The 113447-nt window shown below is 67.4% G+C and carries 99 protein-coding genes, 3 tRNA genes, 3 rRNA genes and 7 pseudogenes (1 of these 112 only partly in view); 66 read left to right on the forward strand and 46 right to left on the reverse strand.

What is annotated here, in order from left to right:
• Window positions 1–1192, reverse strand: the 5' portion of a protein-coding gene (gabD, locus tag WS92_RS04710) for an NADP-dependent succinate-semialdehyde dehydrogenase (protein WP_006029024.1). Its footprint begins 278 nt before the window's first position; only the first 1192 of its 1470 coding nucleotides appear in the window; the start codon lies at window positions 1190–1192; its stop codon lies off the left edge, out of view.
• Between the two features lie 84 nt (window positions 1193–1276).
• The gene (locus tag WS92_RS04715) at window positions 1277–2560 is read right to left on the reverse strand and encodes a 4-aminobutyrate--2-oxoglutarate transaminase (protein ID WP_006029023.1); all 1284 of its coding nucleotides are present in this window, start codon (window positions 2558–2560) and stop codon (window positions 1277–1279) included.
• Between the two features lie 141 nt (window positions 2561–2701).
• On the opposite strand from WS92_RS04715, the gene WS92_RS04720 reads away from it, so the two are divergent.
• The gene (locus WS92_RS04720; RefSeq protein WP_059932366.1) at window positions 2702–4276 is read left to right on the forward strand and encodes a MocR-like pyridoxine biosynthesis transcription factor PdxR; all 1575 of its coding nucleotides are present in this window, start codon (window positions 2702–2704) and stop codon (window positions 4274–4276) included.
• A gap of 124 nt (window positions 4277–4400) precedes the next feature.
• On the opposite strand, the gene WS92_RS04725 is transcribed toward WS92_RS04720, so the two are convergent.
• Window positions 4401–5237 (reverse strand): DMT family transporter, encoded by an 837-nt coding sequence (locus WS92_RS04725; RefSeq protein ID WP_006029021.1) that lies wholly within the window; start codon window positions 5235–5237, stop codon window positions 4401–4403.
• Window positions 5238–5478: 241 nt separating this feature from the next.
• Between WS92_RS04725 and selD the strand changes: the two genes are divergently transcribed.
• Entirely contained in the window at window positions 5479–6543 is a 1065-nt protein-coding gene (gene selD / locus WS92_RS04730) for a selenide, water dikinase SelD (RefSeq protein ID WP_009914253.1), read from the forward strand.
• Between the two features lie 321 nt (window positions 6544–6864).
• Window positions 6865–7926: a purine-nucleoside phosphorylase gene (locus WS92_RS04735; RefSeq protein WP_059932368.1), complete on the forward strand. Its 1062-nt coding sequence runs from the start codon at window positions 6865–6867 to the stop codon at window positions 7924–7926.
• Window positions 7927–8137: 211 nt separating this feature from the next.
• On the opposite strand, the gene WS92_RS04740 is transcribed toward WS92_RS04735, so the two are convergent.
• Entirely contained in the window at window positions 8138–8428 is a 291-nt protein-coding gene (locus WS92_RS04740) for a DUF4148 domain-containing protein (protein WP_015603389.1), read from the reverse strand.
• A 388-nt stretch (window positions 8429–8816) separates the two neighbouring features.
• A complete protein-coding gene (gene ceoR / locus WS92_RS04745; protein ID WP_006029017.1) occupies window positions 8817–9821 on the reverse strand; it encodes a putative multidrug efflux transcriptional regulator CeoR in 1005 nt (334 codons plus the stop codon).
• Window positions 9822–10009: 188 nt separating this feature from the next.
• Here ceoR and WS92_RS04750 point away from each other — a divergent pair, with 188 nt between their 5' ends.
• From WS92_RS04750 to WS92_RS04765, 4 genes are all read left to right on the forward strand, one after another.
• Window positions 10010–10864 (forward strand): alpha/beta hydrolase, encoded by an 855-nt coding sequence (locus WS92_RS04750; protein ID WP_059932370.1) that lies wholly within the window; start codon window positions 10010–10012, stop codon window positions 10862–10864.
• A 49-nt stretch (window positions 10865–10913) separates the two neighbouring features.
• Window positions 10914–12143 carry an efflux RND transporter periplasmic adaptor subunit gene (locus WS92_RS04755; RefSeq protein WP_009914257.1) on the forward strand — a complete coding sequence of 410 codons (1230 nt, stop codon included), beginning with the start codon at window positions 10914–10916 and terminating at the stop codon, window positions 12141–12143.
• 61 nt (window positions 12144–12204) lie between these two features.
• Window positions 12205–15390 carry a multidrug efflux RND transporter permease subunit CeoB gene (gene ceoB / locus WS92_RS04760; RefSeq protein ID WP_059932372.1) on the forward strand — a complete coding sequence of 1062 codons (3186 nt, stop codon included), beginning with the start codon at window positions 12205–12207 and terminating at the stop codon, window positions 15388–15390.
• A gap of 10 nt (window positions 15391–15400) precedes the next feature.
• Window positions 15401–16933, forward strand: coding sequence for an efflux transporter outer membrane subunit (locus tag WS92_RS04765; protein WP_059932373.1), 1533 nt, complete (start codon window positions 15401–15403; stop codon window positions 16931–16933).
• Window positions 16934–17528: 595 nt separating this feature from the next.
• Here WS92_RS04765 and WS92_RS04770 read toward each other — a convergent pair.
• Both WS92_RS04770 and WS92_RS04775 read right to left on the reverse strand, forming a co-directional pair.
• The gene (locus WS92_RS04770) at window positions 17529–18770 is read right to left on the reverse strand and encodes a dicarboxylate/amino acid:cation symporter (protein ID WP_059932375.1); all 1242 of its coding nucleotides are present in this window, start codon (window positions 18768–18770) and stop codon (window positions 17529–17531) included.
• Window positions 18754–19413 carry a GntR family transcriptional regulator gene (locus WS92_RS04775; RefSeq protein WP_015604043.1) on the reverse strand — a complete coding sequence of 220 codons (660 nt, stop codon included), beginning with the start codon at window positions 19411–19413 and terminating at the stop codon, window positions 18754–18756. The genes WS92_RS04770 and WS92_RS04775 overlap by 17 nt, the downstream gene beginning before the upstream one ends.
• Before the next feature lie 155 nt (window positions 19414–19568).
• Here WS92_RS04775 and WS92_RS04780 point away from each other — a divergent pair, with 155 nt between their 5' ends.
• Window positions 19569–20039, forward strand: coding sequence for a GNAT family N-acetyltransferase (locus WS92_RS04780; protein ID WP_015603616.1), 471 nt, complete (start codon window positions 19569–19571; stop codon window positions 20037–20039).
• Window positions 20040–20186: 147 nt separating this feature from the next.
• Here the strand turns inward: WS92_RS04780 and WS92_RS04785 are convergent, their stop codons facing one another.
• From WS92_RS04785 to WS92_RS36355, 5 genes and pseudogenes are all read right to left on the reverse strand, one after another.
• Window positions 20187–21086 (reverse strand): AEC family transporter, encoded by a 900-nt coding sequence (locus WS92_RS04785; protein WP_059932377.1) that lies wholly within the window; start codon window positions 21084–21086, stop codon window positions 20187–20189.
• Between the two features lie 298 nt (window positions 21087–21384).
• Window positions 21385–21717 (reverse strand): annotated as a pseudogene (locus WS92_RS04790) (AMP-binding protein); the annotation flags it as partial.
• A pseudogene (locus tag WS92_RS04795) lies at window positions 21705–21977 on the reverse strand (acyl carrier protein); the annotation flags it as partial. The pseudogenes WS92_RS04790 and WS92_RS04795, both read right to left, overlap by 13 nt.
• A 30-nt stretch (window positions 21978–22007) precedes the next feature.
• Window positions 22008–23078, reverse strand: coding sequence for a fkbH domain protein (locus WS92_RS04800; RefSeq protein ID WP_059932383.1), 1071 nt, complete (start codon window positions 23076–23078; stop codon window positions 22008–22010).
• A pseudogene (locus WS92_RS36355) lies at window positions 23075–23394 on the reverse strand (ketol-acid reductoisomerase); the annotation flags it as partial. The pseudogene WS92_RS36355 and the gene WS92_RS04800, both read right to left, overlap by 4 nt.
• Between WS92_RS36355 and malR the strand changes: the two are divergent.
• The 6 genes and pseudogenes from malR to WS92_RS04830 all read left to right on the forward strand — a co-directional run.
• A pseudogene (malR, locus tag WS92_RS04805) lies at window positions 23323–23748 on the forward strand (LuxR family transcriptional regulator MalR); the annotation flags it as partial. The pseudogenes WS92_RS36355 and malR overlap by 72 nt on opposite strands.
• A 253-nt stretch (window positions 23749–24001) precedes the next feature.
• On the forward strand, window positions 24002–24832 hold the full coding sequence (locus WS92_RS04810) for a MetQ/NlpA family ABC transporter substrate-binding protein (protein WP_059932388.1): 831 nt from the start codon (window positions 24002–24004) through the stop codon (window positions 24830–24832).
• Window positions 24833–24849: 17 nt separating this feature from the next.
• A complete protein-coding gene (locus WS92_RS04815; protein ID WP_059932434.1) occupies window positions 24850–26244 on the forward strand; it encodes an LLM class flavin-dependent oxidoreductase in 1395 nt (464 codons plus the stop codon).
• A gap of 20 nt (window positions 26245–26264) precedes the next feature.
• On the forward strand, window positions 26265–27449 hold the full coding sequence (locus WS92_RS04820) for a methionine ABC transporter ATP-binding protein (protein ID WP_059932436.1): 1185 nt from the start codon (window positions 26265–26267) through the stop codon (window positions 27447–27449).
• Complete coding sequence (locus WS92_RS04825; RefSeq protein ID WP_059932390.1) at window positions 27442–28098, forward strand: methionine ABC transporter permease; 657 nt, start codon at window positions 27442–27444, stop codon at window positions 28096–28098. Before WS92_RS04820 ends, WS92_RS04825 begins: the two co-directional genes overlap by 8 nt.
• Before the next feature lie 312 nt (window positions 28099–28410).
• Entirely contained in the window at window positions 28411–29589 is a 1179-nt protein-coding gene (locus WS92_RS04830; RefSeq protein WP_015603541.1) for an acyl-CoA dehydrogenase family protein, read from the forward strand.
• A 79-nt stretch (window positions 29590–29668) separates the two neighbouring features.
• Here WS92_RS04830 and WS92_RS04835 read toward each other — a convergent pair whose 3' ends face one another.
• The 3 genes from WS92_RS04835 to WS92_RS04845 all read right to left on the reverse strand — a co-directional run bounded on the left by WS92_RS04835 (window position 29669) and on the right by WS92_RS04845 (window position 32030).
• Entirely contained in the window at window positions 29669–30496 is an 828-nt protein-coding gene (locus tag WS92_RS04835; RefSeq protein WP_043283198.1) for a hypothetical protein, read from the reverse strand.
• A 180-nt stretch (window positions 30497–30676) separates the two neighbouring features.
• Window positions 30677–31246, reverse strand: a complete 570-nt coding sequence (locus tag WS92_RS04840; protein WP_059932392.1) for a hypothetical protein — start codon at window positions 31244–31246, stop codon at window positions 30677–30679.
• Window positions 31247–31310: 64 nt separating this feature from the next.
• Window positions 31311–32030, reverse strand: a complete 720-nt coding sequence (locus WS92_RS04845; protein ID WP_009914283.1) for a FadR/GntR family transcriptional regulator — start codon at window positions 32028–32030, stop codon at window positions 31311–31313.
• Window positions 32031–32422: 392 nt separating this feature from the next.
• Between WS92_RS04845 and WS92_RS04850 the strand changes: the two genes are divergently transcribed.
• From WS92_RS04850 to WS92_RS04870, 5 genes are all read left to right on the forward strand, one after another.
• Window positions 32423–33229 carry a (Fe-S)-binding protein gene (locus WS92_RS04850; protein WP_059932394.1) on the forward strand — a complete coding sequence of 269 codons (807 nt, stop codon included), beginning with the start codon at window positions 32423–32425 and terminating at the stop codon, window positions 33227–33229.
• An 11-nt stretch (window positions 33230–33240) separates the two neighbouring features.
• Complete coding sequence (locus tag WS92_RS04855; RefSeq protein WP_171845211.1) at window positions 33241–34677, forward strand: LutB/LldF family L-lactate oxidation iron-sulfur protein; 1437 nt, start codon at window positions 33241–33243, stop codon at window positions 34675–34677.
• On the forward strand, window positions 34674–35363 hold the full coding sequence (locus WS92_RS04860) for a LutC/YkgG family protein (protein WP_059932438.1): 690 nt from the start codon (window positions 34674–34676) through the stop codon (window positions 35361–35363). The genes WS92_RS04855 and WS92_RS04860 overlap by 4 nt, the downstream gene beginning before the upstream one ends.
• 313 nt (window positions 35364–35676) lie before the next feature.
• Window positions 35677–37395 carry a lactate permease LctP family transporter gene (locus WS92_RS04865; protein WP_059932398.1) on the forward strand — a complete coding sequence of 573 codons (1719 nt, stop codon included), beginning with the start codon at window positions 35677–35679 and terminating at the stop codon, window positions 37393–37395.
• Window positions 37396–37659: 264 nt separating this feature from the next.
• On the forward strand, window positions 37660–38097 hold the full coding sequence (locus tag WS92_RS04870) for a DoxX family protein (protein ID WP_059932400.1): 438 nt from the start codon (window positions 37660–37662) through the stop codon (window positions 38095–38097).
• A gap of 81 nt (window positions 38098–38178) precedes the next feature.
• On the opposite strand, the gene WS92_RS04875 is transcribed toward WS92_RS04870, so the two are convergent.
• From WS92_RS04875 to WS92_RS31090, 7 genes and pseudogenes are all read right to left on the reverse strand, one after another.
• Window positions 38179–39600, reverse strand: a complete 1422-nt coding sequence (locus WS92_RS04875; protein WP_059932402.1) for an MFS transporter — start codon at window positions 39598–39600, stop codon at window positions 38179–38181.
• 97 nt (window positions 39601–39697) lie between these two features.
• Window positions 39698–40990 (reverse strand): MFS transporter, encoded by a 1293-nt coding sequence (locus WS92_RS04880; RefSeq protein WP_015603255.1) that lies wholly within the window; start codon window positions 40988–40990, stop codon window positions 39698–39700.
• Between the two features lie 333 nt (window positions 40991–41323).
• Window positions 41324–42358: an Ldh family oxidoreductase gene (locus tag WS92_RS04885; protein ID WP_059932440.1), complete on the reverse strand. Its 1035-nt coding sequence runs from the start codon at window positions 42356–42358 to the stop codon at window positions 41324–41326.
• Window positions 42351–43943 (reverse strand): aldehyde dehydrogenase (NADP(+)), encoded by a 1593-nt coding sequence (locus WS92_RS04890; RefSeq protein ID WP_059932404.1) that lies wholly within the window; start codon window positions 43941–43943, stop codon window positions 42351–42353. Before WS92_RS04890 ends, WS92_RS04885 begins: the two co-directional genes overlap by 8 nt.
• A gap of 75 nt (window positions 43944–44018) precedes the next feature.
• The gene (locus WS92_RS04895; RefSeq protein WP_059932406.1) at window positions 44019–45644 is read right to left on the reverse strand and encodes an APC family permease; all 1626 of its coding nucleotides are present in this window, start codon (window positions 45642–45644) and stop codon (window positions 44019–44021) included.
• Between the two features lie 266 nt (window positions 45645–45910).
• A complete protein-coding gene (locus WS92_RS04900) occupies window positions 45911–46831 on the reverse strand; it encodes a dihydrodipicolinate synthase family protein (protein WP_006028985.1) in 921 nt (306 codons plus the stop codon).
• 10 nt (window positions 46832–46841) lie between these two features.
• Window positions 46842–47026: pseudogene (locus tag WS92_RS31090) on the reverse strand (hypothetical protein).
• Window positions 47027–47083: 57 nt separating this feature from the next.
• On the opposite strand from WS92_RS31090, the gene WS92_RS04905 reads away from it, so the two are divergent.
• From WS92_RS04905 to WS92_RS04925, 5 genes are read left to right on the forward strand one after another with little or no spacing between them, the layout of a single operon-like run.
• Window positions 47084–48016 carry a 4-hydroxyproline epimerase gene (locus WS92_RS04905; RefSeq protein WP_059932408.1) on the forward strand — a complete coding sequence of 311 codons (933 nt, stop codon included), beginning with the start codon at window positions 47084–47086 and terminating at the stop codon, window positions 48014–48016.
• Complete coding sequence (locus tag WS92_RS04910) at window positions 48013–49146, forward strand: NAD(P)/FAD-dependent oxidoreductase (protein ID WP_015604030.1); 1134 nt, start codon at window positions 48013–48015, stop codon at window positions 49144–49146. The genes WS92_RS04905 and WS92_RS04910 overlap by 4 nt, the downstream gene beginning before the upstream one ends.
• Window positions 49143–49376 (forward strand): 2Fe-2S iron-sulfur cluster-binding protein, encoded by a 234-nt coding sequence (locus WS92_RS04915; protein ID WP_059932410.1) that lies wholly within the window; start codon window positions 49143–49145, stop codon window positions 49374–49376. The genes WS92_RS04910 and WS92_RS04915 overlap by 4 nt, the downstream gene beginning before the upstream one ends.
• Entirely contained in the window at window positions 49373–50665 is a 1293-nt protein-coding gene (locus WS92_RS04920) for an FAD-dependent oxidoreductase (RefSeq protein WP_059932412.1), read from the forward strand. Before WS92_RS04915 ends, WS92_RS04920 begins: the two co-directional genes overlap by 4 nt.
• Window positions 50666–50700: 35 nt before the next feature.
• Window positions 50701–51579 carry an AraC family transcriptional regulator gene (locus WS92_RS04925; protein ID WP_041861971.1) on the forward strand — a complete coding sequence of 293 codons (879 nt, stop codon included), beginning with the start codon at window positions 50701–50703 and terminating at the stop codon, window positions 51577–51579.
• A 144-nt stretch (window positions 51580–51723) separates the two neighbouring features.
• Here WS92_RS04925 and WS92_RS04930 read toward each other — a convergent pair whose 3' ends face one another.
• On the reverse strand, window positions 51724–51930 hold the full coding sequence (locus tag WS92_RS04930) for a hypothetical protein (protein ID WP_009914306.1): 207 nt from the start codon (window positions 51928–51930) through the stop codon (window positions 51724–51726).
• On the opposite strand from WS92_RS04930, the gene WS92_RS37105 reads away from it, so the two are divergent.
• The 3 genes from WS92_RS37105 (at window position 51929) to WS92_RS04940 (ending at window position 54150) form a co-directional block, all read left to right on the forward strand.
• Window positions 51929–52045 carry a malate synthase gene (locus tag WS92_RS37105; protein ID WP_308411149.1) on the forward strand — a complete coding sequence of 39 codons (117 nt, stop codon included), beginning with the start codon at window positions 51929–51931 and terminating at the stop codon, window positions 52043–52045. The genes WS92_RS04930 and WS92_RS37105 overlap by 2 nt on opposite strands.
• 230 nt (window positions 52046–52275) lie before the next feature.
• Window positions 52276–52431, forward strand: coding sequence for a hypothetical protein (locus WS92_RS04935; protein ID WP_059932414.1), 156 nt, complete (start codon window positions 52276–52278; stop codon window positions 52429–52431).
• A gap of 69 nt (window positions 52432–52500) precedes the next feature.
• Window positions 52501–54150 carry an L-lactate permease gene (locus WS92_RS04940; RefSeq protein WP_059932416.1) on the forward strand — a complete coding sequence of 550 codons (1650 nt, stop codon included), beginning with the start codon at window positions 52501–52503 and terminating at the stop codon, window positions 54148–54150.
• Between the two features lie 20 nt (window positions 54151–54170).
• On the opposite strand, the gene WS92_RS04945 is transcribed toward WS92_RS04940, so the two are convergent.
• Window positions 54171–56183, reverse strand: coding sequence for a bifunctional sugar phosphate isomerase/epimerase/4-hydroxyphenylpyruvate dioxygenase family protein (locus WS92_RS04945; protein ID WP_059932418.1), 2013 nt, complete (start codon window positions 56181–56183; stop codon window positions 54171–54173).
• A 259-nt stretch (window positions 56184–56442) separates the two neighbouring features.
• On the opposite strand from WS92_RS04945, the gene aroQ reads away from it, so the two are divergent.
• Genes aroQ through WS92_RS04960 form a run of 3 tightly spaced genes read left to right on the forward strand, consistent with a single transcriptional unit; the run spans window position 56443 to window position 59145 of the window.
• Entirely contained in the window at window positions 56443–56898 is a 456-nt protein-coding gene (gene aroQ / locus WS92_RS04950) for a type II 3-dehydroquinate dehydratase (RefSeq protein ID WP_009914313.1), read from the forward strand.
• A complete protein-coding gene (locus WS92_RS04955; RefSeq protein ID WP_015602966.1) occupies window positions 56895–57749 on the forward strand; it encodes a shikimate dehydrogenase in 855 nt (284 codons plus the stop codon). Before aroQ ends, WS92_RS04955 begins: the two co-directional genes overlap by 4 nt.
• A gap of 49 nt (window positions 57750–57798) precedes the next feature.
• A complete protein-coding gene (locus WS92_RS04960; protein WP_059932421.1) occupies window positions 57799–59145 on the forward strand; it encodes an MFS transporter in 1347 nt (448 codons plus the stop codon).
• A gap of 49 nt (window positions 59146–59194) precedes the next feature.
• On the opposite strand, the gene WS92_RS04965 is transcribed toward WS92_RS04960, so the two are convergent.
• Window positions 59195–60304, reverse strand: coding sequence for a 2-aminoethylphosphonate--pyruvate transaminase (locus tag WS92_RS04965; protein ID WP_059932422.1), 1110 nt, complete (start codon window positions 60302–60304; stop codon window positions 59195–59197).
• A gap of 240 nt (window positions 60305–60544) precedes the next feature.
• On the opposite strand from WS92_RS04965, the gene phnS reads away from it, so the two are divergent.
• From phnS to WS92_RS05045, 15 genes are all read left to right on the forward strand, one after another.
• Complete coding sequence (gene phnS, locus WS92_RS04970) at window positions 60545–61627, forward strand: 2-aminoethylphosphonate ABC transporter substrate-binding protein (protein WP_006028971.1); 1083 nt, start codon at window positions 60545–60547, stop codon at window positions 61625–61627.
• 56 nt (window positions 61628–61683) lie between these two features.
• Window positions 61684–62781: a 2-aminoethylphosphonate ABC transport system ATP-binding subunit PhnT gene (gene phnT / locus WS92_RS04975; protein ID WP_059932424.1), complete on the forward strand. Its 1098-nt coding sequence runs from the start codon at window positions 61684–61686 to the stop codon at window positions 62779–62781.
• Window positions 62759–63706, forward strand: a complete 948-nt coding sequence (phnU, locus tag WS92_RS04980) for a 2-aminoethylphosphonate ABC transporter permease subunit (protein ID WP_059932426.1) — start codon at window positions 62759–62761, stop codon at window positions 63704–63706. Before phnT ends, phnU begins: the two co-directional genes overlap by 23 nt.
• Window positions 63696–64550 (forward strand): 2-aminoethylphosphonate ABC transport system, membrane component PhnV, encoded by an 855-nt coding sequence (gene phnV / locus WS92_RS04985; RefSeq protein ID WP_059932428.1) that lies wholly within the window; start codon window positions 63696–63698, stop codon window positions 64548–64550. The genes phnU and phnV overlap by 11 nt, the downstream gene beginning before the upstream one ends.
• Before the next feature lie 31 nt (window positions 64551–64581).
• Window positions 64582–65853: a phosphonoacetate hydrolase gene (gene phnA / locus WS92_RS04990; RefSeq protein ID WP_041861970.1), complete on the forward strand. Its 1272-nt coding sequence runs from the start codon at window positions 64582–64584 to the stop codon at window positions 65851–65853.
• The gene (gene phnY, locus WS92_RS04995; protein WP_059932430.1) at window positions 65850–67304 is read left to right on the forward strand and encodes a phosphonoacetaldehyde dehydrogenase; all 1455 of its coding nucleotides are present in this window, start codon (window positions 65850–65852) and stop codon (window positions 67302–67304) included. Before phnA ends, phnY begins: the two co-directional genes overlap by 4 nt.
• 4 nt (window positions 67305–67308) lie before the next feature.
• The gene (locus tag WS92_RS05000) at window positions 67309–67857 is read left to right on the forward strand and encodes a phosphonate degradation HD-domain oxygenase (protein ID WP_059932432.1); all 549 of its coding nucleotides are present in this window, start codon (window positions 67309–67311) and stop codon (window positions 67855–67857) included.
• A gap of 508 nt (window positions 67858–68365) precedes the next feature.
• Window positions 68366–69896 (forward strand): 16S ribosomal RNA (locus WS92_RS05010).
• 64 nt (window positions 69897–69960) lie between these two features.
• Window positions 69961–70037, forward strand: a tRNA-Ile gene (locus tag WS92_RS05015).
• 38 nt (window positions 70038–70075) lie between these two features.
• Window positions 70076–70151: transfer RNA gene (locus tag WS92_RS05020), tRNA-Ala, on the forward strand.
• A 395-nt stretch (window positions 70152–70546) separates the two neighbouring features.
• Window positions 70547–73426 (forward strand): 23S ribosomal RNA (locus tag WS92_RS05025).
• 183 nt (window positions 73427–73609) lie between these two features.
• Window positions 73610–73722 (forward strand): 5S ribosomal RNA (rrf, locus tag WS92_RS05035).
• The 16S, 23S and 5S rRNA genes sit together here with 2 tRNA genes alongside, the layout of an rRNA operon.
• Before the next feature lie 158 nt (window positions 73723–73880).
• On the forward strand, window positions 73881–74285 hold the full coding sequence (cueR, locus tag WS92_RS05040; protein WP_059930454.1) for a Cu(I)-responsive transcriptional regulator: 405 nt from the start codon (window positions 73881–73883) through the stop codon (window positions 74283–74285).
• A 219-nt stretch (window positions 74286–74504) separates the two neighbouring features.
• Window positions 74505–74651, forward strand: coding sequence for a DUF3563 family protein (locus WS92_RS31110; protein ID WP_006028476.1), 147 nt, complete (start codon window positions 74505–74507; stop codon window positions 74649–74651).
• A gap of 204 nt (window positions 74652–74855) precedes the next feature.
• The gene (locus WS92_RS05045) at window positions 74856–75122 is read left to right on the forward strand and encodes a hypothetical protein (protein WP_043283100.1); all 267 of its coding nucleotides are present in this window, start codon (window positions 74856–74858) and stop codon (window positions 75120–75122) included.
• 12 nt (window positions 75123–75134) lie between these two features.
• Here WS92_RS05045 and rlmJ read toward each other — a convergent pair whose 3' ends face one another.
• Both rlmJ and WS92_RS05055 read right to left on the reverse strand, forming a co-directional pair.
• Window positions 75135–75980 (reverse strand): 23S rRNA (adenine(2030)-N(6))-methyltransferase RlmJ, encoded by an 846-nt coding sequence (gene rlmJ / locus WS92_RS05050; RefSeq protein ID WP_059930453.1) that lies wholly within the window; start codon window positions 75978–75980, stop codon window positions 75135–75137.
• 140 nt (window positions 75981–76120) lie between these two features.
• Window positions 76121–77092 (reverse strand): potassium channel beta subunit family protein, encoded by a 972-nt coding sequence (locus tag WS92_RS05055; protein WP_059930452.1) that lies wholly within the window; start codon window positions 77090–77092, stop codon window positions 76121–76123.
• A gap of 188 nt (window positions 77093–77280) precedes the next feature.
• Between WS92_RS05055 and WS92_RS05060 the strand changes: the two genes are divergently transcribed.
• Window positions 77281–78069, forward strand: coding sequence for a 3-hydroxybutyrate dehydrogenase (locus WS92_RS05060; RefSeq protein ID WP_061083810.1), 789 nt, complete (start codon window positions 77281–77283; stop codon window positions 78067–78069).
• A 181-nt stretch (window positions 78070–78250) separates the two neighbouring features.
• On the opposite strand, the gene WS92_RS05065 is transcribed toward WS92_RS05060, so the two are convergent.
• The gene (locus WS92_RS05065) at window positions 78251–79450 is read right to left on the reverse strand and encodes an amino acid aminotransferase (protein WP_059934839.1); all 1200 of its coding nucleotides are present in this window, start codon (window positions 79448–79450) and stop codon (window positions 78251–78253) included.
• Window positions 79451–79734: 284 nt separating this feature from the next.
• On the opposite strand from WS92_RS05065, the gene uvrB reads away from it, so the two are divergent.
• From uvrB to WS92_RS05095, 6 genes are all read left to right on the forward strand, one after another.
• A complete protein-coding gene (gene uvrB / locus WS92_RS05070) occupies window positions 79735–81825 on the forward strand; it encodes an excinuclease ABC subunit UvrB (RefSeq protein WP_006028482.1) in 2091 nt (696 codons plus the stop codon).
• 223 nt (window positions 81826–82048) lie between these two features.
• Window positions 82049–82600, forward strand: coding sequence for an iron transporter (locus tag WS92_RS05075; protein ID WP_009914338.1), 552 nt, complete (start codon window positions 82049–82051; stop codon window positions 82598–82600).
• 59 nt (window positions 82601–82659) lie between these two features.
• Entirely contained in the window at window positions 82660–82989 is a 330-nt protein-coding gene (locus WS92_RS05080) for a cupredoxin domain-containing protein (protein WP_006028484.1), read from the forward strand.
• Window positions 82990–83049: 60 nt separating this feature from the next.
• The gene (locus tag WS92_RS05085) at window positions 83050–83892 is read left to right on the forward strand and encodes an FTR1 family iron permease (RefSeq protein WP_015602848.1); all 843 of its coding nucleotides are present in this window, start codon (window positions 83050–83052) and stop codon (window positions 83890–83892) included.
• Window positions 83889–85289 carry a 4Fe-4S binding protein gene (locus tag WS92_RS05090; RefSeq protein ID WP_059934838.1) on the forward strand — a complete coding sequence of 467 codons (1401 nt, stop codon included), beginning with the start codon at window positions 83889–83891 and terminating at the stop codon, window positions 85287–85289. Before WS92_RS05085 ends, WS92_RS05090 begins: the two co-directional genes overlap by 4 nt.
• Before the next feature lie 59 nt (window positions 85290–85348).
• On the forward strand, window positions 85349–85759 hold the full coding sequence (locus tag WS92_RS05095) for a GlcG/HbpS family heme-binding protein (RefSeq protein ID WP_059934837.1): 411 nt from the start codon (window positions 85349–85351) through the stop codon (window positions 85757–85759).
• A gap of 300 nt (window positions 85760–86059) precedes the next feature.
• On the opposite strand, the gene WS92_RS05100 is transcribed toward WS92_RS05095, so the two are convergent.
• From WS92_RS05100 to WS92_RS05110, 3 genes are all read right to left on the reverse strand, one after another.
• On the reverse strand, window positions 86060–86248 hold the full coding sequence (locus WS92_RS05100; RefSeq protein WP_006028489.1) for a hemin uptake protein HemP: 189 nt from the start codon (window positions 86246–86248) through the stop codon (window positions 86060–86062).
• Between the two features lie 227 nt (window positions 86249–86475).
• Window positions 86476–86961: an SRPBCC family protein gene (locus WS92_RS05105; protein WP_006028490.1), complete on the reverse strand. Its 486-nt coding sequence runs from the start codon at window positions 86959–86961 to the stop codon at window positions 86476–86478.
• Window positions 86962–87081: 120 nt separating this feature from the next.
• Window positions 87082–87954: a pirin family protein gene (locus WS92_RS05110; RefSeq protein ID WP_059934836.1), complete on the reverse strand. Its 873-nt coding sequence runs from the start codon at window positions 87952–87954 to the stop codon at window positions 87082–87084.
• 123 nt (window positions 87955–88077) lie between these two features.
• Between WS92_RS05110 and WS92_RS05115 the strand changes: the two genes are divergently transcribed.
• The gene (locus tag WS92_RS05115) at window positions 88078–89049 is read left to right on the forward strand and encodes a LysR family transcriptional regulator (RefSeq protein WP_059934835.1); all 972 of its coding nucleotides are present in this window, start codon (window positions 88078–88080) and stop codon (window positions 89047–89049) included.
• Between the two features lie 363 nt (window positions 89050–89412).
• Here the strand turns inward: WS92_RS05115 and WS92_RS05120 are convergent, their stop codons facing one another.
• The 9 genes from WS92_RS05120 to WS92_RS05160 form a co-directional block, all read right to left on the reverse strand.
• Window positions 89413–89841 (reverse strand): ExbD/TolR family protein, encoded by a 429-nt coding sequence (locus WS92_RS05120; RefSeq protein ID WP_059934834.1) that lies wholly within the window; start codon window positions 89839–89841, stop codon window positions 89413–89415.
• Window positions 89842–89854: 13 nt separating this feature from the next.
• Entirely contained in the window at window positions 89855–90586 is a 732-nt protein-coding gene (locus WS92_RS05125; RefSeq protein WP_059934833.1) for a MotA/TolQ/ExbB proton channel family protein, read from the reverse strand.
• A gap of 36 nt (window positions 90587–90622) precedes the next feature.
• A complete protein-coding gene (locus tag WS92_RS05130; protein ID WP_041861969.1) occupies window positions 90623–91363 on the reverse strand; it encodes an energy transducer TonB in 741 nt (246 codons plus the stop codon).
• A gap of 222 nt (window positions 91364–91585) precedes the next feature.
• Window positions 91586–91825 carry a (2Fe-2S)-binding protein gene (locus WS92_RS05135; protein ID WP_009914377.1) on the reverse strand — a complete coding sequence of 80 codons (240 nt, stop codon included), beginning with the start codon at window positions 91823–91825 and terminating at the stop codon, window positions 91586–91588.
• Window positions 91826–91959: 134 nt separating this feature from the next.
• Window positions 91960–92832 (reverse strand): glutamate racemase, encoded by an 873-nt coding sequence (gene murI, locus WS92_RS05140; RefSeq protein ID WP_059934832.1) that lies wholly within the window; start codon window positions 92830–92832, stop codon window positions 91960–91962.
• Window positions 92833–92877: 45 nt separating this feature from the next.
• Window positions 92878–93354 (reverse strand): bacterioferritin, encoded by a 477-nt coding sequence (gene bfr, locus WS92_RS05145; RefSeq protein ID WP_006028498.1) that lies wholly within the window; start codon window positions 93352–93354, stop codon window positions 92878–92880.
• A 154-nt stretch (window positions 93355–93508) separates the two neighbouring features.
• Window positions 93509–95044, reverse strand: coding sequence for a fumarate hydratase (locus WS92_RS05150; protein WP_015603323.1), 1536 nt, complete (start codon window positions 95042–95044; stop codon window positions 93509–93511).
• Between the two features lie 39 nt (window positions 95045–95083).
• Window positions 95084–95692, reverse strand: a complete 609-nt coding sequence (locus WS92_RS05155) for a TIGR00645 family protein (protein WP_006028500.1) — start codon at window positions 95690–95692, stop codon at window positions 95084–95086.
• Window positions 95693–95851: 159 nt separating this feature from the next.
• Complete coding sequence (locus WS92_RS05160; RefSeq protein WP_059934831.1) at window positions 95852–96751, reverse strand: DMT family transporter; 900 nt, start codon at window positions 96749–96751, stop codon at window positions 95852–95854.
• A 289-nt stretch (window positions 96752–97040) separates the two neighbouring features.
• Between WS92_RS05160 and acs the strand changes: the two genes are divergently transcribed.
• The 7 genes from acs to WS92_RS05190 all read left to right on the forward strand — a co-directional run bounded on the left by acs (window position 97041) and on the right by WS92_RS05190 (window position 102925).
• Window positions 97041–99023, forward strand: coding sequence for an acetate--CoA ligase (acs, locus tag WS92_RS05165; RefSeq protein ID WP_006028502.1), 1983 nt, complete (start codon window positions 97041–97043; stop codon window positions 99021–99023).
• A 97-nt stretch (window positions 99024–99120) separates the two neighbouring features.
• Window positions 99121–99501, forward strand: a complete 381-nt coding sequence (locus WS92_RS05170) for a DUF4212 domain-containing protein (RefSeq protein WP_015603650.1) — start codon at window positions 99121–99123, stop codon at window positions 99499–99501.
• Entirely contained in the window at window positions 99495–101510 is a 2016-nt protein-coding gene (locus tag WS92_RS05175; RefSeq protein WP_015603112.1) for a VC_2705 family sodium/solute symporter, read from the forward strand. Before WS92_RS05170 ends, WS92_RS05175 begins: the two co-directional genes overlap by 7 nt.
• A gap of 62 nt (window positions 101511–101572) precedes the next feature.
• Window positions 101573–101662, forward strand: a tRNA-Ser gene (locus WS92_RS05180).
• 139 nt (window positions 101663–101801) lie between these two features.
• The gene (locus WS92_RS05185; protein WP_059934830.1) at window positions 101802–102155 is read left to right on the forward strand and encodes a site-specific integrase; all 354 of its coding nucleotides are present in this window, start codon (window positions 101802–101804) and stop codon (window positions 102153–102155) included.
• Window positions 102156–102256: 101 nt separating this feature from the next.
• A complete protein-coding gene (locus tag WS92_RS35560; protein WP_156443025.1) occupies window positions 102257–102400 on the forward strand; it encodes a hypothetical protein in 144 nt (47 codons plus the stop codon).
• Window positions 102401–102517: 117 nt separating this feature from the next.
• Window positions 102518–102925, forward strand: a complete 408-nt coding sequence (locus WS92_RS05190; protein WP_059934829.1) for a hypothetical protein — start codon at window positions 102518–102520, stop codon at window positions 102923–102925.
• 237 nt (window positions 102926–103162) lie between these two features.
• On the opposite strand, the gene WS92_RS05195 is transcribed toward WS92_RS05190, so the two are convergent.
• The 3 genes and pseudogenes from WS92_RS05195 to WS92_RS36360 all read right to left on the reverse strand — a co-directional run.
• Window positions 103163–104116: a hypothetical protein gene (locus tag WS92_RS05195; RefSeq protein ID WP_059934828.1), complete on the reverse strand. Its 954-nt coding sequence runs from the start codon at window positions 104114–104116 to the stop codon at window positions 103163–103165.
• A 58-nt stretch (window positions 104117–104174) separates the two neighbouring features.
• A complete protein-coding gene (locus WS92_RS36955; protein WP_009893885.1) occupies window positions 104175–104297 on the reverse strand; it encodes a hypothetical protein in 123 nt (40 codons plus the stop codon).
• 423 nt (window positions 104298–104720) lie between these two features.
• Window positions 104721–104900, reverse strand: a pseudogene (locus WS92_RS36360) (LysR substrate-binding domain-containing protein); the annotation flags it as partial.
• Between WS92_RS36360 and WS92_RS05205 the strand changes: the two are divergent.
• The 4 genes and pseudogenes from WS92_RS05205 to WS92_RS05220 form a co-directional block, all read left to right on the forward strand.
• Window positions 104877–105291 (forward strand): annotated as a pseudogene (locus WS92_RS05205) (quercetin 2,3-dioxygenase); the annotation flags it as partial. The pseudogenes WS92_RS36360 and WS92_RS05205 sit on opposite strands and share 24 nt — an antisense overlap.
• A gap of 53 nt (window positions 105292–105344) precedes the next feature.
• Window positions 105345–106655 carry an NERD domain-containing protein gene (locus tag WS92_RS36365; protein ID WP_059934826.1) on the forward strand — a complete coding sequence of 437 codons (1311 nt, stop codon included), beginning with the start codon at window positions 105345–105347 and terminating at the stop codon, window positions 106653–106655.
• Between the two features lie 119 nt (window positions 106656–106774).
• Window positions 106775–107404 (forward strand): Rossmann-fold NAD(P)-binding domain-containing protein, encoded by a 630-nt coding sequence (locus tag WS92_RS05215; protein ID WP_059934825.1) that lies wholly within the window; start codon window positions 106775–106777, stop codon window positions 107402–107404.
• An 89-nt stretch (window positions 107405–107493) separates the two neighbouring features.
• Window positions 107494–108099 carry a flavin reductase family protein gene (locus tag WS92_RS05220; protein WP_059934824.1) on the forward strand — a complete coding sequence of 202 codons (606 nt, stop codon included), beginning with the start codon at window positions 107494–107496 and terminating at the stop codon, window positions 108097–108099.
• A gap of 91 nt (window positions 108100–108190) precedes the next feature.
• Here WS92_RS05220 and WS92_RS05225 read toward each other — a convergent pair whose 3' ends face one another.
• Both WS92_RS05225 and WS92_RS05230 read right to left on the reverse strand, forming a co-directional pair.
• The gene (locus tag WS92_RS05225) at window positions 108191–108574 is read right to left on the reverse strand and encodes a hypothetical protein (protein WP_006028513.1); all 384 of its coding nucleotides are present in this window, start codon (window positions 108572–108574) and stop codon (window positions 108191–108193) included.
• 292 nt (window positions 108575–108866) lie between these two features.
• Complete coding sequence (locus WS92_RS05230) at window positions 108867–110201, reverse strand: aminotransferase-like domain-containing protein (RefSeq protein ID WP_059934823.1); 1335 nt, start codon at window positions 110199–110201, stop codon at window positions 108867–108869.
• A gap of 88 nt (window positions 110202–110289) precedes the next feature.
• Between WS92_RS05230 and WS92_RS05235 the strand changes: the two genes are divergently transcribed.
• Together WS92_RS05235 and WS92_RS05240 are read left to right on the forward strand one after the other, a co-directional pair.
• Complete coding sequence (locus WS92_RS05235; protein WP_059934822.1) at window positions 110290–110907, forward strand: DJ-1/PfpI family protein; 618 nt, start codon at window positions 110290–110292, stop codon at window positions 110905–110907.
• Window positions 110908–111104: 197 nt separating this feature from the next.
• Window positions 111105–112181: a DHH family phosphoesterase gene (locus WS92_RS05240; RefSeq protein ID WP_059934821.1), complete on the forward strand. Its 1077-nt coding sequence runs from the start codon at window positions 111105–111107 to the stop codon at window positions 112179–112181.
• A gap of 40 nt (window positions 112182–112221) precedes the next feature.
• On the opposite strand, the gene WS92_RS05245 is transcribed toward WS92_RS05240, so the two are convergent.
• Entirely contained in the window at window positions 112222–113310 is a 1089-nt protein-coding gene (locus WS92_RS05245) for a serine hydrolase (RefSeq protein WP_059934820.1), read from the reverse strand.
• Between the last annotated feature and the right edge of the window lie 137 nt (window positions 113311–113447).

Here is a 113447-nt window from a genome sequence, read left to right on the forward strand (position 1 = left end):
GCGGGCCGAACGTCTCTTCCTTCGCGACCTTCATGTCGGGCGTGACGCCCGTCAGCACGGTCGGCTCGAAGAAGCCGTGGCCGAGCGCGTGGCGCTTGCCGCCCGTCGTCACGCGCGCGCCCTTGTCGAGCGCGTCGGCGATGTGCGATTCGACCTTCTGCACCGCCGCGCCGTTGATGAGCGGCCCCTGCACGACGCCCGCTTCGGTGCCGAGCCCGACCTTCAGCTTCGCGACGGCGGCGGTCAGCTTCCCGGCGAACGCGTCGTAGACCTTCTCGTGCACGTAGAAGCGGTTCGTGCACACGCAGGTCTGCCCGCTGTTGCGGTACTTCGACGCGATCGCGCCCTCGACCGCCGCGTCGAGATCCGCGTCGTCGAACACGATGAACGGCGCGTTGCCGCCGAGCTCGAGCGACACCTTCTTGACCGTCGCCGCGCATTGCGCCATCAGCAGGCGGCCGACCGCCGTCGAGCCGGTGAACGACAGCTTGCGCACGACCGGGTTCGACGTGAGCTCGCCGCCGATCGCCTTCGGGTCGCCCGTGACGACGCTGAACACGCCGGCCGGCACGCCCGCGCGCTCGGCGAGCACCGCCATCGCGAGCGCGGAGAACGGCGTCGCCTCGGCCGGCTTCACGACGATCGGGCAGCCGGCCGCGAGCGCCGGGCCGACCTTGCGGGTGATCATCGCCGCCGGGAAGTTCCACGGCGTGATCGCCGCGCACACGCCCACGGGCTCCTTCGTCACGACGATCCGCTTGTCGGCGGCGGGCGACGGGATCGTGTCGCCGTACACGCGCTTGCCTTCCTCGGCGAACCATTCGAGGAACGACGCCGCGTAGCCGATCTCGCCCTTCGCCTCGGCGAGCGGCTTGCCTTGCTCGGTCGTCAGGATCAGCGCGAGGTCGTCCGCGTGCGCGACCATCAGATCGTGCCATTTGCGCAGGATCGCCGCGCGCTCCTTCGCGGTCTTCTTGCGCCATGCGGGCCACGCGGCGTTCGCCGCGTCGATCGCGCGGCGCGTCTCGGCCGCGCCCATCGCGGGCGCCGTGCCGATCAGCGCGCCCGTTGCCGGGTTGCGGACCTCGAACGTCGCGCCGCCGTCGGCGCCCTGCCATTCGCCCGCGACGAACGCGCGCTCGCGCAGCAGCGCGGGATCTTTCAGTGCAAGGGTTTCGTGAGTGGTAGTCATCGTGTGTCGACCGTATCCGGAAACGATTGGCGCCGCCCGCGCGCGACGCGGCGGGGGCCGCGACGCGCGCGGGCGGCGAAAGACTCAGGCGGGCACGCCCACCGCTTCCTTCAGCACGCTCTCGAGAATGCCGAGCGCTTCGTCGAACACGGCATCCTGGATGGTGAGAGGAAAGAGGAACCGTATCACGTTCGCGTCGACGCCGCAGATGAGCAGCAGCAGCCCGCGTTCGAGCGCGAGCGTCTGCACGCGCTTCGTGAACGCGGCGTCGGACGCGCGCGTGTCCGGATCGACGAATTCCGCGGCGACCATCGCGCCCGGGCCGCGCACGTCGGCGATCTGCGGCACGTCGGCGCGCAATGCCGCGAGCTTCGCCTTGAGCTTGTCGCCGAGCGCGTTCGCGCGCTCGGCGAGCTTCTCCTCGTCGATCACGTCGAGCACCGCGTGCGCGGCGGCGACGGCGAGCGGATTGCCCGCGTACGTGCCGCCCAGGCCGCCCGGCGCGGCCGCGTCCATCACGTCCGCGCGGCCGACGACGCCCGACAGCGGCATCCCGCCCGCGAGGCTCTTCGCGATCGTCATCAGATCGGCGCGCGCGTCGTAGTGCTCCATCGCGAACAGCTTGCCCGTGCGCGCAAAGCCCGTCTGCACTTCGTCGGCGATGAGGAGGATGCCGTGCGCGTCGCACAGCTTGCGCAGCGCGCAGACGAACTCGGCGGGCGCCGGGTTGAAGCCGCCTTCGCCCTGCACCGGCTCGAAGATAATCGCGGCGACGCGCTTCGGATCGATGTCGGCCTTGAACAGCGTCTCGACGGCGGCGATCGAATCGGCGCTCGACACGCCGCGCAGCGCGTTCGGATACGGCGCGTGGAACACGTCGCCCGGGAACGGGCCGAAGCCGATCTTGTACGGCGCGACCTTGCCCGTGAGCGCCATGCCCATCATCGTGCGGCCGTGGAAGCCGCCCGCGAACGCGATCACGCCCGGCCGGCCGGTGTAGGCGCGCGCGATCTTCACCGCGTTCTCGACGGCTTCCGCGCCCGTCGTGAAGAACGCGGTCTTCTTCGGCTGCGCGATCGGCGCGCGCGCGTTGATCTTCTCGGCGAGCTCGACGTACGACGCGTAAGGCACGATCTGATAGGCGGTGTGCGTGAACTGCTCGAGCTGCCCGGCGATCGCCTTCACGATCTTCGGATGGCGATGGCCCGTGTTCAGGACCGCGATGCCGGCCGCGAAATCGATGAAGCGGCGGCCCTCGACGTCCCACAGCTCGGCGTTCTCGGCGCGCGCGGCGTAGAAATCGCACATCACGCCGACGCCACGCGGCGTCGCGGCGTTCTTGCGGGCGTGCAGATCGGCATTGTTCACAGTCGTCTCTCCTCGGGGTTCGGATGCGCCGGCGGCGACGGCCGCTGGCGGGCACGTCGTCCGGCGTGCGCGTTGAAACGACTATAATCAAACTTGGCTCTGAAAATCAGAGCCATTTTAATAAATATGTAGGAGCCAATTATGCGGGTGAGCGTGCTGTCGGACTGGCTGGCGCAGCGGATCGTGCGCGGCGGCGGCGCGCAGCCGATCTACCGGCAATTGCACCGGCTGCTGCAGCAGGCGATCCTGACCCGCGAACTGCCGGCGGGCGCGCGCGTGCCGTCGTCGCGGCTGCTCGCGGCGGAGCTCGGGATCGCGCGCAACACCGTCACGCAGGTCTACGAGCAGCTCGCGCTCGAAGGCTACGTGAGCTCGGCGACGGGGCGCGGCACGTTCGTCGCGGACAGCGCGCCGGACGAAATCGTCGGCGCGCCGGCCGAATCGCCGCCGGGTGCGCGCGGCGTGGCGGCGTCGACCGCCGGGGCGGCGGCCGGCGTGGAATCCGACCCTGCTTCCGAGGCCGGCTTCGCGCCCCGTTCGCTGTCCGCGCGCGGCGCGCGCCTCGTCGGCGGCGCGGGCGTGTCGAAGCGGCAGGGCGGCGCGTTCATGCCGGGCGTGCCCGACGTGTCGCGCTTTCCGGCGCGTGTGTGGACGCGGCTGCACAACAAGTACTGGCGGCGGCTGCGCCCCGAGCTGCTGACCTATGCGCCGGGCGGCGGCCTCGCGCCGCTGCGCGAGGCGCTCGCCGATTATCTGCGCACGTCGCGCTCGGTGCGCTGCGCGCCCGGGCAGATCATCGTGACGACGGGCATTCATCAGTCGATCGATCTCGCGGTGCGCCTGCTGACCGATCCGGGCGACGTGATCTGGACCGAAGACCCGTGCTATTGGGGCGTGCGCAGCGTGATGCACGTGTCGGGCCTGACGACGCGGCCGATTCCCGTCGACGAGGAAGGGATCGCGCCCGCAGCCGCCGATTTCGCGGCGCCGCCGAAGCTGATGCTCGTCACGCCGTCGCATCAGTATCCGCTCGGGATGGTGATGAGCCTCGCGCGCCGGCGGATGCTGCTCGAATACGCGCGCCAGCATGGCGCGTGGATCATCGAAGACGACTACGACAGCGAGTTCCGCTACGGCAGCCGGCCGCTCGCGTCGCTGCAGGGGCTCGACACGGCCGGGCAGGTGATCTACGTCGGCAGCTTCAGCAAGACGCTGTTTCCGGGGCTGCGGGTCGGCTATCTGGTCGCGCCGGAGCCGCTCGCCGAAAGCTTCGCGACCGCGAGCGCCGAGCTGTACCGCGAGGGGCAACTGTTGCAGCAGGCGGTGCTCGCCGAGTTCATCGCGGAAGGGCATTTCGTGTCGCACATCCGCAAGATGCGCACGCTGTACGGGCAGCGCCGGCAGACGCTGCTCGACGCGCTCGCGCGCCGCTACGGCAACGCGCTGCCGGCCGTCGGCGGCGATGCCGGGCTGCATCTCGTGATGCGGCTGCCGGACGGCGCCGACGACCGCGCGGTCACGCGCGCGGCGCTCGAGCGGGACATCGTCGTGCGCGCGCTGTCCGGCTATTACGCGGATGCGACGCGCGCGGCGTCGGGGCTGCTGCTTGGCTACGCGTGCGTGCCGGAGGACGAGATCGCGCGCGCGTTCGACACGCTGTCGCAGGCGATCGACGACGTGGTGTTCGGGCGCGCGGCGGCGACGGCGGCGGCTTGACGCAAGCGCGTAGCGGGGCGGCGGGGGCCGGCGGGGGCGGCGCGCGTTGCACGCGCCGCGTCGGCAAACCCCGCGCCGGCCGAACCCGCGAACCGGCCGATTCCGCGCAAAGCCGGCGTTTGCGTCAGATCCGGATCAGCATCGCGCCCGCGACGACGAGCGCGCACGCGGCGAGCCGCCGCGCGTTGGGCCGCTCGCGCAGCGCGAGCCAGCCGATCGCGACCGCGAAGATCGAGCTCGTCTCGCGCAGCGCGGACACGGTCGCCACCGGCAGGTGCCGGTACGCGACGATCGCGATCGCATACGCGGCAAGCGACAGCGTGCCGGCGACGAGCCCGCGCGACACGGCGGCGCGCGAGCCGGCGAGCGCGCGCACGCCGCCGCGCAGCCGGCAGATCAGCGCGAACTGCGGCACGTTCCACAGCAGGTACACCCATGCGACGTATGCGAGCGGGTTGCCGGCGAGCCGCACGCCGCGGCCGTCGACGACCGAGTACGCGGCGATGAAGAGGCCTGTGACGATCGCGTACGGCACGCTTTCGCCGGAAAAGCGCAAGCCGCGCTTGAACGCAAGCGACACGATGCCGAGCGACACGAACGCGATGCCGGCGAGCGCGAACGGCGTCGGCTTTTCGCCGAGCACGACGAGCGCCAGCGCGCAGACGACGAGCGGCGACAGGCCGCGCGCGATCGGATAGATCTGGCTGAACTCGCCGCTGCGGTACGCGCGCAGCAGCGCGACGCAATAGCCGAGCTCGAGGAGCGCCGACGCCGCGATGTACGGCCACGCGACGGCGGGCGGCAGCGGCAGCGCGAGCGCGAGCGCCGCGCCGGCGAGCAGATACGGCACCGACATCGTGCCGAGCTGCGCGACGCGGTCTTCGCTCACGTGCAGGAGCGCGTTCCATACCGCGTGCAGCAGCGCGGAGAACAGGACGAGCAGGACGAACAGTTGATCCATCGACGCGTGTGCAGGCGGCCGACAGCGGCGGGCCGGGATGGCGAAGCGCACGATTATCGTCGCGTTTGCGATTTCGCGTCGGCTCGCGCGGGGCGCGCGTCTTGTCTCATGTCGCATGCCGCGCCGTGTGTCGCCCGGAAAATGAGCACAGCGGGCGCGCGGCGGGCGCACGGCCGGCTCGCGCGCAATTGCGCGCCGGATTGTCGATAATAGAGCGTTCTGTCTTTTATCGGATTTGGTGATGACCGAGACCAAGCAAACCGACGCGGCGCCGCCGCGCCTCACGAGCCTGTCGCACGGCGGCGGCTGCGGCTGCAAGATCGCGCCCGGCGTGCTGTCGGAGCTGCTCAGGCGCAATGCGCCGCCCGCGCTCTTTCCCGATCTGCTCGTAGGCACCGAGACGTCCGACGACGCGGCCGTCTACCGCCTGAACGACGAGCAGGCGATCGTCGCGACCACCGATTTCTTCATGCCGATCGTCGACGATCCGTTCGACTTCGGCCGCATCGCCGCGACGAACGCGCTGTCCGACGTCTACGCGATGGGCGGCAAGCCGATCCTCGCGCTCGCGCTCGTCGGCATGCCGATCAACGTGCTGCCGCACGAGACGATCGCCGCGGTGCTGCGCGGCGGCGAGGCGGTGTGCGCGGACGCGGGCATCCCGGTGGCGGGCGGCCATTCGATCGATTCGGTCGAGCCGATCTACGGGCTCGCGGCGCTTGGCGTCGTCCATCCGGCGCGCGTGAAGCGCAACGCGGCCGCGCGCGCGGGCGACGTGCTCGTGCTCGGCAAGCCGCTCGGCGTCGGCGTGCTGTCCGCCGCGCTGAAGAAGGACCGGCTCGACGCGCAAGGCTACGCGCAGATGATCGCGACGACAACGAAGCTCAATCGGCCGGGCACGGCGCTCGCCGCGCTGCCGGGCGTGCATGCGCTGACCGACGTGACGGGCTTCGGCCTGCTCGGCCACACCCTCGAGCTTGCGCGCGGCGCGGGGCTGACCGCGCGCGTGCGCTACGGCGCGCTGCCGTGGCTCGCGGGCGTCGAGGCGTTCGCGGCCGACGGCGTGTTCACCGGCGCGTCCGGCCGCAACTGGGCCGCGTATGGTCACGACGTGCGCCTGGGCGACGGCCTGCCCGCCGTCGCGCAGGCGCTGCTGACCGACCCGCAGACATCGGGCGGGCTGCTCGTCGCGTGCGCGCCCGACGCGGTCGACGAGGTGCTCGCCTGCTTCGCCGGCGACGGCTTCGATCGCGCAGCGGTGATCGGCGAAATGGCCGACGGGCCGGCGCGCGTCGACGTGAGCTGACGCGCGCGCGTCAGCGTTTGTCGCGTTCGCCGAATTTCGCCAGCAGGAAATCGATCGCGCTGCGCAGCTTGGCCGTCGGCGACGGTCCTGCGCGTAGACGAGATGCATCGGCGACGGCGCGAGCGGCCACGCGCTCAGGACGGGCGCGAGGCGGCCGGCTTTCGCCGCCCGCATCGGCTCGCGGTGGCGACAAGACCGTTGCCGCTGCCGTATCCGGATACGCCGCCGCTTTCGCTCACGTCCGGATATTGACCTCCTTTATACTGCTCGCGCAGTCTCGAATGCCGTTCTCATCGAACTCATTTTTAATAAGGAACGCTAATGCTGACTCGCTCGATACTTTCCGCCGCCGTGTTTTCGCTTGCCGCGTGCGCGACGGCGCCGTCCGTCGCGCAGAACAACGGCGACGCATTCGCCGAAGCCGGTGCCCAGGGCCGCCCGGTGAAGGTGATGATCATCTCGATGTTCGGCCCGGAGGGCCAGGCGTGGCTCGATCGTCTCGGCCCGTGGAAGAGCGTCGCGGTGCCCGGCCTGTCGCCCGACTACCCGGACGTGCATTGCAACAGGCAGGACGTGTGCGTCGTCACGACGGGCATGGGCTATGCGAACGCCGCGTCGACGATCATGGCGCTCACGTTCTCGCGCCGCTTCGATCTGCGGCAGACGTACTTCCTGATCTCGGGCATCGCGGGCGTCGATCCGGCGCGCGGCACGCTCGGCACCGCCGCGTGGGCGAAGTACCTCGTCGATTTCGGCCTGCAATGGGAACTCGACGCGCGCGAGATTCCCGCGAGCTGGAACGGCGGCTATCTCGGCATCAACACGAGGAGCCCGAACGACAAGCCGCCGCTCGACTACCGCACCGAAGTGTTCCAGTTGAACGGCAAGCTCGCGGACGCCGCGTATGCGCTGTCGCGCAACGTGCAGCTCGCCGACAGCGCGCAGGCGCAGGCCGCGCGGGCGAAGTTCAACTACGCGCCCGCGAACCAGCCGCCCGTCGTGACCCGCTGCGACACGTCGTCGGGCAACACGTGGTTTTCCGGCACGCTGCTCGGCGAGCGCGCGCGCCAGTGGACGAAAATCCTCACCGACAACAAGGGCACGTACTGCATGACCGCGCAGGAAGACAACGCGACGTTCGAAGCGCTCAAGCGCGCGGCGGGCGTGAACCGCGTCGACCTGAGCCGCGTCGCGGTGCTGCGCACCGGCTCGGACTTCGATCGCCCGTATCAAGGCCAGACGAGCGCCGACAATCTGCTGAACTACGCGGACCAGGGCGGCTTCCCGCTCGCGACCGAGAACCTGTATCGCGCCGGCAATCCGCTCGTGCAGGACATCGTCACGCACTGGAGCGAATGGAAGGACGGCGTGCCGCGCCGCTGACGAATGCGGCGCGCGCGACGCGCGCCATCAGCGCCGGTCAGCGCGACGGCGAGCTCGAGCGGAACGGTTTCCAGACGGGCGTGCTGTCGTCCCAGTGATCGAGCTGTGATGGAATCGGGCTGTTCATGATCGTGATCTCACGCTGACGAATGAAGCGGCTGCATGCAGGACGACGCGCCGCGCATCGGTTGCGATGCGCGGCGCGTCGCGTTTACCGGCCCGCGCCCGCGAGCTGGTTCGCGTCGGGGTCCGGGCGGTACGGGCGTTGCGCGACAAGCTCGGCGCCGGGCGGCGCGTACGACATCGACTTGCGCAGCGCGGCGAGCGTGCCGTCGCGTTGCGCCTGTTCGAGTTCCGCGCGGACTTCGGCGCGCGTGCGGGTGCCGTGACCGTGCCACGACGTGTCGCCGTAGCTGCCCGCAGGGCCGATCCCGCCGTCCGCGAATGCCGGCGCGGCAACGGCGAGCGCGAAGGCGGCGGCGAGAAGACTGCTGCGTTTCATGATGTGACCTCCTGTCGATTCGATGCGCACGTGGAAGCGGTGCGCGACAGGCTGTACTTTAGAAGCGTGCGCCGCGGCGATAAATGGCGATGCCGCGAATTGAATTGTCGCGAGGATGGAACAATCGGAGTCCGTGACGTCGGCAAGGGTTTTTTGAGTACGCGACGGCATGCGACGACGTGCCGTATCGCGCGTGCGTTTCGATCGGATAGCCGCGCCGCGGATCATTCACGCGAAGCGGTGAGGCGTTCGATGGGTGATGACGGCCGATCGGCGCGCTTTCAATTGGACGCACTTCTTGCAAGCTGTTTGCCGGCCACGCAAACATATGATGAATTGACGAGCGCGCGCGGTGCCGGCGCGCGCATTCGCCCACGCGACTCGCCGCTCAAGCCACCCACTCGTTCAACACCGGCGTGTCGAGCGACGGCGCGCGCTCGGCTTCCTCGAACGTGCGCTTGCTGCACGCCGCATCGAGCCCCTTGCGGCCGCTCAGCAGCGGGCAGCGCTCGAAGATCTCGGCGACCCAGTCGACGAACACGCGCACCTTCGGCGACAGATGCCGGCTGTGCGGATAGACGACCGAAATCGGCATCGGCAGCGGCTTGTGGCCCGGCAGCACCTCTTTCAGCGTGCCGTTGCGCAGGTGCGGCAGCACCATGAAGAGCGGCGGCTGGATCAGCCCGAAGCCTTCGATCCCGCAAGTCACGTATGCATCCGCGTCGTTGACCGACACGAGGCCGTTCATCTTCACCTCGACTTCCTTGCCGTCGATCAGGAACGCCCAGTCGATCGTGCGCCCGGTGCGGCTCGAGAAGTAGTTGACGGCCTTGTGCTGCGCGAGCGCCTCGATCGTCTGCGGCTCGCCGTACTTCTCGAGATACGCGGGCGACGCGACCGTCGTGCCCTCGAACAGCCCGACCCGGCGCGCGACGAGTGACGAATCCTGCAGCGCGCCGACGCGGATCACGCAGTCGACGCCTTCCTGCAGCAGATCGACCGGCCGGTCCGTCAGGCCGATCTGCAGGTCGATATCCGGGTAGCGCGAATGGAATTCGCACAGAGAAGGGATCACGATCAGGCGTCCGATCGAGCCCGGCATGTCGACCCGCAGCTTGCCGTGCGGCTTTCGGTTGTTGACCTGGAAGCTCGCCTCGGTTTCCTCGACGTCCGCGAGAATCCGCACGCAGCGCTCGTAGTACGCGGCGCCGTCGGGCGTGAGCGACAGCCGGCGCGTCGTCCGGTGCATCAGCCGCACGCCGAGGAAAGCCTCTAGATTCTGGATGATCGTCGTCACCGACGCGCGCGGCAGCCCGAGCGTCTCGGCCGCTTTGGTAAAGCTGTTCGTATCGACGACGCGCGTAAACACCTGCATGGCCTGCAGCCGGTCCATTACTCTACCTCCGCGATATTTGCACCCCGAACAGATGCAGGCCGCGACACCGATGAAGGCGACGCAGCCGATGATTGTTCAGAGGACGTGAATTGTGTTGCCGGATTATAGGCATTTATCCCGATGTCTGCCGGACCCAGAATGCGATCCATCTCGCAATGGACGCGCGACGCTGCGCAATACACGTCATGGATGCATTCGATTTCCGCCGCCAAATCACGGGCACGAGCGCCGAAAGCGCACGCGTGCGGCCGGCGCTCGCGGTGTCGGACGTCGTGATCGGCGGCTACGCGCAGGACATCGCGCTGCGTCTGTATCGGCGCCCCGACAAGTCCTCGCTGCCGGTCGTGCTTTATTTCCACGGCGGCGGCTTCGTGCGCGGCGCACTCGACGACGCCGATCGCGCCGCGCGCCATCTCGCCGAGCACGTGCCGGCGCTCGTCGTGTCGGTCGATTATTCGCTCGCGCCGCGGCACCCGTTTCCGGCCGCGCCGGAAGACGCGTACTGCGCGGCGCGCTGGGCCGAGGCGCGCGCGCGCGCGTTCGGCGGCAATCCGCGCAAGATCGGCGTGGCGGGGCACGACGCAGGCGGCCAGCTCGCGAACTGCCTCGCGTTCATCGCGCGCGATCGCGGCGAGATCCGCATTGCCGCGCAGGCGCTGATCGGCCCGATGCTCGACCCGAGTCTCACGCGGCTCGCCGACGCGGCGCGTCTCGTGTCGTCCGACACGACCGCGCAGGAGTGCGCCGCGTGCTACCGCGCATACCTGCCGCAGCCGTCGCAGCGAATGCATCCATACGCGGCGCCGCTCGAATCGGTGCGCCTCGCGGGGCTGCCGCCGACGCTCGTCGCCACCGCGCAGAACGACGTGCTGCATGTCGAGGCCGAGAAATACGCGAGCTGCCTGATCGACGCGGGCGTGCCGACGCAGGTGGTCCGCTACCGGGACGTGTCGCACGCGGCGCTCGCCGACCACGCGAGCGCGCTCGAAGAGGTGGCGCGATTCTTCCAGTTCCGCTTCAGCGCGGGTTTTCCGGGCTGAAGCCGTTTTCATCCGAATCCAGAACAACCGACAACTTGGGGGTTTTTTCATGGCTATCTTGCGTACTTCCCGTTCGCGGATCGCGGCCGCGGCGCTCGCGGTCGTCGTCATCGCGGGCCTCGGCACGTTCGGCGCGATCCGCGTGAACGCGAGCGCGCCGGAGAAATCGGCGGCGCCGCTGCCGGAGGTCGACGTCGCGACCGTGCTGTCGAAGACGATCACCGACTGGCAGTCCTACTCGGGACGCCTCGAGGCGGTCGAGAAGGTCGACGTGCGTCCGCTCGTGTCCGGCACGATCGTGTCGGTGAACTTCAAGGACGGCGCGCTCGTGAAGAAGGGCGACGTGCTGTTCGTGATCGATCCGCGTCCGTATCAGGCCGAAGTCGATCGCGCGGCCGCGCAGCTCGCCGCCGCGCAGGCCCGCAACGGCTACGCGCAGAGCGACTGGCAGCGCGCGCAGCGCCTGATCGGCGACAACGCGATCGCCAAGCGCGACTACGACGAGAAGCAGAACGCCGCGCGCGAGGCGTCGGCGAACCTGAAGGCGGCCGACGCCGCGCTCGAGACCGCGCGGATCAACCTCGGCTACACGCGGATCACGGCGCCCGTGTCGGGCCGCGTGTCGCGCGCGGAGATCACGCTCGGCAACGTCGTGTCGGCGGGCGCGTCGGCCGCGCCGCTCACGACGCTCGTGTCGGTGTCGCCGATCTACGCGTCGTTCGACGCGGACGAGCAGACCTACCTGCAATACATCGGCGGCGCGAAGGACGGCCGCAAGGTGCCCGTCGAGCTCGGCCTCGCGAACGAGAGCGGCTACTCGCGGCAGGGCGTGATCGATTCGGTCGACAACCGGCTCGACACGTCGTCCGGCACGATCCGCGTGCGCGCGCGCTTCGACAATCAGGACGGCGCGCTCGTCCCCGGCCTCTACGCGCGCGTGAAGGTGGGCGGCAGCGCGCCGCATCCGGCGCTCCTCATCGACGACGCGGCGATCAACACCGACCAGGACAAGAAGTTCGTGTTCGTCGTCGACCAGCAGGGCCGCGTGTCGTATCGCGAAGTGCAGCTCGGCGCGCAGCACGGCAACCAGCGCGTGATCGCGGGCGGCCTGGCGGCGGGCGACCGGATCGTCGTGAACGGCACGCAGCGCGTGCGGCCGGGCGAGCAGGTGAAGCCGCATCTCGTGCCGATGACGGGCGGCGACGACGCTGCCGCCGCGACGCCTGTCGCGGGCGGCGTGCAGCGTGCGCAGGCCGCTCAAGGCAACGCGCGCGCGTGACGCCCGGACGCTTCCTCGGAGCGCCCGCCGCGCCAGCGCGCCCAATCAGATAGAGCCTTCCATGAACATATCGAAATTCTTCATCGATCGACCGATCTTCGCAGGGGTGCTGTCGGTCATCATCCTGCTCGCCGGGATGATCGCGATGTTCCTGCTGCCGATTTCCGAGTATCCGGAAGTCGTGCCGCCGTCCGTGATCGTCAAGGCGCAGTACCCTGGCGCGAACCCGAAGGTGATCGCCGAGACGGTCGCGTCGCCGCTCGAGGAGCAGATCAACGGCGTCGAGGACATGCTGTACATGCAGTCGCAGGCGAACAGCGACGGCAACATGACGATCACCGTCACGTTCAAGCTCGGCACCGATCCGGACAAGGCCACGCAGCTCGTGCAGAACCGCGTGAACCAGGCGCTGCCGCGCCTGCCGGAAGACGTGCAGCGGCTCGGGATCACGACGGTCAAGAGCTCGCCGACGCTGACGATGGTCGTGCACCTGATCTCGCCGAACGACAGCTACGACATGACGTATCTGCGCAACTACGCGCTCATCAACGTGAAGGATCGCCTGTCGCGCATCCAGGGCGTCGGCCAGGTGCAGCTCTGGGGCGCGGGCGACTACGCGATGCGCGTGTGGCTCGATCCGCAGAAGGTCGCGCAGCGCAACCTGACGGCCGACGACGTCGTGCGCGCGATCCGCGAGCAGAACGTGCAGGTCGCCGCCGGCGTGATCGGCGCGTCGCCGACGCTGCCGGGCACGCCGCTGCAGCTCTCGGTGAACGCGCGCGGGCGCTTGCAGAACGAAGACGAGTTCGGCGACATCGTCGTGAAGACCGCGCCGGACGGCGGCGTCACGCACCTGCGCGACATCGCGCGGATCGAGCTCGACGCGTCCGAGTACGGGCTGCGCTCGCTGCTCGACAACAAGCCGGCCGTCGCGATGGCGATCAACCAGTCGCCGGGCGCGAACTCGCTCGCGATCTCCGACGAAGTGCGCAAGACGATGGCCGAGCTCAAGCAGGACTTCCCGGCGGGCGTCGACTACAAGATCGTCTATGACCCGACGCAGTTCGTGCGCTCGTCGATCAAGGCAGTCGTGCACACGCTGCTCGAGGCGATCGCGCTCGTCGTGATCGTCGTGATCGTGTTCCTGCAGACGTGGCGCGCATCGATCATTCCGCTGATCGCGGTGCCGGTGTCGATCGTCGGCACGTTCTCGCTGCTGCTGCTGTTCGGCTATTCGATCAATGCGCTGTCGCTGTTCGGGATGGTGCTCGCGATCGGGATCGTCGTCGACGATGCGATCGTCGTCGTCGAGAACGTCGAGCGGAACATCGAGAACGGACTCACCGCGCAGGCCGCCACCTACAAGGCGATGCAGGAAGTGAGCGGGCCGATCATCGCGATCGCGCTCACGCTCGTCGCCGTGTTCGTGCCGCTCGCGTTCATGTCGGGCTTGACGGGCCAGTTCTACAAGCAGTTCGCGATGACGATCGCGATCTCGACGGTGATCTCGGCGTTCAACTCGCTGACGCTGTCGCCCGCGCTGTCCGCGATCCTGCTCAAGGGCCACGGCGACAAGGAAGATTGGCTCACGCGCGCGATGAATCGCGTGCTCGGCGGATTCTTCCGCGGCTTCAACAAGGTGTTCCACCGCGGCGCGGAGAACTATGGGCGCGGCGTGCGCGGCGTGCTGTCGAGAAAGGCGGTGATGCTCGGCGTGTATCTCGTGCTCGTCGGCGCGACCGTGATGGTGTCACGGATCGTGCCGGGCGGCTTCGTGCCCGCGCAGGACAAGGAGTATCTGATCGCGTTCGCGCAACTGCCGAACGGCGCGTCGCTCGACCGCACCGAGAAGGTGATCCGCGACATGGGCGCGATCGCGCTGAAGCAGCCGGGCGTCGAGAGCGCGGTCGCGTTCCCGGGGCTGTCGGTGAACGGATTCACGAACAGCTCGAGCGCGGGCATCGTGTTCGTCACGTTGAAGCCGTTCGATCAGCGTCACGGCAAGGCATTGTCGGCGGGCGCGATCGCGGGCGCGCTGAACCAGCAGTACGCGGCGATCAAGGATTCGTTCGTCGCGGTGTTCCCGCCGCCGCCCGTGCTCGGCCTGGGCACGCTGGGCGGCTTCAAGATGCAGATCGAGGATCGCGGCGCGGTTGGCTACGCGCGGCTCGCGGACGCGACGAACGACTTCATCAAGCGCGCGCAGCAGGCGCCCGAGCTCGGGCCGCTGTTCACGAGCTACCAGATCAACGTGCCTCAGTTGAACGTCGATCTCGACCGCGTGAAGGCGAAGCAGCTCGGCGTGAACGTGACCGACGTGTTCGACACGATGCAGATCTATCTCGGCTCGCTGTACGTGAACGACTTCAACCGCTTCGGCCGCGTGTACCAGGTGCGCGTGCAGGCGGATGCGCCGTTCCGCCAGCGCGCGGACGACATCCTGCAGTTGAAGACGCGCAACGCGGCGGGCGAGATGGTGCCGTTGTCGTCGCTCGTCACGGTGTCGCCGACGTTCGGCCCCGAGATGGTCGTGCGCTACAACGCGTACACGGCGGCCGACGTGAACGGCGGGCCCGCGCCCGGCTACTCGTCGGGCCAGGCGCAGGCGGCCGTCGAGCGGATCGCGGCGCAGACGCTGCCGCGCGGCGTGAAGTTCGAGTGGACCGACCTCACGTACCAGCAGATCCTCGCGGGCGATTCGGCGTTCTGGGTGTTTCCGATCAGCGTGCTGCTCGTGTTCCTCGTGCTCGCCGCGCTATACGAAAGCCTGACGCTGCCGCTCGCGGTGATCCTGATCGTGCCGATGAGCATCCTGTCGGCGCTCACGGGCGTGTGGCTCACGCAGGGCGACAACAACATCTTCACGCAGATCGGCCTGATGGTGCTGGTGGGGCTGTCCGCGAAGAACGCGATCCTGATCGTCGAGTTCGCGCGCGAGCTCGAGCATGACGGCAAGACGCCGTTCGAGGCGGCCGTCGAGGCGAGCCGGCTGCGGCTGCGCCCGATCCTGATGACGTCGATCGCGTTCATCATGGGCGTCGTGCCGCTCGTGCTGTCGACCGGCGCGGGCGCGGAGATGCGGCATGCGATGGGCGTCGCGGTGTTCTTCGGGATGCTGGGCGTGACGCTGTTCGGCCTGATGCTGACGCCGGTGTTCTATGTGGTGCTGCGCACGCTCGCGGGCGGCAAGATTCACGTCGCGCAGAAGGATTCGGCGGGCTACGGCGTGCCGGCTCCGGACGCTTGAGGATAGAAAGATGAACGAGACCAACATCAACGAACGCATCGCGCGCGTCGCGAAGATCGCGGCGGCGAGCGGGCTGCTCGTCGCGCTGCTCGCCGCGTGCGCGGTCGGGCCCGACTACAAGCGGCCGGACGTCGCGACGCCCGCCGCGTTCAAGGAAGCGCCGGCGCTCTCGCCGGGCGAGCAGGCCGGCACCTGGAAGGCGGCCGAGCCCGCCGACGAAGCGCATCGCGGCGAATGGTGGCGGGTATTCGGCGACCCCGCGCTCGACGCGCTCGAGGAACAGGCGCTCGCCGCGAACCAGAACCTGAAGGCCGCGGCGGCGCGCGTCGAGCAGGCGCGCGCGGCGACCCGCGCCGCGCGCTCGCAGTGGTTCCCGCAAGTGGGCGCGGGCTTCGGGCCGACGCGCGAGGGCCTGTCGTCCGCGTCGCAGTTTCAGCCCCAGGGCAGCGGCCCGACCACGGCGACGCTCTGGCGCGCTCAGGGCACCGTGTCATACGAGGCGGACCTGTTCGGGCGCGTCGGCCGCAACGTCGAAGCGTCGCGCGCGGACGAAGCGCAGAGCCAGGCGCTGTTCCGCTCGGTGCAGCTCGCCTTGCAGGCGGACGTCGCGCAGAACTACTTCGAGCTGCGCCGGCTTGATTCGGACCAGGATCTGTACCGCCGCACCGTCGAGTTGCGCGGGGAAGCGCTGAAGCTCGTGCAGCGCCGCTTCAGCGAAGGCGACATCAGCGAGCTCGACGTGTCGCGCGCGAAGAACGAACTCGCGACCGCGCAGGCGGATGCGGTCGGCGTCGCGCGGCGGCGCGCCGCGTCCGAGCATGCGCTGGCGATCCTGCTTGGCAAGGCGCCCGCGGATTTCGCGTTCAAGGAGAGGCCGATCGTGCCGGTCGCGGTGCGCGTGCCGGCGGGGCTGCCGTCGGCATTGCTCGAACGGCGGCCGGACATCGCGGCGGCCGAGCGCGCGATGATGGCCGCGAACGCGCGCGTCGGCCTGGCGAAGTCCGCGTACTTCCCGAAGCTCGACATCACGGGTTCGTTTGGCTATGAAGCAGCGACGCTCGGCAATCTGTTCCTGTGGTCGAGCCGCACGTTCCTGCTCGGGCCGTTCGCGGGCACGGCGCTCACGCTGCCGATCTTCGACGGCGGGCGCCGCAGCGCGGGCGTCGCGCAGGCGCGCGCGAAGTATGACGAGGAAGTCGCGAACTATCGGCAGCAGGTGCTCGTCGCGTTCCGCGAAGTCGAGGACAACCTCGCCGATCTGCGTCTGCTCGACGATCAGATCCGTGCGCAGAGCGACGCGGTCAACGCGTCGCGGCGCGCGGCGACGCTGTCGCGCACGCAGTATCAGGAAGGCGCGGTCAGCTATCTCGACGTGATCGACAGCGAGCGCTCGGTGCTCGAATCGCAATTGCAATCGAACCAGTTGACGGGCACGCAGGCGGTGTCGACGGTCAACCTGATTCGGGCGCTCGGCGGCGGCTGGGGCAGCGATGTGGCGCTCGGCTCGCGCGATCCGCGCAAGCAGGACGTCGCGGCGCGTTGAGCATGCGGCGTGCCTTCGGGCATGCCGACGGCGTACGCGAGCGAGCCCCGAGTGTCGGCGGAATCGCGTGCGCTAGCGCGAGGACGTTCGAGAGCCGGGGAATGGGAGAATCGGAGCCTGAGAGCCTGAGAGCCGCGCGGACGCGACGGGCGCAAGCATGCAGCGCCCGTCGCGTGACGGGCGGCATTCGCGATGGATGCGCGGGGCACGCGGCCGCCGCTTCGCATCGGCGGCGCGCAGGCGGCATGCGTGCCGGAATCGGCCTGGAGTACATGCTATCGCGCGATTTTTGTTTCGCGCGCAGCGGCCTCGACTTACACTTGGCAGCGGCGCATGAGACGGGGCACCACCGTCTCGTTGCGCTGCTGGTCGACAATAAAAAGCGCAGTCCCAGCGTAGGGCGACAGGGACTGCGTAACCGCCTGCATCCGAGGGCCAGAAATACTCGCAGACGGAACTACAATCGCGCGAGCGGTGTCATGCGAGGCGGCACGCCGTGCGTGCTTCTGCACGCACGGCGTGCCGCACCTCCCGAACCGCCGAGCGTCACGCTCGCAAAAAAATCTTCCTGCAAAAAACTGTTGTCAAACGCACGTCAAACGCGCGACGCGTGCGCCGTCACGGCATCCGCGACTTCGGGCGCGACGCCGGACACGCGGCTTGCGAGCGTCGTCGCGACAGTGCTCGCGTAGACGTTCAGCGCGGTGCGGCCCATGTCGAAGAACGCGTCGACGCCGAGAATCAGCAGCACCGCATCGGCAGGCAGCCCGATCGCGGCGAGGATCACCGTGATCGCGACGACCGCGCCCGACGGCACGTTCGCGGCGCCGTCGATCGTGATGATCGTCAGGACTGCGATCGTGATCATCAGCGGCCAGCTCCACGCGAGCTGATAGGCGTCGGCGAGATAGCAGACCGCGAGCACCGTATAGAGCACCGCGCCTTCGCGATTGAAGATGTACGACAGCGGCAGCACGGTCGACGCAACCGACGACGGCACGCCCATCTCCGTGAGCTTCTTCAGATGCACGGGGAACGTGATTTCGGACGAGCGCGTCGTGAAGCCGAGGATCAGCGGCTCGCTCACCTTGCGCACGACCGCGCGCGGCGATTGGCCGGCGAGCTTGACGATCAGCGTGAGCCACGCGGCGAGGACCGCCATGCCGAGATACGCAATGCCGAGCAGCTTCGCGAGCGGCGTCATTGCGGCAAGCCCCTTCGACGACAGCAATACTGCAATCGCAGCAAAGATCGCAATGGGAGACAGCGACACGACCCACTCGGTCATCTTGAAGAACGCGGCGAGCATCGATTCGCAGACGGCGACGAACGGCGCCGCGCGGTCCTCGACCGCAGCGAGCGCGCAGCCGAGCAGCACGCCAAACACGAGCACCGGCAGCGAATTGCCGGCCGCGAGCGCGCCGACGATGTTCGACGGGATCATGTCGGTCAGGAACTTCATCCAGTCGATGCCGCTTGCGAGATTCGCCGGCATCGCGGCCGTTTGCGCGTGGCTCGCGCCGATGCCGGGCCTGAACAGCCAGTTGAGCGCGAGGCCGAGCGACGCGGCGATCACCGTCATCAGCACGAAGAACACGAGGCTGAACGCGGCCGTCTTGCCGAGCCGGCCGCGCTGCGTGCCCGCGCGGAATGCACCGAGCGTAACCGACAGCAGGATCAGCGGCAGCACGACCATCTTGATCGCGTGGCCGAACAGCGTCGAAATGAAGGCCAGGTCGCGGCTCGCGGCGGGCGCGAGCAGGCCGAAAACCACGCCGAGCGCGAGGCCGAGGATCATCTGTAGCGGCAACGGGATTTTTTTATTGGCCAGTGTCATATTGAGCTCGAATTAACCGGATTCTGTCCGGAGTACCGTCGATCACGTGATTCCACATCCGGCGTCGCGCCGTTTCCGCGTCCCGTGCGTCGATGGCCGCGTAAATCTCCAAATGTTCGAGCGTGCCGCGCCTGACCGTCGCGAAATCGCTGCGCGGCAGTTCATTCAGCGCGTGCGTTTGCGCGCGCAGCAGCTTGTATGTCGTAAATAGCCGGTCGTTGCGCGCCGCCTTGAATATTTCGTCATGAAAGACCCAGCCGATTTTCTGCTCGGTCATGATGTCGGCGATGTTTTCGTCGACGAGCCTGCGCATCTGCGTGTGCGAGCGCGACAGGCGGTCCGTTGCGCCGCCGCGCGCCGCGAGATACGCGGCGGTGCTTTCGAGCGCGAGCCGCAACTCGTAGATTTCGCGCAGATCGTCGCGCGTCGGCTCGTTGACGAAGGTGCCGCTCTTGTCGACGATGTTGACGAGCCCTTCCGACGCGAGCAATTGCAGCGCGCTGCGCACCGGCATCTGCCCGACGCCCAGTTCGTGCGCGAGGCCCCGGTGAGAGATTTTCTGCCCGGGCGACAACCGGCCGTCGAAGATCCGCGAGCGGATCTCGTCATAGGCGCTTCCCGTATCGGACGAGATTTTCTCCATTATCTGTGATCGCAGATTGCTTGCTTGAATTTAATGACGCGAGCAGCATTTATTTAGATTAACCGTATTGGCGGGGGCGAACAACAAATATTTTTTCGCGATCGAAATCTTTCACGGATTTAGAATGAGTCAATCAATTTTTTCGTAAACAGCCGATGTGCGTCGATCAACAGTCGTATTCCATCGTGACCGTCCCGGTTGCGTCCGTGTTGCCGCTCCGGGCCCGAATCCTGCTGGATGGGGACGAGAATGCAAGCCGCTTTCCGTGCGACGACCACGACGCGACGCTTCATCTCGCGGCCCGGACGTCGGACGGGATTGTCGCCGTCGCGACGATCTGCCGGCAGCCGTTCCGCGATTTCCCGGCGGACGGCGCATGGCGGCTGCGCGGCGTGGCCGTCGAGCCGTTCATGCAGGGGCAGGGCGTCGGCACGCGGCTGATGCATGCGTGCATCGAGCACGCGCAGCGGCAGAACGGAAAGGTCGTCTGGTGCACCGCGCGCGATTCGGCGCGCGGCTTCTACGAATCGCTTGGCTTCGCCACGTTCGGCGTGCCGCTGACGATCGCAGCGCGCGCCGACATGGTGTTCCATGAAATGCATCGCCTGTTGCCCGACAACGCATGACGGTTGCGCGAGCGCCGGCGCGCCGCGCATTTGGGCGTTCGTGTTTGGGCGTTCGATCGACGAGGCGATGCATCCTTCGCTCCGGTTGCGGCGCGTAGAAATAGTTCGTGTTGCGAAACAAATAAAACGGCCGTTTCGTGCCGTTCTTCAATAAGGCAGCACGCCGCGCCATAGCCACGCGGCGGCGATCGACGCCGGCACGCCCAGCGTCATCAGCGCGCCCGCGAGCGGCGGATCGAGTTTCTTGTCGATCGCGATGAGCCCCGCGATGATCATCGGCGGCATCGTCGCCTGCACGAGCGCGACGGTGAGCGGCACGCCCCGCTGCGAGAACACGTAGAGCCCGCACGCGAGCACGATCGCCGGCACGACGAGCAGCTTGAAGCCGATTCCGACCAGAAAATTGCGCGCGGCGTCGCGCGCGTGGCGCACGCTGAAGCTCGCGCCCACCGAGATCATCGCGATCGGCGTGAGGGTTGCGCCGAGCGCGGCCAGCACGTCCTCGACGACGGTCGGAAATGGCACCGGCCGCAGCAGCAGCGCAAGCGCCATCGCCTGAATCGGCCGGTAGCCGGCAAGCTGCCGCGCGACGCCGCGCCAGCTCGTCGCGCTGCCCGCGTACACGTCGGCGGCGACGAGGCCCACCGTGCACATCACGATGAAGTTCGCCTGGTCGACGACGAGCGCGTGGCCGACCGCGGCGCTCCCGATCAGCGCCTGCACGACCGGCACGCCGACGATCGACGTGTTGCTCGTGCCGCAGACGAGCATGAGGCAGCCGACCGTCGCCTTGTCGAGACGCAGCAGCGCGCCGGCGGCGAGCGCGAGCGCGGCCGTCGCCGCGAACACGATCGCGGGCGTCGCGAACAGCCACAGCACGTCCGCGGCGAACGCAATCTTGTGCAGGTGCTGCAGCACGAGCGCGGGCAATGAAATCTGGATCACGAAGTAATTGAGGCTGGCCGGGAAGTTGTCCGGCAGGCGCTTGCTCCGCGCGAGCGCGGCGCCCGCGAGGAGGCAGGCGAGAACGAGAATCAACGAAGCCATCGATCGGTGTTTGAGCGCATCGGATGCAAAGCGGCCCGGCGGGCCGCCCGTGCGGATTGATGTCGAAAATCGGCGCGGGACCGGGATGGATGCGACGCACCGTGCGCGCGCAGCGTGCGTTCGCGTGGCGTGCGCCCCGCCAGACTATAACCCGGCAGGGCGCGCGATGCGAGGAGGCGGGTGAGGCTCGGCTGCGATTGGCGGTGCGGTGTGCGGCATAAAGTGCGGCATGATTTGCCGTGCCGACGTCCGTGCGTCGTTCGCCCGACGGCGCGTCGCACCAAGCCACCCCGCACGCTCAGGCAACCGCCCGAGCGTCCCCCGACGGCTCGCGGCAGGCTCTCTCGCACCGTTCGACCACCGGCGCGAGCCACGCTTGCGCGGCGTCGTGCAGATACGCGTCCTCGATCGTGAACGCGCCGTCCGCGAGCATCTTCGCGCAGGTCGCGCGCTGGATCTTGCCGCTCGATGTCGTATGAATCTCGCCTTTCTTCACGCGGATCACGCCGCTCAGCGTCAACTGGCACGTGTCCCACGCTTCGCGGCCGATTTCCGGCGCGAGCGCCGCGAGATCGAACCGGCCGATCGCCTCGAGCACGACGACGACGCCCGCCTGCTCGCCGCGCTCGACGTTGCGGATGCGGCCGGCGCGCCGCCGCCCGGCCAGCGCTGGCGCTCGATGTACTGCAGCAGCCGCTCGAAGCTGTCGAGCCGATAGGCTTCTTCGATGTCGATGTCGACGCCGAGTTCGGCGGCGACCCTGCCGAGCAACTGGACATGCGCGAGCGACGACCATTCGGCGAGATTCTGCATCGACACGCCGGGGCCGAACGGCGCGCCCGTGAAGATCCGGCTGCCGAGAGCGCTCAATTGTCGTGAAAGCGAGGACACGCTGGGGGCTCCTTGTCGTTGATGTTGGGATCAGTGCGGCGCGGCGCCGAACAGCGCGAGCTCGCGGAACTGCCCACGCAGGCAGTGGTTCGAGCTCATCGACGACGCATAGCCGCCCGCGTTCAGCAGCGCGACGAAGTCGCCGGGCTCGACGGGCGGCAGGCTCACGTCCTTGCTCCACAGATCGAGCGCCTGTGCGGCCGCCGCGAGCGCTTGCGGCGCTTTCGCACACGCGAGCACGGCCTCGGCGAGCGCGGACGGCGCGATGCGCAGCCGCGCGCGCGGGCCGCTTCGGTCGATGGCGACGCCCGCCTGCGCGGCGATCGCGTCGACGAAGTCGACGGCCGGCTGGTTGGCGTCGTTGCGTGCGTAGTCGAGCGCGACGGCCGGCAACGCGGCGCGTTGTGCCGCCTGAGCGAGCGCGAGCAGCACGCCGTGCTCGACCTGCTTGCCGAGCACCGTGCAGCTCAGCACGAAATCGGCGAGGACGGGCAGCCCGGCATCGACGCGCACGAGCGCGAAGCCGCTGCAGCCGTATTGGCCGAAGCGGTCGGCGACGGTCAGCGCGAGCCCCGCCGCGTCGCGCGAAGTCGTGTCGAGCAGATCGGCTTCGAGAAGCGGGCGACCGCTCAGATGGAACGTCGCGGCCGTGTGGCTCAGGCGTGCGCTTTTCGCGAGCGCGATTTTGTCGTCGAACGGGATGCTTGCGATGCGCAGTTGCAGGCGCTCGAAGAAGCGGGCGAGCGCCGCGCCGCGCGCGTCGAGCGCGGGCGACGGCAGCACGACGACGCGCGGCGGCGTCGCGCGGCCGGCGGCGAACGACGCGAGCGCGTCGAGCCACGCCTGCGCGCGTTGCGCGAGCAGCGCGGCGAGCGCGTCTGGCGATTGCGTGCGGTCGCTTGCTTCGTGCCGCACGAAATCGGCGAGCCGCACGAGCAGCAGCGTTGCATCGTCCACGTGCTGCGGATCGGGCGCGAGCAGCGCTTGCAGCAACTGGTTGTAGCGCGTGAACGCGACGTCGCCGAAGCCCCGCGCGCGCAGCAGCGGGTCGAGCGGCGATGCGTTGAACGTCGCGCCGACGTAGAGACGCCCGGCGCTCATCGCGAGGCCTCCGGCTCGGCGTCGGCGGCTGCGGGCGGCGCCTCGTAGAGCCCGCCCGCGGCCTCGGTCGGGAACCGGAACGCCGCGCGTACGTGCGCATGCGCGACGTTGTGCGGGCGCTTCAGCGCCGCGCGGCGCGCTTCGTCGAGCGATGCGTAGCGTTCGCCGCATGCGCCTTCAGATACGCGGAGAAGTCGCCGCTGTCGATCTGGTCGAGCACGCGCGCGGCGAGCTCGCGACTGGCCGCGCGAAGCTCATGCGCGACGAAGCGAAGTCGTACGGCCTCGTCTACGGGCTCAGTTGCCCCGTTCATGATCGCAGCGGCGCGATCAGCATGCTCAGCATGGCAACCGACGATCCCTTCGAGCACGACGCGAGCGACATACTGCGGCTGCTGAGCCTGTCGCAACTGCTTGCGGGCTTCGTGCACGCGGCGATGCAGGAACTGCTCGACTGCCGGCTGAGACGGCAGGGCTCGTGCGACCTGACCGCGCGCGAGCGCGAATCGCTGCAATGGGCGGGGCGCGGCAAGACGGCCTGGGAAATCTCGAAGATTCTCGGCATTTCGGAGCGCACGGTCGTGTTCCATCTGTCGAACGCCGCGCGCAAGATCGGCGCGAACAACCGGGCGCAGGCGGTCGTCATGGCATCGGCGCGCGGCTTGATCTGAGCGCGCGCCCGCTGAGCGCATGCGCGCGGCATCGCGCAGTTGCGCCATCCAGTCGCTGCGCAGCGCGCTCCGCGCTATATCGCCCCGCGCGATTTACTTTGCGAAATCGCTTCGTAGACCACCCCTGCCGGCCAGCCCTATCATCGATCGCAGTTCATTTCGAAACGAAGCAGCCGCGCCGTCGCGCAAGCGCAGGCGGCTTCGCCCGCCCGCCGGCCGTGTTCGTTCCGGCATCCTGAAGAGAGTCCCTCCTATGTCGTCTCGCCTTTTTCTCGCGCGCGTCGTCAGGCGCGCTTCGCGCGTTGCGGCCGCCGCACTCGCGAGCGCCGCGCTCGCCGCGCCGCTCGCGCATGCCGATTCCGGGCCGCTGAAGGTCGGCATCGCGACGAGCCCGCAGATCGACGCGCTGAAGGTGGCCGCGAAGGAGGCGAAGGCGCAGGGCCTCGACGTGAAGATCATCGAGTTCACCGACTGGAACACGCCGAACGCGGCCCTCGCGAACAAGGACATCGACGTCAATTATTTTCAGCACATCCCGTTCCTCGAGAACGCGAAGAAGCAGGGACACTATGATTTCGTCGCGATCGCGCCGGGCACGATCATGAAGATCGGCCTCTATTCGAAGAAGGTCAAAAGCTTCGATCAACTGAAGGACGGCGCGACGGTCGCGATCGCGAACGATCCCGTCAACGGCGGGCGCGGTCTGTTGCTGCTGCAGCGCGCGGGCTTGATCAAGCTGAAGCCGGGCGCCGATTACCGCGCGACGACGCGCGACATCGTGTCGAATCCGAAGCATCTGAAGATCCTGCCGCTCGAGGCGTCGCAACTCGCGCGCTCGCTCGACGACGTCGATCTCGCGCAAGGCTATCCGAGCTTCATCAAGCTCGCCGGCACGGCCGACCCGAACGGCGCGCTGCTGTTCGACGGGCTCGAGAACAAGCTGTTCGCGCTGCAATGGGTCGTGCGGCCGGAGCGGGTGAACGATCCGCGCATCCGCCGGTTCATTGCGATCTATCAGCATTCGCCGGCGGTCAGGAAGGCGCTCGACAACGCGTTCGGCTCGCTGTACGCGGTCGCCTGGTGAGGCAGGAGGCGCGCGCGATGGCGAAGAAAAAGATCCTGCTGAACGCGTTCAACATGAATTGCGTCGGCCATATCAATCATGGCTTGTGGACGCATCCGCGCGACCGCTCCGCGCAGTACACCGATCTCGACTACTGGGCCGATCTCGCGCGCACGCTCGAGCGCGGCAAGTTCGACGGGATCTTTCTCGCCGACATCGTCGGCGTCTACGACGTGTACGGCGGCGGCCCCGATGTCGCGCTGCGCGAATCGGTGCAGGTGCCCGTCAACGATCCGCTGCTGCTTGTGCCGGCGATGGCGCAGGTGACGCGGCATCTCGGCTTCGGCGTGACCGCGAACCTCACGTACGAGCCGCCGTATCTGTTCGCGCGACGGATGTCGACGCTCGATCACCTGACGAAAGGCCGCGTCGGCTGGAACATCGTGACCGGCTACCTCGACAGCGCCGCGCGCGGCATGGGCCTCGCGAAGCAGATCGAGCACGACGACCGCTACGCGCGCGCGGACGACTACATGGACGTCGTCTACAAGCTGTGGGAACGGAGCTGGGACGACGACGCGGTGATCCGCGACCGCGATGCGCGCGTGTTCGCGCGGCCCGACAAGGTGCGCCGCGTGCGCCACGACGGCCCGTATTACTCGATCGACGCGATTCATCTGAGCGAGCCTTCGCCGCAGCGCACGCCGGTGCTGTATCAGGCCGGATCGTCGGCGCGCGGCGTCGAGTTCGCCGCGAAGCACGCCGAATGCGTGTTCGTGAACGGCCAGAGCAAGGCCGCCGCGCGCCTGGCGGTGGCCGACATTCGCGCGGCCGCCGCGCGGATCGGCCGCGATCCGGCGTCGATCAGGATCTTCGCGGGCATCACGGTCGTCACGGACGAGAACGAGCGGGCGGCGCGCGAGAAGTTCGACGAATACCGGCGCCATGCGAACCCGGAAGCGGGGCTCGCGCACTTCGCGAGCTCGACCGGCATCGATTTCTCGCGCTTCGGCCTCGACGAGCCGATCGCGCACGTGAAGACCGATTCGATCCAGTCGGCCGTCGACGCGATCTCGAAGAAGAGCACGTCGGGCGCGTGGACCGTGCGGCGCGTTCTCGACCAGATGTCGATCGGCGGCCGCTATCACCCGGTCGTCGGCTCGCCGTCGCAAGTCGCGGACGAGCTCGCCGCGTGGGTCGACGAAACGGGCGTCGACGGCTTCAACGTGACGCGCACGGTGATGCCCGAATCGTTCGTCGATTTCGTCGACCGGATCGTGCCGGAGTTGCAGAACCGCGGCCTCTACAAGGAGGACTACGATTGCGCGCCGACGCTGCGCGCGAAGCTGTTCGGCGCAGACGGGCGGCTGCCCGGCTGGCATGCGGGCGCTCGGCACCGGTTCGACCGTGCGAGCGAAACCGGGAAAGTGTGACGAAGCGACGAGGCGACGCGATGGTGCAGCTACTCGATTCCCCCAGTTTCATCGAACGCTCGGCCACCGCGCCGCGCGAGACCGCGCCCGCTGCGCGCGACGCGGCGGCCGCCGCTTCGGCGATGGGCGCGGCGGTGTCGTTCGAGCTGGCGAGCAAGGTGTTCGACGGTCCGCGCGGCCCGTCGGCCGCGCTGCGCGAAGTGTCGCTCGACATCGCGCGCGGCGGCGTGTTCGGCGTGATCGGTCGCAGCGGCGCGGGCAAGTCGACGCTGTTGCGGCTCGTCAACGGGCTCGAGCGGCCGACGTCGGGCGCGGTGCGCGTGAACGGCGTCGACGTCGGCGCGCTCGACGAGCGCGGGCTCGTCGCGCTGCGGCGCCGGATCGGCATGGTGTTCCAGCATTTCAACCTGCTGTCCGCGAAGACCGTCGCCGACAACATCGGGCTGCCGCTGAAGATCGCCGGCGTGCCGAAGGCCGAGCGTGCGCGCAAGGTCGACGCGCTGCTCGATCTCGTCGGCCTGGCCGCGAAACGCGACGCGTATCCGGCGAGCCTGTCGGGCGGGCAGAAGCAGCGCGTCGGCATCGCGCGCGCGCTCGTCCACGATCCGGATCTGCTGTTGTGCGACGAAGCGACATCCGCGCTCGATCCGCAGACGTCGCAGTCGATCCTCGCGTTGCTCGCCGACATCAATCGGCGGCTCGGGCTCACGATCGTGCTGATCACGCACGAGATGGAAGTGATCCGCGCGGTGTGCGATACGGTGGCCGTCGTCGAGCATGGCGAGGTGGTCGAGACGGGGCCGGTATGGCGCGTGTTCGGCGATCCGAGGCATGGCGCGACGCGCGCGCTGTTGCGCACGCTCGTCCATGATCTGCCGGCCGATCTCGCGACGCGCGTGCGGCCGCTCGACGGCGCCGTCCCGCTGCCGTGCGGCGCGCGACTGCTGCTCGCCGTCCGCTACACGGGCGCGGACGGCGGCGAGCCGGATCTCGGCGCACTGACGAGCGCGCTCGCGCGCAACGTCGGCGACGCGGTGCATTTCGTGCACGGCGGGCTCGACAGGATCCAGGGGCGCGTGCAGGGGCGGCTCGTGATCGCCGCGTCGCTCGCCGCGCGCGGCGCGGCCGGCCCGGACAGGATCGCGGCTGCGCTCGCCGCCGCGCGCCGGCATGCGAATCATGTGGAGGTGCTCGGCTATGTCTGAACTGTGGTTTCCCGAACTCGCGGACGCGATCCGCGACACGCTGTGGATGGTCGGCGCGTCGGCGCTCGTTGCCGCGCTCGTCGGCGTGCCGCTCGCGCTCGTGCTCGTCACGACCGCGCCGGGCGGCATCTACGAGCGGCGCGGCGTGAACGCGGCGCTCGGCGCGATCGTCAATGCGTTCCGCTCGACGCCGTTCATCATCCTGCTCGTTGCGCTGCTGCCGTTCACGCGCTTCGTGATCGGCACGACGATCGGCGTGTGGGCCGCGATCGTGCCGCTGTCGATCGCGGCGATTCCGTTCTTCGCGCGCATTGCCGAGGTGAGCCTGCGCGAGGTCGACAAGGGGCTCGTCGAGGCCGCGCAGGCGATGGGCGCCAAGCGGCGTCACATCGTCTGGCACGTGCTGTTGCCGGAGGCGCTGCCGGGGATCGTCGGCGGCTTCACGATCACGGTCGTCGCGCTGATCGGCTCGACAGCGATGGCGGGCGCGGTCGGCGCGGGCGGGCTCGGCGATCTCGCGATACGCTACGGCTACCAGCGTTTCGATTCGACGGTGATGGCGACGGTGATCGTGATCCTGATCGCGCTCGTCACCGTCGTGCAGTTCACCGGCGACCGCGTCGTGCGGCGGCTCGCGAAGCGCGCGTGAGCGCGGCCTGCGCATGCGCCGAGACGCCGCCACCGCGTCGACAGGCAGGTATCCGAACGAACCGCCTTTCGTAAGAAATGCAGGAAATCCTTGCCGACGGCCGCCGCGACACTGCCCGGACACATATCTGTACATTGATTACAGGTGCCCGGCGCTAGTATTCGACGCACACCACACCGCTAATCGGGCGATCGACCACAAACGGCGGTGCGGCGCGTGCGCACGCGTGACATCGCGGGCCGCCGCCGCATCGACCGACATGCCCGCCACCTGGGAAGCTTCCGTATGAACGATCCACGAGTCCTGGTTGAAATGACGGTCGAAGCCGACCGGACGCCGCCGCGCACGCTCGCCGAGCTGATCGCGGCGCTGCGCGCGAGCGCGGCGGAACGCGATCGCGCGGGCGGCCATGCGTCGCGCGAGAAGCGGTGGATCGCCGATGCCGGCTTGCTGACGCTCGCGGTGCCGCGCGAATTCGGCGGCCAGGAAGCGGGCTGGCCCGTGATCTACCACACGATCCGCGCGCTCGCGCGCGTCGACAGCGCGCTCGCGCATCTGCTCGGCTTTCAGTGCCTGCAGATCGTCAGCGTCGACGTGTGGGGCAGCGCCGCGCAGCGCGAGCGCTATCTGCGCGGCACGGTCGAGCATGACTGGTGGTGGGGCAACGCGGTGAATCCGCTCGACGCGCGGCTCGTCGCGCGCGCGACGGGCGACGGCGGCTACCGGCTCGACGGCGTCAAGGGTTTCTGCTCGGGCACGCGCGGCTCGCAGCGGATGACGGTGTCCGCGCACGATCCGGACACGGGCAAGCCGGTGTTCGCCGTCGTGCCGACGCAGCGCGAAGGGATCACGGTGCGCGACGACTGGGACCCGATCGGCCAGCGGCAGACCGACAGCGGCAGCGTGGCGTTCGACGGCGTGCGCGTCGAGCCCGACGAGGTGCTGCATCGGTCGGAAGCGCCGCCGACGCCGCGCGCGACGCTGCGCACGCTCGTGTCGCAGCTCGTGTTGACGAATCTGTTCGTCGGCATCGCGGAGGGCGCGCTCGCCGAGGCGCGCGACTACGTGCAGCGCGCGGGGCGGCCGTGGGTGCACTCGGGCGTGGAGCGCGCGGCGGACGATCCGTACACGCTGCAGCGCTTCGGCGACATGCGCGTGCAGACGGTGAGCGCCGAGGCGCTCGCGGATCGCGCGGCGCGGGCGTTGCAGCGCGCATGGACGGAGCAGGACGCGTTGACGGCCGATGCGCGCGCGGAAGTCGCGCTCGCGATTTCGGAGGCGAAGATCGTCGCGCAGCGCGCGGCGCTCGACGTCAGCGAGGCGCTGTTCGACGCGTGCGGCGCGCGCGCGACGGCCGCGCCGCTCGCGCTCGACCGCTTCTGGCGCAACGCGCGCACGCACACGCTGCACGATCCGCTCGACTACCGGCTGCGCGACGTCGGCCGCTATGCGCTGACGGGCACGCTGCCCGACGCGTCGCTCTATACGTGACGCGGCCGCGCGCGTCGCCGGTTCGCGGCGCGCGCGGCCGTCCGCTTCGTTTTCGTTTTCGATGCCGTCTTTCGCGCCGTCATTCGATCGGCCGCCGCGCGAAGCGCGCGGCGAACGCCTCGAACGCGGCGATGTCGGCGCGCGGCGTGCCGATCGCCGCATCGCTCGGGCCGATGTCGTCCATCAGCACCGGCTGGCAGTCGATCAGGTGCCGCGCGTTCGGAAACTTGGACATCCTCGGCAGCCGGTAGCGCAGCCGGAACAGGCGCGGCAGCACGCCGCGCGGCTTGCGCAGATCGTCGACCTGCTGCACCGACGCGTCGAACCAGAAGCGCGACCACGCGGCCTGCTTGCGCTCGCCGCGCGGCGCGGCGATGAATTCCGTCAGCACGAGCAGGATGTACGGGATGTCGCGTTGCGCGAGCGTCGGCCACGCCCACAGCTTCAGCACGTCCGCGAGCTCGATCGCGCGCATGAAGCGCGCGATCCCGAACGCGGCCGCCGTCTGCCGGATCGTGTGCAGGTGCCGCTGCCAGTGCTGGAAGAAGGTTGCGCGGGCTCGCCGGCCGTGCTCGTCGAGCGGCGGGCCGAGGTGCACGGCGAGCGGGTTCGGCAGCGCGTCGTTGACGAGCGGGCAGCGCGCGAACTCGCCCGCGAGATGGACGAAGCGGCGCGCGTGCGAGCGGTCGCGCAACTGCACGACGTACAGCGCTTCCAGACAGAGCGGACAGCGCGCCCACCCGCGCGGGACGGGGTCCGCGCGACAGAGTTCGTCGACGTGGACCAGTCGATCCTCGACCGGGTGCAGCGCATATTCGAGCATCGGCCGTGCTTTCATGTCGGTGCCGGTCCGGCCCGGACGGCGCGGCGCTCGCGCGCCGGCGCCGCATGCGGGCCGTGAGATCAACGAAGAACGAAGTCAACCAGAAATCAGTATCCCGAATCAGACACGCGATATGTGACACGCCGATGTGCGGTTCGTGGCGATTGGCGGTTTTCGTGCCGACGGGCGGTGCGGCGGCGCGACCGGATGCCGGCGCGAACGGCCGGCGGCCGGCCGAGCGACTAACGCACGACTAATGCATGCCTAATGCGCGACGCCCAGCGATAGGCGCAGCCCGTCCATGATCCGTTGATAGCGCGCCCTCACTTCGTCGCGCGACGCGACGTTCGCGTTCGTGAAGCGCCCGGACCACGCGGGATTCCATCGATACGTGCCGTGGCCGATGCGGTCGCCGTCGGGGCCCGCGATCGTCGACTTGATCCGCGCGTCCCGGCCCGCGCCGGAATGCGTGTCGAACAGCGCGTCGAGATACGACTGGTATGCGCGGTACACGTCGTCGTCGAACAGGTGGCGGTAGACGTGGATCGTCTGGTCGAGCTCGCGCTTCGCGCGGATCACGTCGTCGGGCGAGATGTCCTTCCACGGGCCGACCCACGTGTAGAAGCACAGCAGGCGGTTGAGGAGCGGCGCGATCGTGTCGTAGAGCGCGAGCCGCTTTTCGATCAGCTTCTGGTTCGTCCACTGGACGAGCTCGAGCTGCTTGAGCCGATGGCTGACGAGCCAGCCGAACGCGGCGACGGAAACCGGCGTGAGCACTTCGGCGGCGAGCTTGACGATCTCCAGCGAATTCCAGGGATGCTCCGGCGTCGGCATGCGGGCTCCTCGTCGAAAAGCCCCAATTTAGCATCGCCCGCGGCCGCCGCGGCGCGCCCGCGTGTCATGCCGCCTGCTCGTACAGCGCGCGCACGTAGCGCAGGTGCCGCTCCGCCGCCGCGCGCGCGCGCTCGGGGTCCTTCGCGGCGATCGCCTCGTAGATCTCGGTGTGCTGCTCGAGGAGCGCGCGCTCCATCGCGTCCGCGTGGTTCACGAGCCGGTGCGACTTGTGCATCGATTCCTGCAGCAGCCCGTGGATGCCGTGCATCACGTGGATTAGCGCGACGTTGTGCGTCGCATCGGCGATCGCGAGGTGGAAGTTCGCGTCGACTTCGGCGAGCCGGCCCGGCTCGTGCTTCAGCGAATGGCCCGCGAGCGTGTCGAACGCGTCCTTGATCTTCGCGAGATCGCCGGGCGTCGCGCGCTCGGCCGCATACGCGGTCGAGATCGTTTCGAGGCCGTGGCGCAGCTCGAGCACGTCGTGGCTCGCCGCGGGGTCCTGCAACAGCAGATCGGCGAGCGGATTGGACACGACGGGCGCCGTGATGTCCGCGACGACGAAGCCGCCCCGCCCGACCGAGCCGATGAAGCCGTCCGCCTCGAGCCGCACGAGCGCCTCGCGCAGCGACGGGCGCGACACGCTCAGTTGCGCGGCGAGCTCGCGCTCGGTCGGCAGCTTCTGGCCGGGCAGCAGCTTGCCCGCCGAGATGAGCGACTTGATCTGGTCGGACACCACGTCGGACAGGCGCACGCGGGTATAGGACTCGACTGGCTGAAACGTCATGCACGGGCCTTCTGGACGGTTGGGTGGCGCGGCGCCGGCTTGCGCGGCCGGCCGTTCGTGCGCGTCGGCCGACCCGCGCCGGGGCGTGCCGGGCGTGTGACAGGCCGCGCGGAATTATACCCGGCGGGGCGCCGGCGACCTTCCGGGCCCATGCCGGCGCGGGTTTCGGCGCAATCGGCGGGTTGCTGATCGGCGTTTTCCCTGATCGCGCCGGCATTGACAGCCGGCCGCCATCTCACTATCTTGGCCAGCGTGGTCAGACCAACTTGACCAAAGTATAGGGCATCGAAAGCGGTTCCGCGCGTTTGCGCGCGGGTTCTCTTCGACGCCCGTTCGTCGATGTCATCCGTTCAAGCCAAGCAGCGGCCGCGGCGAGCGGCCGGATCAAACACATGGACTCATCCCCGCAGACCGCCGGCGCTTCCGTCGGCACCCGCGAGACGCCGCGCGTCGGCCTGTTCGTCACGTGCCTCGCGAATCTCTTCCGGCCGAGCGCCGCGCTCGCGGCCGTGCAATTGCTCGAATCAGCCGGCTGCACGGTCGACGCGCCGCGCGCGCAGACCTGCTGCGGCCAGCCGGCGCTGAACAGCGGCGATTTCGACGACGCGCGCGGCATCGCGCGCCGCACGATCGAAGTATTCGAGCGCTACGACTACGTCGTCGCGCCGTCCGGCTCGTGCATCCGCACGCTGCGCCACGACTATCCGGACCTGCTCGCGAACGATCCCGGATGGAAGCCGCGCGCCGAGCGGCTCGCCGCGCGCGCGCACGAGCTGACGAGCTTTCTCGTCGACGTGCTCGGCTGGGCGGGCCCCGAGCGCGCCGCGGTGCCGGATTGCACGCTCGCCTATCACGACACCTGCTCGGGCCTGCGCGGCCTCGGCATCCAGGCGCAGCCGCGCGCGCTGCTCGCGCGCGTCGAGGGCGTCGCGCTGAAGGAAATGAAGGACGCCGAAGTCTGCTGCGGCTTCGGCGGTACGTTCTGCGTGAAGTATCCGGAGATCTCGACGAAGATCGTGTCCGACAAGACCGCGAACGTCGCCGCGAGCGGCGCGACCGTGCTCGCGGGCGGCGATCTCGGCTGCCTGATGAACATCGGCGGGCGGCTCAAGCGCGAGGGGAGCCCGGTGCGCGTCTATCACGTCGCCGAAGTGCTGACCGGCATGAACGTCGAGCCGATCTGCGGGGAGGGCGAATGAGCGCGCAACCCTTGGCCGCGACGGCGACGTTCAAGGCGCGCGCGAGCGCCGCGCTGCACGACGCGCAGCTTCAGGAGGCGCTCGGCATGCTCGGCGAGGGCTGGATCGAGAAGCGGCGGCGCGTCGTGTCGCTTTTGCCCGAATTCGAGATGCTGCGCGAGCGCGCGAAGGCCGTGAAGGACCACGTGCTCGCGAATCTCGATACGTATCTCGAACGCTACGAGGCGGCCGTCACGCGCGCGGGCGGCGTCGTCCACTGGGCGGGCGACGCGGCGCAGGCGCGCGAGATCGTGCTGAAGATCTGCCGCGACGCGAACGCGAAGACGATCACGCGCGGCAAGTCGATGGTCGGCGAGGAGATCGGCCTGCCCGCCGCGCTCGAGGGCGCGGGGATGGAAGTCGTCGAGACCGATCTCGGCGAATACATCGTGCAGCTCGCGCACGAAGGGCCGAGTCACATCGTGTTCCCGGCGCTGCACAAGACGATCGGTCAGGTTACCGAACTGTTCGCCGGGCACCATTCGCCCGCGCAGTACGACGGGCCGCGCGAGAGCGTCGCGGACGTTGTCGGCGAGGCGCGCCAGGTGTTGCGCGAGAAGTTCTTCGTCGCGGACGTCGGCATCACCGGCGCGAACTTTCTCGTCGCCGAGACGGGCTCGAACGTGATCTGCACGAACGAGGGCAACGGCGATCTGACGTCGACGCTCGCGCGCGTGCACATCGTGACGGCGGGCATCGAGCGCGTCGTGCCGACGCTCGACGACGTCGCGCTGTTTGTGCGCCTGCTCGGCCGCAGCGCGACGGGGCAGGAGATCACGTCGTACACGACGTTCAGCACGGGCCCGAAGCGCGGCGACGATCTCGACGGGCCGCAGGAATACCACGTCGTGCTCGTCGACAACGGCCGCACGCGGATGCTCGCGGGCGAATTTCGCGACATGCTGCGCTGCATCCGCTGCGGCGCGTGCATGAACCATTGCCCGGTGTACGGCGCGGTCGGCGGGCATGCGTATGGCTGGGTCTATCCGGGGCCGATGGGCGCCGTCCTCACACCGCTCTTGCAAGGCATCGAGCACGACACCGATCTGCCGAACGCGTGCACGCTGAACGGGCGTTGCGCAGAGGTCTGCCCGGTGAAGATTCCGCTGCCGACGCTGCTGAAGAAACTGCGCGGGATGCAGTTCGACGCGCGGCTCACCGCGCCCGGCACGCGTTTTCTGCTGCGCGCGTTCGGCGCGGTCGCGCGGCGGCCGGCGCTCTATCACTGGCTCACGCGCGCCGGCGCGCGCGTGCTGCGCGCGCTCGGCGGCAAGCGCGGCAGCATCGCGCGCGTGCCGTTCGCGTCCGGCTGGACCGATTCGCGCGAATTGCCGAAACCGCCGCCGCGCACGTTCTTCGAGACGTGGGACGCGACGCGCGCGAATCCGCGTCGGGAGGGCGGCCGATGAGCGCGCGCGACGACATTCTCGGCCGTATCCGCGCGGCGCTCGGCAGCGAGCGCGCGCCGCTCGCCGCGCAGTCTCCCGCGCCGGATGCGCGTGGGGCGCTCGATTCGAACGCGGCGTCTTTTTCCGCATCGGCCGCCGCGCGCGATCCGGTGATCTCGCTCGGCGGCGTCGATCTCGTCGCGCGCTTCGTCGCGAAGGCGCAGCAGGTGTCCGCGACGTGCGTGCACGTCGCGACGGCCGCTGACGCACCCGCCGCCGTCGATGCATACCTGCGCGACGCGGGGCTCGCCGATGCGCCGCTCGTCGTGGCCGCGGCGCTCGACGCATTGCCGTGGCGCGCGCATTGCGCGCTGCCCGGCGTCGATCTGCGCCGCGATGGGCTCGTCAGCGTCACGCCGTCGTTCGCGGCGATCGCGGAGACGGGCAGCGTCGTGTGCCTGTCGTCGAGCGCGACGCCGACGTCGCTGAACTTCGTCGCCGCGACGCACGTCGTGCTCGTGAATCGCAGCGCGATCGTCGCGACGATGGAGGATGCGTGGGCGCGCGTGCGCGCGACGGTCGCGACGCTGCCGCGCGCGGTCAACGTGATCACGGGCCCGTCGCGCACCGCCGACGTCGAGCAGACCGTGCAGGTCGGCGTGCATGGCCCGAAGCGCGTGCTCGTGCTGATTTGCGACGACGCGTAATGATCTGCGCCGGTCCGCGCCGGATGTGCGCGGCGCGCGGCCGGGTTCGACGCAGCGGTGTGTCGATCGCCGCGCGGCGCAGGCCGAGCGCGGCGAGCCGATTAATGGGCGAAGCCGTGCGTCGTGGGCCCGGCAATTCGCCGGCATCGCCCCTCCCGGCACGGACAAGGAACCGCAGTCAGCAGCATGCGGTGCGCGACGACGAACGACGCGTGCCGCACCGAAACCAAAGCGCCGGCACCGACCGGCGCGCCGATACGAACGGCCCGCGAGGCCGTCGCCCATTCAGGTTCATTCACGGAAGGAGACACACGTGCAGGTTTGGAACCAGGTCTATCTGCCGCTTGGCGGCGTCGGCTGGTCGGCGCTCGCCGCCGGCGCGCCGATCATTCTGTTCTTCGTGTCGCTCGCGGTGCTGCGGCTCAAGGGGCACGTCGCGGGCGCGCTCACGCTTGCGCTCTCGCTCGTCGTCGCGATCGCCGTCTACGGGATGCCCGCCGAGCGCGCGCTCGCGTCGGCGGCCTACGGCTTCGCGTACGGCCTGTGGCCGATCGCGTGGATCATCGTTACCGCGGTGTTCCTCTACAAGATCGTGGTGAAGAGCGGCCAGTTCGACATCATCCGCAGCTCGATCGTGTCGCTGACCGACGATCAGCGGTTGCAGATGCTGTTGATCGGCTTCTCATTCGGCGCGTTTCTCGAAGGCGCGGCGGGCTTCGGCGCGCCGGTCGCGATCACGTCCGCGCTGCTCGTCGGCCTCGGCTTCAATCCGCTCTACGCGGCGGGCCTGTGCCTGATCGCGGATACCGCGCCCGTCGCGTTCGGCGCGCTCGGGATTCCGGTGATCGTCGCGGGCCAGGTGTCGGGCCTCGATCCGATGGCGGTCGGCGCGATGGCGGGACGCCAGTTGCCGTTCCTGTCGTTCTTCCTGCCGTTCTGGCTCGTGTTCGTGATGGACGGCGTGAAGGGCGTGCGCGAGACGTGGCCCGCCGCGCTCGTCGCGGGCGGCAGCTTCGCGTTTGTGCAATTCTTCACGTCGAACTACATCGGGCCCGAGCTGCCCGACGTGACGTCGGCGCTCGCGAGCCTCGTCGCGCTCGCGTCGTTCCTGAAGGTGTGGCAGCCGAAGCGCGCGCGCGAGGCCGCGCGCGCGGCAGCAGTCGTGCCGGCGGGCGGCGGCGCGCTCGCGCTCGGCGGCATGCCGGGCGGCCTGGGCGGCGCGCGCGCGACGGGCGGCCGGCAGCCTTCGCCGTATTCGTTCGCGCAGATCGCGCGCGCGTGGTCGCCGTTCGTCGTGCTGACCGTGATGGTGACGATCTGGAGCATGAAGCCGTTCAAGGCGCTGTTCGCGAAGGGCGGCGCGCTCGCGTTCACGACGCTGTCATTCCACGTTCCGCATCTCGACAAACTCACGCAGAAGATGGCGCCCGTCGTCGCGCATCCGACGCCCGTGCCCGCGGTATTCAACTGGGATCTGCTCGCGGCGACGGGCACCGCGATCCTGCTGTCGGCGATCGTATCGATGGCAATCCTGAACGTTCCGGCGCGCACCGGCGTGCGCACGTTCTTCGAGGTGCTGAAGGACCTGAAGCGCCCGGTGCTGTCGATCGGCCTCGTGCTCGCGTTCGCGTTCGTCGAGAACTATTCGGGAATGTCGACGACGCTCGCGCTGCTGCTCGCGGGCACGGGCGCGGCGTTTCCATTCTTCTCGCCGCTGCTCGGCTGGATCGGCGTGTTCCTGACGGGCTCGGACACGTCGTCGAACGCGCTGTTCTGCTCGCTGCAGGCGACCACCGCGCAGCAGATCGGCGTGCCGGGCACGCTGCTCGTCGCGGCGAACACGACGGGCGGCGTCGCGGGCAAGATGATCTCGCCGCAGTCGATCGCGGTCGCGTGCGCGGCCGTCGGCCTCGTCGGCCACGAGGCGGACCTGTTCCGCTTCACGCTGCGGCACAGCCTGTTCTTCGCGCTGATCGTCGGCGTGATGACCTGCGTGCAGGCGTACTGGCTGACGGGGATGATCGCGCACTGAATGCGCGGGCGGCGAACGCATCCGCGCGTTCGCCGTCGATCGTGATAGTGAGCGCTGTTTCGTTCACGCCGGCGCATGCGGGCGGCGAGCGGGGCGCGTGCATGCGCCGCGTCTGTTCGCTTGCGCCGTTTCGTACGGACTGCCGTGTAAAGATTTGCTACAACCTTTTGCTTGGAACGACGGACGAGACCTCCTATTCTGGCGGATTTACGAGATACGCCGCGCCCGGCGCGGCGTTCGTCGATTGATCACAGGAGGTCACGCATGACGCGTTCCGTCGATTCCGGCGTCATTTTTCTCGCACGGCTCCTGCTCGCCGTGCTGTTCCTCTGGGGCGGCGCGATGAAGCTGATGGGCTACGGCGAGTTCGTCGGCTATCTGAAGGGGCTCGGCGTGCCGTTCGCGCAGGTCGCGGCGCCCGCGGTCGTCGCGCTCGAAACGCTCGGCGGCGTGCTGCTCGTCGTCGGCTACAAGGTGAGGCCGCTCGCGCTCGTGCTCGCGATCTACACGCTCGCGGCCGCGCTGTTCGGACACAATTTCTGGGACGCGACCAATTCGGCCTTGCAGCGCGACATGGTCGTGCATTTCTGGAAGAACGTCGCGATCGCGGGCGGCTTCCTGCTGTTGTACGTGACGGGCGCGGGCGGCGCCAGCATCGACGGCGCGCGGCGGCCGTCGTCGTCTTACGGGTCGCTGCGCTGAGCGATCAGCGGGGCTCGCGCATGGCGGCGCTTCGCTCGATGCGCCGCCATGCGTCGGCCGCATTCGGCGAGCGCGCGTCGCTCAGCGCGCGTTCGCGTTCGCTGGCTTGCCCGACGCCGCCGGATGCGGCGTGCCGCGCACGGCGGCCGCCATCGCCGCGGCGATCACGAAGAGCGCGGCCGACACGTGCGCCGACGCATGCAATCCCGACACGATTTCCGCCGGCAGCGCGCCGCTCGCGAGCGCGCCGAACGCGGCGACGCCGATCGCGCCGCCCGCCTGCCGCGCGGCGTTGAGCACGGCGGACGCGGTGGCGGCGCGCGCGCGCTCGACCGATGCGAGCACCGCCGTCGTCATCGCGGGCACCGCGAGCCCCATGCCGCCCGGAATCAGCAGGAACGGCACGACGAGCGCCGCGACCGGCGTGTCCGCGCGCACGGCGCTCAGCAGCGCGAACCCGGTCGCGCCGATCAGCGCGCCGACGATCATCGGCCCGCGCGGGCCGTAATGCGCGGTCGCCCAGCCGCTCGCGACGTTCGACAGCAGGAAGCCGCCCGTGAGCGGCAGGAACGCGAGCCCCGCCTCGAGCGGCGTGTCGTGGCGCACACGCTGCAAATACAGGCTCAGCACGAAGATGATTCCGTAGTACGACAGATTCATGCAGACGCCGAACAGCACGGCGACGCTGAACGTGCGCCGCCTGAACAGCGCGAGCGGCATCATCGGATGCGCGCTGCGCGATTCGACGAACACGAACGCGGCGGCGGCCGCGAGCGCGATGGCGACGAGCGCCGGACGCCAGTCGATGACCGCGCCGGTGAAGAGCGTCAGCGCGGCGACGGCGAGGCACTGGCCAGGCAGGTCGATGCCGCGCGCGCCGCCATGACCGGATGCGGCCGCTGCGCGCCGTTCGTCCTTGCCGATCCACAGGAACGTCGCGACGAGGCCCGCCGCGCACAGCGGCAGATTGACGAAGAAGATGCTGCGCCAGCCGAACTGCGCGATCAGCGCGCCGCCGAGCACCGGGCCCGCCGCGATCGAGATCGCGCCCGACGCGGTCCACCAGCCGACCGCGCGCGCCCGTAGCCGCGGATCGTGCGCGCATGCGTGGTTGAGCAGCGCGAGCGAATTCGGCAGCATCGCGGCCGCCGCGAATCCTTGCAGCGCGCGCGCCGCGACGAGCGTCGTCGCGTTCGCGGCGACGCCGCAGACGAACGACGCGAGCGCGAACAGCGCGAGCCCGGCCGCGAACAGGCGTCGCGCGCCGAAGCGGTCGCCGAGCGCGCCGGCCGACAGCATCAGGCCGGCGACCGCAAGCGTGTATGCGTCGACGATCCATTGCAGGCCCGCGACGCTCGCATTCAGATCGATGCCGACCCGCGCGAGCGCGACGTTGACGATCGTCACGTCGAGCTGCGTGATCACGAAGCCCGCGCTCACGGTCGATACGATCCGCACGAGCGCGGCGCGGGAAAGGGCGGGGTGGGGAATGTGCGTGTCCATGCGCGCATCGTAGTGCGGTGCGGGACAGCGACGTTGCGGAGTCTTCTGAAATGTCGAATGCGGCGCGGGCGGCGTTGAGCCGCCCGCGCGGCCGACGTTATTCGGCGTCCTTCGAAAACAGCATCGCGACCGCGCCGAGCACGCAGATCGCGGCGACATAGTGCGCCGGCGCGAGCGAATTCGATTTCATCAGCAGCGACACGATCACCGGCGTGAGCCCGCCGAATACCGCGTACGCGATGTTGTACGAGAACGAGATGCCCGAGAAGCGCACGACGGCCGGAAAGCTCTTCACCAGCACGGACGGCACCGCGCCGATCGTGCCGACGGCGAAGCCCGCGAGCCCGTAGAGCGGCACGAGGCGCGCCGTGTCGACGGCGATCTGCGTGTACATCGCGTAATAGCACGCGGCGAGCGTGACGCCGCCGATCGACAGCACCGCTTTCCCGCCGAAGCGGTCCGCGAGCGAGCCGGCGGTGATGCAGCCGGCCGTCAGGCAGAGCGTCGCGACGCTGTTCGCGAACAGCGCGGTCGCGGGTGCGATATGGAACTGCTTTTGCAGCAGCGTCGGCGTCATCAGGATCACGACGACGATCGCCGCCGACAGCATCCACGTGATCAGCATCGACACGATCACCGTGCAGCCGTGGTCGCGGATCACCGCCTTCAGCGGGATCTCGGCCGCGAGCGCCTTGCGCGCCTTCATCTCGGCGAACACGGGCGTCTCGTGCAGCCAGCGGCGCAGGTAGACGGAGACGAGGCCGAACGCGCCGCCGAGCAGGAACGGGATGCGCCATCCGAACGCGGCGACCTCGGCCGTCGAGAAACGGCTGTTGACGGCCGTCGCGACGAGCGAGCCGAGCAGGATGCCGATCGTGAGGCCCGCCGTCAGCGTGCCGCACGCATAGCCGATGCGCTGCGGCGGCACGTGCTCGGACACGAACACCCACGCGCCCGGCACTTCGCCGCCCACCGCCGCGCCTTGCAGCACGCGGAACAGCAGCAGCATGACGGGCGCGAGGATGCCGACGCTGTCATAGGTGGGCAGCAGGCCCATCAGGAGCGTCGGCACCGACATCAGCAGCACGCTCAGCGTGAACATCCGCTTGCGGCCGACGAGGTCGCCGAAGTGCGCCATCACGATGCCGCCGAGCGGCCGCGCGAGATAGCCGGCCGCGAAGATGCCGAACGTCTGCAACTGGCGCAGCCAGTCGGGGATGTCGTGCGGAAAGAACAACTGGCCGAGCGCGGGCGCGAAGAACACGAAGATGATGAAGTCGTAGAACTCCAGCGCGCCGCCCAACGCGGCGAGGCCCAGGGTCTTGTAGTCGCGGCCCGTCAGGGCGCGAGGCGCGGCGTTCGAGGCGGCGCTCAGTTCGGAAGCAGGCATGGTCAGGGCGATCTTGGTTCGAATGGTTGTGTACCGCGCGGAAAACGGAGCCGGGCGGCGGGCCTCGTCGTCGAACAGACGGTGCAACGCGCGGGATGGCGCACGGGACACGGCCCGCGCGGCGGCCGGATGGGAGCCGTGCGGAAGACGAACGTGACGCGATGCCGGCGATTCTACAGGACTGACGAATCGCCGACGGCCGCGCCGGCATCGTGGAAATCGGCAATTGCCGGCGGGCGGAAAACCATGTGCGGGGGGCGCCGCCCGCTTGCGCGGCGGCGCGGGCGGGCGGCTGCGGCGGCGCGAGCCGCTACGGGCGACGCGGCCGGCGCGTCAGTCGAGCAGCGCGACGATCTCGTCGTAGAGCCGGGCCGGGATTCGCACGCCGTTCGCAACGCTGCGCGCGCGGGCGTCGAAGCGCCGCTGCGACGGCAGCCGCGCGCCCTGCGCGACGATCGCGCCGAGCATCCGCTCGCCGCGCGCGAGGCCGGCGTCGAGCGCGTCGCCGAGAAACACCTTCGGATCGAGCGCGATCACGAGCTCGCCGTGGCACGGCGTCGCGCCGGCGCCTTCGTCGAACGCGAGCGATTCGGTGCTCGTCAGGTCGCCGATCAGCGCGCCGGCGAGGAGCTCGATCATCGCCGCGAGCGCCGAGCCCTTGTGAGCGCCGAACGTGCGCATCGCGCCTTGCAGCGCGGCCTTCGGATCGGTGGTCGGCGCGCCGTTCGCGTCGATCGCCCAGTGCGGCGGAATCGGCCTGCCCTCTTTCGCGTGCAGCTCGATGTCGCCGCGCGCGATCGCGCTCGTCGCGAAATCGAACACGAACGGCGTGCCGCCCGGGCGCGGCCACGCGAACGCGAGCGGGTTCGTGCCGAACACCGGCTGCGCGCCGCCTTCCGGCGCGACCCAGCTATGGCTCGGATTCATCGCGAGGCCGGCGAGGCCGTGCGCGGCGATCGCCTCGACCTCCGGCCACAGCGCGGAGAAGTGATAGCAGCGGTTGATCGCCATCGCGGCGATGCCGTGCTGCCGCGCCATCTCGATGAGCACCGGCAGCCCGGTCTCGAACGCGAGCAGCGAGAAGCCGCGATGCGCATCGACCGCGACGATCGACGACGATAGCCGGCGCAGCGTCGGCGCCGCGTGCGGATCGACCTTGCCGAGGCGCAGCGAGCGCGCGCAGACGAGCAGCCGGTAGACGCCGTGCGAATGGCATTCGTCGCGCTGGCCCTGCGTGATCACGTTCGCGATCGCGCGCGCGTGCGCGTCGGACAGCCCGTGGCGCGCGAGCACGCGCAGCGCGAGCGAGCGCACGTCGTCGAGCGACAGGACGACGTCCGGGCGCGCGAGCGCTTGCGGATCAGTCATCGCGGGCCTCCCGCGGCGCGAGCGCGCCGTCGATGCGTTGCGGCACGCGCAGCGGGTTGCCGTCGCGAAGCGCGTCGGGCAGCAGCGCATCAGGCACGTCCTGATACGACACGGGCCGCAGGAAGCGCTCGATCGCGCGCGCGCCGACCGACGTCGTGCGCGTGTCCGAGGTCGCCGGGAACGGCCCGCCGTGCACCATCGCGTGGCCGACCTCGACGCCCGTGCCGAAGCCGTTCACGAGGATGCGGCCGGCGCGGCGCTCGAGCGTCGGGCGCAGCGCGGCGAACAGCGGCGCGTCGCCGTCGCCGAGATGCGCGGCGATCGTCAACTGGCCTTCGAGCGACTTCAGCACGCGGTGCAGCGCGTCGGCATCCGCGCAGCGCACGACGAGCGACGCCGGGCCGAACACTTCGTCGCGCAGTTCGGCGCGCGACACGAACGCGTCGGCAGTCGTCGCGAACAGCGCGGCGCGCGCCTGGTGGCGCCCGCCCGAGGGACCTTCGCCGAGCCGCTCGACCGCGCCGTGCGATGCGAGCCGCGCAACGCCTTCGCAGTAGCTCGCGTGGATGGGCGGCGTGAGCATCGTCTGCGCGGCGGCGGCGCCGATCGCGGCCGCCGCGGCCTTCTCGAACGCGCGCAGCGCCGGGCCGTCGATGGCGAGAATCAGCCCCGGATTCGTGCAGAACTGGCCCGCGCCGAGCGTGAGCGACGCGACGAACTGCTGCGCGATCGCGTCATGCCGCGCGGCGAGCGCGCCGGGCATGAGCAGCACCGGGTTGATCGAACTCATCTCCGCGTAGACGGGAATCGGCTCGGGCCGCGCGGCCGCGATGTGCATCAGCGCGACGCCGCCGCGCCGCGAGCCCGTGAAGCCGACCGCCTTGATCCGCGGATCGGCGACGAGCGCCTGGCCGATCTCGCGCGACGCGTCGAACAACAGCGAGAACACGCCGGCCGGCAGCCCGCACTCGCGCACGGCCGCCTGGATCGCACGGCCGACGAGCTCGGACGTGCCGGGATGCGCGCAATGCGCCTTGACGATCACCGGGCACCCGGCCGCGAGCGCGGACGCGGTGTCGCCGCCCGCGACCGAGAACGCGAGCGGAAAATTCGACGCGCCGAACACGGCGACGGGTCCGATCGCGACGTTGCGCAGCCGCAGGTCGACGCGCGGCAGCGGCTTGCGGTCCGCGCGCGCGGGGTCGATGCGCGCGTCGATGAACCCGCCGTCGCGCACGATGGCCGCGAACAGCCCGAGCTGCGCGACGGTGCGCGCGCGCTCGCCTTCGATCCGCGCGCGCGGCAGCCCCGATTCGGCCGCGCAGCGCTCGATCAGCGCGTCGCCGAGCGCGCCGATGTGCCGGCCGATCGCATCGAGAAACGCGGCGCGCGCGCCGGGCGCCGTTTCCCGATACGCGTCGAACGCATCGTCGGCGAGCGCGCACGCGGTTTCCAGATCGCGCGGGCTCGCGCCGCCGAACGCGGGTTCGAGCGACGCGCCGGTCGCGGCCTCGATCGCGCGAAACGAGCCGTTCTGCCCTGGCACCGCGGATTGACCGATCAAAAGCTGGCCTGTGAGTCGCATGATTCTCCTCGAAAAAGTGCGGGCCGGGCGTTGCCGGCCCGGCCGATGAAAAAAGGGAGGCGCCCGGCCCGCGCGTCAGTTCTCGTCGTCGTCGAGCTGCAGCTTCGCGGGCGGCACGCCGGTATGCGTGCCCCAGTAGTAGATGACGAGCGCGATGGCCGCGACGACGAGCGTGTCGTACGGATGCGCGAGCTGCCCGGTGCCGCCGAAGCCGCCGAAATACGACGCGACGATCATCAGCGCGTAGAACGCGATCAGCCACGCGGACGAGCGCACCTGCTCGGCGAGGCTCAGATGCGCGGTGGGCACCCAGCGGCGGCACGCGAGATAGACGGCGAACATCGCGATCTGCAGCCCGAGCAGCCACGACACGGTGCTCCAGCCGGACCAGTAGACGATCAGCGCGGCGATCACGAACGAAGCGGGGCCGGTGATCGCGAACGCGCTCGCGCGAAACGGCCGCGGCAGGCCGGGCGCGGTGCGGCGCAGCGCGGCCACCGACACGGGCGCGACCGCGTAGCTCAGCACGAGCGCGGCCGATACGGTATTGATGAGCGCCTCCCACGACGGAAACGGCAGTGTCCAGAAGATCGCGAGCGCGAACGTGAGCCACAGCCCCGCGCGCGGGATGCCGGACGCCTTGTCGACGCGCGTGAACACCTTGAAGAACGTGCCCGTCTTCGCCCAGCCGTAGACGACGCGCGGCGTCGCGTTCATGTAGATGTTGCCGCAGCCGGAGGGCGAGATCATCGCGTCGGCGACGACCATGTACGCGAGCCAGCCGACGCCGAGCGCGAGCGCGATGTCGCGGTACGGCAGCGAGAAGGCCTTGCTGATGTCGTGCCAGCCGCCCGCGAGCATCGCGCCCGGAATGCTGCCGAGGAACGCGAGCTGCAGCAGCACGTAGATCAGCGTGGACAGCACGATCGACAGGATCAGCGCGATCGGGATCGTGCGCTGCGGATCGCGCACCTCGCTCGCGACCGACACGATCGGCGTGAGGCCGAGATACGCGAAGATGATGCCGCCCGCCGACACGGCCATCTCGACGCCGGGCATGCCGAACGGCGCGAAGCCGTGCATCGTCAGGTTCGCGGGCTTGAAGAACGCGAACAGCACGACGATCACCGACAGCGGCACGACGAACTTGAACACGCTGATCACGTTGTTCGCCTTCGCGAACGTCTTCACGCTCGAATAGTTCAGGTAGAAGAAGAAACAGAGGAGGGCCGCCTGCACGAGCCAGCCGAGCGTCGTCGGATTGCCCGAGCCCGCGGCGGTCAGGCCCGGAAACCACGCGGCCGCATACTGGCGCGCGGCGACGACCTCGATCGCGATCAGGCTCGAGAACGCGATCAGCGTGATCGCGCCCATCAGATAGCCGAGCAGCGGGCCGTGCGAGAACACCGGATAGCGGACGACGCCGCCCGCGCGCGGCAGCGCCGCGCCGAGCTCGCAGTAGACGATGCCGAGCAGCAGCACCGCGAAGCCGCCGAGCAGCCACGAGAAGATGCCGGCCGGACCCGCGATCGTCGACACGTGGCTCGCGGCGAACAGCCACCCCGAGCCGAAGATCGCGCCGAGGCCGATGAAGGTCAGGTCGGTGAGCGACAGTTGTTTCTTGAACTTGCCGGGTCCGGCGTCGGTGGGCGCGGGCCGCGCGAGCGGCACGGATCGCTGGGCATTGCCTTGGGCGGGCATGGGTTTTGTCTCCGTGATTGGTGGATTTGTTCGATCGGCTGCAGGGCGAGGCGCGGCGGCTCGCGCGGTTGAAGTCCGTGCCGGTCAGGTCGGCTTCGAGGGCCTGGCTGCAGCATGCGGGATCGCGCAGGACCGTGCGGGCGTGGCGTCGTCACGGTTTCGCGCGCGGCGCGGCCGCCGCGCATCGGACGGGGAGCCGGCGGCGCGCGCGTGGTTCGCGACTGCGGCCGCATACCCGGCGACGCGCGCCGCCGCGGCCGCGTCGCTCAGAGGCCGACGTCCGGCAGCGCCGGGCGCGTTTCGAGCGCCTTCGCGACGATCGCCTTCACCTGCGCCAGCGTGTCGCCTTGCAGCGCGAGGCGCGGCGGGCGCGTGAGCGCGCTGCCGCGGCCGACGAGCTCTTCGCACAGCTTGATGCACTGGACGAGGTCCGGGCGCGCGTCGAGGTGCAAGAGCGGCATGAACCAGCGATACAGCGCGAGCGCTTCGTCGAAGCGCTTCTGCTTCGCGAGGCGGAACAGCGTCTCGCCTTCCTTCGGGAACGCGTTCGACATCCCCGACACCCAGCCCTGCGCGCCGACCGCGATGCTCTCGACGACGACGTCGTCGAGGCCCGCGAACAGCACGAAGCGATCGCCGACCGCGTTGCGCAGGTCGATGAAGCGGCGCGTGTCGCCCGACGAATCCTTGAAGCAGACGATGTTCTCGCAGTCCTGCAGCGCGATCAGCACGTCGGGCGTCACGTCGTTCTTGTAGATCGGCGGATTGTTGTAGACCATCACCGGCAGATCGGTGCCCGTCGCGACCGCGCGAAAGTGCGCGGCCGTCTCGTGCGGCTTCGCCGAGTAGACGAGCGCGGGCATCACCATCACGCCGTCCACGCCCGCGCGCTGCGCCTCGCGCACCGTGTTGCGCGCGAACCCGGTCGTGAACTCGGCGATGCCGGCGATCACCGGCACCTTGCCGCCCGCCGCGTCGCGCGCGGCCTCGATCACCTGGAGCTTTTCCGACGTGGACAGCGACGTGTTCTCGCCGACCGTGCCGCAGACGACGAGGCCCGACACGCCGTCGTTCACCAGGTTCTTCACGACGCGGTGCGTCGCGTCGACATCGAGGGAGAAGTCCGGCTTGAACTGGGTGCTGACGGCGGGGAAGACCCCGCTCCATTGAATGGCGTTACGGCTCACTGAGTATCTCCTACGTTCGAATGAGGTGGCCGACGGGGGGCGTCGGTGCGTGATTCAGTATCGCCGTCGGAAAGCCGCGAGGCTTGAGCCTTTTCCAACCGTGAAAAGATGAAATCGGCACAATCGGGGCGCGATCCGCCGCCGCGCGCGCCGGGCTGTGCCGATTTCGTCGCGCGCATCATCGAAAACCCACAAGCGGCGCGCTGCGCGACAAGGGAAGCTATGCGCATTTCCACCTTGGATCGACGCGACATGAAGCACATCCACATCATCGATTCGCACACGGGCGGCGAACCCACGCGCGTCGTCGTGTCCGGCTTCCCGCCGCTCGGCGGCGGGCCGATGGCCGAGCGCCTCGCCGCGCTCGCGCGCGATCACGACCGCTATCGCACGGCATGCATCCTCGAGCCGCGCGGCAGCGACGTGCTCGTCGGCGCGCTGTTGTGCGAGCCGGTTTCGGCCGGCGCGGCGGCGGGCGTGATCTTCTTCAACAACGCGGGCTATCTCGGCATGTGCGGGCACGGCACGATCGGGCTCGTGCGCACGCTGCACCACATGGGCCGCATCGCGCCCGGCGTGCACCGGATCGAGACGCCGGTGGGCGATGTCGAGGCGACGCTGCACGACGATCTGTCGGTGAGCGTGCGCAACGTGCTCGCGTACCGGCACGCGAAGGACGTCGTCGTCGACGTGCCGGGGCACGGCGCGGTGACGGGCGACGTCGCGTGGGGCGGCAACTGGTTCTTCCTCGTGAGCGACCACGGCCAGCGCGTCGCGGGCGAGAACGTGGCGGCGCTGACCGCGTACGCGTCGGCCGTGCGTGCGGGGCTCGAGCGCGCGGGCGTGACGGGCCGCGACGGCGCTCGAATCGACCACATCGAGCTCTTCGCCGACGATCCCGAGCACGACAGCCGCAGCTTCGTGCTGTGCCCGGGTCACGCATACGACCGCTCGCCGTGCGGCACCGGCACGAGCGCGAAGCTCGCGTGTCTCGCGGCCGACGGCAAGCTCGCGGCGGGCGCCGTGTGGCGGCAGGCGAGCGTGATCGGCAGCACGTTCACGGCGAGCTACGCGCCGGCCGAAGGCGGCATCGTGCCGACGATCCGCGGCAGCGCGCATCTGAGCGCCGAGGCGACGCTCCTGATCGAGGACGACGATTCGTTCGGCTGGGGCATCGCGTCGTGATCGATGCGAAGACCGACGTCATCGTGATCGGCGCGGGCATCGTCGGCGCCGCGTGCGCGCACGAGTTCGCGCAGCGCGGGCTGCGCGTCGTCGTCGTCGACGACGGCAGCGGCGGCGCGACGGGCGCGGGCATGGGCCACCTGGTCGCGATGGACGACAACGCGGCCGAGCTCGCGCTCACGCATTACTCGATCGGGCTGTGGAGCGCGCTGCGCGACGCGATGCCGGAAGGCTGCGCGTATCGCAACTGCGGCACGCTGTGGCTCGCGGCCGACGCGCACGAGATGGACCTCGCGCGCGCGAAGCAGGCGGCGCTCGCCGAGCGCGGCGTCGCGGGCGCGCTGATCGACCGCGCGGCGCTCGCCGCGCTCGAGCCGATGCTGCGCGCGGATCTCGGCGGCGCGCTGAAGATACCGGGCGACGGCATCCTGTACGCGCCCGTCGCCGCGCGCTGGCTGCTGGAGCGGCTGCCGGGCGTCGCGCTGCGGCGCGCGAGGGCGGTGGCGGTCGACGGCGCGAGTGTCGCGCTCGAAAGCGGCGGCGTGCTGCGCGCGGACGCCGTCGTCGTCGCGAACGGCGTCGCCGCGCGCGCGCTCTTGCCCGGGCTGCCGCTGCGGCCGAAGAAGGGCCATCTGCTGATCACCGACCGCTATCCGGCGCGGGTGTCGCACCAGCTCGTCGAGCTCGGCTATGCGGCGAGCGCGCATGCGAGCGACGGCACGTCGGTCGCGTTCAACGTGCAGCCGCGGCCGACCGGGCAACTGCTGATCGGCTCGTCGCGGCAGTTCGACACCGAGGACCCGCGCGTCGAGGCGCCCGTGCTCGCGCGGATGCTGCGGCGCGCGCTCGGCTATCTGCCCGCGCTCGCCGGCCTGAACGGCATTCGCGCGTGGACGGGCTTTCGCGCGGCGAGCCCCGACGGCCTGCCGCTGCTGGGCGAGCATCCGTCGCGGCGCGGCCTGTGGCTCGCGGTCGGGCACGAGGGGCTCGGCGTGACGACCGCGCCCGGCAGCGCGCGCGTGCTCGCCGCGCTGATGTTCGGCGAGCGCGCGGCGATCGACGCCGGGCCGTATCTGCCGGGGCGTTTCCTGTCGACATCGAAATCGGCCGTGGCCGGAGAGCTTCAATGATCATTTATCTGGATCGCCGCCCGCTCGACATAGCCGACGGGATGACTGTCGCGGCCGCGCTCGCGCTCACCGGCGACGACACGACGCGCGCGTCGTGCACCGGCGCCGCGCGCGCGCCGTTTTGCGGGATGGGCATTTGCCACGAGTGCCGGGTGACGGTCGACGGGCGGCGCAGGCTCGCGTGCCAGACGCTCTGCCGCGAAGGCATGCAGGTGGAGCGCACGCGATGACGAACGAGGTTTTGACGGTCGACGTCGCGATCGTCGGCGCGGGGCCGGCAGGGCTCGCCGCCGCGCGCGCGGCGGCGGAGAGCGGCCGCACGGTCGCGATCGTCGACGACAACCCGCGCGCGGGCGGGCAAATCTGGCGGCAGGGGCCGAACGCCGCGCCGGGCGCGGCCGCGCGCGCGAGCTTCGACGTGCTGCGGCAGCCGAACGTGCGCCATCTGGCGGCGACGCGCGTCGTCGCCGCGCCGCGGCCCGGCATGCTGCTCGTCGAGGACGAACAGCGCGCGCTCGCGCTCCGCTACCGGAAGCTGATTCTGTGCTGCGGCGCGCGCGAGCTGCTGCTGCCGTTTCCCGGCTGGACGCTGCCCGGCGTGACAGGGGCGGGCGGGCTGCAGGCGCTCGTGAAGGGCGGCGCGCCGGTGCGCGGCGAGCGCGTCGTGATCGCGGGCAGCGGGCCGCTCCTGATCGCGTCGCTCGCCACCGCGCGCGCGGCGGGCGCGCGCGTCGTCGCGGTCGTCGAGCAGGCACCCCTCGCGGCGCTCGCGCGCTTCGCGCTGTCGCTCGCGGCAACGCCGTCGAAGCTCGCGCAGGCGGCGCGGCTCACGTGCGGCTTCGTCGGCACGCGCTACCTGACGGGGGCGGTCGTGCGCGTAGCGCACGGCGACGCGCGCGTGCGCGCGGTCACGATCGAGCGGGACGGCGCGCGCGAGACGCTCGATTGCGAACGTCTCGCGTGCGGCTTCGGCCTCGTGCCGAACCTGACGCTCGCGCTGGCGCTCGGCTGCACGGTGCGCGACCGCGCGATCGCGATCGACGACGCGCAGCGCACCTCGGTCGAGCACGTGCATGCGGCGGGCGAATGCACGGGCGTCGGCGGCGTCGAACTCGCGCGCATCGAAGGTGAGCTCGCCGGGCTCGCGGCGGTCGGCGCGGATGCCGCGCAGCACGGCCGCGCGCGCGTGGCCGCGCTGCTGCGGCGCCGTGCGGCGTGGCGGCGCTTCGCGGCGCGCGCGGCCGGTACGTTCGCGCTGCGCGACGCGGCCCGCGCGCTGCCGCCCGACGATACGCTGCTGTGCCGCTGCGAGGACGTGACGATCGGCGCGGTGCGCGCGCACGCGTCGGCGCGCGACGCGAAGCTGCTCACGCGCTGCGGGATGGGCGCGTGCCAGGGGCGCGTCTGCGGCGCGGCCGCGCACGCGTATTTCGGCTGGGACGACGCGCCGCCGCGCCCGCCGTTCTCGCCCGCGCGAATCGACACGCTGCTCGCCGCACCCGACGACGCGCTCCTATAATCGACGCCAACCGTGTTACGACGCGCGAGATCCGTATGATGACTTTGCTTGCCGTGCCGCCCGAGAAGTTGTCCGCCGCATCGGCCGTCTCCACGGCGGCGCCCGTGGACGGCGCATCGGCTTCGCCGTCCGCGCCGGCTTGCGCTGCGGCGCAACTCGCCGCGCAGAACGGCGGCGACGACGACGGCTTCGCCGCGATGCTCGCGCACTTCGCGCAGTTGGAGCCGGTGTTCGACGCGCTGCCCGACGTCGCGTTCTTCGTGAAGGACGCGCACGCGCGCTACGCGCTCGTGAACCGCGCGCTCGCGCAGCGCTGCGGCTACAAGGACAAGCGCGACCTGTACGGCAAGGCCGCGGATGAAGTCTTTCCGCGCCGCTTCGGCCGCAGCTACGTCGAGCAGGATCTGGCGATCATCGCGGGCGGCCGGCAACTGACCGATCAGTTGGAGCTGCACCTGTATTCGGGGCGCCAGCCAGGCTGGTGCCTGACGTGCAAGGAACCGCTGCGCAACGCGCAGGGGAGGATCGTCGGGATCGCCGGGTTGTCGCGCGACCTGCGCGCGCACGAGAGTTCGCACCCGGCGTACAGCCGCATCGCGGACGTCGTCCGCTACATCCACGCGCACTACGTGCAGCCGCTGAACCTGAAGCATCTCGCCGGGATGGCGGGGATGTCGGTGGCGCAGCTCGAACGCTACTTTCACAAGGTGTTTCACCTGACGCCGCGGCAGATGCTGCTGAAGGCGCGGCTCGACGCGGCGACCGCGCTGCTCGTCACGCACGACAAGGTGACGGACGTCGCCGCGCTGTGCGGCTATACCGATCACAGCGCGTTCACGCGGCAGTTCAAGGCGACCGTCGGCGTGACGCCGACCGAGTACCGGATGATGCTGCAGGAGGGGCGGGGGGCTTGACGCGGAAGCGGCCGCCTGGGCGCGTCACTCGAAATCCATGCGGACAAAAACGAACCGGCCCGTCGGGCCGGTCATGTCGGAACGTCAGCCGGCAGGCGGGCGAAGTCCGGCTGCCGCGCTGCCGCGGACGATCGATTCCTGACGTTACCGATAGCCGAGGCCCTTGAGCACGGCGTTGCCGTCTTCCGTCAGACGAAAGGACGGCGCCGCGTCCATGTCGGAGCGGATCATCTCGACGAGACCGGCTTCCTGCAACGCGGGCAACTCCGGCTTCGCGTTCGCGCCGATCGGCGCGTGCAGCAGGATCAGCAGCGTCGCGATCTCGTGATGGCTGAGCAGGCGACGCAGCATGGTTTTCGGCTTGGTCGGGGGGGCGGCCGGGCGAACCGCGGCAGACGTGTCGACGGCGCTCATCGCAAACCTCCTGAAACGGTACTGGCAACGGATGGTGCCGGGCGAGTCTTAAACGATTCTTAAAGCGGCGGGCGGCGGGCTCGACGAAAGGTTTACGGCATGTAACGGCCTCGTCGGGCAAGGGCGACATCGGGGTCCGACGACATTGGGCCGATGCGCGAGACATTGCACGGCAATGTCGCGACGCCGCACGTGCGGACCGCCCGCGAGAGCCATGAAAACGCGCGTTTCGGCTCGGCTGCCGGACGACTAAGCTCTATGAAACCCTGACCGACGAGTCCGATGGCGCCCGATCCGGCGAATTCGCATGCTTTTGGCGCGGCGCGCGCGCTCGTGCTGGAAGGCGCGGCGCAGCCGAGCGGCTATACCGAGCCGCTGCTGCACCGATACCGGCTCGCGTTCAAGCAGCGCCCGAACGCGGGCGACGCCGCGCTCTGACGCCGGCGCGCGATGCAAGCCGAACACAAAATCGACACGACAATCGTTCCGAGGGGAAAAGGAGACAACATGAACCCTTCATTCGCACTGCCGGCGGGAACGGCGTTCGCCCAGCCGCTCACCCCCGTCGGCCATTCGCTCGCACTGTCGTTCGCCGTCGCCGTGCTGCCGATCGCCGTCGCGCTCGCGATGCTCGGGCTGCTGCGGCGCCCCGCGTGGCAGGCGTCGCTCGGGGGCCTGCTGACGGGCGGCGTCGTCGCGGTCGCCGTCTGGGGGATGCCCGCCGGTCTCGCGCTGAATGCGGTCGGCGCCGGCATGGCGCTCGCGCTGATCCCCGTCATGTGGATCGTGTTCAACGCGCTGCTTCTCTACAACGTCGCGGTGAAATCGGGCCGCTTCGATCAGTTTCGCCAATGGATGCTCGATCATCTGCCCGACGATCGCCGCCTTGTGCTGCTCGTCGTCGCATTCTCGTTCGGCTGTCTGCTCGAAGGCATCTCCGGATTCGGCACGCCGGTCGCGATCACGAGCGCGCTTCTGATCGCGCTCGGCTTCCCGGCGCTCGAGGCGCTCACGTTCACGCTGATCTTCAACACCGCGCCCGTCGCGTTCGGCGCGCTCGGCGTGCCGATCACCGTGCTCGGCGCGGTGACGTCGCTGCATCCGGAAACGCTCGGCGCGATGGTCGGCCGCCAGTTGCCGTTCTTCGCGCTGCTGCTGCCGTTCTACGTCGTCGGCATCTACGGCGGCCCGCGCTCGATCGGCCGGCTGTGGCCGGCGCTCTTCGTGTCGGGCGGCAGCTTCGCGCTCGCGCAGTTCGTCACGTCGAACTTCATCAGCTATCAACTGACCGACGTGCTGTCATCGCTCACGTCGCTGATCGTCACGATCGGCTTCCTGAAGATCTGGAAGCCGCAGCCCGATCCGCAGTTCGCGATCCCGCGCGGCGCGGCGGCCGCCGGCGCCGCCGCCGCGCACGGGCGCGTCGGCTACGGCGGCTGGCTGCCGTGGCTCGTCGTGTCGGTGATCGTGATCTTCTGGGTGCACGCGGGCGTCGCCGCGATCGGCGACGTGAAGATCAAGTGGCCCGGCCTGCACGACGCGGTCTACGTGACGCTCTATCACAAGTCGTATGCGGCGATCTGGGATTTCCAGCCGCTCGGCACCGGCACCGCGATCCTGCTGTCGGCGGTCGTCACGGCCGTCTGGACGCGCACCGATTTCACGAGCTTCTCGGGCTGCGTCGCGCAGACATGGCGGCAGACGCGCATCGCGATCGTCACGGTGATGATGATCGTCGGGCTCGCGTACCTGCTCAACTACTCGGGGATGAGCTACACGCTCGGGATGGGCGTCGCGTCGACGGGCGCGCTGTTCCCGCTCGTGTCGGCGACGCTCGGCTGGATCGCGGTGTTCCTGTCCGGCAGCGACACGTCGGGCAATGCGCTCTTCGGCAACCTGCAGGTCGTCGCCGCGCGGCAGCTCGGCTTCGATCCGGTGCTGATGGCCGCGACGAACTCGTCGGGCGGCGTGATGGGCAAGATGATCTCGCCGCAGAACATCGCCACGGGCGTGTCGACGACGGACCTGAAAGGGCAGGAAGGCGTCGTGTTCGCGCGGACGTTCTGGCACAGCGTGTTCCTGACGCTGCTGCTCGGCGTGCTCGTGTTCCTGCAGCAGCACGTGCTGAGCTGGATGATTCCGGCGCTGCCGCATTGACGTGCCGGCGGGCGGCCCGCTCATGTCCCGCGCTGCGCCTGGGCCTGCGCCGCGAGCCGCACGGCCGCGTTCGCCGCGCCGTATCCGTCGTAGCCGCCGCGCCGCTCGACGATCTCGAACGAGAAGCGGCCGTCGACGAGCTCGGTGTACGCGTGCAGGAACTCGCCGCCCGCGTCGTCGCGGTCGTACAGCAGGTGATGGCGGCTCAGCGTGTCGATTGTCTCGTCGGGCAGCGCGTAGCGCGCGGCGAGATCGTCGTAGTAATTGCGTGGAATCCGCAGGAACGGCACGCCGTCGGCGGCGAATTCGGCGATCGCCGCGCCGATGTCGTTCGTGCGGAACGCAACGTGATTGAGCCCCGTGCCGCGATAGCGCTCGAGCGACCGGACGACGGCCGTATGCCGGTCCACCGACGCATTGAGCGCGATGCGCACCGAGCCGTCCGGGCTGCGCACCGCGCGGCTGCGCACGAGCCCATACGGATCGGGCACGAGCCAGTTGCGCTCGGCCTCGAAGCCGAATGCGGTCCTGAAGAACAGCACCCACGTATCGAGCGCGTCGGCGGGCAGCGCGAGGCACACGTGATCGATGCCGACGAGCGGGCCGACTTCGCTCGGCCCGTCGATGTCGGTCAGCACGAAATCCGATTCGTACAGCGTCGGCGCGCCGGGCGTCTCGTCGACGAAGTAGTTCAGGCTGCCGTCGGGCGCGCGCACGCTTTGCAGCACGCGCTCGTTCGGGCCGACGCGGCCCGAGAACGGCGCGTAGCCGTAGCCCGCCGCGCGCTCGAACGCGAGGCGCGCGTCGTCGACGCGAAACGCCGACGCGCACAGCGACAGGCCGTGCGCCTGGAAGAACGCGTCGGCGAACGAGTCGCGCTCGGCGTTCAGCACGATCGACGCCGCGCCGTGCTGATACAGCGTCACGTCCTTCGAGCGATGGCGGCCCGCGCGCCTGAAGCGCAGCTTGCCGAGCCAGCCGGCGACGTTGTCGGCGGCGGCCGCGTCGACTGCGAATTCGATGAACTGAAAGCCGATGTGCGCGGGCGCGGGCGGCGGCGCGAAGAGCGGCTGCGAGGGCGGCTGTGAGAGCGTCGGCGCGATATGCGCGCGCGGCGCGCTCGCGGCGCGCGCTTCGCTGGCCTCGCGCGCCTCGCGTGCCGCCGGCAGGTCGCGCGGCGTCCGCTGCGCTTGCCGCGCCTGCCGCACATCGCGCGCGAGCCGCTCGCGCGTCGTCTCCTCGAGATACAGCAGCGACCGATAGCCGTCCGCGGCCGTCAGCGCGGTCGGCGCGGCGCGAAAGCCGTCGTTGAAGATTTCGAGCGACAGCGGCCCTGCGTAGCCCGATTCGATCACGCGCGCGGTGAACCCCGCGAGGTCGAAGTCGCCCTGGCCCGGAAACGACCGGTAATGCCGGCTCCATTCGAGCACGTCCATCGCGAGCTTCGGCGCGTCGGCGATCTGCACGAACGCGATCCGGTGGCCGGGAATGCGCGCGATGCCGTCCGGCGAATCGTCGAGCGACAGCGTGTGGAAGCTGTCGAGCGCGAGCCCGAGATGAGGATGGTCGACCGCGTCGACGAGCCGCCACGCGTGCCCGTAGGTCTTCACGTTCCGACCCCACGCAAGCGCCTCGTACGCGACGACGACGCCCGCTTCCTGCGCGGCGCGCGCGAGCGCGCCCAACTGGTCGACGAGCAGCGCGTCGTCGCCGATCGCGTCCGGCGACACGTTGCTGCACACGAGAATGCGGTCCGCGCCGAGCTCGTGCATCAGCTCGAACTTGCGCCTCGCGCGCTCGAGATTGCGCGCGAGACGCTCGGGCGGCACGCCCTCGAAGTCGCGAAACGGCTGGAACAGCACGATGTCGAGGCCGAGATCGGCGGCGATTGCGCGCACGTCGGCGGGCGAGCCGTCGAAGTACAGCAAGTCGTTCTCGAAGATCTCGACGCCGTCGAAGCCGGCGGCGCGGATCGCGCTGAGCTTCTCGACGAGCGTGCCCGATAGCGACACGGTGGCGATCGAACGCTGCATGGTGGATGTCCTGCTGATGAAGGACGGCTCGCGGCCGGACGCGGTGCGCCGTCGGAGGAGGCGAGCCGCATCGCCGGCCGCGCGCCGTCGAGGGTCGGAAAGGCGCGAGTCGCAGAGTATACGAACTAACTGGATGGTACAAATTATAGAAAACCCGGAAAGACATTGCGCGGGCGCAAGCGCACACTGGCGCCGAATCTTGACGACGCGGGCGCGTTCGTCTACGGATGCGTACCCGTTTTTCACCGGAGTGTCATACATGAGCAAGCCGAAGGTGCTGGTCCTGAACGGGCCGAACCTGAACCTGCTGGGCAAGCGCGAGCCGCACATCTACGGCTCGGAAACGCTGCAGGACGTCGAGCGCCGCTGCGCGGACGCCGCGCACGCGCTCGGCCTCGCGCTCGAGTTTCGCCAGTCGAACGCCGAGCATCAATTGATCGACTGGCTGCATGAAGCGCGCGAGCGCGTCGAGGGTGTCGTGATCAATCCGGCTGCGTACACGCACACGTCGGTCGCGATCGCCGATGCGCTCGCCGCGCTCGGCAAGCCGATCATCGAAGTGCACATCTCGAACGTCCACCGGCGCGAGGCGTTCCGTCACCATTCGTTCGTGTCGGCGGTCGCCGATGGCGTGATCTGCGGCTGCGGCACCGAAGGCTACGTGCTCGCGCTGCAACGGATCGCGACGCTGATCCGCGAGGAGGGTGCGCGATGAGCGGACGTTCGTTTCTGATCGGCCTGATCGGCGCCGGGATCGGCGGTTCGCTGTCGCCCGCGATGCACGAGGAGGAGGGGCGCCGCCAGGGCTTGAACTACGTGTACCGGCGCATCGATCTCGACGCGCTGCGGCTCGCGGCCGACGCGCTGCCCGAGCTGCTCGCGGCCGCCGAGCGGATGGGCTTCGACGGCCTGAACATCACGCATCCGTGCAAGCAGCGCGTGATCGAGCATCTGGACGAGCTGTCGCCGGACGCGGCCGCGCTCGGCGCGGTCAACACGGTGCGCTTGCTCGACGGCCGGCGGATCGGACACAACACCGACTGGTCGGGCTTTGCGAAGGCGTTCGCGCGCGGGCTGCCGGGCGCGCCGCTCGAACGCGTCGTGCAACTGGGCGCGGGCGGCGCGGGCGCGGCCGTCGCGCATGCGGCGCTGACGATGGGCGCGGCGGAACTCGCGCTCTTCGACGTCGACCCGACGCGCGCGCGCTCGCTCGCCGATCAACTTCAGGCGCGCTTCCCGCACGCGCGGCTGAGCGCGGGCGGCCCGCTCGCCGACGCGCTCGCGAACGCGAACGGCCTCATTCACGCGACGCCGACCGGCATGCTCGGGCACCCGGGCCTGCCGCTGCCGGCGGAACTGCTGCGAAGCGATCTCTGGGTGGCCGACATCGTTTATTTCCCGCTCGAGACCGAGCTGATCCGCACCGCGCGCGCGCTCGGCTGCCGCACGCTGCCGGGCGGCGGCATGGCGGTGTACCAGGCGGCCGACGCGTTCGAGATCTTCACCGGCCGCCCGCCGGACGCCGAACGGATGTTCGGGCACTTCCAGGCGCTCGTCGCGCGCTGAATTCCCCGACACAGACGGAAAAGACAGACAGATACAACAGGAGACATCGATGCCCCAGCCGATCAACACCGACGCCGTGCCGAACGCGGCCGTCGCGCCTGCCCGCGCGGCGGGCGCCGCACAGCCGCGCTCGAATGCGCGTTACCGGATTCTCGCGCTGCTCGCGATCGGGACGATGATCAATTATCTCGATCGCACGGTGCTCGGCGTCGCGGCGCCGGGGCTCACGAAAGAGCTCGGCATCGGCGCGGCGGCGATGGGCGTGATGTTCTCCGCGTTCTCGTGGACCTACGTGCTCGCGCAGGTGCCGGGCGGCCTGCTGCTCGACCGCTTCGGCAGCAGGATCACCTATTACTGGTCGATGACGCTGTGGTCGCTGTTCACGCTGCTGCAGGGCTTCGTGCACGGCGTCGCGCCGCTCCTCGCGTGCCGGCTCGGGCTCGGCCTTTCCGAGGCGCCGTGCTTTCCGACCAACAGCCGCGTCGTCGCGACGTGGTTTCCGCAGAAGGAGCGCGCGATGGCGACGGGCACCTATACCGTCGGCGAATACATCGGCCTCGCGTTCCTGAGCCCCGCGCTGTTCGCGCTGATGGGCGCGTTCGGCTGGCGCTCGCTCTTCTGGGTCGTGGGCGGCGTCGGCATTGTGTTCGGCTTCGTCTGGTGGAAGTTCTATCACGAGCCGAAGGACCATCCGCGCGCGAACGCGGCCGAGCTCGCGTACATCGAGGAAGGCGGCGGGCTCGTGCAGTCGGCGGCGGGCGGCGGCTCGCGCGCGACGTTCAACTGGCGCATCGCCGGCCGGTTGCTGAAGAAGCGCCAGCTCGCGGGCATCTGCCTCGGCCAGTTCGCCGGCAACTCGACGCTCGTGTTCTTCCTCACGTGGTTCCCGACCTACCTCGCGACCGAGCGCCACATGGGCTGGCTCAAGATCGGCTTCTTCGCGGTGATGCCGTTCATCGCCGCGTCGGTCGGCGTGATGTTCGGCGGGCTCTTCTCCGACTGGCTGCTGCGCCGCGGGAAATCGGCGAATGTCGCGCGCAAGCTGCCGATCATCGCGGGCCTGTTGCTCGCGTCGACGATCGTGTTCGCGAACTACGTGCGGAGCAACGAGGCGGTGATCGCGATCATGTCGGTCGCGTTCTTCGCGCAGGGAATGGCCGCGCTCGGCTGGACGCTCGTGTCCGACATCGCGCCCGAGGGCCTCCTCGGCGCGACGGGCGGCATCTTCAACCTCGCCGCGAACCTCGCGGGCATCGTCACGCCGCTCGTCGTCGGCTTCATCGTCGCGGCGACCGGATCGTTCGTCGGCGCGCTCGCGTTCATCGGCGTCGTCGCGCTGATCGGCGCGCTGTCGTACATCTTCGTCGTCGGCGACATCAAGCGGATCGAGCTGTAGCGGCAAGCGCGCCGTTTTTTTTGGCGTCGCGCACGACGGCGGGAGCGCGTCACCGCATCGCGATCCCGAGCGACTTCAGCGCGCCGCCGATCGCCGCCACCGCGCCGCGCATCTCGGGCGCACCGAGCGCGCCGATGCAGCCGACGCGAAACGTGTCGGCCGTCGTCAGCTTGCCCGGATACAGCACGTAGCCCGCGTCGCGCACGGCCGCGTAGAGCGCGGCGAACGCATACGCGGGATCGGCGGGCGCGTGGAACGTGACGATGACGGGCGCCTGCGCGCGCGCGTCGAGAAACGGCTCGAAGCCGAGCGCGCGCATGCCCTCGACGAGCGTCGCGCAGTTCTGCGCATAGCGCGCGCCGCGCGCCGGCTGGCCGCCTTCGTCGAAGAACTGGTCGAGTGCGGCGCGCAGCGCGGCGAGCACGTGCGTCGGCGGCGTGAAGCGCCATTGCGACGTGCGCCGCATGTACGCGTACTGGTCGTGCAGATCGAGCGCGACCGACGGCGAGCGCCCCTCGGCCGCCTCGAGCAGCGCGCGCCGCACGATCACGAAGCCCATGCCGGGCACCCCTTCCAGACACTTGCCGCTCGCCGAGACCAGCGCATCGATGCCGCTGCCCGCGAGCGCGATCGGCAGCGCGCCGAACGAACTCATCGCATCGACGATCAGCGCCTTGCCGCGCGCGCGGCAGACGGCGGCGATGTCGTCGAGCGGGTTCAGCAGGCCGGCGCTCGTCTCCAGATGCACGAGCGCGACGTGCGTGATGCGCGCGTCGCGCGCGAGCGCCGCGCCGATCGCTTGCGCGCTCGCCGGCTCGTCTTCGGCGAACCGCAGCTCGACGTGCGCGATGCCGAGCCGGCGCAGAATCCTCGCGATCCGCGCGCAATACGCGCCGTTGTCCGGCACGAGCACGCAGCCGTCGCGCGGCACGAGCGTGCCGAGCGCCGCCTCGACGGCGAACGTGCCGCTGCCTTGCAGCGGCACGCAGACGTATGCGTCGCCGCCGTCCGCGATCCGCACGAGATCCGCACAGACGCTCTTCGTCAGCCGGTTGAAAGCGGCGTCCCACGAGCCCCAGTCGCGCAGCATCGCGTCGCGTGTGATGCGCGACGTCGTCAGCGGGCCGGGCGTCAGCAGGATGGGATCACGTTCTGGCATGGCTTCATCACTCCGGAAAAGGTCGAAATCGGGTCGTTGGAGAATGTGGAAGATGGTGGCGAAATGTGTCGTTTTTTGGAAATCAGATCGATCGTCACGGAGCTGTCATCGAACGCTGTGATGCTTCGGGTGCCGCGAAAGACCGGAGCGTCCGGCCGCGGCGGGCCGGCGGCGCGGCCCGTGCGGACGAGGTTTGCGCGCCGTTCGGCCGTTCGTGGTTCCACCCTACGGAGAAGCGACATGACGTATTCGAATTTCCCGCGCGGCGGCGCCTGGCGCCGCTTCGCGCTCGCCGCCGGCGCAGCCGCGCTGTTGCAAGGCGCGGCGACGCACGCGCAGGCGGCAGCCGTCGTGCTGTACACGGCGGACGGCCTCGAGAACCTGTACCGCGACGTGCTGCCCGCGTTCGAGAAGCAGGAAGGCGTGAAGGTGAACATCGTGACGGCGGGCAGCGGCGAAGTGGTGAACCGCGCGAACGTCGAGAAGGGCTCGCCCAAGGCCGACGTGATCGTCACGCTGCCGCCGTTCATCCAGCAGGCGGGCCAGTTGGGCCTCTTGCAGCCGTACCGCAGCGTCAACTACAAGAACGTGCCGGCGATCGCGAAGGCGGAAGACGGCTCATGGGCGACGTTCGTCAACAACTACTTCTCGTTCGCGATCAACCCGTCGGTCGTGAAGAGCCAGCCGAAGACGTTCGCCGATCTGCTGCATCCCGACTACAGCGGCAAGCTCGCGTACTCGAACCCGGCGACGGCGGGCGACGGAATGGCCGTCATCATCCTGACGAGCGCGCTGATGGGCGAGGACAAGGCGTTCGACTATCTCGCGAAGCTCGAGCGCGGCGTGAAGTTCCACACGAAGGGCACGGGCTACCTGAACGTGCTGCTGTCGCGCAACGAGATCGCGGTCGCGAACGGCGACCTGCAGATGGATCTCGACGACGCCGAGCACGGCGGCCTGTCGATCAAGCCGATCTTCGTCGCCGCGAAGGAAGGCGAGCCGCCGACGACGTTCCAGTTGCCTTACGCGATCGGCCTCATCAAGGGCAGCCCGAACCAGGACGCGGGCAAGAAGCTGATCGACTACCTGATGTCGACCGACGTGCAGGCGAAGGTGCCCGACATGTTCGGCATCCCGGGCCGCACCGACGTGCCGCTCGCGGGCAGGAACGGCGAGGCGGTGAAGCGCGCGATCGCCGGCGTGAAGCTGATCCCGGTCGACTGGAACGCGGTGATGGCGAAGAAGCCCGTGTGGACCGAGCGCTGGAAGAAGGAAGTGATCGGCGATTCGGGCAAGCAGACCGAAGTCGTCAAGCCGAAATGAGCGGACGCCGCGGCCGCGGCAAGCCGACGCGATGACGCGTCGAAGGACGAAACCTGGTGGATACCGCAAGTCTCACCCATTCCGGCGCGTTCGATGCTGCGCGCCCGCACGCGGCGCCGCGCGCGGGCGCGCCCGGCGGCGTGCGCATCGAGCACCTGAGCGTGCGCTACGGCGCGCGCACGGTGCTCGACGATCTGTCGCTCGACATCGGCGCGGGCGAACTGCTCGCCGTGCTCGGCAAGAGCGGCTGCGGCAAGACGACGTTGCTGCGCTTCATCGCCGGCTTCGTGAAGGCGGACGGCCTGGCGGGCACGCTCGCCGTCGCCGGCCGCGACCTGACGCACGCGCCGCCGCACAAGCGCAATCTCGGATTGCTGTTCCAGAACTACGCGCTGTTCCCGCACCTGACCGTATTCGAGAACGTCGCGTTCGGGCTGCGCGCGCGGCGCATGTCGTCCGCGGACATCGCGCGTCGCGTCGCCGATGCGCTCAAGCTCGTGCAGCTCGGCGACGCCGGCCATCATCTGCCCGCGCAACTGTCGGGCGGGATGCAGCAGCGCGTCGCGCTCGCGCGCGCGCTCGTGATCGAGCCGGACGTGCTGCTGCTCGACGAGCCGCTGTCCGCGCTCGACGTGAACCTGCGCGCGTCGGTGCGCAGCGAGCTGAAGGCGCTGCACGAGCGGCTGCCGAACCTGACCGTCGTCTGCGTGACGCACGATCGCGACGACGCGCTCGTGCTCGCCGACCGCGCGCTCCTGATGCGCGACGGCCGCGTCGCGCAGCTCGGCACGCCGCAGCAGTTGTACGACGCGCCCGCCGACGGCTTCGTCGCGCGATACCTGGGCGCGGCGAACCTGCTGCCGCCGAACGTCGTGTTTGCGTTCGGCGATCCGCGCCACGACGTGCGCGACAAGGTCGCGTGCGTGCGGCCGGAACGGCTCGCCGTGCGGCCGCTCGGCGAAGGGCGGCTGCACGGCACGATCGCGTCGGTCGAATGGCACGGCGCGGCGCTGTCGCTGACCGTAATGCTCGACGCGGCGTGCGACGAGCCGGTGCTCGTCGCGATGCAGCGCGGCCGCGGCCCGGCGCCCGAGCGCGGCGCGCGCGTATCGCTCGATTGCGAGGCGGACGATGTCGTCCTTATCTCACCTTGAGCCGCGGGCGGCGCTCGCCGCCGATCCCGCGGCGCACGCCCGCATCCGCGCGTCGGCCGCCGCGCACGACGCCGCCGCGCGGCGCCGCGAGCGGCGCGCGACCGTGCGCATCGTCGCGCTCGCGGCCGTCGTGCTCGGCCCGCTCGTGCTGTATCCGCTCGCGCGGCTCGTGCTGCTGAGCGTGCTCGGCGATCACGGCCCGACGCTCGCCGCGTACCGAACCTTTTTCGCGAGCCACGACGTCCGCGATGTGCTCGGCACGACGCTGTGGGTGCTGTTCACGAGCGCGGGCACCGCGTCGGTCGTCGGCGTGCTGCTCGCCGCGCTGCTGTTCTTCCGGCCGTTTCCGGGCGCGTCGCTCGTCACGCGCTTCCTCGAGCTATACGTCGCGTTCCCGTCGTTTCTCGTCGCGTTCACGCTGATCTTCCTGTACGGCTCGCAAGGCTCGGTCAGCATCGCGCTGCAACGCGTCTTCGGCCTCGACGCGCCGCCGCTCGATTTCCTGTTCGGCACGGGCGGCGTGATCCTCGCGCAGACGGTGTTCTACACGCCGTTCGTCGTGCGGCCGACGCTCGCGTCGTTCGCGACGCTCGATCCGCGGCTCGTCGAAGCCGCCTCCAGCCTCGGCGCGAACGGCTGGATGCGCGCGCGGCGCGTCGTACTGCCGCTCGCGTGGCCGGGCATCGCGGCGGGCGTGATCCTGTGCTTCCTGCTGACGCTGAACGAATTCGGCATCCTGCTCGTGCTCGGCAGCGCGCGGCTCGTCACGCTGCCGGTGGCGATCTACAGCAGCGCGACCGTCGACATCGATCTGCCGGCCGCGGCCGCGGGCGCGGTCGTGATGCTCGCGATGTCGCTCACGCTCTATGCGCTGTACCGGCGGATGAGCCGGCGCGCGAGCGAAGGAGGGCGCGATGTCCGCTGATTTCCCGACGCGCGCCGCGGCGGTGCCGCGCCGCGAGCTGCGCTGGACCGATGCGGCGTCGCGCGTCGCGGCTCGCGCGCTCGTCGCGCTCGCGGCCGTCGCCTGCTGCTGGCTGTTCGTGCTGCCCGTCGTGGTCGTCGCGCTGTCGAGCGTCGCCGAGCACTGGTCGGGCACGATCCTGCCGGCCGGCTACAGCCTGCGCTGGTTCGAGCGCCTCGGTCGGCCCGAGTTCGACGCGCTCGCCGCGAGCCTCGAGATCGGGCTCGGCGTCGCCGCGCTCGGCACGGCGCTCGGCATCGCGCTGGCGCTCGCGCTCGAAGGCCGCGCGCGGCGCGGCGTCGGCGCGCTCGTCGATGCGCTCGTGATGCTGCCGAACGGCGTGCCGAGCGTCGTGCTCGGGCTCGCGGTGCTGATCGCGTATCACGCGAAGCCCGTCGACCTGTCGAGCTCGCCCGCGATCGTCGTGCTCGTGCAGCTCGCGCTCGTGCTGCCGTTCTGCTACCGGTGCGCGGCCGCCGCGCTGCGTCCCGAGCTGACCGTGCTGCGCGAGGCGGCGGCGAGCCTCGGCGCGCCGCCCGCGATGGTGCTGCGCCGCGTGCTGCTGCCGCAGCTCGTGCCGGCGATCCGCGCGAGCCTGGCGCTCGGCTTCGCGCTGTCGCTCGGCGAGCTCGGCGCGACGCTGACCGTCTATCCGCCGGGCTTCGCGACCGTGCCGATCGTCGTGATCGGCGACGTCGAGCGCGGCTACTACCTGCCCGCGTCGGCGCTGTCGCTGCTGCTGCTCGGCGCGTCGCTCGCCGCGCTCGTCGCGATCGCGGCGCGCGCGCCGCGGCCGGCACGATGAGCGGCGCGGCGGCGCGCCGTTCGCGCGTAACATGAACGAAAGGCCCGAGGGGCGAAACGCCATGAAGCGACACATCGAAGTCAACGGCCGCGTCTACCGGATGCCGGCCGAGCCGACCGTCGCCGTCTGCGTCGACGGCTGCGAATGCGATTACCTCGAAGAGGCCGCGAACGCGGGCGTCGCGCCGTTCATCGCGCGGATGCTGCGCGAGGGCTCGGCGTTCGACGCCGACTGCGTGATCCCGTCGTTCACGAACCCGAACAACCTGTCGATCGTGTGCGGCGCGCCGCCTTCGGTGCACGGCATCTGCGGGAACTTCTTCTGGGATCCGGACGCGCAGGGCGGCGCGGGCGCCGCGGTGATGATGAACGATCCCGCGTACCTGCGCGCGGGCACGCTGCTTGCGGCCGCGGCGGACGCGGGCGCGAAGGTCGCCGTCGTGACGGCGAAGGACAAGCTGCGCCGGCTGCTCGGCTGGCGGATGCGCGGCGTGTGCTTCTCGGCGGAGAAGGCGAACCAGGCGAACCTCGGCGAGAACGGCATCGCCGACGTGCTCGACTTCGTCGGCCTGCCGTCGCCCGACGTCTACAGCGCGGCGCTGTCGGAATTCGTGCTCGCGGCGGGCGTGCGGCTCGCGCGGAACCGGCGCGCGGACCTGATGTACCTGTCGACGACCGATTACGTGCAGCACAAGTGCGCGCCGGGCAGCGACGGCGCGAACGCGTTCTACGCGATGATGGACCGCTACCTCGCGGCGCTCGACGCGCTCGGCTGGGTGATCGGCCTGACCGCGGATCACGGGATGAACGCGAAGCACGATCCGCGCACGGGCGAGCCGAACGTCGTCTACCTGCAGGACGCGCTCGACGCGTGGCTCGGGCCGCGCCGCGCGCGCGTGATCCTGCCGATCACCGATCCTTACGTCGTCCATCACGGCGCGCTCGGCTCGTTCGCGACGATCTACGTCGCTCACGGCGTCGACGCGGGCGCGGTGATCGGCCGGCTGCGCGAGTTCGACGGCATCGAGCTCGCGCTCGACAACGCGACGGCGGCCGAGCGCTTCGAGCTGCCGGCCGACCGGATCGGCGACGTCGTCGTCGTGGGCCGGCGCGACGTCGCGCTCGGCACGCGCGCGCGCGAGCACGACCTGTCGGGGCTGACGGTGCCGCTGCGCTCGCACGGCGGCCTGTCCGAGCAGCGCGTGCCGCTCCTGTTCAATCGCCGGATCGAGGGCATCGAGCCGGGCCGCCGGCTGCGCAACTTCGATCTGTTCGACCTCGCGCTGAACCGGCCCGCGCCATGACGACGCGCGAGCTTCGCGATCACCCCGCGTACCGCCGCGAGACGTTGCGCTGGCGCGGCGAGCGGGCGACGCGCGCGCGCACGCTCGACGTATTCGACCCGTACTCGAGGCGGCGCGTCGGCACGGTGCCGCTCGCGACGGTCGACGACGTGCGCCGCGCGTTCGACTATGCGGCCGCGTACCGGCCGGCGCTGTCGCGCTACGAGCGCTCGCAGATCCTCGAGCGCGCGGCCGCGCGCCTGATCGCATGCGCGGAAGAGGCGTCGACGCTGATCTCGCTCGAATCGGGCCTGTCGAAACAGGACTCGCGCTACGAGATCGGCCGCGTCGCGGACGTGTTCAAGTTCGCGTCGATCGAGGCGCTGCGCGACGACGCGCAGAGCTACTCGTGCGATCTGACGCCGCACGGCACGTCGCGCCGCGTGTTCTCGCAGCGGCAGCCGCTCGACGGCGTGATCGTCGCGATCACGCCGTTCAATCATCCGATGAACCAGGTCGCGCACAAGATCGCGCCCGCGATCGCGACGAACAACCGCGTGATCGTGAAGCCGTCGGAAAAGGTGCCGCTGTCGGCGCTGTATCTCGCCGACGTGCTGTACGAAGCGGGCTTGCCCGAGCCGATGCTGCAGGTGCTGACGGGCGATCCGCGCGAAATCGCCGACGAACTGCTGACGCACCCGAGCGCGACGCTGATCACGTTCACGGGCGGCGTCGCGATCGGCAAATATATCGCGGCGAAGGCGGGCTACCGGCGCATCGTGCTCGAGCTGGGCGGCAACGATCCGCTGATCGTGCTCGACGACGCCGACCTCGAACGCGCGGCGACGCTCGCCGCGCAGGGCTCGTACAAGAATTCGGGGCAGCGCTGCACGGCGGTGAAGCGCATCCTCGTGCAGAAGCGCGTCGCGCCGCGCTTCACGGAACTGCTCGTCGAGCAGACCCGCGCGTGGACATACGGCGATCCGTTCGACCCGGCGAACCGGATGGGGACGGTGATCGACGAGGCTGCCGCCGCGCTGTTCGAGGCGCGCGTCGACGAAGCGGTGTCGCACGGCGCGCGCCTGCTGACGGGCAACGCGCGGCGCGGCGCGCTGTATGCGCCGACGGTGCTCGACCGCGTCGACGCGTCGATGACGCTCGTGCGCGAGGAGACGTTCGGGCCCGTGTCGCCGATCATCGCGTTCGACACGATCGACGACGCGATCCGGATCAGCAACGGCACCGCATTCGGCCTGTCGTCGGGCGTGTGCACGGATCGCGCGGATGCGATCGTGCGTTTCGTCAACGAACTGAACGTCGGCACGGTGAACGTGTGGGAGGTGCCGGGCTACCGGCTCGAACTGACGCCGTTCGGCGGCATCAAGGATTCGGGTCTGGGATACAAGGAAGGAGTGCAGGAAGCGATGAAGAGCTTCACGAATCTGAAGATGTTCTCTTTACCGTGGGCGTAACGAAATGGCGCTGACCCTCGATGACATTCGCATGCTGTTCGACCGCCACGGCGACATTGCCTACAGCGGCGAGCCGGTGACGCAGCGCGAGCATGCGCTGCAGAGCGCGCAGCTCGCCGAAGAGGCGGGCGCGGGCGACGCGCTGATCGCGGCGGCGCTGCTGCACGATCTGGGCCACCTGCTGAACCGCCAGGGCGAGACGCCGACCGCGCACGGCATCGACGACCTGCATCAGTATTACGTGCTGCCGTTCCTGCGGCCGCTGTTTTCCGACGCGGTGCTGGAGCCGATCCGGCTGCACGTCGACGCGAAGCGCTGCCTGTGCGCGATCGACGCGTCGTATTACGCGCGCCTGTCCGCGGACTCGGTGCGCAGCTTGCATCTGCAGGGTGGCGTCTTCTCGGATGCGGAAGCCGAGGCGTTTCTGAAGCGTCCTTATGCGCCGGACGCGATCCGCGTGCGGCGCTGGGACGATCTCGCGAAGGTGGCCGGCAAGCCGACGCCGGATCTGGGTCACTACATGCGCGCGGTCGCGCGCGTCATGGCGTCATGAAGTAACGACCGACTCCCGCATCCATATCTATAACGGGACCCTCAAAAAGAGCTTGCGCGAGGGAGGGGATGTGCATAGAATCACGCCTCTTTCGCGCTGCGGCGAACGCGGCGCGAAGGGGGGAGTGGGAAGTCTTGAGCTCGGGCAGTACGGTCGACCGCGAGGACGAACGGGAGCGCGAGACGGCGATGACGAGGTTTCGGTGGCGCGGAGGTAAAAAAGTTGTTGACGCGCTGCGAATAAGTGATCATAATCTCATTTCTCTGCTGCTGACAACGCAGCGCTGCTGAGAAGACGGTGGCAAGTAGTGAAATCTTCTCGCAGATATGCTCTTTAACAATGAACAGCCGATAAGTGTGGGCGCTTGATGTGGCGGACGATCTTCGGATCGCGAGCAAAAGTATCAAGAGTCTCACACTAAAGTAAGTCAGGTTTGTGAAGCAATTCACGACCTGTCAGCTTTGAGTGAGCGACCGGTTGGAAACAACCGAAAACAGTAACGGGCATTGAACTGAAGAGTTTGATCCTGGCTCAGATTGAACGCTGGCGGCATGCCTTACACATGCAAGTCGAACGGCAGCGCGGACTTCGGTCTGGCGGCGAGTGGCGAACGGGTGAGTAATACATCGGAACATGTCCTGTAGTGGGGGATAGCCCGGCGAAAGCCGGATTAATACCGCATACGATCTGAGGATGAAAGCGGGGGACCTTCGGGCCTCGCGCTATAGGGTTGGCCGATGGCTGATTAGCTAGTTGGTGGGGTAAAGGCCTACCAAGGCGACGATCAGTAGCTGGTCTGAGAGGACGACCAGCCACACTGGGACTGAGACACGGCCCAGACTCCTACGGGAGGCAGCAGTGGGGAATTTTGGACAATGGGCGCAAGCCTGATCCAGCAATGCCGCGTGTGTGAAGAAGGCCTTCGGGTTGTAAAGCACTTTTGTCCGGAAAGAAATCATTCTGGCGAATAACCGGGGTGGATGACGGTACCGGAAGAATAAGCACCGGCTAACTACGTGCCAGCAGCCGCGGTAATACGTAGGGTGCGAGCGTTAATCGGAATTACTGGGCGTAAAGCGTGCGCAGGCGGTTCGCTAAGACCGATGTGAAATCCCCGGGCTCAACCTGGGAACTGCATTGGTGACTGGCGGGCTAGAGTATGGCAGAGGGGGGTAGAATTCCACGTGTAGCAGTGAAATGCGTAGAGATGTGGAGGAATACCGATGGCGAAGGCAGCCCCCTGGGCCAATACTGACGCTCATGCACGAAAGCGTGGGGAGCAAACAGGATTAGATACCCTGGTAGTCCACGCCCTAAACGATGTCAACTAGTTGTTGGGGATTCATTTCCTTAGTAACGTAGCTAACGCGTGAAGTTGACCGCCTGGGGAGTACGGTCGCAAGATTAAAACTCAAAGGAATTGACGGGGACCCGCACAAGCGGTGGATGATGTGGATTAATTCGATGCAACGCGAAAAACCTTACCTACCCTTGACATGGTCGGAATCCTGCTGAGAGGCGGGAGTGCTCGAAAGAGAACCGGCGCACAGGTGCTGCATGGCTGTCGTCAGCTCGTGTCGTGAGATGTTGGGTTAAGTCCCGCAACGAGCGCAACCCTTGTCCTTAGTTGCTACGCAAGAGCACTCTAAGGAGACTGCCGGTGACAAACCGGAGGAAGGTGGGGATGACGTCAAGTCCTCATGGCCCTTATGGGTAGGGCTTCACACGTCATACAATGGTCGGAACAGAGGGTCGCCAACCCGCGAGGGGGAGCCAATCCCAGAAAACCGATCGTAGTCCGGATTGCACTCTGCAACTCGAGTGCATGAAGCTGGAATCGCTAGTAATCGCGGATCAGCATGCCGCGGTGAATACGTTCCCGGGTCTTGTACACACCGCCCGTCACACCATGGGAGTGGGTTTTACCAGAAGTGGCTAGTCTAACCGCAAGGAGGACGGTCACCACGGTAGGATTCATGACTGGGGTGAAGTCGTAACAAGGTAGCCGTATCGGAAGGTGCGGCTGGATCACCTCCTTTCTCGAGCTTAAATCCGCGAAGTTGAGCGCTCACGCTTATCGGCTGTAAATCAGGACAGACTCAGGGGTCTGTAGCTCAGTCGGTTAGAGCACCGTCTTGATAAGGCGGGGGTCGTTGGTTCGAATCCAACCAGACCCACCAATTGTCTGGCGAGAAGGGAACCTGAGTGTCTCTGTACGGGGGGCATAGCTCAGCTGGGAGAGCACCTGCTTTGCAAGCAGGGGGTCGTCGGTTCGATCCCGTCTGCCTCCACCACAATCTTCAATGGCAAGCGTTCGACTTGAGTCGAATCTTTGTCCTTGGCGATTGAGCCAGTCAGAGTGATGCAGGCAACTGTATCGGCTGTCGTTCTTTAACAATCTGGAAGAAGTAAGTAATTTGGATAGCGGAAGCGTCTTTGAGATGGACGTGGAAGTTATCCGGGTTGTGATTGTATCGATGTATCTCAAGATGATTCGAACTTCATGTTCGGCTCCCTACGGGAGTGGGACCAGAGTAAGCGCTAAAGCGCTAACACTGGTCGACATCAAATTGGAATACGGCACAACGCGAGAACTCAACCTGTAGCGGCTGTCATCCCCATTCGGGGATGGGGCCATCGTAAGTGCTAAAGCGCTAACGATGGCCGACATGAGACAGACTCGTTATAGGGTCAAGCGAACAAGTGCATGTGGTGGATGCCTTGGCGATCACAGGCGATGAAGGACGCGGTAGCCTGCGAAAAGCTACGGGGAGCTGGCAAACGAGCTTTGATCCGTAGATGTCCGAATGGGGAAACCCACTCCTTTTGGAGTATCCATGACTGAATACATAGGTCATGTGAGGCGAACGCGGTGAACTGAAACATCTAAGTAACCGCAGGAAAAGAAATCAACCGAGATTCCCAAAGTAGTGGCGAGCGAAATGGGAAGAGCCTGTACTCTTTATTTGTATTGTTAGCCGAACGCTCTGGAAAGTGCGGCCATAGCAGGTGATAGCCCTGTAGGCGAAAACAGTATGAAAGAACTAGGTGTACGACAAGTAGGGCGGGACACGTGAAATCCTGTCTGAAGATGGGGGGACCATCCTCCAAGGCTAAATACTCGTGATCGACCGATAGTGAACCAGTACCGTGAGGGAAAGGCGAAAAGAACCCCGGGAGGGGAGTGAAATAGATCCTGAAACCGCATGCATACAAACAGTCGGAGCCTCTTCGGGGGTGACGGCGTACCTTTTGTATAATGGGTCAGCGACTTACGTTCAGTAGCAAGCTTAACCGAATAGGGCAGGCGTAGCGAAAGCGAGTCCGAATAGGGCGTTCAGTTGCTGGGCGTAGACCCGAAACCAGGTGATCTATCCATGGCCAGGATGAAGGTGCGGTAACACGTACTGGAGGTCCGAACCCACTAACGTTGAAAAGTTAGGGGATGAGCTGTGGATAGGGGTGAAAGGCTAAACAAACCTGGAAATAGCTGGTTCTCTCCGAAAACTATTTAGGTAGTGCCTCGTGTCTCACCTTCGGGGGTAGAGCACTGTCATGGTTGGGGGGTCTATTGCAGATTACCCCGCCATAGCAAACTCCGAATACCGAAGAGTGCAATCACGGGAGACAGACATCGGGTGCTAACGTCCGGTGTCAAGAGGGAAACAACCCAGACCGCCAGCTAAGGTCCCCAAATATGGCTAAGTGGGAAACGAAGTGGGAAGGCTAAAACAGTCAGGAGGTTGGCTTAGAAGCAGCCACCCTTTAAAGAAAGCGTAATAGCTCACTGATCGAGTCGTCCTGCGCGGAAGATGTAACGGGGCTAAGCCATATACCGAAGCTGCGGATGCGTGCTTGCACGCATGGTAGGAGAGCGTTCCGTAAGCCTGCGAAGGTGCACTGTAAGGTGTGCTGGAGGTATCGGAAGTGCGAATGCTGACATGAGTAGCGATAAAGGGGGTGAAAGGCCCCCTCGCCGTAAGCCCAAGGTTTCCTACGCAACGTTCATCGGCGTAGGGTGAGTCGGCCCCTAAGGCGAGGCAGAAATGCGTAGCTGATGGGAAGCAGGTCAATATTCCTGCACCGTCGTTAGATGCGATGGGGGGACGGATCGCGGAAGGTTGTCCGGGTGTTGGAAGTCCCGGTCGCTGCATTGGAGAAGGCGCTTAGGCAAATCCGGGCGCAGGATTCAAGGGTGTGGCGCGAGCTCCTTCGGGAGCGAAGCAATTGGAAGTGGTTCCAAGAAAAGCCTCTAAGCTTCAGTCTAACGATGACCGTACCGCAAACCGACACAGGTGGGCGAGATGAGTATTCTAAGGCGCTTGAGAGAACTCGGGAGAAGGAACTCGGCAAATTGGTACCGTAACTTCGGGATAAGGTACGCCCTGGTAGCTTGATGCGCCTGCGCGCAGAGGGTGAAGGGGTTGCAATAAACTGGTGGCTGCGACTGTTTAATAAAAACACAGCACTCTGCAAACACGAAAGTGGACGTATAGGGTGTGACGCCTGCCCGGTGCCGGAAGATTAAATGATGGGGTGCAAGCTCTTGATTGAAGTCCCGGTAAACGGCGGCCGTAACTATAACGGTCCTAAGGTAGCGAAATTCCTTGTCGGGTAAGTTCCGACCTGCACGAATGGCGTAACGATGGCCACACTGTCTCCTCCCGAGACTCAGCGAAGTTGAAGTGTTTGTGATGATGCAATCTACCCGCGGCTAGACGGAAAGACCCCATGAACCTTTACTGTAGCTTTGCATTGGACTTTGAACCGATCTGTGTAGGATAGGTGGGAGGCTATGAAACCGGAACGCTAGTTTCGGTGGAGCCGTCCTTGAAATACCACCCTGGTTTGTTTGAGGTTCTAACCTTGGCCCGTGATCCGGGTCGGGGACAGTGCATGGTAGGCAGTTTGACTGGGGCGGTCTCCTCCCAAAGCGTAACGGAGGAGTACGAAGGTACGCTAGGTACGGTCGGAAATCGTGCTGATAGTGCAATGGCATAAGCGTGCTTAACTGCGAGACCGACAAGTCGAGCAGGTGCGAAAGCAGGTCATAGTGATCCGGTGGTTCTGTATGGAAGGGCCATCGCTCAACGGATAAAAGGTACTCTGGGGATAACAGGCTGATACCGCCCAAGAGTTCATATCGACGGCGGTGTTTGGCACCTCGATGTCGGCTCATCTCATCCTGGGGCTGTAGCCGGTCCCAAGGGTATGGCTGTTCGCCATTTAAAGAGGTACGTGAGCTGGGTTTAAAACGTCGTGAGACAGTTTGGTCCCTATCTGCCGTGGGCGTTGGAAGTTTGAAGGGGGCTGCTCCTAGTACGAGAGGACCGGAGTGGACGAACCTCTGGTGTACCGGTTGTGACGCCAGTCGCATCGCCGGGTAGCTATGTTCGGAAGAGATAACCGCTGAAAGCATCTAAGCGGGAAACTCGCCTTAAGATGAGACTTCCCCGGGGACTTGATCCCCTTGAAGGGTCGTTCGAGACCAGGACGTTGATAGGTCGGGTGTGTAAGCGCAGTAATGCGTTCAGCTAACCGATACTAATTGCCCGTAAGGCTTGATCCTATAACAAGTCTGTCTCGATAGCCGTTAGCGCTTCAGCGCTTACGGATATCGAGCGTCGAGTGCAAGGCACTCGACGTACAGCGGTTGAAGTACCGCGTATGTGTGAGATGCAACCTCACAACCCAAGATTACTGCTTCTTCCAAGATTGGTTGCGCTGCGAAGCAACGCAACAACCCTCTTTGCCTGATGACCATAGCGAGTCGGTCCCACCCCTTCCCATCCCGAACAGGACCGTGAAACGACTCCACGCCGATGATAGTGCGGATCCCCGTGTGAAAGTAGGTAATCGTCAGGCTCCTCCTCTTGAAACCCCCGCCCCTCACAGGCGGGGGTTTCGCCTTTTACCCCCAGCCTCAACAAAAAACAACGCACGGGCGCATCCCCCAGTCATCCAAGAGAAGAATCGGAAGAACGCGCTAACATCTGATTCTTCGATCCTGTCTGGAGCACGTCGTGAATATCGGGAGGGCCGCAAAGGCTTCGGGTGTCAGCGCGAAAATGATTCGCTACTACGAGAGCGTGGGGCTTCTCAATCCCGCGAAGCGGACCGATTCTGGATATCGCGTCTACCAAGACGAGGAGATCCATTTGCTTCGCTTCATTCGGCAGGCGCGGCGGCTCGGATTTCTTGTCGACGACATCAGGAGACTGCTCGCACTCTGGCAGGATCGCTCAAGGGCAAGCGCCGAAGTCAAAGCGATCGCGCTCGCGCACGTGGCCGAGCTCGATGGCCGGATCGCCGAGCTTACGGACATGCGGAATACGCTCGCGAACCTTGCAGCCCATTGCAACGGGGACGATCGTCCAGACTGCCCCATTTTGGAGCGCTTGGCGGATCCTTGTTGTGATCCAAGGTAGTGCATGCAAGGGTAGAGTCTTGCCGTCGCAAGCCGAGGAAATATCCAAAAAATCAGGCGCTTAAGCTGGGATTGTTTGAGCTATTCCAAACTGGCATGCATCGCATTCGAGCATTTCACTGGCAAGTTGGTGCAATCCCGCTATAATCGGGTTAACCCTATACGGGATATCCCTGACATCGATTCACCAGGGGATCTCAACCTTCCTTGGAGAGCCAACATGTTTGCCTACATCATCGAAAAGCTGAGCAACTGGTTTGAGGCTGCAGAACGCAACCGCCGTGAAGCCTATCTGGCATCGTCGAGCGACATCGTTCAGCTCGAACAGCGTATTCGCTCGCTGGAAACCAACGGCTACTCGCTGTAACTCGGCGCGGCAAGACGCCGCACCACGCGCTCGATGCGCAAGCAAAGGAAAGGCCCCGTATTGACGGGGCTTTGTCTTTTTGTAAGCTGAAAATGTCGTGCGCCAGAGATCACCGTCTATCAACATACAATCAACATCGTCTGAAACGGGGGCCGGATGAGAGTCGTCAATCGCTTCTTTTGCTATGCGACGAACTGCGCTGCATTGTTCGGTATCGCGACAGCCGCGGTCGCCGGATCGGACAGCACGCGTGCACCGCTGATCCTGGATACCCAAAGCGGAATTCACGACGGCAAGAGCGGCATAGTGCTGCAAAACGCGCCATTATCGCGTGCGCCAATCGTCGCGCCGACGCAACCCGCCCCGATGACTGAACTGCCACCCGGTTCGACTGCGCCGTTGGTCGTCATCCCGTATATCGAAGTGCCGAACTCGGCCGTTCCGCTCAAGGCGCCCCAGCCGCGTCAATAAGCGGCGTTCCGGTTAGTTGGCGCGATGCTCGATCGCGAATTTCGCGCCGCCGTCCTGGCCGAGCACTTCGACGAGATACGGCAGCGTTTCCTTCATCGTATCGACCAGCGTATATGGCGGGTTCAGAATGAACATCCCGCTGCCGAAAAGCCCAAAGCTGTCCGATGGCGGCCGGCTTACCGTCAAGCTCAGATGCAGCCAGTTGTTCGGCTGCAACTGCTTCAGGTGATCGGGGAATTTCTGCGATTCCGGGCGGCTTACCTGCGGATACCAGATCGCATAGCACCCCGTTGCAAATCGCTTCAGGCTTTCCTCGACGCAAGCGATCGTCTTCGCGTAATCGCGCTTGTCCTCGTATGACGGATCGACCAGCACGAGCGCACGCCGCGGCGGCGGCGGCAGCAATGCCTTGATGCCTTCGAATCCGTCGCCGGCGTAGATCATCGCGCGGCGTCCAGCGTCACGGAAATTGTGACGCAGCACGTCGATTTCGGTACTGTGCAACTCGAACAAGCGCATCCGGTCCTGTTCGCGCATCAGCCGCCATGCGAGATAGGGCGAGCCCGGGTAGTAGCGCAACTCGCCGTCGCTGTTCAGCGCGCGCACTTCGTCGACATAGTCGGACAGCGCCTCGGGCAGATCCGTCGCGTCCCAAATTTTTTCGATCCCCGTGCTGAATTCGCCGGTTTTCGCCGCATAGCCATCGAACAGCGAATAGACGCCTGCGCCAGCGTGCGTATCAATGTACCAATACGACTTGTCTTTCTTGTTCAAATAACGCAGCAACTGCACGACGACGGCGTGTTTGAGGACGTCCGCGTGATTGCCGGCGTGAAAGCCGTGACGATAGCTGAGCATGGCGAGAGAAATACGGAGCGATACGTGAAAATCGGCCAAGCGCCGGGCGTGCAGATCATGCGGTGATACTGGCTCGCGGATGTGGCCGGCCGATGCGGTCGCGTATTGTACGCGAGTATGCAACACGGCCTGCCGTTCGGCTATTGATACGCATCGCCAACGATCTGCTCGATTCGCTGCTTCGCGTCCGGCGTGATCTTTGCCGCCACGTCGAGCGCGCGCATGTTCTCGACGATCTGCTCGACGCGCGATGCGCCGGTGATCACCGTGCTGACGCGAGGGTTTTTCAGCACCCACGCAAGGGCGAGCTGGCCGACGGTGCAACCGAGGTCGTTCGCAATCTCGCCGAGCGCTTCCACGACGCTGTTCCTCGCCGGGTCTGTCAATTGCTCGCGCAGCCAGTCGTAGCCGTGAATTTCGGCTCGGCTTCCGGCGGGAACGCCATGCCGGTATTTTCCTGTCAGCAGCCCCGAAGCGAGCGGGCTCCAGGTCGTGAGCCCCATGCCGAAGTCTTCATAGAGACGCCTGTATTCCAGCTTGACTCGCTTGCGATGGAACAGGTTGTATTGCGGCTGCTCCATTGTCGGCTTGCGCAGATGATGCCGTTCAGCAATTTCGTATGCGGCGCGAATCTCGTCGGCACTCCATTCGGACGTACCCCAATAGAGTGCCTTGCCGCGCGCGATGATGTCGCTCATCGCCCATACGGTTTCCTCGATCGGCGTATTGGGATCGGGACGGTGGCAGAACACGAGGTCGACGTAGTCGAGCTGAAGGCGCTGCAGCGACGCGTCGATCGCGTTCAGCAAGTATTTGCGGTTGAGGGTGTGGTACTGATTCGGCGCTTCTGCGAGCCCCCAGAAAAACTTCGTCGACACCACGTAACTGATGCGCGGCCAGCCGAGGGACTTCAGCGCATGCCCCATGATTTCCTCTGATTTGCCGCCCGCATACACTTCGGCGTTGTCGAAGAAATTGACGCCGGCGTCGCGCGCGGCAGCCAGCGATTCTCGCGCCGTACGGCGGTCGACCTGGTTGCCGTAGGTGACCCATGAACCGATCGACAGCTCGCTGACCTGCAATTCGGAACGTCCCAGCCTTCGGTAGTTCATAACGCCTCCGATCGAGCGTGACCGACCACAAGCTTAGCTCGTTTGACCGCGATGCGCGGTCCCGTTCATGCACAATAGCGGTGTCGGCCGCGCGGCGACAGCCGCGCCATTCGGCCTATGCTATCCGGCAGACTGGATCGATGCCGGACGCGATGCTTTCATTGACTTGACTGACGGAGACTTGGGGAATGACTTCGAACTTGAACGGGAAGGCGGCCGTCGTGACGGGCGCAGCAAGCGGCATCGGCAAGGAAATCGCGCTGGAGCTCGCGCGCGCGGGCGCGGCGGTGGCGATCGCCGACCTGAATCAGGACGGCGCGAACGCGGTGGCCGGGCAGATCAGGCAGGCGGGCGGCCAGGCGATCGGCGTCGCGATGGACGTGACCAACGAGGGCGCGGTCAACGCAGGCATCGACAAGGTGGCCGAGACGTTCGGCTCGGTCGACATCCTCGTGTCGAACGCGGGCATCCAGATCGTCAATCCGATCGAGAACTACGCGTTCGCCGACTGGAAGAAGATGCAGGCGATCCACGTCGACGGCGCGTTCCTGACGACGAAGGCCGCGCTCAAGCACATGTACAAGGACGATCGCGGCGGCGTGGTGATCTACATGGGCTCGGTGCACTCGCACGAGGCGTCGCCGCTGAAGTCGGCGTACGTGACGGCCAAGCACGGGCTGCTGGGCCTCGCGCGCGTGCTGGCGAAGGAAGGCGCGAAGCACAACGTGCGCTCGCATGTCGTGTGTCCGGGCTTCGTGCGCACGCCGCTCGTCGACAAGCAGATTCCGGAGCAGGCGAAGGAGCTGGGGATCAGCGAAGAGGACGTGGTGAAGAAGGTGATGCTCGGCCAGACGGTGGACGGCGTGTTCACGACGGTCGAGGACGTCGCGAAGACGGTGCTGTTCCTGTCGGCGTTCCCGAGCGCGGCGCTGACCGGCCAGTCGTTCGTCGTCAGCCACGGCTGGTTCATGCAGTAAGCGGTGGCTTGAATGAGCAAGCGTCGAAGTGCGGCATGGCACGGCCATTTTGCGTTGTTTCAGCCGTTCGGCTGCCCGCGGCCGCGCGTGAGTCCCGGGCGGAGTCCCGTGTGACCTGGGACATAAAGAAACGCGCTCCGCCGGGAGCGCGTTTCTCGTTTCCGTAGCGGCGGCGCCCGCTTTACTTCAGCACCACGGCGATCGCGTTTGCGACGACGTCGATGTTGCGCGTGTTGAGCGCCGCGACGCAGATCCTGCCGGTGCTCACCGCATAGATGCCGAACTCTTCGCGCAGACGGTCGACTTGCGCCGACGTCAGGCCCGAGTACGAGAACATCCCGCGTTGCGCGTTGATGAAGCTGAAGTCGCGCTCGACGCCGGCCGCCTTCAGGCGCTCGACGAGGCCATTGCGCATCGCGCGGATGCGATCGCGCATTTCGCCCAGTTCCTGCACCCACGAAGCGCGCAGTTCCGGCGAAGCGAGCACCGCGGCGACGATCGCGCCGCCGTGCGTCGGCGGGTTCGAGTAGTTCGTGCGGATCACGCGCTTCAACTGCGACAGCACGCGTGCGGCTTCGTCCTTGCTGTTGGTGATGATCGACAGCGCGCCGACGCGCTCGCCGTACAGCGAGAACGACTTCGAGAACGACGACGACACGAACACGTTCAGATCCGCCGCCGCGAAGAGGCGCACCGCGGCCGCATCGGCCTCGATGCTCTCGCCGAAGCCCTGATAGGCGATGTCGAGGAACGGCACGAGCTGGCGCGCCTTCACGACCTCGACCACCTGCGCCCATTGCGCGTCGTTCAGGTCGACGCCCGTCGGGTTGTGGCAGCAGGCGTGCAGCACGACGATCGTGCCCGGCTCGTAACCGTTGAGCGCGGCCAGCATGCCGTCGAAGTTGACGCCGTTCGTCATCGCGTCGTAGTACGGGTACGCGACGACTTCGAAACCTGCCATGTCGAACAGCGCACGGTGGTTTTCCCAGCTCGGATCGCTGATCGCGACTTTTGCCTTCGGATTCAGCGTGTGCAGGAAGTCTGCGCCGATCTTCAGTGCGCCCGTGCCGCCGAGCGCCTGCGCCGTCACGACGCGGCCGGCCGCGATCAGCGGCGAATCGTCGCCGAGCAGCAGCTTCTGCACCGACGCGTCATAGGCGGCAATCCCGTCGATCGGCAGATAGCCGCGCGGCAGGCCGGCTTCGACCCGCGCCTTTTCCGCGTCGCGCACCGCACGCAGCAGCGGAATCTTGCCGTCCTCGTTGGTGTAGACGCCGACGCCCAGATTCACCTTGGTCGGGCGAGTGTCGGCGTTGAAGGCTTCGTTCAGGCCCAGGATAGGGTCGCGGGGGGCAAGTTCGACAGCGGAGAAGAGCGACATAATTGATTCGCAGCAGTTGTGAAAAGAGGGTCAGCTTCGGGCGTCGATGCGGGCCGGCGATCGTCGGGCAACGCTCGGCAGTCCGGCGCGAAAGCGAAAGCGAAACGCGGCAGCTTGCCATTGTAACGAATTCGACGTCTCCATTCGGCTAATGTCTCGGCCGCGCGCGCGGTTTTTGCGCGTCCGGCCGCCAAATCCCGAGCACGGCGATGCGGAGCCGGCCGGACGTCGAAGCGCTAGAATGATCTTTTGCTCCGTTTCGGCCCGCCGCCTCCCGCATCCACATGTCCGAACATCATTCCGACACCCGCGATGATCTCGACGAATCGAAATTCGTGACGTTCGACGGATCCCCGTTCCAGCTATATCAGCCTTATCCGCCGTCGGGCGACCAGCCCACCGCGATCGCGACGCTCGTCGAAGGCGTCGAGGACGGCCTGTCGTTCCAGACGCTGCTCGGCGTGACGGGCTCGGGCAAGACCTACACGATGGCGAACACGATTGCGCGGCTCGGCCGCCCGGCGATCGTGTTCGCGCCGAACAAGACGCTCGCCGCGCAGCTCTATGCGGAGTTCCGCGAGTTCTTCCCGCGTAACGCGGTCGAGTACTTCGTGTCGTACTACGACTATTACCAGCCGGAAGCGTATGTGCCGCAGCGCGACCTCTTCATCGAGAAGGATTCGTCGATCAACGAGCACATCGAGCAGATGCGGCTGTCGGCGACGAAGAGCCTGATGGAGCGGCGCGACGTCGTGATCGTCGCGACGGTGTCGGCGATCTACGGTATCGGCAACCCGTCCGAATACCACCAGATGATCCTCACGCTGCGCACGGGCGACAGGATCGGCCAGCGCGAGGTGATCGCGCGGCTGATCGCGATGCAGTACACGCGCAACGAGCAGGACTTCCAGCGCGGCACGTTCCGCGTGCGCGGCGACACGATCGACATCTTCCCGGCCGAGCACGCGGAGATGGCGGTGCGCGTCGAGCTGTTCGACGACGAGGTCGATTCGCTGCACCTGTTCGATCCGCTGACGGGGCGCGTGCGGCAGAAGATTCCGCGCTTCACCGTCTATCCGTCGTCGCACTACGTGACGCCGCGCGAGACCGTGATGCGCGCGGTCGAGACGATCAAGGACGAGCTGCGCGATCGCCTCGAGTTCTTCCACCGCGACGGCAAGCTCGTCGAGGCGCAGCGCCTCGAGCAGCGCACCCGGTTCGACTTGGAGATGCTGCAGGAGCTCGGCTTCTGCAAGGGCATCGAGAACTATTCGCGACACTTCTCCGGCGCGGCGCCGGGCGAGCCGCCGCCGACCCTCGTCGACTATCTGCCGTCCGACGCGCTGATGCTGCTCGACGAATCGCACGTGCTGATCGGCCAGTTGAACGGGATGTACAACGGCGACCGCGCGCGCAAGGAGAACCTCGTCGATTACGGGTTCCGGCTGCCGTCGGCGCTCGACAACCGGCCGCTCAAGTTCCCCGAGTTCGAGCGCAAGATGCGCCAGGTGGTGTTCGTATCGGCGACGCCCGCCGATTACGAGCGGCGCGTGTCCGGCCAGACCGCCGAGCAGGTCGTGCGGCCGACGGGGCTCGTCGACCCCGAGATCGAGGTGCGGCCGGCGAGCACGCAGGTCGACGACGTGCTGTCCGAGATCACCGAGCGCGTGAAGGCCGACGAGCGCGTGCTGATCACCGTGCTGACGAAGCGCATGGCCGAGCAACTGACCGAATTCCTCGCGGATCATGGCGTCAAGGTCCGCTATCTGCATAGCGATATCGACACCGTCGAGCGCGTCGAAATCATTCGCGACCTGCGGCTCGGCACGTTCGACGTGCTGGTCGGGATCAACCTGCTGCGCGAAGGGCTCGACATTCCGGAGGTGTCGCTCGTCGCGATCCTCGACGCGGACAAGGAAGGCTTCCTGCGCGCCGAGCGCTCGCTGATCCAGACGATCGGACGCGCGGCGCGCAACGTGAACGGCAAGGCGCTCCTGTACGCGGACCGGATCACCGATTCGATGCGCCGCGCGATCGACGAGACCGAGCGGCGGCGCGCGAAGCAGATCGCGTACAACGAGGAGATGGGCATCACGCCGCGCGGCGTCGTGAAGCGGATCAAGGACATCATCGACGGCGTCTACAACGCCGACGAAGCGCGCGCCGAACTGAAGGAGGCGCAGCAGCGCGCGAAATTCGAAGACATGTCCGAGAAGCAGATCGCGAAGGAAATCAAGCGGCTCGAGAAGCAGATGGCCGATTACGCGAAAAATCTCGAGTTCGAGAAAGCCGCGCAGACGCGCGACCAGCTCGCGCTGCTGCGCGAACGGGTATTCGGCGCGAATGTGGGCGATCATCTGAGCGGGGTCGAATGAGGGTTCCGCGGCGCCCCGCCGCATTCGTTAATCTCGCTGTAAGCCTTGTCGGATCAGGGATTTAGCGGCATCTCCATTTGTTTTGGAGGGCGTTCGGTGCTACACTTGCGCCTGTATTGAGAATAGTTCGCATTAGCGTTCTTCATCGCTTTTTTTGTCTCACCCCCGGGTTCCGGGTCCGCGCGGGCGGGACGTGTAACACGAGATAAAAACAGGAGTGTCAATGTTGCGTTCTTCCTTTGTCCGCAGCGGCGTCGCGTTGGCGGCCGCGTGCGCTGCGCTGTCGGCGACGGCGGCCGAATACCCGATCGGCAAGCACCAGATTCAAGGCGGGATGGAGATTGGCGCGGTGTACCTGCAGCCGATCACGATGGACCCGGAAGGCATGATGCGCAAGGCGTCGGATTCGGACATCCACCTCGAAGCCGATATCCATGCGGTCAAGAACAACCCGACGGGCTTCGCCGAAGGCGACTGGATGCCGTATCTGCAAGTCGCATACAAGCTGACGAAGCAGGGCGACGCGAAGTGGAAGTCGGAAGGCGATCTGATGGGCATGGTCGCGAGCGACGGTCCGCACTACGGCGACAACGTGAAGCTCAACGGCCCCGGCAAGTATCACCTGACGCTCGTCGTGAAGCCGCCGATGCAGACGGGTCACATGGCGTTCGGCCGCCACGTCGACAAGGAAACCGGCGTCGGCGCGTGGTTCAAGCCGATCACGCTCGAATACGATTTCCCGTTCGCCGGAATCGGCAAGAAGGGCGGGTACTGATCGCGCGAGCAGCAAACGGACAGCGCGCGATGAGCGCGCTGTCTTTTTAGAGAAATACGATGACATTCCCCAGAGCATTCGCATTCGCCGCCGCGATTTTCATCGCGGGCGCAGCGCACGCGGCCGATCTGCCGACCTTCAAGCTCGAGATGGCTGACGGCAAGCTCAATCCGGCGCGCATCGAAGTGCCGGCCGGCCAGCGCATCAAGATTCAGATTCGCAACACGGGCAAGGGCGCCGTCGAGTTCGAGAGCGTGCAGCTTCGCAAGGAGAAGGTGCTCGCGCCGGGCGGCGAATCGTTCGTCGTGATCGCGCCGCTGTCGCCGGGCGAGTACAAGTTTTTCGACGATTTTCACCAGCAGGCGCAAGGCGTCATCGTCGCGAAGTAACGGTTTTCGCGTTTGACGCGCGGCACGTGCCGCGCGGCGGGCGCCGGGAGGTAAAAACAAATGGGTCAGATCTTGTTCATCGTCTGGCGGGAGAGCGTCGAGGCGTTGCTCGTCGTCGGCATCCTCTATGCATGGCTGAAGAACGGCGACGACGATGCGCGCCGCGGCTTGCCTTATCTGTGGGCGGGCGTTGGCGTCGGCCTGCTGATGGCGGTGGGCCTTGGCGCCGCGCTCGTCGGCTTCACCGAAGTGCTGTCGGGCGACGCGCAGGACTACTTTCAGACCGCGATGGTGCTGATCGCGTGTGTGCTGATCGTGCAGATGGTGCTATGGATGAAGCGCCACGGGCGCACGCTCAAGCGCGACATGGAGCAATCGCTGCAGAAGAGCACGCAGGACGCGAACTGGTGGGGCGTCGCAGTGCTCGTCGCGCTCGCGATCGCGCGCGAGGGCAGCGAGACGGTTATTTTCCTCTACGGGCTCGGCTTCGGCCAGTCCGGGCACGTCGACGGCGGCCAGATGCTCGCCGTGCTGATCGGCCTCGGTCTCGCGTTCCTGACGTTCTACGTACTGCAACTCGGCGGCAAGTACTTCTCGTGGCGGCACTTTTTCCGCGTCACTGAAATCATGCTGCTGTTCCTCGGCGCAGGCCTGTTCCAGACGGGCGTCGACAAGCTGATCGACAAGGAAATCCTGCCGCTCGGCATCGCGCAATTGTGGGATACGTCGGCGATCCTCGACGATTCGAGCACGTTCGGCTCGCTCGTGTCGACGCTGACGGGCTATCGCGCGCATCCGTCGCTCACGAATCTCGTGGCGTACGCGGCCTACTGGGCGCTTGTCTACCTACTGATCAAGCGCGCCGCGCGCCGCCCGGCGGCGACTGCGGGGCGGCCCGCATGAGCGCAGTCGTCGGCCGTCGCCGCACGAGCTTCGTCGCGCAAGCCGGGCACTGGATGCAGCGCCACGGCGCGCTGATCCGCGGCATCCAGTGGGCCGTGGTGCTCGTCTATGCGCTCCTCATCCTCGTGCCGGCGTTCATGCCGCTGCCCGACGATACCGCGCACCTGTGGAGCAACCTGACGCTCGCCGCGCAGTTCGTGTTCTGGGGCATCTGGTGGCCGTTCGTGCTGCTGTCGATGGTGATGCTCGGCCGCGTCTGGTGCGGCGTGCTGTGTCCAGAGGGCGCATTGAGCGAATTCGCGAGCAAGTTCGGCCGCGGCCGCGCGATTCCGCGCTGGATGCGCTGGGGCGGCTGGCCGTTCGTCGCGTTCGGCCTGACGACGATCTACGGGCAGATGGTCAGCGTCTATCAGTATCCGCGCGCCGTGTTGCTCGTGCTCGGCGGCTCGACGCTCGCCGCGATCGTGATCGGCTTTCTGTACGGACGCGAGAAGCGCGTATGGTGCCGCTATCTGTGCCCGGTGAACGGCGTCTTCTCGCTGCTCGCGCGTCTTTCGCCGCTGCGCTACAAGGTCGACGAGGGCGCATGGCGCCGTTCGTACAAGAAGGGCGAGGACGGCCACCGCGTGATTCCGATCAACTGCGCGCCGCTCGTGCCGCTTCGCAACATGAAGGGCGCGGCGGCGTGCCACATGTGCGGCCGATGCAGCGGCCACCGCGGCGCGATCGAATTGACGACGCGCTCGCCGTCCGAGGAAGTGGTCGCGCTCGGTGACACGCAGGCGAGCGGCTGGGACACCGCGCTCATCCTCTACGGCCTGCTCGGCGTCGCGATCGGCGCGTTCCACTGGACGGTGAGCCCGTGGTTCGTGCAGATCAAGCAGGCGCTCGCGGGCTGGCTGATCGATCACGACATCATGTGGCCGCTCGATACGAACGCGCCCTGGTTCATCTTCACGCACTACCCCGAGCACAACGATGTGTTCTCGTGGCTCGACGGCTCGCTCGTCATCGCGTACATCGCCGGCACGGGGCTCGCTTACGGCACGGCGCTCGCCGTGCTGCTCGCCGGCGCCGCCGCAATGCTCGGCCGCTTCGAGCGCGTGCGGCTCCATCATCTGGCGCAGGCGCTGATTCCGCTCGCCGGCGCGGGCGTGTTTCTCGGCTTGTCGGCGACGACGCTTTCGCTGTTGCGCGCCGAGCATGTGCCGCTCGGCTGGGCGTCGGATGTTCGCATCGCGATTCTCGTCGGCGCGAATCTGTGGAGCGCGTGGCTTGCCTGGCAGGTCACCGGCCGCTATGCGGGCTTGCCGCGGCGGCTCGTCGCGATGCTCTGGTTCGGCGCCGCGCTCGCGGTGGTCGATAGTGCGTGGTGGCTGATGTTCTGGGGATTCTGACGCGCTTCGAGCGGTATGATGCAGCCGTCGATGGACGCGCATCGCGAAGGAGTGTCGAGATGAGAACCAAATCCGTTCTGACGAGCGACGACGTGAAGAAGATGGCCGCCGCCGCCGAGTCGTTCGCGGCCGCGAACCAGTGGTCCGTGACGGTCGCGATCTTCGACGACGGCGCGCATCTGCTGCATCTGCACCGGATGGACGGCGCCGCGCCGAGTACCGTCGAGATGGCGATCGGCAAGGGCCGCACGGCCGCGCTTGGCCGTCGCGAGAGCAAGGTCTACGAAGACATCGTGCTGCAAGGGCGCGTGTCGTTCCTGAGCGTGCCGCTCGTCGGCCTTGTCGAGGGCGGCGTGCCGATCGCCGTTGAAGGCGAGACGGTCGGGGCGATCGGCGTATCCGGCGTGAAGTCCGAGCAGGATGCGGCCGTCGCCCGCGCGGGAATCGCCGCGTTGACCGACGCAGGCTGATCGGCACGGTGCGGCACATTGCGTCGCTCGCCTGTCTCGGCGTCGAGACGATCGACGAGCCGCTGTTCGTGCGTTTCGCGATTGACCGTCTCCGCCCATCCATCAAACAAAAAAGCGACGCGTCCGGTGACGCGTCGCTTTTCTCTTTCACGCAGTGAGAACCCAAAAAAAGCGGCTTGGCTTGCTGCAACGGCTGCTTGAATATGTTTGCACGAAGGGGTCTAGACTCGCGTGCAAGCCGTTGTGGCTGGCTAATGCCTAACACCTCTCGGAGAGGTGGTCCCCACAATACTCGGTTCGTTACTTCGTCAGGATCAGCTTGCCGAGGCGCGTGGCCCGCAACTGATAGGTTTCGCCGTTATGCGCGATGCTCACGTGGCTCTGGCCTTGCAGCAACGCGTCGCTGCTCACTACGCGCTGCCCGGCGCTCGCGCTTGCGGCGGCGGCAGGCTTCGCGATGGCCTTTGCCGATTCGGCCGGCGTCGTCACCGCTGCTGCCTTGGAACGGCTGCTGGGTGCGGTACCGCCGGTGCGGCGCAACGTGAGCGTAGTAGAGCGCATAAGTTCGGTCATTCAGGCGATCGGTGAGTGGCGATTCGATGGAATGAATACTAAATGATAACCATTCCCATTTACAATGTATCTTTATCGATCGAAAACTGATTGCCGATAGGCGGAGACAAAGAGGGCGACGGATGCACCGCCGCCAGGGATCGTCAGTGCAGCGGGTCCGGGTCCTTGCGGCCCTGCGCGTACTCGCGAATCAGGCGAACGGTGTCGATGTCGGATGCGCGGTAGGCTTCCCTCACGATCCCCTGCGTCTGGCGTGCGTCCTCGCTGTCGTTGCTGACAGGCAGCGTCGTCCGATACTCGAAGCGCAGGAACAACTGCTGATCGTCACGTTCTTCGATCGTCATCGTCAGCGACCCGCCGATCTCGCCGTCGGCCGCATGGATGTCGTAGCGGACCTGCTCGTTCGGCGTGAACGTCACGCGATCGCGTACCGTCGCGTTGCCATAGTGCAGTTCGCGCTCGAGCGTCGTTTCCGTGCGCGCGTGAACGATGCAGTTGTCTAGGCCGATCACGAACAACTGCGGCTGCTCGGCGCGCAGCACGAGGCCTTCCCACAGCTGCGCGCGAGTCAGCGTCGGCAGGGACGGGTTGTCGGCGGCGTTAATCTGGATCAGATGTTCGAAGTTCAAAGCGGCGGATTCCTTCTGTAGTGCGGCCCATGCCGGGCGCGAGAAGATATTGTGACGCAAATCCGCCGCGGCGGCGGAGCTTCGGCCCTCTGCCGTTCGGCCAATGGGGGCGGCCGCCGTCTATGCGGAAATGCGGCCCATCCGGCCCCTCTGGTAATCGGCGACCGCCGCGCGGATCTCGTCCTCGGTGTTCATCACGAACGGGCCGTAGCGCACGATCGGCTCGTTGAGCGGCGCGCCGCCGATCAGCAGCAAGTCGAGCGGCGCATCGCCCGCGGCGAATACGGCGGTGTCGCCGTCTTCCGCGTACACGACGACATGGCGCGCGTCGACCTCCGTTCCGTCCGCTCCGTAGAATCCGCTGCCCTCGATCGGATAGGCGAATACGCGAAAGCCGGGCGGCACCGGCTGCTCGACGATTGCGCCGGGCGACAGCGTGAAGTGCTGGTAGAGCATCGGGGTGCGCGTCTCGATCGTCGCACATGCGCCGAACGCCTCGCCGGCGATCACCCGCACGATCGCGCGGCCGTCGGGCGATTTGGCGGTCGGAATGCGCGCGGCCGGAATGTCCTGATAGCGCGGCGCGATCATCTTGTCGCGGCGCGGAAGGTTCACCCAGAGCTGGAACGCGTGCGCGCAGCCACCCCGGCGCGCGAATTCGGGGTCGGGCATTTCGCTGTGGACGACGCCCGCGCCCGCCGTCATCCACTGGACGTCGCCCGGACCGAGCGCGCCCGCATGTCCCGCCGAATCGCGATGGCGAAACCAGCCTTCCAGCACGTAAGTAACGGTTTCGAAGCCGCGGTGCGGATGATCGGGCGCACCCTTCGCATCGCCCGGCGCGTAATCGACGGGCCCCATTTCGTCGAGCAACAGGAACGGATCGAAATCCGTCAGCAGGCGGGTCGGAAACGGGCGGTGAACCACGAAGCCGCCGCCTTCCGTCGTGCGGAGCGCCGGGTAGGTACGCTGGATCGAGCGGGCGATAGTCATGGAAAAGCTCTCGGAGTGATGGGAAATAACGTTATTTTTGCAACGTAAGGCTATTATATTGAGCGAATTGCCGATTAAATCCGCTCGATTCGCAATGGATCGTTGTGGAATTGGAACGATGAAATGACTATCGATGCACATAACCTGAACGACTTGATGTACTTCTCTCAGGTGGTCGAGCACGGCGGCTTCTCGGCCGCGGAACGCGTGCTCGGCATCTCGAAGTCGCGCCTTTCGCGGCGGCTGACCGAGCTCGAGGCGACGCTCGGCGTGCGCCTGTTGCAGCGCTCGACCCGCAAGCTCGCGTTGACCGAGGCCGGCCAGCTCTTCTATCAGCATTGCCAGGCGATGTTGTCGGAGGCGCAGGCCGCGATGAACGCGGTGCAGCAACTGCGCTCGTCGCCGCGCGGCACAGTGCGCGTGAGCGTGCCCGTCACGGTGTCGCAGACAATGCTGTCGCGCCTGCTGCCGGAATTCCTGCGCCGCTATCCTGAAGTGCGCGTGCAGATTCGCGTGACGAATCGCGTGATCGACCTGTTCGAAGACTCGATCGACGTCGCGCTGCGCGTGCGATCCGAGCCGCCGCAGAATGCGAACATCGTCGTGCGGCCGCTGTGGCGCACCGAGCAGATGCTCGTCGGCGCGCCGAGCCTGCTGCAGCAGAATGCGCCGCCCCTCGTGCCCGACGATCTGGCGGGATTCGACACGCTCGATACGCCGTCCGGAGACGGGCGGCACGTGTTCAACCTGATCGCGCCGGACGGCACGCGCCACGCGCACGAGCACGAGCCGCGCCTTGTGACGGCGGATCTGATGACGATTCGCGAAGCGGTGCTCGACGGGGTCGGAATCGCCGCGCTGCCGGAATCGATGTACGGTAACGCGTTGCGCGCGGGACAACTGTCGCCGGTGATGCCGGGATGGACGCTGCCTGTGCCGCAGCTCTATGCGGTGTTCGTGTCGCGGCAGGGGATGCCGCCCGCCGTGCGCGCGTTCGTCGATTACCTCGTCGAGAAGCTCGACAACGAAAACTACAAGGACCCGGGCTGTCCGGAGCGCGGCACGAAGGACGCGGAGACGAGGATTTCGCTCTGACGGAATCGGAAGATCGCGCGCGCATCGGTTTTGTCATTTGACGCGAGTCACGCAATCGGTAGTTTCAATCGGCAGCCGCTTGAATGCGTGCTCGCCCCGGCCTATATTGGAATCCCGATTTCGTGAGGGAAGGTGCCGAGCGAAACAAGGTGGCCGCATATGTTGCGAGCCAGATAGGGCAGACCGCGCAAGTCCGTGCAGACCACGGCATGTCGCATCGCGTTGCTCGACGCGCAGCAGTCAGGCCGCCGGGCCCGCCGCCCGAAGGCGCCCGTGCGCGCATGAAAAAAGGCCTTCATCTGGCGATGGAGGCCTTTTACTTTGGGGGCCGCGTGCGTTTATCGCACGCGAGATGCGCTGCGCTTACTTCGCGTTCGACTTCGGCTCGGTCACGAAGCCGAGCTTCGTCAGGCCGCCTGCCTGCGCGGCCGACATCACTTCCGCGACGCGTTCATAGGCGACCTTGCGGTCCGCGCGCAGATGCAGTTCCGGCTGCGGGTTCGTCTGCGCGGCTTGCGCGATGCGCGACTGAAGATCGGTCGCGCTCACCGGCTGGTCGTCCCACAGAACCGTGCCGTCGCTTTCGATCGCGACGTCGATCGTCTTCGGCTTCACCTCGACCGGCTGGCTGCTCGCGCGCGGCAGATCGATCTTCACCGCATGGTGCATCGCCGGGATCGTGACGAGGAAAATGATCAGGAGTACGAGCATGACGTCGACGAGCGGCGTCATGTTGATCTCGTTCATCAGGCCGTCGTCGTCCTCGTCGCCGAAGCTGGGGTTCATTGCCATCGCAAGCCTCCGCTCAGTTCGCGCGCGCGGCGAGCCGCAGCCCGTCGCGCTGCGCCGACGACGCGAGGCGCGCGCCCGTCACGAAGTACGCATGCAGGCCGTGCGCGAAGCGGCGCAGGCGGCTCATGATGCTCTTGTTCGCGCGCGTGAGCGCGTTGTAGCCGAGCACGGCGGGAATCGCGACGAACAGGCCGAACGCGGTCATGATCAGCGATTCGCCGACGGGGCCGGCGACCTGGTCGATCGACGTCTGGCCCGTCGCGCCGATCACGAGCAGCGCATGATAGATGCCCCACACGGTGCCGAACAGACCGACGAACGGCGCGGTGCTGCCGATCGACGCGAGGATCGCGAGGCCGCCCTGCATCCGCGCGATGCCTTCGTCCATCGTGTCCTTCAGGCAACGCGTGACCCAGTCGGACACGTCCATCCGGTCGTGCAGGTGCGGCTGCGTCTGATGGTGATGATCGGAGGCTTCCTTGCCGGACAGCGCGAGCGCGAGGAACGGGTTGTCCTGCGCCGACGACGATGCGCGGCCGAGCTTCTTCACGCCTTCGTCGAAATCGTCCGAATGCCAGAACGACTGTTCGGCGTCTTTCGACAGGCGCTTCAGGCGAATCACGTTCCAGCCCTTGATGACGATCACCATCCACGACAGGACCGACATCACGAGCAGCGCGACCGCGATGGAGCGTGTCACGAAGTCACCTTGCGCCCACACGTGCGCGATTCCGTAGCTTTGCATTTCCTTTCCTTGTTGTTTCTTTCGGTGTTGCTGAGATTAGTCGGTCAGAGTGAAGTCATAAGGCTGCGTGTAGGCGGCGCGCATCGGCTGTCCGTTCTGCAGATATGGCTGGCACGGCGACGAGCGGATCGCGTCGAGCGCCGCGTCGTCGAGGCGCGGGAAGCCGCTGCTCTGGACGACCTGAGCGCTTTCGATCCTGCCCGTCAGGCCGACGACGAAGCGGACCTTCACGACACCCGTCTCGCCGCGCCGCTTCGACATCGACGGATAGGCGGCCTTCGCGATCTGGCAGGTCAGGTGCGCGCCTTCCTTCGGCGCGACGATCTCCATCGTCGGGCGGTTCGCCGGCGCGCCCGCGGGCGGCACGGCTTTCGCGCTCGTCTCGGCGGGCGCGGCAGGCGCGGGCGGTGCGGGTTCCGGCGCGGTGATCGCATTCGGCGCAGGCTCGTGCGTGACGGGCAGCGGCGTCGGGCTCGGCTTCGCGACGGGCCGGGGGACGGGCGCCGGCTTCGGCTTGACCTTCGGGACGGGCTTCGGCGGCGTGGGCGCCGGCGCCGACTGGATGCCGACCGGCTGCGCGACGGGCGCGCTCAGCAACTCGGCGGTGATCGTCTTCGATTCGAGCGGACGATGCGGCACGTCGTTGCGCATCAGCAGCGCGCCGGTGAGCAGGAGCGCGTGTCCGGCGAGAACCGTCGCGGCAGCGGTGACGACGCGGGGATTCATACGGGAAAAGGCCGGCGCGGATGCGGCCGGCAAGGAATTCGAAACCTGCATGTTAGCTTCGTAGCACGGCGGCGCGCGTGACGAGCGCCGCGAAGTGTTGCATCACTTGCGGAAAATCAGCAAAGAGATGCACACGGTAGTCACGAATCCGATCAGCAATTCCATTACGGGCTCCTTTACAGGTAGGCCGTTGGCTCGCGCGGGCAGGCTTGCTGACGGGCTGGTAAAACGAGAGCGCGGCGCGCGGCGCCGCGTGCAATCCTGGCACGCCGGTCAAGCCGCCTTGCGTTCGTAGAACATGATGGGGACTGGCACGGCCGCGGGGTGCTCGACACCGCAGCGGCTCGCACAAACGCCCTGTTCCGCCATGATCCCGCGCACGGTTTCCTCGCACTTGCCGCAGCAGGTGGCGACCCCGAGTTCGAACTGGAGTTCTTCGAAGGTGTCCGCGCCTTCCTCAAAGGATGCGCGAATCTTCCGATCGGAAACGGACTTGCATACGCAGACGATCATGATGGAGCGCGATAGCTAACGTTAATGCGAATTATTATCATTATATTTGTACGGGTTGGCAAGCGCGGCTCCGGGTTTTTTGTAACAAAACCAGGTGCTTGGAAGGGTTTCCGGGGAAGGCCGCAGCGGTGAGGCTACGACGGATCGGCGGCCGACGCGGCCGTGCTGGGAGACGAAATGGTGACGGATTCGACCGGCACGTCGAGCCCGAGCAGCGTCGCGGCGAGCGTCTGCAAATGCCGGCCGTCGCTCGTCGAGCAGAGGCGCGGCAGCGGCGCCGGCCGGGACGAGGCGGGCGCGCGCAGCCCGCGCTCGTCGAGGATGCGCGCGAGCTGTCGGGCGATCGCATCGCCCGTGTCGATCAGATGAAGGCGGTTCGACGTCACGTCGCGGATCGCCGCGTCGAGGAACGGGTAGTGCGTGCAGCCGAGCACGAGCGTATCGGCGCCTGCTTCGAGCATCGGCTCGAGATAGCCCGCGAGCAGCGCACGCAACTCGGGCGAGCCGGTGTCGCCGCGCTCGATCGCCTCGACGAGGCCGTGCCCCGCCTGGCGGATGAAACGGCAGTCGGCCGCGTAGCGCGCGATCAGCGCTTCGAAGCGTGCGCTGCGCAGCGTCGCCTGCGTCGCGAGCACGCCGGCGACGCGCGTCTTCGAATGCAGCGCCGCCGGCTTGATGCCGGGCTCGACGCCGACGAGCGGGATCGGCAGACGTTCGCGCACGACGGCGATCGATTGCGCGGTGGCCGTGTTGCACGCGACGACGAGCGCCTTCGCGCCCTGCGCGACGAGCCATTCGCCGATCGCGAGCGTGCGCTCGATGATGAACGCGTCGTCGCGCGGGCCATATGGCGCATGGCGCGAATCGGCGACATAGACGATCGCCTCGCCGGGCAGTTGCTCGCGCACCGCGCGCAACACCGACAGGCCGCCGAGCCCCGAATCGAAGATGCCGATCGGCGTGCGGGCGGGCGATACGCGGGAATCGGACGTGTGCGGCGTCGTCATGCGGGCGATCGAGCGTGAACCGAATGAAATATCGACGAGAGGGAATTACTCCGGCGAGCCCATCATCGACTGCTGATAGTTCTGAATGCCGACCTTGCCGATCAGATCGATTTGCGTTTCGAGCCAGTCGATGTGCTCTTCGGTATCGTCGAGGATCTTCTCGAAGATTTCGCGTGACACGTAATCACGCACCGATTCGCAATAAGCGATGGCTTCCTTGCACGTGGCCTGCGAGACCTGCTCGAGCTTCAGATCGCATTTCAGGATCTCCTCGGTTTCCTCGCCGACGAGCAGCTTGTGCAGATCCTGCAGGTTCGGCAGGCCGTCGAGCACGAACACGCGTTCGATCAGCCAGTCCGCGTGCTTCATTTCGCCGATCGATTCGTCGTATTCGTGCTTGCCGAGTTTCTCGAGCCCCCAGTGCTTGTACATCCGCGCATGCAGGAAATATTGATTGATTGCGGTCAGTTCGTTTTTCAACTGGGCGTTCAGATATTCGATGACTTTCTTGTCGCCTTGCATGTTCGTTCCTTGTGATGTGTGGGGCTTGAGTCCCTGAACGATAAACGCTCGTTCCTGAAAAGCCAAGGGCGAATCCGTTCGATGTCCGAAAGACGGAACGGACCCGCCGCATCAAAAAGGCCGGATTGAAATCCGGCCTGAAAATCATTCCTATTTACGCGCTCGCGACCGGAATCTTGCCGATCTTCGCCTGCCACTCCTTCGGCCCCGTCTGATGGACCGACGTGCCCTGCGAATCGACCGCGACCGTCACCGGCATGTCCTGCACGTCGAACTCGTAGATCGCTTCCATGCCGAGGTCTTCGAACGCGAGCACCTTCGCGCCGCGGATCGCCTTCGACACGAGGTACGCGGCGCCGCCGACCGCCATCAGATACGCGGCCTTGTGCTTCTTGATCGCGTCGATCGCGACGGGGCCGCGCTCGGCCTTGCCGACCATCGAGATGAGGCCCGTTTGCGCGAGCATCGTCTCGGTGAACTTGTCCATGCGCGTCGCCGTCGTCGGGCCTGCCGGGCCCACCACTTCGTCGCGCACCGGATCGACCGGGCCGACGTAGTAGATCACGCGGTTCGTGAAGTCGACGGGCAGCTTCTCGCCCTTGGCGAGCATGTCGGCGATGCGCTTGTGCGCGGCGTCGCGGCCGGTGAGCATCTTGCCCGACAACAGCAGCGTCTGGCCCGGCTTCCACGACGCGACTTCTTCCGGCGTCAGCGTATTCAGGTCGATGCGCTTGCTCGTTTCGGTGTTCGGCTCCCAGTGGACCTTCGGCCATGCGTCGAGCGACGGCGCTTCGAGCGACGCCTGCCCCGAGCCGTCGAGCACGAAGTGCGCGTGGCGCGTGGCCGCGCAGTTCGGGATCATCGCGACGGGCTTCGACGCCGCGTGCGTCGGCGCGGCCATGATCTTCACGTCGAGCACGGTTGCGAGGCCGCCGAGACCCTGCGCGCCGATGCCGAGCGCGTTGACCTTCTCGTGCAGCTCGACGCGCAGTTCTTCGACCCAGTCCTTCGGGCCGCGCGCGATGATCTCCTGGATGTCGATCGACTCCATCAGCGATTCCTTCGCCATCAGCATCGCCTTCTCGGCGGTGCCGCCGATGCCGATGCCGAGCATCCCCGGCGGGCACCAGCCCGCGCCCATCGTCGGCACGGTCTTCAGCACCCAGTCGACGATCGAATCCGACGGGTTCAGCATCACGAACTTCGACTTGTTCTCCGAGCCGCCGCCCTTTGCCGCGACCTGCACGTCGACTTTGTCGCCCGGCACGATCTCGTAGTGGATCACGGCCGGCGTGTTGTCCTTCGTGTTCTTGCGCGCGCCTTCGGGCGGGTTGACGATCGATGCGCGCAGCACGTTGTCCGGATGCGTGTAGCCGCGGCGCACGCCTTCGTTGATCATGTCGGTGACGCTCATCGTCGCGCCGCCGTTTTCACTTGCCCAGCGCACGTCCATGCCGACCTTCACGAAGATCGTGACGATCCCCGTGTCCTGGCAGATCGGGCGCTTGCCCTCCGCGCACATGCGGCTGTTCGTCAGGATCTGCGCGATCGCGTCCTTCGCGGCCGGGCTCTGTTCGAGCTCGTATGCGCGGCCGAGCGCCTGGATGTAGTCGAGCGGATGGTAGTAGCTGATGTACTGCAGCGAATCCGCGATGCTCTGGATCAGGTCTTCCTGCTTGATGACGGTCATGGCTGAGGCTCTGTGAGGACTGTGGGTATGGGAATCGACTCAGGCCGACTGTTGCGCCGGCTCGCGCGGCGCCGACGGGTGCGTCGGCGCTTCGTGGAAATGCTCGGGGTGCGTGTGCGTCGTCAGGCGGTCGACCCACGCCATCACGATCGCCGACACGAGGAACGCGACATGGATCAGCACCTGCCACATGATCGCGTGCACCGTGTGCTGGTCCGGATTGATGAACGTCTTCAGCAGGTGGATCGACGAGATGCTGATGAGCGCCATCGACAGCTTCACCTTCAGCACGCCCGCGTTCACGTGGTCGAGCCATTCCGGCTCGTCCGGATGGCCCTCGACGCCCAGGCGCGACACGAACGTTTCATAGCCGCCGACGATCACCATGATGAGCAGGTTCGAGATCATCACCACATCGATGAGGCCGAGCACGGCGAGCATGACGCTCGTTTCGTCGAGGCTCGCCGCGTGCGACAGCAGATGCCAGACTTCCTTCAGGAACAGGAACACGTAGATCGCCTGCGCGACGATCAGGCCCAGATAAAGGGGGACTTGCAGCCAGCGGCTCATGAAGATGACGGCGGGCAGCGGGCGCATCTTGCGGCGGGCCGGGCGGGCGGCGCGCAGATCGGTCGGGGCGGCGGACATGGTCGGGCGAAGCGGGGATGCGGGGATATGGAGCGTTTTTGAAAAAAAGCGCGTTATTGTAACGCGTCGGTCGGGCCGCTTGCAGCGGCGCGGCATCGAGGCCGCGCATCGAGGCCGGCGGTGCCGACCGTGCGCGGGCGACGTGCGTTCAGGGCGAGTTCAGGGTGAGACGGGCGGCGAGCGCCGCACGCGCAGGCTCGCGAGCACGATGCCCGTCACGACGCACGCGAGCGCGATGCCGTGCGCGAGCGTCGGCCGTTCGCCGAGGAACAGGATGCCGTAGATCGCGGCCGAGATCGGCAGCACCGCGCTGAACACGCCGGCGAGGCTGCCCGGCACGTGACGGATGCCCTTCATCCACAGCCAGAACGAGAAGATGCTCGCGGACAGGCCGTACCAGACGACGAGCGTCCAGACGCCCGCCGGCACGCTCGCGTAGTCGAAATGCCAGAGCGCGCCCGCGCCGAGCGGCAGCATCAGCAGCAGGCCGAACAGGTGGGTGTACGCGCAGATGTCGATCGGCGCGAGCGTCTGCGTGAGGCGCCGCGACAGGATCACGTAGATCGACTCGCAGCAGACCGCGCCGAGCATCAGCAGATTGCCGGCGAGCGAGCCCGCGTGCGCGCCGCCTTCGCTCGCGGTGCCGTTCGCGACATTGATCGTCACGACGCCGGCGATCGCGAGCGCGATCGACACGAGCGCACGCCTGTTCGGTTTCTCGCTCAGGAAGATCCATGCGAACAGCGCGACGACGGCCGGGATCGTGCTTGTGATGACGCCCGCCGCGACGGCGCTCGTGCGCTGCACGCCGTTGAGCATCAGCAGCGTGAACATGAACGTGCCGAAGAACGCCTGCAGGAACAGGTTCAGCCATTCGCCGCGCTTGACGGTGCGCATCTTGACGGGGCTGAAGAGCGGCCAGAGCACCGCGTTCGCGATGACGAAGCGCAGCGTGGCGAGGAGGGTGACGGGAACGAAGGCGACGATCGATTTGCCGATGCCGACGTTGCTGCCGACGAGCAACATCGACGCGATGAGAAAGGAGGCGTAGCGATTCAAGCTGGAATCCGGGCGACGAGTTGGTTAGCATTGTAGGGTCGCACGAAAGCCAGCGTAAAGCCGCGTCGGACCGCTCGCCGCGTAAGTGACGGGTAAGTTCCGGCGCTTATCGTGAAACGTCTGCATCGTTTTGCCGCGGCCGTCCGGCGTGGTGCGGTGCAGCATCGCGCGTCACATGAGCCGCATGCGGCGCGCAGGGTGGGAGACAGGCGCGTCGCGCGCCAATCAGACACGGCGCGCCCGATCGCGCCGGCACGTAGTGGGTTCCATGTTCACCAAGGGGTAGTCGATGTCTGCGATTGAATCGGTTCTGCACGAACGCCGCCAGTTCGCGCCGCCCGCCGCCGTGGAGAAGGCGGCAGCCATTTCCGGCATGGCGGCTTATCGGGCGCTCGCCGAAGAGGCTGAGCGCGATTACGAAGGATTCTGGGCGCGTCTCGCGCGCGAGACGCTCGAATGGCACAAGCCGTTCGGCAAGGTGCTCGACGAGACGAATGCGCCGTTCTACACGTGGTTCGAGGACGGCGAGCTGAACGCGTCGTACAACTGCCTCGACCGCCACGTCGCCGCCGGCCTCGGCGAGCGCGTCGCGGTGATCTTCGAGGCCGACGACGGCACCGTCACGCGCGTCACCTACGCCGATCTGCTCGCGCGCGTGTCGCGTTTCGCGAACGCGCTGAAGAGGCGCGGCGTCGGCCGCGGCGACCGCGTTGTCATCTACATTCCGATGTCGGTCGAAGGCATCGTCGCGATGCAGGCGTGCGCGCGGATCGGCGCGACGCACTCGGTCGTGTTCGGCGGCTTCTCGTCGAAGTCGCTGCACGAGCGCATTGTCGACGTCGGCGCGACCGCGCTCATCACGGCCGACGAGCAGATGCGCGGCGGCAAGGCGCTGCCGCTCAAGAACATCGCCGACGAGGCGCTCGCGATGGGCGGCTGCGACGCGGTGAAGACCGTCGTCGTCTATCGCCGCACGGGCGGCAACGTCGGCTGGCACGCGGGCCGCGACGTCTGGATGCACGAGATCGTCGCGAACGAGTCCGACGCGTGCGAGCCCGAGTGGGTCGGCGCCGAGCATCCGCTCTTCATCCTGTACACGTCCGGCTCGACCGGCAAGCCGAAGGGCGTCCAGCACAGCACGGCGGGCTATCTGCTGTGGGGCGCGCAGACGATGAAGTGGACGTTCGACTGGAAGCCGACCGACGTGTTCTGGTGCACGGCCGACATCGGCTGGGTCACGGGCCACTCGTACATCACGTACGGGCCGCTCGCCGTCGGCGCGACGCAGGTCGTGTTCGAGGGCGTGCCGACCTATCCGAACGCGGGCCGCTTCTGGAAGATGATCGGCGACCACAAGGTATCCGTGTTCTACACCGCGCCGACCGCGATCCGCTCGCTGATCAAGGCGGCCGAGGCCGACGACCACGTGCACCCGAAGAGCTACGATCTGTCGAGCCTGCGGATCATCGGCACGGTCGGCGAGCCGATCAATCCGGAAGCGTGGATGTGGTATCACAAGCACGTCGGCGGCGGGCGCTGCCCGATCGTCGACACGTGGTGGCAGACCGAGACGGGCGGCCACATGATCACGCCGCTGCCCGGCGCGACGCCGACCGTGCCGGGCTCGTGCACGCTGCCGCTGCCGGGCATCATGGCCGCCGTCGTCGACGAGACGGGCCAGGACGTGCCGAACGGGCAGGGCGGCATTCTCGTCGTCAAGCGTCCGTGGCCGGCGATGGCGCGCACGATCTGGGGCGACCCGGACCGCTTCAAGAAGAGCTATTACCCGGAAGAGCTCGGCGGCCGCCTCTATCTGGCGGGCGACGGCACCGTGCGCGACAAGGAAACCGGCTACTTCACGATCATGGGCCGCATCGACGACGTGCTGAACGTGTCCGGACACCGGCTCGGCACGATGGAGATCGAATCGGCGCTCGTGTCGCACGAACTCGTCGCGGAGGCGGCCGTGGTCGGCCGGCCGGACGACACGACGGGAGAGGCGGTCGTCGCGTTCGTCGTGTTGAAGCGCACGCGGCCGGAAGGCGAAGAGGCGGCGGCGCTCGCGAAGGCGCTGCGCGACTGGGTCGGCAAGGAGATCGGGCCGATCGCGAAGCCGAAGGACATCCGCTTCGGCGACAACCTGCCGAAGACGCGTTCGGGCAAGATCATGCGGCGCCTGCTGCGCTCGCTCGCGAAGGGCGAGGCGATCACGCAGGACACGTCGACGCTCGAGAACCCCGCGATCCTCGAACAGCTCGCCGAAGTGCGCTGAGCGTGACGGCGCGCGGCGCGCTGCCGAATGCGCGCCGCCCGAGCCCCTGCGCGGCAATCCCGATTGCCTGCGCAGGGGCTTTTTGTTACACAAGCGCATGGCCGCTTCTTCCGGTACCTCTTCGCCCACGCCGTCGCATCCCGCCGAACCGCCGTTCGTGCCGGTGCCGCTCGCGCGCGCGCATGCGCGCTACTGGCGTTTCAACGTCGCGCTGATCGCCGTGCTGATGACGATCGGCTTCGCCGTGTCGTTCGTCGTGCCGCTGTTCGCGCCGGCGCTCGCGCATCTGCGCTTCGCCGGCTTCAGCCTGCCGTTCTACGTCGGCGCGCAGGGCGCGATCCTCGTCTATCTCGCGCTGATCGGCGTCTACATCGTGCTGATGCAGCGCGCCGACCGGATTCTGCGGCGCGACTACGACGCGTATGCGGACGAAGCGAAGCGCAACGAAGCCATTTCGACGGACGCCGACGCATGCTGACGAATCGGCTGGTTCGCGCGTATGCGCTGTACACGATCGGCTTCGCCGCGTTCGTGCTGCTGCTGTGGCGGATCGAGCGCGCGACCGGGCCGGGCGTGTGGATCGGCTATGTGTTCCTGTTCGTGCCGATCGCGGTCTACGCGGTGATCGGGCTGCTGTCGCGGACCTCGGATCTCGTCGAATACTACGTGGCCGGGCGGCGCGTGCCGTCCGCGTTCAACGGCATGGCGACCGCCGCCGACTGGCTGTCCGCTGCCTCGTTCATCGGTCTCGCGGGCTCGCTGTACGCGACCGGCTACGACGCGCTCGCGTACCTGATGGGCTGGACGGGCGGCTTCTGCCTCGTCGCGTTCCTGCTCGCGCCGTATGTGCGCAAGCTCGCGCGCTACACGATTCCCGATTTCCTGGGCACGCGCTTTTCGAGCACGCTCGTCAGGGCGCTCGCGGCGATTGCCGCGATCCTGTGCTCGTTCGTCTACCTGGTCGCGCAGATACAGGGCATCGGCCTCATCGCGACGCGCTTCATCGGCGTCGATTTCTCGATCGGCATCTTCTGCGGCCTCGCGGGGATACTTGTCTGCTCGTTCCTCGGCGGGATGCGCGCGGTCACGTGGACGCAGGTCGCGCAGTACATCATCCTGATCATCGCGTTCCTGCTGCCCGTTTCGCTGATCGCGATGAAGAACGGCCTCGGGCCCGTGCCGCAATTCAATTACGGCCATCTGATGTCGCGTGTCGAAACGCTCGAGACGGAGATACGCGACGCGCCGCAGGAACGGCAGGTGCGCGACGCGTATCGCAGGCAGGCGGCCGAGATCCAGGCGCAGCTCGATCGGCTGCCGGCGTCTTACGAAGATGCGCGCGCGCGGCTCGTGGAAGACGTTGCCGCGCTGCGCCGGCACAACGGGCCGCTGCGCGAGATCAACCTGCGCGAGCGCGAGCTCGCCGAGTTTCCGCGCGATCCGGCGGCGGCGCGGGTCGTGTGGGAGCAGGCGCGCGACGATCTGCTCGCGCGCGCGGCGGACCCGGTGCCGATGCACGAGCCGTTTCCGGCCGCGAGCGACGACGACCGCCGCCCGCGCGAACGAAACTTCCTGGCGCTGCTGCTGTGCCTGTCGCTCGGCACGGCGAGCCTGCCGCACATTCTGACGCGCTACAACACGACGACGTCGGTGGCGTCCGCGCGGCGCTCGGTCGGCTGGACGCTGTTTTTCATCGCGCTGTTCTATTTGACGGTGCCGGTGCTCGCGGTGCTGATCAAGCACGAGATCCTGACGAATCTGGTGGGGCGGCCGTTCGCCGATCTGCCTGCATGGATTACGCAATGGCACCGATTCGAGCCGGGGCTCATCAGCGTCGTCGATCAGTTGCGCGACGGCATGATCCATTGGTCGGAGATCCAGATGCAGCCCGACATCGTCGTGCTTGCGGCGCCGGAGATCGCGGGACTGCCGTATGTCGTGTCGGGGCTGATCGCGGCGGGCGCGCTTGCCGCGGCGCTGTCGACGGCGGACGGACTGTTATTGACGATCGCGAATGCGCTGTCGCACGACGTCTACTACCACATGGTCGCGCCCGACGCGTCGAGCCAGCGGCGCGTGACGATCTCGAAGGTGCTGCTGCTTGGCGTTGCGCTGTTTGCGTCGTATGTCGCGTCGCTGAATACGGGAAAGATTTTGTTCCTGGTCGGGGCGGCGTTCTCGCTCGCCGCGTCGAGCTTCTTTCCGGTGCTCGTGCTTGGCGTGTTCTGGAAGCGCACGACGACGCGTGGCGCGGTGGCCGGGATGGTGACGGGGCTTGGCGTGTGCGTGTACTACATCGTGTCGACGTATCCGTTCTTCACGCAGATCACGGGCTTCGCGGGGCCGAACTGGCTCGGCATCGAGCCGATCAGCTCCGGCGTGTTCGGCGTGCCGGCCGGGTTTGCGATGGCGATCGTCGTGAGCCTGCTGGATCGGCGGCCGGATGCGTATACGAACGCGCTCGTCGACTATATCCGGCATCCGTGACGGGCGGTTTTCGCTGGGACTGGCGGCTTGGTTCCGGAGTTTGCTATACTTGCCGTCTTCCCGGAGAGATGGATGAGTGGTTTAAGTCGCACGCCTGGAAAGCGTGTATAGGTGAAAGCCTATCGGGGGTTCGAATCCCCCTCTCTCCGCCAGTAGGCTATTAAGCGGGATCTTCCGGGATTCTGCGACACACCCTCGAAGCCTTGCAACAGCAGGGTTTCGGGGGTTTTTCTTTTCTTGCCACCTCCCGCTTCAACTCGCACAATCCAACCATCAAACGGGGGTTTCCGCGTGCGCGGTCGCATCGAATCAATTCTCGACGCCGAGAAGGCGTATGGACGGCGCGAAGGTGAGAACCCCGCTCGCTGGCGCGGCCACCTCGACAAACTCCTACCGAAGCAGAACAAGCGAAAGAAAGTGAAGCACCATCCGGCGCTGCCGTGGGGCGAACTGTCGGAGTTCATCCGAAAGCCCGAAGTGCGTGATGCGCGATCCGCGCGCATGCTGCATCTGTTGATTCTCACGTGCGTGCGCACGAACGAGATGCTGATGGCCCGGCCGGAAGAGTTCGATCTGCGCCGTAAGGTCTGGACGATTCCCGGCGACCGCATGAAGATGGGATTGCCGCTGCGCGTGGCACTATAGGACGTAGTGCATAGGCATAAGAAGCGCTTTGAATCCTCCGCCGCGTTGCAGAAATACCCTATCACCATTGACGGCGTGCCCGATAATGGGAAAAGAGCCGCATGAAGAAGGAAGTCAGGCCGCGACGATTCTTCGCCACCGGGCGCGTCTCCCTGAAATTTGCAAGGCGCGAAGTCGAATATTCGTGCAACAGCCGGGCCGACCATCTCGTATCCATGTCCAAACGTGAACGGTCCGTCATCTGAACGTCGTTCGGATCGAGACGTCCGACGTCGCCACAACCTGCGGGGTGTCGAATACAAGTTTCCATCGGCAGTTTCTTGAGACAGATGTATTCAAATGCTATCGAAAAGGGGAACCATATGTATCCGTGGATATGGCTTTGGGCTCCGAATTTTTATTTTCCATTGAGCGGCGCCGTCGACCAGACGATTCAGCCTGATTTGTTCGACACCATCGATCCAGGCGCGGGCAATGGACGGGTCGAGCGGAAAGCATTCCAGGTTGCCTCGTATGGGCGCCAACTCGGGCTGATCACCGAGGTGCTGCTGGACATCGCCAGGAATCAAGGAACGATGTCGGCGGAAGCGAAAGAGTCCGTGAAATACCTCAAGCGCATACAGGGCGAGATCGAGCAAATCAAAAAGGAAGAATCAGAGTCGATCGCCGAGGAAATAAATGCCAGGCTCCTGCAACTGAAGACGCAAAATCCCAAAGAATTTTCACGGCTGCGCACGCAACTCCAGGATATCTTCAAGGAAGACGCCTGATTCCTTATTTCGGCATGCGACGCGGTTCCCAAAGCGGACGCGGTTCAAATTGGATGCTCGACACTTGAACCGGTCCATGTGCCGGTTCCGTTGACCGTGGGAGGCCTGCGTGGCTCGAACCGAGGCGGCCGACGCGGGTTGCGCCCGGGAAGACGCCCGAGCGGCATTCCCGCCCGCTGATCCGCGATGAAAATCTCGGACACGATCTGCGCTCGCGCCTCGCGCCGCACGACGGCATCACACCGCGAATGCGCGATCGAACACGATCCTGTCGTCGAACGCCAGCGTTCCGTTGGCGAAGATCAGATCGAGGTGATGGCTGCCCTGTTCGCCGCCGCCGAGACCGAGATGCAGGCCCGGATGCCGCTCCTCGAAGCCGGCGTTGCGGCCGTACAGCCCCTTGATTCCGAGGTTCGTGCCGATGCCGAACTCCTCGATCTTGCGATGGTTCGCGTGCCGTTCCAGATACGACGCGAAATCGTGGCGAAAGCCAGGATGATCGCTGTCGAAGCCGGCGATCGTGCTGTTCTCGATGCGCAGCGTCGCAAGCCGCTCGGCGACCTTGTATTTGACGGCGAACGGAATGGTGCTGAGAAACGTCCCGCTGAACACGATCGAGCCGTGCAGATCGGTGACGTGCGTCGCGATCTCGCCAGGCACGACGTCGAGGTTGCCCATGCCGTCGACGCTCGTCCATTTCTGATCCGGCTTGAGCGAGCCCGTCAGCAGGTTGCCGGCCTCGTCGATGAAGCGGACCTGCGACGCGCGCGCGGCGGCGTCGATCAGCCGGCCGTTGCGCGCGGCGATGTCGTCGAGCGATTCCGAGAAGGCTTCGTCGAGATGCGGGCCGTAATCCTTGAACAGCACCGACTTGCCCCAGTGCTCGACGATTGCGGGCCGGATTGCCGAAAGGAACGGCGGGCCGCTCGGCAACGGCGTCGGCAGGCACGACGAGTCGTATAGCAGGACGAACAGATCGGAGCGGTCGATCGCCGCGATGATGTCGGCGGGCGGCGTGCTTTCGAGGCAGAGCGTGGTTGCGTCGAGCGATTCGGGCAGTGCGGAAAACGCTTGCAATGCGATATCGCGGTTGCTTGCGTCGTATCCGACCAGCAGATTCGCCGTATCCGAGCGCGCGAGCTTGTCGCGCAGTGCGGGATGAAAGCCGAGTGCGCGGTGCAGGTTCAGCATGCGTGTCTCCGGAAGCGACGGAAGGGCGCGCGCCCTTCCGTCAGATCGAATGGCCTGCTTAGACCGGCCAGAGCGCGGTGCCGAACGGCACCACCGCATCCTCGACCATCATGTCGACGGCTTCAGCATGCGTATCTTCCTGCATCCAGGCGAGCAAATCGATTTGCTGATTTTCCTGCATGTCAATTCTCCAGGTGTTGTGAGCACGAGTTATTCAACATGGAAACATGGCGGCCAGGCCGCCGCTGCTTGCGCGGCATTTCTTGTCAATGCCTTACAAGTGCATTCGATATTACTTGTCGATTTTATTGAATGCAATTGTCGATATTGTTTTTACTTGTCGTGTACTAAACACGGGAGAGGGCACGATGCGTTGCCGGCCGAAAATCGCAATGGCGATTGGAATTGATGTATGAAAGCGAATCCGGCTTCTTAAATAGTGGGAAGGCGAGGAGTGGATTGCATATTGGTGTTTCTGATCTTCGATTCAATTTTTCGAATAATTTCGGGCACCGGAATTCGAGAGATCGCGCAATCGCGCACGCACATCGGCAGGCGGAGACGACGCATTGCGCCGAATCGTCGTCGACGGACGGTCGGCCGCCCGGCACGCCGCCATGTCCTGCCGGTGCTGCGGATACACGGCGTTGACGGGCAGCGGAGCCTGCGCGAACGGTTCGAGCACGGTCACGAGCCGGCCCGCGTCCAGCGCGGCCGCGACGATGAAGTGCGGCAGCAGCGCGACGCCGAGCCCCGCGAGAGCGCGGGCAAGGGCATCGCGCATAGCGAGTTCAACCATTCCGCGGACGAACCGGTGCATTTCCTGCAGATCTGGATATCAGCAGGCGAGCGTGAGCGACGACGAAAAGCGCGGGCGGCTGCGCCTCATCGTGTCGCCGGAGGGGCAGGACGGCTCGCTGAAGATCCGGCAGGACGCGCGGGTCTACGCGGGCCTCTTCGACGGCGACGCGAGCGAGCGGTTCGAACTGCCGCCGCGGCGCTTCGCATATGTGCACGTCGTGCGCGGATCGGTGACGGTCAACGGCGTCGAACTGCGCGAGGGCGACGGCGCGCGGATTCGCGACGAAGCAGCGTTGCAGATCGCGAACGGCAAGCAGGCGGAGGTGCTGCTGTTCGATCTGCGGCCGATCGAAGTCACCGCCGAGTGGGCGTAACGCGGGCACGCGGCGGATGTTCACCGGCGAAGCGATAGAATCCGAATCGTCATATGAAAGTTGGCGGGTCGGCAGGCTCGCCGCTGCCCTTCATGTCGAGCATCGAACTCTACTGCGGCGCCGAAATCGAGCCCGATTCGGAAAAGCGCGTGCTGATCGCGCTTTTCGAGCATCTGGACGCGCGCGGTCTGCCTGCCGTCGTGCTCTCGAACTTCACGATCGGCCGATGCCAGATCGATTTTCTCGTCGGCACCGAATCGACGACGCTGCTGCTCGAGGTCAAGGGTTTTCGCGTGCCCGTCATCGGATTCGTCAACGGCTCATGGTCGAGCGTCTCGCCGGACGGCTCGCTTCGGCGCGAGCGGAACGGCTGGGACCAGGCGCTGAAGAACAAGTATGCGGTGCGGAAACGGCTGGGCGTCGAGATGTCCGGCAGGTGGATTCCCTATCCCAACGCGGCCGTGCTGTTCGAGGCCGGCATCGCGCCCGGCTCGATGTTCGACGAGATGGATCACGAGTGGGTCGCGATTCGCGGAATCGAGCGTCTCGGCGAACTGCTGGCCGCCCGCGCGGGCGAGCCGTGGCCGCTCGATTGGCTGCGCCTGCTCGCCGGCACGCTGAATCTGGATCGCTCGACGCTGCAACTGGCGGTAGCCGGACCGGCGCGGTCGATGGCAGGGCGGCCGCCGTTTGCGGCCGAATCGCCCAGAACATTCGAGCCGTCTGGAGCGGCTGCGCCTGCGCCGTTCGACGCCTCCGCCCCGCCGAACCCGTCCCAGCCGGTCGTCGTGCCGTCGACCGTCCGGACGGACGAAGGGCTGCCTCGCGCGCTGCCGGCAGACGTCGCGCCGGCTCGGCGCGGCGTCGTTCGACGCGCTGCGCCCGCGCCTGCCGTTTGGTCGCCCGCGGCCACAAGCGATGCGCACGCCGCGCGCAACTCGAACGCAGCCGCACGTCCCGGGCTGCCTTCCGTCGCCACGGCGGTGCGGCCCGCCCGCGGCGAGCGGGCGCGCCGCCTGCCGTTGGGCGTCTTCGTACTGTTGAGCGCGGCTGCGTTCGTCTGGCGAAGCGACACGCGCGCTGTCCCGCCGAACGCAACCGCTGTCGCCGCGTCGCAGACGACGACGGTCAAGCCGCCGCGTCCGCATCGCCCGAAAAGGCACGTCGCGTCGAAACCGCGCCGGACGACCGCGCCGGCCGGGACCGATACGGCCCGAGTGGGCGCGGCGGCCGATGTGGCGGCCGTCGCCGAACGGCCGGCGTCCGCTGTCCGATCCGAATCGCCGCCCACGGTCGAATATCCCGTATCCTGCCCGCCAGGCGTCGACCGTCTGGGCTGCAACGGACGCGTGGACCCGGAGTGACAGCCTGGCTGTCCCGCCGGTACGCGATCGACGATCCGATCAACGAAACCGCGCGCATTTGCGATGAGCGGCGGCGAGGCCGCCGCCGCCGATGCGCGATACGCACTGAGGGATTCACGATGAAACTGCTGCTCGTCGGATCGACGGGGCTCGTTGGCCGTCACGTGCTGGACCTGGCGCTCGCCGATCCGCGCGTCGATGGCGTGACGGCGCTCGCGCGCCGCGCGCTGCCCGCGCATCCGAAGCTGCATGCGCCGCGCGTCGATTTCGATCGTCTGCCCGAAGACGCGCCGTGGTGGCGCGCCGACGCGGCGATCTGCACGCTCGGCACGACGATGCGCGCGGCCGGCTCCAGGCCCGCGTTCCGGTTAGTCGATCACGACTATCCGCTCGCGGTTGCGCGCATCGCCCGGCGGCACGGCACGCCGACATACGTGCTCAATTCGGCGCTCGGCGCGGACCCGTCGTCGCGCTTTTTCTACAACCGCGTGAAGGGCGAACTGGAGCGGGATCTGGCGGCCCTCGGGTTCGCATCGTTTACCGCGGTGCGGCCGGGCCTGATCGGCGGGCATCGGGACGAATTCCGCGCCGGCGAGCGAGCCGCCGTGCTTGCATTGACGCTGTTCGGGCCGCTGCTGCCGCGCGGCTGGCGGCTCAATCCGGCGCCGACGATCGCCCGCGCGTTGCTAAACGCGGCGCTGAATCCGGCGCCGGGCGCGCATCTCGTCACGTCCGATCGGCTGACCTGATCGCCGCGCGCGGGTTCGCATGCCGGCGCATCGGGCTCGCTCGCGATTCGCGCCGCTCCCTCAATGGCAATGCTTTCTACGGAGTCTGAATGGACAGTCATATCGCAGCGGTCGAGCTGAAGAAAGCTTACCGGCTCATCAATCATGGCCCGACGGTGCTCGTATCCGCCCGCCACGACGGCGTGGACAACGTGATGGCGGCGGCGTGGGCGTGTGCGCTGGATTTCTCGCCGCCGAAGCTGACGGTGGTGCTCGACAAGGCGACGAAGACGCGCGAATTGATCGAGCGCAGCGGACGCTTCGTCGTCCAGGTGCCGACGGCCGCGCAATTGCAGCTCACGCAGGAAGTCGGCAGCCATAGCCTGTCGAGTCAGCCGGACAAGCTGCGGCGCGCCGGCGTGCGGCTCTTTTCGATCGACGGCCACGACGCGCCGTTCGTCGCGGGCTGCTCGGCGTGGCTCGCGTGCACGCTCGTGCCGGAGCCGCACAACCAGCAGGCGCACGACCTGTTCATCGGCGAGGTTGCCGCCGCATGGTCCGATACGCGCGCGTTCAAGGACGGGCATTGGCAATTCGAACAGGCCGATCCCGCGTGGCGAAGCCTGCATCATGTCGCGGGCGGCCACTTCTATGCGATCGGCGAGCCGCTGTCGGCTCGCGGGGCCGGCGAGCAGGACGCCGAAGCCGCGCTGTAGAGGCGCGCGCCGCGCGCTGCGCTCGACGTCCTCGTCGGCAGTTGGCCGTCTGTCGATCCTCCGACGGCCGATTCGAAACGAATCAGATGCTTCAGCGAGACTGGCTCGGAATGGCGACTCTGAAAAATCCGGATCGCCAGTAGGTCCAGCCGCCCGTCTGAGGCTCGAAAAAACCGTGCAACGGGATTCCGCTGCTGATCGAAAGCGTGACCTTCGTCTCGTCGATCCTGATCGACGCGGGGTTTCCGGAAGTCGGTCCATAGTAGCTCCAGATCAGGGGGTAAACCTTTTCCTGATCGGGCGAGAAGAACAGGCAGACCGGATACGGGATGCATTTCAAATTGTGTTTGAAGATGAGGCTCGTATTGATCGTGTTGTCCGCCGGCCGCCAGTCCGAGTCATAAGCGAAATTGGCGCTGAACGTGGACGGGGATGACGAAATGGCTGATTCGGTATAGGTGATGTCGGTGCTCATCGTGAATTCCTCTTGTTCGCTGGGGGAATCGAATGCGCTATTTCGCGAATGCCGCCGGATGGGGCGAGAGGGTGCGGCGTGCGGCCGGCGCGCGAATGAAAGGAGGCGGCGGGGTACGTATGTTCGCCTCGTCCATGTATGGTTGTGCGCGGAAAGTGTTTTGTCGACTATGAGTTCTGGTAGGGCGGTCAATCGGCCTTCGATCATCGGTCGCAAGACCGGTAACGGCCGGACGGTTTGATTTCTGCTCCGACGCCAGCCGGGGAATCGCGCGCGCAGGCCGGCACGCGTCCTAATACGAATACGCGTCGATCGCCCGCCTGACCTTGCGCAGCGCATCGCGCAGCGTTTGCGGATCGACGGACCCGAGCGCGACGCGGATCGCGTGCGGCACGTGCGCGGACGTCGCGAACGGCTCGGCGGTCGACACCGCCACCCGCTCGCGCATCAGCGCCATCGCGACGCGGTCGGCCCGCGCATCGTCGGCGAGCGGCAGCCACACGAAATACGACGCCGGATGGCGGACGCAGCGCAGCCCCGCGAACGCGCCGGTCGCGATCGCCTGCCGCGCCGCCGCGTCGCGGCGCTTGTCCGCCTCGAGGCGCGCGACCGTCCCGTCGTCGAGCCAGCCGCATGCGATCGCCGTCATCACGCCGGGCGTGTTCCATGTCGTGCCCCGGATCGCGCGCTCGATCGCCGGCATCCATTGCTCGGGCGCCGCGACGAAGCCGACGCGCAGCCCGGTCGCGACGTTCTTCGACAGCCCGGACACGTAGACGGTCGCCTCCGGCGCGAGCGCGGCGATCGGCGCGGGCGGATCGTCGGCGAGGAATGCATACGCGCCGTCCTCGATGATCAGCAGCCCGTGGCGGCGAGCGATCGCGACGAGCCGGCGCCGGCGGCGCGCGCTCATCACCCAGCCGAGCGGATTGTGCAGCGTCGGCATTGCGTACACCGCGCGCACGCGCCGCGTTTCGCAGAGGCGCTCGAGCGCGTCGAGGTCGGGGCCCTGGCCGGACGCCGGAACCGGCGCGAGCTCGAGACGCTGCGCATCGGCGACGACCTTGAAGCCCGGATAAGTGAGCGCGTCGACGGCGACGACGTCGCCGGGCTGCAGCAGCGCCATCGCGGCCACGGCGAGCCCGTGCTGCGCGCCATTGACGATCGCCACGCGCGGCGCGTCGACCGGCAGCCCGCGGCACGCGAGATGGCGGGCGACCGACGTGCGCTCGTGCCATCGTCCGCCGTGCGGCTGATAGCGCAGCAGCGCGTCGAGGTCGCCCGACGACGCAAGCTGCCGCAGCGCACCGCGCAGCAGTTCGGCCTGCTCGGGCAGCGACGGATAGTTGAAGGCGAGATCGACGACGCCGGCGGCGCTCGCGTGCTGGTCGATGCCGAGCCCGCGCGGCAGCGCGGTTTCCCGGACGAACGTGCCGCGGCCGGTCTCGCCGCTCACGAGCCCCATCGCCTCGAGCTCCGCATAGACGCGCGTCGCGGTGACGAGCGCGAGGCCCTCGGCGGCCGCGAGCTTGCGATGCGTCGGCAGACGCGTGCCGGGCGGCAGGCGGCCCGAGCGGATGTCGGCGGCGAGCGTGTCGACGAGGCGTTTGTAGCGGGCGTGGGCCATGCCGATGTATCCATGACAATTATTTGATTGTATCGATTCTCGGACATACGATGCGTCGTTGCAATCGACCCGCGACGGAGACGACGCCATGCATATCGCCATTCTGACTTTCGAAGGCTTCAACGAGCTTGATTCGCTGATCGCGGTCGGCATTCTCAACTGCGTGAAGAAGCCGGGCTGGCGAGTGTCGATCGCGAGCCCGACGCCGCGCGTGCGCTCGATGAACGGCGTCGCGATCGACGCGCAGGCGTCGCTGCGCAACGCGAACGACGCCGACGCGGTGCTCATCGGCAGCGGCACGCGCACGCGCGAAGTCGTGGCCGACGCCGCGCTGCTCGCGCAACTGCGGCTCGATCCGGCCCGGCAGTTGCTGGGCGCGCAGTGCTCGGGCACGCTCGTGCTCGCGAAGCTCGGGCTGCTCGACGGCGTGCCGGCGTGCACCGATCTCACGACGAAGCCGTGGGTGCAGGAGGCCGGCGTCGACGTGCTGAACCGGCCGTTCTTCGCGAACGGCAACGTCGCGACGGCGGGCGGCTGCCTCGCGTCGCATTACCTGGCTGCGTGGGTCATTGCGCGTCTCGACGGGCGGGAAGCGGCGGAGCGCGCGTTGCATTACGTCGCGCCCGTCGGCGAGAAGGAGGCTTACGTGTCGCGGGCGATGGCGCATGTCGTGCCGTATCTGGCCGCTTCGGCGACGGCCGCGTGAGCGAAGGGCGGCGCGCATGTCGGTGCGGTCGACTCGGTCGATCGACGGCGAAGCGATACAATCGTGGTGCGTCGAATGACGAATGCAGAACGTCGAACATGCTGAACGGTTGACTCACGACCGACGACCGACGACCGACGCCACGCCGCATTCCGGCGAAACGCCTCGCGAGCCGCTCGCCCGCCTTCAGGAGACCCATGTTGACTTCCGGCATCGCCCGCCGCGCGCATCGCGGCCCGCAAGCGACAATCGACGAAGCCGCGGCCGCCGCCGCGGGCGGCGTCGCCGCGCGCACGTCGCCCGCGAGGATCTTCGCGTTCAACGGCGACGCCGACGGCCTGTGCGCATTGCAGCAGTTGCGCCTTGCCGAAGGGCCGGGCGGCACGCTGGTGACGGGCGTCAAGCGGGACATCCGATTGCTGGGCCGCGTGTCGGCCGCCGCCGGCGACGAGGTCACGGTCCTCGACGTATCGCACGATCAGAACCGCGCGGACGTCGGGCGGCTGCTCGCGGCGGGCGCGCGGTTGCGCTACTTCGACCATCACTTCGCGGGCGCGTTGCCCGACCATCCGAATTTTCACGCGTACATCGACACCGCCGCCGACGTCTGCACGAGCGCGATCGTCGATCGCTACCTGAACGGACGCCACGCGCGCTGGGCGATCGTCGCGGCGTTCGGCGACGCGCTGCCGCGGCTCGGCGAGACGCTCGCGCGCGCGCATCGCATCGCGCCGGCGGCGCTCGAGCGATACGCGCGGCTCGGTTTGTGCCTGAACTACAACGCGTACGGCGAGCACGTCGACGATCTGCATTTCGATCCCGCCGCATTGGCGGAGATGATGCAGCCGTTCGCGGAGCCGCTCGACTTCATCGACAGCACCGACGTGCTGCGCGTGCTGAGCGACGGCTATGACGCCGACCTGCGCTGCGCGCGCGCGGTGCGCCCGGCGGTGGCCGCGTCGCGCGCGATCATGCTCGTGCTGCCCGCCGAGCGCTGGGCGCGCCGCGTGACCGGCGTGCTTGCGAACGAGCTCGTGCGCGAGCATCCGGCGTGCGCGCTGGCGATTCTGAGTCCGAGGACGGACGGCAGCTACGTCGTCAGCGTGCGCGTGCCGGAGAGCGGCACGATCGGGGCGGACGATTTCTGCCGACGCTTCGAAACGGGCGGCGGACGCAAGCGCGCGGCGGGCGTCAACTCTCTGCCGGCCGATCGGGTCGACGAGTTCGCCGCGCAATTCCGCGCGAGCTTCGACGCGCCCGCCGAAAGCGCGTAAGACGCGCGGGCGGCGGACACGGCCGGCCGCGCGCGTCGCGTCAATTGCCGCTTGCCGCCGAATTCGCTTCCGTCACGTGCGCGCCGCCCGACGTCAGCATCGTGCGCAGCCGCGCGGCGTCGAAGAAGTCGGAATGCCGCCCGGCCGAATCGAGCAGCACCATCACGACATCGCGCCCGTCGATCGTCGTCTGCATCACGAGGCAAATGCCGGACTCCTTGATATAGCCCGTCTTCTGCACGCCGATGTTCCAGTCATCGTCGCGCAGCAGGATGTTCGTGCTGTGGTAGTAGAGCGTGCGCAGGCCCGTGTCGACGTCGTATTTCAGATCGGTCGAATACTGGCGGATCAACGGGTACTGGTAAGCGGCCTCGACCATCTTCACGAGATCGCGTGCGGTCGACACATTGTGTTTCGACAGCCCGGTCGGATTCTCGAAATGCGTGTCGACCATGCCGAGCGATCGCGCCTTCTGGTTCATCGCGTCGACGAATGCGTCGCGGCCGCCCGGATAGTAGCGCGACAGTGCCGCCGCGGCGCGATTCTCGGACGCCATCAGCGCGATGTGGAGCATGTCGTCGCGAGTGAGCGTCGAGCCGATCGCGAGGCGCGAGCCCGTGAACTTGTCCTGATCGCGATCGTCGTCGGTCACTTCGATCGGCTCGTCGAGCGGCGCCTTCGAATCGAGCACGACCATCGCGGTCATCAGCTTCGTCACCGACGCGATCGGCGCGACCGACTGCGAATTCCGGTCGAACAGCGCTTCGCCCGTGTGCTGGTCGACCATGTAGACGATGTTCGACCGGAGTCCGAACAGTCGCGGCATGTCGCGCGGCTCGAACGCGCGGCCGCCGAGCGGCGCGCGCGGCGAGAACGCCACGCGGCGCATGCCGCCCGCCAGCCGGTAGCGGCCGGCCCTCATGTGGTGCGTGGCGAGCGCGTGCCGCGCGAGCGACGCGTGGCCCGGCTGCGGATGAAAACTGGCGGTGCGAATCGAAGCGGCAGCCGCGGGATGCCGCTTCGACACGGGCGATTTCGCCTGCGCGCCGAACGACGGAACGGCGAGTACGGATGCGAGGACGATCGGCAACACCGTTCGTTTCGACATACGAAGTACGAATCCACACATCGCTTTCAACGAGGAAAACGGTGTCGCTTTCATGGCGCCCCTGTTTTTGGATGCCGGCTTTGGAACGATTATAGTAACGGCCTATTACGGTAGCAATTACAGTGACATAGGGAATATTCCTCATCCAAATTATTTAA

It is taken from the genome of Burkholderia sp. MSMB1588 (assembly GCF_001546925.1).
Classification (GTDB): domain Bacteria; phylum Pseudomonadota; class Gammaproteobacteria; order Burkholderiales; family Burkholderiaceae; genus Burkholderia; species Burkholderia humptydooensis.

Excerpts from the sequence above, each read along its gene's own strand:
- WS92_RS04720 (WP_059932366.1), top strand. The coding sequence starts at position 2,702 with ATGCGGGTGAGCGTGCTGTCGGACTGGCTGGCGCAGCGGATCGTGCGC.
- WS92_RS04725 (WP_006029021.1), bottom strand. The coding sequence starts at position 5,237 with ATGGATCAACTGTTCGTCCTGCTCGTCCTGTTCTCCGCGCTGCTGCAC.
- selD (WP_009914253.1), top strand. The coding sequence starts at position 5,479 with ATGACCGAGACCAAGCAAACCGACGCGGCGCCGCCGCGCCTCACGAGC.
- WS92_RS04735 (WP_059932368.1), top strand. The coding sequence starts at position 6,865 with ATGCTGACTCGCTCGATACTTTCCGCCGCCGTGTTTTCGCTTGCCGCG.
- WS92_RS04740 (WP_015603389.1), bottom strand. The coding sequence starts at position 8,428 with ATGAAACGCAGCAGTCTTCTCGCCGCCGCCTTCGCGCTCGCCGTTGCC.
- ceoR (WP_006029017.1), bottom strand. The coding sequence starts at position 9,821 with ATGGACCGGCTGCAGGCCATGCAGGTGTTTACGCGCGTCGTCGATACG.
- WS92_RS04750 (WP_059932370.1), top strand. The coding sequence starts at position 10,010 with ATGGATGCATTCGATTTCCGCCGCCAAATCACGGGCACGAGCGCCGAA.
- WS92_RS04755 (WP_009914257.1), top strand. The coding sequence starts at position 10,914 with ATGGCTATCTTGCGTACTTCCCGTTCGCGGATCGCGGCCGCGGCGCTC.
- ceoB (WP_059932372.1), top strand. The coding sequence starts at position 12,205 with ATGAACATATCGAAATTCTTCATCGATCGACCGATCTTCGCAGGGGTG.
- WS92_RS04765 (WP_059932373.1), top strand. The coding sequence starts at position 15,401 with ATGAACGAGACCAACATCAACGAACGCATCGCGCGCGTCGCGAAGATC.
- WS92_RS04770 (WP_059932375.1), bottom strand. The coding sequence starts at position 18,770 with ATGACACTGGCCAATAAAAAAATCCCGTTGCCGCTACAGATGATCCTC.
- WS92_RS04775 (WP_015604043.1), bottom strand. The coding sequence starts at position 19,413 with ATGGAGAAAATCTCGTCCGATACGGGAAGCGCCTATGACGAGATCCGC.
- WS92_RS04780 (WP_015603616.1), top strand. The coding sequence starts at position 19,569 with ATGTGCGTCGATCAACAGTCGTATTCCATCGTGACCGTCCCGGTTGCG.
- WS92_RS04785 (WP_059932377.1), bottom strand. The coding sequence starts at position 21,086 with ATGGCTTCGTTGATTCTCGTTCTCGCCTGCCTCCTCGCGGGCGCCGCG.
- WS92_RS04800 (WP_059932383.1), bottom strand. The coding sequence starts at position 23,078 with ATGAGCGCCGGGCGTCTCTACGTCGGCGCGACGTTCAACGCATCGCCG.
- WS92_RS04810 (WP_059932388.1), top strand. The coding sequence starts at position 24,002 with ATGTCGTCTCGCCTTTTTCTCGCGCGCGTCGTCAGGCGCGCTTCGCGC.
- WS92_RS04815 (WP_059932434.1), top strand. The coding sequence starts at position 24,850 with ATGGCGAAGAAAAAGATCCTGCTGAACGCGTTCAACATGAATTGCGTC.
- WS92_RS04820 (WP_059932436.1), top strand. The coding sequence starts at position 26,265 with ATGGTGCAGCTACTCGATTCCCCCAGTTTCATCGAACGCTCGGCCACC.
- WS92_RS04825 (WP_059932390.1), top strand. The coding sequence starts at position 27,442 with ATGTCTGAACTGTGGTTTCCCGAACTCGCGGACGCGATCCGCGACACG.
- WS92_RS04830 (WP_015603541.1), top strand. The coding sequence starts at position 28,411 with ATGACGGTCGAAGCCGACCGGACGCCGCCGCGCACGCTCGCCGAGCTG.
- WS92_RS04840 (WP_059932392.1), bottom strand. The coding sequence starts at position 31,246 with ATGCCGACGCCGGAGCATCCCTGGAATTCGCTGGAGATCGTCAAGCTC.
- WS92_RS04845 (WP_009914283.1), bottom strand. The coding sequence starts at position 32,030 with ATGACGTTTCAGCCAGTCGAGTCCTATACCCGCGTGCGCCTGTCCGAC.
- WS92_RS04850 (WP_059932394.1), top strand. The coding sequence starts at position 32,423 with ATGGACTCATCCCCGCAGACCGCCGGCGCTTCCGTCGGCACCCGCGAG.
- WS92_RS04860 (WP_059932438.1), top strand. The coding sequence starts at position 34,674 with ATGAGCGCGCGCGACGACATTCTCGGCCGTATCCGCGCGGCGCTCGGC.
- WS92_RS04870 (WP_059932400.1), top strand. The coding sequence starts at position 37,660 with ATGACGCGTTCCGTCGATTCCGGCGTCATTTTTCTCGCACGGCTCCTG.
- WS92_RS04875 (WP_059932402.1), bottom strand. The coding sequence starts at position 39,600 with ATGGACACGCACATTCCCCACCCCGCCCTTTCCCGCGCCGCGCTCGTG.
- WS92_RS04880 (WP_015603255.1), bottom strand. The coding sequence starts at position 40,990 with ATGCCTGCTTCCGAACTGAGCGCCGCCTCGAACGCCGCGCCTCGCGCC.
- WS92_RS04885 (WP_059932440.1), bottom strand. The coding sequence starts at position 42,358 with ATGACTGATCCGCAAGCGCTCGCGCGCCCGGACGTCGTCCTGTCGCTC.
- WS92_RS04890 (WP_059932404.1), bottom strand. The coding sequence starts at position 43,943 with ATGCGACTCACAGGCCAGCTTTTGATCGGTCAATCCGCGGTGCCAGGG.
- WS92_RS04895 (WP_059932406.1), bottom strand. The coding sequence starts at position 45,644 with ATGCCCGCCCAAGGCAATGCCCAGCGATCCGTGCCGCTCGCGCGGCCC.
- WS92_RS04905 (WP_059932408.1), top strand. The coding sequence starts at position 47,084 with ATGAAGCACATCCACATCATCGATTCGCACACGGGCGGCGAACCCACG.
- WS92_RS04915 (WP_059932410.1), top strand. The coding sequence starts at position 49,143 with ATGATCATTTATCTGGATCGCCGCCCGCTCGACATAGCCGACGGGATG.
- WS92_RS04920 (WP_059932412.1), top strand. The coding sequence starts at position 49,373 with ATGACGAACGAGGTTTTGACGGTCGACGTCGCGATCGTCGGCGCGGGG.
- WS92_RS04925 (WP_041861971.1), top strand. The coding sequence starts at position 50,701 with ATGATGACTTTGCTTGCCGTGCCGCCCGAGAAGTTGTCCGCCGCATCG.
- WS92_RS37105 (WP_308411149.1), top strand. The coding sequence starts at position 51,929 with ATGGTTTTCGGCTTGGTCGGGGGGGCGGCCGGGCGAACCGCGGCAGAC.
- WS92_RS04930 (WP_009914306.1), bottom strand. The coding sequence starts at position 51,930 with ATGCTGCGTCGCCTGCTCAGCCATCACGAGATCGCGACGCTGCTGATC.
- WS92_RS04935 (WP_059932414.1), top strand. The coding sequence starts at position 52,276 with ATGGCGCCCGATCCGGCGAATTCGCATGCTTTTGGCGCGGCGCGCGCG.
- WS92_RS04940 (WP_059932416.1), top strand. The coding sequence starts at position 52,501 with ATGAACCCTTCATTCGCACTGCCGGCGGGAACGGCGTTCGCCCAGCCG.
- WS92_RS04945 (WP_059932418.1), bottom strand. The coding sequence starts at position 56,183 with ATGCAGCGTTCGATCGCCACCGTGTCGCTATCGGGCACGCTCGTCGAG.
- aroQ (WP_009914313.1), top strand. The coding sequence starts at position 56,443 with ATGAGCAAGCCGAAGGTGCTGGTCCTGAACGGGCCGAACCTGAACCTG.
- WS92_RS04955 (WP_015602966.1), top strand. The coding sequence starts at position 56,895 with ATGAGCGGACGTTCGTTTCTGATCGGCCTGATCGGCGCCGGGATCGGC.
- WS92_RS04960 (WP_059932421.1), top strand. The coding sequence starts at position 57,799 with ATGCCCCAGCCGATCAACACCGACGCCGTGCCGAACGCGGCCGTCGCG.
- WS92_RS04965 (WP_059932422.1), bottom strand. The coding sequence starts at position 60,304 with ATGCCAGAACGTGATCCCATCCTGCTGACGCCCGGCCCGCTGACGACG.
- phnS (WP_006028971.1), top strand. The coding sequence starts at position 60,545 with ATGACGTATTCGAATTTCCCGCGCGGCGGCGCCTGGCGCCGCTTCGCG.
- phnU (WP_059932426.1), top strand. The coding sequence starts at position 62,759 with ATGTCGTCCTTATCTCACCTTGAGCCGCGGGCGGCGCTCGCCGCCGAT.
- phnV (WP_059932428.1), top strand. The coding sequence starts at position 63,696 with ATGTCCGCTGATTTCCCGACGCGCGCCGCGGCGGTGCCGCGCCGCGAG.
- phnA (WP_041861970.1), top strand. The coding sequence starts at position 64,582 with ATGAACGAAAGGCCCGAGGGGCGAAACGCCATGAAGCGACACATCGAA.
- phnY (WP_059932430.1), top strand. The coding sequence starts at position 65,850 with ATGACGACGCGCGAGCTTCGCGATCACCCCGCGTACCGCCGCGAGACG.
- WS92_RS05000 (WP_059932432.1), top strand. The coding sequence starts at position 67,309 with ATGGCGCTGACCCTCGATGACATTCGCATGCTGTTCGACCGCCACGGC.
- WS92_RS31110 (WP_006028476.1), top strand. The coding sequence starts at position 74,505 with ATGTTTGCCTACATCATCGAAAAGCTGAGCAACTGGTTTGAGGCTGCA.
- rlmJ (WP_059930453.1), bottom strand. The coding sequence starts at position 75,980 with ATGCTCAGCTATCGTCACGGCTTTCACGCCGGCAATCACGCGGACGTC.
- WS92_RS05055 (WP_059930452.1), bottom strand. The coding sequence starts at position 77,092 with ATGAACTACCGAAGGCTGGGACGTTCCGAATTGCAGGTCAGCGAGCTG.
- WS92_RS05060 (WP_061083810.1), top strand. The coding sequence starts at position 77,281 with ATGACTTCGAACTTGAACGGGAAGGCGGCCGTCGTGACGGGCGCAGCA.
- WS92_RS05065 (WP_059934839.1), bottom strand. The coding sequence starts at position 79,450 with ATGTCGCTCTTCTCCGCTGTCGAACTTGCCCCCCGCGACCCTATCCTG.
- uvrB (WP_006028482.1), top strand. The coding sequence starts at position 79,735 with ATGTCCGAACATCATTCCGACACCCGCGATGATCTCGACGAATCGAAA.
- WS92_RS05075 (WP_009914338.1), top strand. The coding sequence starts at position 82,049 with ATGTTGCGTTCTTCCTTTGTCCGCAGCGGCGTCGCGTTGGCGGCCGCG.
- WS92_RS05080 (WP_006028484.1), top strand. The coding sequence starts at position 82,660 with ATGACATTCCCCAGAGCATTCGCATTCGCCGCCGCGATTTTCATCGCG.
- WS92_RS05085 (WP_015602848.1), top strand. The coding sequence starts at position 83,050 with ATGGGTCAGATCTTGTTCATCGTCTGGCGGGAGAGCGTCGAGGCGTTG.
- WS92_RS05090 (WP_059934838.1), top strand. The coding sequence starts at position 83,889 with ATGAGCGCAGTCGTCGGCCGTCGCCGCACGAGCTTCGTCGCGCAAGCC.
- WS92_RS05095 (WP_059934837.1), top strand. The coding sequence starts at position 85,349 with ATGAGAACCAAATCCGTTCTGACGAGCGACGACGTGAAGAAGATGGCC.
- WS92_RS05110 (WP_059934836.1), bottom strand. The coding sequence starts at position 87,954 with ATGACTATCGCCCGCTCGATCCAGCGTACCTACCCGGCGCTCCGCACG.
- WS92_RS05115 (WP_059934835.1), top strand. The coding sequence starts at position 88,078 with ATGACTATCGATGCACATAACCTGAACGACTTGATGTACTTCTCTCAG.
- WS92_RS05120 (WP_059934834.1), bottom strand. The coding sequence starts at position 89,841 with ATGGCAATGAACCCCAGCTTCGGCGACGAGGACGACGACGGCCTGATG.
- WS92_RS05125 (WP_059934833.1), bottom strand. The coding sequence starts at position 90,586 with ATGCAAAGCTACGGAATCGCGCACGTGTGGGCGCAAGGTGACTTCGTG.
- WS92_RS05130 (WP_041861969.1), bottom strand. The coding sequence starts at position 91,363 with ATGCAGGTTTCGAATTCCTTGCCGGCCGCATCCGCGCCGGCCTTTTCC.
- WS92_RS05135 (WP_009914377.1), bottom strand. The coding sequence starts at position 91,825 with ATGATCGTCTGCGTATGCAAGTCCGTTTCCGATCGGAAGATTCGCGCA.
- murI (WP_059934832.1), bottom strand. The coding sequence starts at position 92,832 with ATGACGACGCCGCACACGTCCGATTCCCGCGTATCGCCCGCCCGCACG.
- bfr (WP_006028498.1), bottom strand. The coding sequence starts at position 93,354 with ATGCAAGGCGACAAGAAAGTCATCGAATATCTGAACGCCCAGTTGAAA.
- WS92_RS05150 (WP_015603323.1), bottom strand. The coding sequence starts at position 95,044 with ATGACCGTCATCAAGCAGGAAGACCTGATCCAGAGCATCGCGGATTCG.
- WS92_RS05155 (WP_006028500.1), bottom strand. The coding sequence starts at position 95,692 with ATGTCCGCCGCCCCGACCGATCTGCGCGCCGCCCGCCCGGCCCGCCGC.
- acs (WP_006028502.1), top strand. The coding sequence starts at position 97,041 with ATGTCTGCGATTGAATCGGTTCTGCACGAACGCCGCCAGTTCGCGCCG.
- WS92_RS05170 (WP_015603650.1), top strand. The coding sequence starts at position 99,121 with ATGGCCGCTTCTTCCGGTACCTCTTCGCCCACGCCGTCGCATCCCGCC.
- WS92_RS05175 (WP_015603112.1), top strand. The coding sequence starts at position 99,495 with ATGCTGACGAATCGGCTGGTTCGCGCGTATGCGCTGTACACGATCGGC.
- WS92_RS35560 (WP_156443025.1), top strand. The coding sequence starts at position 102,257 with ATGAAGAAGGAAGTCAGGCCGCGACGATTCTTCGCCACCGGGCGCGTC.
- WS92_RS05190 (WP_059934829.1), top strand. The coding sequence starts at position 102,518 with ATGTATCCGTGGATATGGCTTTGGGCTCCGAATTTTTATTTTCCATTG.
- WS92_RS05195 (WP_059934828.1), bottom strand. The coding sequence starts at position 104,116 with ATGCTGAACCTGCACCGCGCACTCGGCTTTCATCCCGCACTGCGCGAC.
- WS92_RS36955 (WP_009893885.1), bottom strand. The coding sequence starts at position 104,297 with ATGCAGGAAAATCAGCAAATCGATTTGCTCGCCTGGATGCAGGAAGAT.
- WS92_RS36365 (WP_059934826.1), top strand. The coding sequence starts at position 105,345 with ATGAAAGTTGGCGGGTCGGCAGGCTCGCCGCTGCCCTTCATGTCGAGC.
- WS92_RS05215 (WP_059934825.1), top strand. The coding sequence starts at position 106,775 with ATGAAACTGCTGCTCGTCGGATCGACGGGGCTCGTTGGCCGTCACGTG.
- WS92_RS05220 (WP_059934824.1), top strand. The coding sequence starts at position 107,494 with ATGGACAGTCATATCGCAGCGGTCGAGCTGAAGAAAGCTTACCGGCTC.
- WS92_RS05225 (WP_006028513.1), bottom strand. The coding sequence starts at position 108,574 with ATGAGCACCGACATCACCTATACCGAATCAGCCATTTCGTCATCCCCG.
- WS92_RS05230 (WP_059934823.1), bottom strand. The coding sequence starts at position 110,201 with ATGGCCCACGCCCGCTACAAACGCCTCGTCGACACGCTCGCCGCCGAC.
- WS92_RS05235 (WP_059934822.1), top strand. The coding sequence starts at position 110,290 with ATGCATATCGCCATTCTGACTTTCGAAGGCTTCAACGAGCTTGATTCG.
- WS92_RS05240 (WP_059934821.1), top strand. The coding sequence starts at position 111,105 with ATGTTGACTTCCGGCATCGCCCGCCGCGCGCATCGCGGCCCGCAAGCG.
- WS92_RS05245 (WP_059934820.1), bottom strand. The coding sequence starts at position 113,310 with ATGTGTGGATTCGTACTTCGTATGTCGAAACGAACGGTGTTGCCGATC.